The 111,508-nt window shown below is 49.9% G+C and carries 122 protein-coding genes, 8 tRNA genes, 1 other RNA gene and 1 pseudogene (1 of these 132 cut by a window edge); 41 read left to right on the plus strand and 91 right to left on the minus strand.

The genetic code is table 11. The annotated features are described in order from the left end of the window. Positions 1-175: 175 nt before the first annotated feature. The 6 genes from IDAT_RS07095 to gltX all read right to left on the minus strand — a co-directional run bounded on the left by IDAT_RS07095 (position 176) and on the right by gltX (position 2,767). A tRNA-Glu gene (locus tag IDAT_RS07095) sits at positions 176-251 on the minus strand. 29 nt (positions 252-280) lie between these two features. Next, positions 281-356, minus strand: a tRNA-Glu gene (locus IDAT_RS07100). Between the two features lie 35 nt (positions 357-391). Then, a tRNA-Glu gene (locus IDAT_RS07105) sits at positions 392-467 on the minus strand. A gap of 29 nt (positions 468-496) precedes the next feature. Continuing rightward, positions 497-572 (minus strand) — tRNA-Ala (locus IDAT_RS07110). Positions 573-716: 144 nt separating this feature from the next. After that, positions 717-1,346: a carbonate dehydratase gene (can, locus tag IDAT_RS07115; RefSeq protein WP_034732352.1), complete on the minus strand. Its 630-nt coding sequence runs from the start codon at positions 1,344-1,346 to the stop codon at positions 717-719. An 8-nt stretch (positions 1,347-1,354) separates the two neighbouring features. Then, complete coding sequence (gene gltX / locus IDAT_RS07120; protein ID WP_034732354.1) at positions 1,355-2,767, minus strand: glutamate--tRNA ligase; 1,413 nt, start codon at positions 2,765-2,767, stop codon at positions 1,355-1,357. 205 nt (positions 2,768-2,972) lie between these two features. On the opposite strand from gltX, the gene IDAT_RS07125 reads away from it, so the two are divergent. Both IDAT_RS07125 and IDAT_RS07130 read left to right on the plus strand, forming a co-directional pair. Further along, positions 2,973-3,048, plus strand: a tRNA-Val gene (locus tag IDAT_RS07125). A 28-nt stretch (positions 3,049-3,076) separates the two neighbouring features. After that, positions 3,077-3,152: transfer RNA gene (locus IDAT_RS07130), tRNA-Val, on the plus strand. A gap of 100 nt (positions 3,153-3,252) precedes the next feature. Here the strand turns inward: IDAT_RS07130 and IDAT_RS07135 are convergent. Genes IDAT_RS07135 through IDAT_RS07145 form a run of 3 tightly spaced genes read right to left on the minus strand, consistent with a single transcriptional unit; the run spans position 3,253 to position 7,128 of the window. Beyond that, a complete protein-coding gene (locus IDAT_RS07135; RefSeq protein WP_051986641.1) occupies positions 3,253-3,741 on the minus strand; it encodes a DUF2919 family protein in 489 nt (162 codons plus the stop codon). 4 nt (positions 3,742-3,745) lie between these two features. Next, a complete protein-coding gene (uvrB, locus tag IDAT_RS07140) occupies positions 3,746-5,770 on the minus strand; it encodes an excinuclease ABC subunit UvrB (protein ID WP_034732356.1) in 2,025 nt (674 codons plus the stop codon). Further along, entirely contained in the window at positions 5,767-7,128 is a 1,362-nt protein-coding gene (locus IDAT_RS07145; RefSeq protein ID WP_034732358.1) for an MATE family efflux transporter, read from the minus strand. The genes uvrB and IDAT_RS07145 overlap by 4 nt, the downstream gene beginning before the upstream one ends. Positions 7,129-7,325: 197 nt before the next feature. Between IDAT_RS07145 and IDAT_RS07150 the strand changes: the two genes are divergently transcribed. The 3 genes from IDAT_RS07150 to IDAT_RS07165 all read left to right on the plus strand — a co-directional run bounded on the left by IDAT_RS07150 (position 7,326) and on the right by IDAT_RS07165 (position 9,268). Further along, a complete protein-coding gene (locus IDAT_RS07150; RefSeq protein WP_244441612.1) occupies positions 7,326-8,540 on the plus strand; it encodes a pyridoxal phosphate-dependent aminotransferase in 1,215 nt (404 codons plus the stop codon). A gap of 540 nt (positions 8,541-9,080) precedes the next feature. Beyond that, a tRNA-Asn gene (locus IDAT_RS07160) sits at positions 9,081-9,157 on the plus strand. Between the two features lie 34 nt (positions 9,158-9,191). Beyond that, positions 9,192-9,268: transfer RNA gene (locus tag IDAT_RS07165), tRNA-Asn, on the plus strand. A gap of 13 nt (positions 9,269-9,281) precedes the next feature. On the opposite strand, the gene IDAT_RS07170 is transcribed toward IDAT_RS07165, so the two are convergent. Together IDAT_RS07170 and IDAT_RS07175 are read right to left on the minus strand one after the other, a co-directional pair. Next, positions 9,282-10,361 carry an MJ1255/VC2487 family glycosyltransferase gene (locus IDAT_RS07170; RefSeq protein ID WP_034732362.1) on the minus strand — a complete coding sequence of 360 codons (1,080 nt, stop codon included), beginning with the start codon at positions 10,359-10,361 and terminating at the stop codon, positions 9,282-9,284. 12 nt (positions 10,362-10,373) lie between these two features. Then, positions 10,374-10,910 (minus strand): phosphatase PAP2 family protein, encoded by a 537-nt coding sequence (locus IDAT_RS07175; protein ID WP_034732364.1) that lies wholly within the window; start codon positions 10,908-10,910, stop codon positions 10,374-10,376. Between the two features lie 189 nt (positions 10,911-11,099). Between IDAT_RS07175 and rsxA the strand changes: the two genes are divergently transcribed. The 10 genes from rsxA to IDAT_RS07225 are packed head-to-tail and all read left to right on the plus strand — an operon-like array spanning position 11,100 to position 18,630. Next, a complete protein-coding gene (gene rsxA, locus IDAT_RS07180; RefSeq protein WP_034732367.1) occupies positions 11,100-11,684 on the plus strand; it encodes an electron transport complex subunit RsxA in 585 nt (194 codons plus the stop codon). Further along, positions 11,681-12,241, plus strand: a complete 561-nt coding sequence (gene rsxB, locus IDAT_RS07185) for an electron transport complex subunit RsxB (protein ID WP_034732369.1) — start codon at positions 11,681-11,683, stop codon at positions 12,239-12,241. The genes rsxA and rsxB overlap by 4 nt, the downstream gene beginning before the upstream one ends. A 1-nt stretch (position 12,242) precedes the next feature. After that, complete coding sequence (rsxC, locus tag IDAT_RS07190; protein WP_051986642.1) at positions 12,243-13,871, plus strand: electron transport complex subunit RsxC; 1,629 nt, start codon at positions 12,243-12,245, stop codon at positions 13,869-13,871. Next, positions 13,868-14,941 carry an electron transport complex subunit RsxD gene (gene rsxD / locus IDAT_RS07195; protein ID WP_034732371.1) on the plus strand — a complete coding sequence of 358 codons (1,074 nt, stop codon included), beginning with the start codon at positions 13,868-13,870 and terminating at the stop codon, positions 14,939-14,941. The genes rsxC and rsxD overlap by 4 nt, the downstream gene beginning before the upstream one ends. Then, positions 14,938-15,573, plus strand: a complete 636-nt coding sequence (gene rsxG / locus IDAT_RS07200; protein WP_034732373.1) for an electron transport complex subunit RsxG — start codon at positions 14,938-14,940, stop codon at positions 15,571-15,573. Before rsxD ends, rsxG begins: the two co-directional genes overlap by 4 nt. Continuing rightward, positions 15,570-16,259: an electron transport complex subunit E gene (locus IDAT_RS07205; protein ID WP_034732375.1), complete on the plus strand. Its 690-nt coding sequence runs from the start codon at positions 15,570-15,572 to the stop codon at positions 16,257-16,259. Before rsxG ends, IDAT_RS07205 begins: the two co-directional genes overlap by 4 nt. Before the next feature lie 14 nt (positions 16,260-16,273). Further along, positions 16,274-16,912 (plus strand): endonuclease III, encoded by a 639-nt coding sequence (gene nth, locus IDAT_RS07210; protein WP_034732377.1) that lies wholly within the window; start codon positions 16,274-16,276, stop codon positions 16,910-16,912. A gap of 37 nt (positions 16,913-16,949) precedes the next feature. After that, the gene (gene gloA / locus IDAT_RS07215; protein WP_034732378.1) at positions 16,950-17,348 is read left to right on the plus strand and encodes a lactoylglutathione lyase; all 399 of its coding nucleotides are present in this window, start codon (positions 16,950-16,952) and stop codon (positions 17,346-17,348) included. Then, positions 17,345-17,980, plus strand: a complete 636-nt coding sequence (gene rnt / locus IDAT_RS07220) for a ribonuclease T (protein WP_034732379.1) — start codon at positions 17,345-17,347, stop codon at positions 17,978-17,980. The genes gloA and rnt overlap by 4 nt, the downstream gene beginning before the upstream one ends. A 32-nt stretch (positions 17,981-18,012) precedes the next feature. Beyond that, entirely contained in the window at positions 18,013-18,630 is a 618-nt protein-coding gene (locus tag IDAT_RS07225) for a DUF2238 domain-containing protein (protein WP_034732380.1), read from the plus strand. Between the two features lie 17 nt (positions 18,631-18,647). Here IDAT_RS07225 and IDAT_RS13295 read toward each other — a convergent pair whose 3' ends face one another. The 16 genes from IDAT_RS13295 to IDAT_RS07295 all read right to left on the minus strand — a co-directional run bounded on the left by IDAT_RS13295 (position 18,648) and on the right by IDAT_RS07295 (position 29,751). Beyond that, the gene (locus tag IDAT_RS13295) at positions 18,648-18,824 is read right to left on the minus strand and encodes a DUF6435 family protein (RefSeq protein ID WP_126770719.1); all 177 of its coding nucleotides are present in this window, start codon (positions 18,822-18,824) and stop codon (positions 18,648-18,650) included. A gap of 203 nt (positions 18,825-19,027) precedes the next feature. Next, entirely contained in the window at positions 19,028-19,435 is a 408-nt protein-coding gene (locus IDAT_RS07230; RefSeq protein ID WP_034732381.1) for a GFA family protein, read from the minus strand. Positions 19,436-19,531: 96 nt separating this feature from the next. Continuing rightward, positions 19,532-20,254, minus strand: a complete 723-nt coding sequence (locus IDAT_RS07235; RefSeq protein WP_051986643.1) for a hypothetical protein — start codon at positions 20,252-20,254, stop codon at positions 19,532-19,534. A 31-nt stretch (positions 20,255-20,285) separates the two neighbouring features. Beyond that, on the minus strand, positions 20,286-20,693 hold the full coding sequence (locus IDAT_RS07240; protein ID WP_034732382.1) for a GFA family protein: 408 nt from the start codon (positions 20,691-20,693) through the stop codon (positions 20,286-20,288). A gap of 93 nt (positions 20,694-20,786) precedes the next feature. Continuing rightward, on the minus strand, positions 20,787-22,052 hold the full coding sequence (locus IDAT_RS07245; RefSeq protein ID WP_034732383.1) for a type II toxin-antitoxin system HipA family toxin: 1,266 nt from the start codon (positions 22,050-22,052) through the stop codon (positions 20,787-20,789). Between the two features lie 5 nt (positions 22,053-22,057). Beyond that, positions 22,058-22,342: a helix-turn-helix domain-containing protein gene (locus IDAT_RS07250; protein WP_051986644.1), complete on the minus strand. Its 285-nt coding sequence runs from the start codon at positions 22,340-22,342 to the stop codon at positions 22,058-22,060. A 228-nt stretch (positions 22,343-22,570) separates the two neighbouring features. Continuing rightward, entirely contained in the window at positions 22,571-22,840 is a 270-nt protein-coding gene (locus IDAT_RS07255; RefSeq protein ID WP_034732734.1) for a hypothetical protein, read from the minus strand. A 196-nt stretch (positions 22,841-23,036) separates the two neighbouring features. Then, a complete protein-coding gene (ybaK, locus tag IDAT_RS07260; RefSeq protein ID WP_034732384.1) occupies positions 23,037-23,504 on the minus strand; it encodes a Cys-tRNA(Pro) deacylase in 468 nt (155 codons plus the stop codon). 224 nt (positions 23,505-23,728) lie between these two features. Further along, complete coding sequence (locus IDAT_RS07265; RefSeq protein WP_034732385.1) at positions 23,729-24,094, minus strand: glyoxalase superfamily protein; 366 nt, start codon at positions 24,092-24,094, stop codon at positions 23,729-23,731. A 143-nt stretch (positions 24,095-24,237) separates the two neighbouring features. Then, positions 24,238-24,570, minus strand: coding sequence for a quaternary ammonium compound efflux SMR transporter QacK (qacK, locus tag IDAT_RS07270; RefSeq protein WP_034732386.1), 333 nt, complete (start codon positions 24,568-24,570; stop codon positions 24,238-24,240). A gap of 548 nt (positions 24,571-25,118) precedes the next feature. Then, entirely contained in the window at positions 25,119-26,498 is a 1,380-nt protein-coding gene (locus IDAT_RS07275) for an ATP-binding protein (RefSeq protein ID WP_034732387.1), read from the minus strand. Continuing rightward, positions 26,495-27,160, minus strand: a complete 666-nt coding sequence (locus tag IDAT_RS07280; RefSeq protein ID WP_034732388.1) for a response regulator — start codon at positions 27,158-27,160, stop codon at positions 26,495-26,497. Before IDAT_RS07280 ends, IDAT_RS07275 begins: the two co-directional genes overlap by 4 nt. Further along, the gene (locus IDAT_RS13465) at positions 27,135-28,298 is read right to left on the minus strand and encodes a phosphoethanolamine transferase (RefSeq protein ID WP_341871925.1); all 1,164 of its coding nucleotides are present in this window, start codon (positions 28,296-28,298) and stop codon (positions 27,135-27,137) included. Before IDAT_RS13465 ends, IDAT_RS07280 begins: the two co-directional genes overlap by 26 nt. Beyond that, a complete protein-coding gene (locus IDAT_RS13470; RefSeq protein WP_280113580.1) occupies positions 28,228-28,725 on the minus strand; it encodes a phosphoethanolamine transferase domain-containing protein in 498 nt (165 codons plus the stop codon). Before IDAT_RS13470 ends, IDAT_RS13465 begins: the two co-directional genes overlap by 71 nt. Next, complete coding sequence (locus IDAT_RS07290) at positions 28,706-29,401, minus strand: phosphatase PAP2 family protein (RefSeq protein ID WP_034732389.1); 696 nt, start codon at positions 29,399-29,401, stop codon at positions 28,706-28,708. The genes IDAT_RS13470 and IDAT_RS07290 overlap by 20 nt, the downstream gene beginning before the upstream one ends. Beyond that, positions 29,389-29,751 (minus strand): diacylglycerol kinase, encoded by a 363-nt coding sequence (locus IDAT_RS07295; RefSeq protein ID WP_034732390.1) that lies wholly within the window; start codon positions 29,749-29,751, stop codon positions 29,389-29,391. The genes IDAT_RS07290 and IDAT_RS07295 overlap by 13 nt, the downstream gene beginning before the upstream one ends. A 110-nt stretch (positions 29,752-29,861) precedes the next feature. On the opposite strand from IDAT_RS07295, the gene IDAT_RS07300 reads away from it, so the two are divergent. Beyond that, positions 29,862-31,853: an LTA synthase family protein gene (locus tag IDAT_RS07300; protein WP_034732391.1), complete on the plus strand. Its 1,992-nt coding sequence runs from the start codon at positions 29,862-29,864 to the stop codon at positions 31,851-31,853. Between the two features lie 448 nt (positions 31,854-32,301). Here the strand turns inward: IDAT_RS07300 and IDAT_RS07310 are convergent, their stop codons facing one another. The 5 genes from IDAT_RS07310 to IDAT_RS07330 form a co-directional block, all read right to left on the minus strand. Next, the gene (locus IDAT_RS07310) at positions 32,302-32,622 is read right to left on the minus strand and encodes a hypothetical protein (RefSeq protein WP_156099498.1); all 321 of its coding nucleotides are present in this window, start codon (positions 32,620-32,622) and stop codon (positions 32,302-32,304) included. Positions 32,623-32,788: 166 nt separating this feature from the next. Continuing rightward, positions 32,789-33,586: an alpha/beta fold hydrolase gene (locus IDAT_RS07315; RefSeq protein WP_034732394.1), complete on the minus strand. Its 798-nt coding sequence runs from the start codon at positions 33,584-33,586 to the stop codon at positions 32,789-32,791. 175 nt (positions 33,587-33,761) lie between these two features. Then, positions 33,762-34,049: a NadS family protein gene (gene nadS / locus IDAT_RS07320; RefSeq protein ID WP_034732395.1), complete on the minus strand. Its 288-nt coding sequence runs from the start codon at positions 34,047-34,049 to the stop codon at positions 33,762-33,764. Further along, a complete protein-coding gene (locus IDAT_RS07325; RefSeq protein ID WP_034732396.1) occupies positions 34,046-34,363 on the minus strand; it encodes a type II toxin-antitoxin system RelE/ParE family toxin in 318 nt (105 codons plus the stop codon). The genes nadS and IDAT_RS07325 overlap by 4 nt, the downstream gene beginning before the upstream one ends. A 132-nt stretch (positions 34,364-34,495) precedes the next feature. Further along, positions 34,496-34,933: a nucleoside deaminase gene (locus IDAT_RS07330; RefSeq protein ID WP_034732401.1), complete on the minus strand. Its 438-nt coding sequence runs from the start codon at positions 34,931-34,933 to the stop codon at positions 34,496-34,498. 126 nt (positions 34,934-35,059) lie between these two features. On the opposite strand from IDAT_RS07330, the gene dbpA reads away from it, so the two are divergent. Continuing rightward, the gene (dbpA, locus tag IDAT_RS07335) at positions 35,060-36,463 is read left to right on the plus strand and encodes an ATP-dependent RNA helicase DbpA (protein WP_034732402.1); all 1,404 of its coding nucleotides are present in this window, start codon (positions 35,060-35,062) and stop codon (positions 36,461-36,463) included. On the opposite strand, the gene rluF is transcribed toward dbpA, so the two are convergent. Next, on the minus strand, positions 36,464-37,351 hold the full coding sequence (gene rluF / locus IDAT_RS07340) for a 23S rRNA pseudouridine(2604) synthase RluF (RefSeq protein WP_051986645.1): 888 nt from the start codon (positions 37,349-37,351) through the stop codon (positions 36,464-36,466). A gap of 119 nt (positions 37,352-37,470) precedes the next feature. Further along, on the minus strand, positions 37,471-37,989 hold the full coding sequence (locus tag IDAT_RS07345; RefSeq protein WP_034732404.1) for a GNAT family N-acetyltransferase: 519 nt from the start codon (positions 37,987-37,989) through the stop codon (positions 37,471-37,473). An 89-nt stretch (positions 37,990-38,078) separates the two neighbouring features. Between IDAT_RS07345 and IDAT_RS07350 the strand changes: the two genes are divergently transcribed. Continuing rightward, positions 38,079-38,768, plus strand: a complete 690-nt coding sequence (locus tag IDAT_RS07350) for an aspartate/glutamate racemase family protein (RefSeq protein WP_034732406.1) — start codon at positions 38,079-38,081, stop codon at positions 38,766-38,768. Positions 38,769-38,854: 86 nt separating this feature from the next. On the opposite strand, the gene IDAT_RS07355 is transcribed toward IDAT_RS07350, so the two are convergent. Further along, positions 38,855-39,460 carry a peroxiredoxin gene (locus IDAT_RS07355; protein WP_034732407.1) on the minus strand — a complete coding sequence of 202 codons (606 nt, stop codon included), beginning with the start codon at positions 39,458-39,460 and terminating at the stop codon, positions 38,855-38,857. A 36-nt stretch (positions 39,461-39,496) separates the two neighbouring features. Beyond that, entirely contained in the window at positions 39,497-39,835 is a 339-nt protein-coding gene (locus IDAT_RS07360; protein ID WP_034732409.1) for a Grx4 family monothiol glutaredoxin, read from the minus strand. 240 nt (positions 39,836-40,075) lie between these two features. Between IDAT_RS07360 and sodB the strand changes: the two genes are divergently transcribed. Continuing rightward, a complete protein-coding gene (sodB, locus tag IDAT_RS07365) occupies positions 40,076-40,657 on the plus strand; it encodes a superoxide dismutase [Fe] (RefSeq protein ID WP_034732411.1) in 582 nt (193 codons plus the stop codon). A gap of 78 nt (positions 40,658-40,735) precedes the next feature. Here the strand turns inward: sodB and fadR are convergent, their stop codons facing one another. Next, positions 40,736-41,446, minus strand: coding sequence for a fatty acid metabolism transcriptional regulator FadR (gene fadR, locus IDAT_RS07370; RefSeq protein WP_034732413.1), 711 nt, complete (start codon positions 41,444-41,446; stop codon positions 40,736-40,738). 184 nt (positions 41,447-41,630) lie between these two features. Here fadR and dsbB point away from each other — a divergent pair, with 184 nt between their 5' ends. Continuing rightward, the gene (gene dsbB, locus IDAT_RS07375) at positions 41,631-42,149 is read left to right on the plus strand and encodes a disulfide bond formation protein DsbB (protein WP_034732416.1); all 519 of its coding nucleotides are present in this window, start codon (positions 41,631-41,633) and stop codon (positions 42,147-42,149) included. Between the two features lie 6 nt (positions 42,150-42,155). Here the strand turns inward: dsbB and IDAT_RS07380 are convergent, their stop codons facing one another. From IDAT_RS07380 to yoaA, 10 genes are all read right to left on the minus strand, one after another. Beyond that, entirely contained in the window at positions 42,156-42,620 is a 465-nt protein-coding gene (locus tag IDAT_RS07380; RefSeq protein ID WP_280113581.1) for a YcgN family cysteine cluster protein, read from the minus strand. Then, a complete protein-coding gene (locus IDAT_RS07385) occupies positions 42,613-43,251 on the minus strand; it encodes a fumarylacetoacetate hydrolase family protein (RefSeq protein ID WP_034732417.1) in 639 nt (212 codons plus the stop codon). The genes IDAT_RS07380 and IDAT_RS07385 overlap by 8 nt, the downstream gene beginning before the upstream one ends. After that, positions 43,248-44,231 (minus strand): lytic murein transglycosylase, encoded by a 984-nt coding sequence (locus IDAT_RS07390; protein WP_034732418.1) that lies wholly within the window; start codon positions 44,229-44,231, stop codon positions 43,248-43,250. The genes IDAT_RS07385 and IDAT_RS07390 overlap by 4 nt, the downstream gene beginning before the upstream one ends. After that, entirely contained in the window at positions 44,228-44,491 is a 264-nt protein-coding gene (locus tag IDAT_RS07395; protein WP_034732419.1) for a YcgL domain-containing protein, read from the minus strand. The genes IDAT_RS07390 and IDAT_RS07395 overlap by 4 nt, the downstream gene beginning before the upstream one ends. Before the next feature lie 13 nt (positions 44,492-44,504). Beyond that, positions 44,505-45,641 (minus strand): ribonuclease D, encoded by a 1,137-nt coding sequence (gene rnd, locus IDAT_RS07400; RefSeq protein WP_051986646.1) that lies wholly within the window; start codon positions 45,639-45,641, stop codon positions 44,505-44,507. After that, a complete protein-coding gene (gene fadD / locus IDAT_RS07405; RefSeq protein ID WP_034732737.1) occupies positions 45,638-47,323 on the minus strand; it encodes a long-chain-fatty-acid--CoA ligase FadD in 1,686 nt (561 codons plus the stop codon). Before fadD ends, rnd begins: the two co-directional genes overlap by 4 nt. A 61-nt stretch (positions 47,324-47,384) precedes the next feature. Continuing rightward, a complete protein-coding gene (locus IDAT_RS07410) occupies positions 47,385-48,290 on the minus strand; it encodes an alpha/beta fold hydrolase (protein WP_034732421.1) in 906 nt (301 codons plus the stop codon). Between the two features lie 12 nt (positions 48,291-48,302). Further along, positions 48,303-48,875 carry a Slp family lipoprotein gene (locus IDAT_RS07415; protein ID WP_034732422.1) on the minus strand — a complete coding sequence of 191 codons (573 nt, stop codon included), beginning with the start codon at positions 48,873-48,875 and terminating at the stop codon, positions 48,303-48,305. A 34-nt stretch (positions 48,876-48,909) separates the two neighbouring features. Continuing rightward, positions 48,910-49,593, minus strand: coding sequence for a tRNA (adenosine(37)-N6)-threonylcarbamoyltransferase complex dimerization subunit type 1 TsaB (tsaB, locus tag IDAT_RS07420; protein WP_034732424.1), 684 nt, complete (start codon positions 49,591-49,593; stop codon positions 48,910-48,912). Next, positions 49,590-51,521: a DNA repair helicase YoaA gene (gene yoaA / locus IDAT_RS07425; protein WP_034732426.1), complete on the minus strand. Its 1,932-nt coding sequence runs from the start codon at positions 51,519-51,521 to the stop codon at positions 49,590-49,592. Before yoaA ends, tsaB begins: the two co-directional genes overlap by 4 nt. 368 nt (positions 51,522-51,889) lie before the next feature. Between yoaA and hisG the strand changes: the two genes are divergently transcribed. Genes hisG through hisIE form a run of 8 tightly spaced genes read left to right on the plus strand, consistent with a single transcriptional unit; the run spans position 51,890 to position 59,017 of the window. Beyond that, positions 51,890-52,798: an ATP phosphoribosyltransferase gene (gene hisG / locus IDAT_RS07430; RefSeq protein ID WP_034732428.1), complete on the plus strand. Its 909-nt coding sequence runs from the start codon at positions 51,890-51,892 to the stop codon at positions 52,796-52,798. Between the two features lie 3 nt (positions 52,799-52,801). After that, positions 52,802-54,127, plus strand: coding sequence for a histidinol dehydrogenase (gene hisD, locus IDAT_RS07435; RefSeq protein ID WP_051986647.1), 1,326 nt, complete (start codon positions 52,802-52,804; stop codon positions 54,125-54,127). Further along, complete coding sequence (hisC, locus tag IDAT_RS07440; protein WP_034732429.1) at positions 54,124-55,221, plus strand: histidinol-phosphate transaminase; 1,098 nt, start codon at positions 54,124-54,126, stop codon at positions 55,219-55,221. Before hisD ends, hisC begins: the two co-directional genes overlap by 4 nt. Continuing rightward, a complete protein-coding gene (gene hisB / locus IDAT_RS07445; RefSeq protein ID WP_034732430.1) occupies positions 55,218-56,294 on the plus strand; it encodes a bifunctional histidinol-phosphatase/imidazoleglycerol-phosphate dehydratase HisB in 1,077 nt (358 codons plus the stop codon). The genes hisC and hisB overlap by 4 nt, the downstream gene beginning before the upstream one ends. Further along, the gene (hisH, locus tag IDAT_RS07450; RefSeq protein ID WP_034732431.1) at positions 56,291-56,899 is read left to right on the plus strand and encodes an imidazole glycerol phosphate synthase subunit HisH; all 609 of its coding nucleotides are present in this window, start codon (positions 56,291-56,293) and stop codon (positions 56,897-56,899) included. Before hisB ends, hisH begins: the two co-directional genes overlap by 4 nt. Further along, positions 56,880-57,617 (plus strand): 1-(5-phosphoribosyl)-5-[(5-phosphoribosylamino)methylideneamino]imidazole-4-carboxamide isomerase, encoded by a 738-nt coding sequence (gene hisA / locus IDAT_RS07455; RefSeq protein ID WP_034732432.1) that lies wholly within the window; start codon positions 56,880-56,882, stop codon positions 57,615-57,617. Before hisH ends, hisA begins: the two co-directional genes overlap by 20 nt. After that, positions 57,599-58,378 (plus strand): imidazole glycerol phosphate synthase subunit HisF, encoded by a 780-nt coding sequence (hisF, locus tag IDAT_RS07460; protein ID WP_034732433.1) that lies wholly within the window; start codon positions 57,599-57,601, stop codon positions 58,376-58,378. The genes hisA and hisF overlap by 19 nt, the downstream gene beginning before the upstream one ends. Positions 58,379-58,399: 21 nt before the next feature. After that, on the plus strand, positions 58,400-59,017 hold the full coding sequence (gene hisIE, locus IDAT_RS07465; RefSeq protein WP_051986648.1) for a bifunctional phosphoribosyl-AMP cyclohydrolase/phosphoribosyl-ATP diphosphatase HisIE: 618 nt from the start codon (positions 58,400-58,402) through the stop codon (positions 59,015-59,017). On the opposite strand, the gene IDAT_RS07470 is transcribed toward hisIE, so the two are convergent. The 21 genes from IDAT_RS07470 to IDAT_RS07565 all read right to left on the minus strand — a co-directional run bounded on the left by IDAT_RS07470 (position 58,977) and on the right by IDAT_RS07565 (position 76,757). Next, positions 58,977-60,404, minus strand: coding sequence for an MATE family efflux transporter (locus tag IDAT_RS07470; RefSeq protein WP_051986649.1), 1,428 nt, complete (start codon positions 60,402-60,404; stop codon positions 58,977-58,979). The two genes, hisIE and IDAT_RS07470, sit on opposite strands and share 41 nt — an antisense overlap. A gap of 22 nt (positions 60,405-60,426) precedes the next feature. Next, positions 60,427-61,632: an aminotransferase class V-fold PLP-dependent enzyme gene (locus tag IDAT_RS07475; protein ID WP_051986650.1), complete on the minus strand. Its 1,206-nt coding sequence runs from the start codon at positions 61,630-61,632 to the stop codon at positions 60,427-60,429. Then, a complete protein-coding gene (locus IDAT_RS07480; protein WP_244441613.1) occupies positions 61,625-62,464 on the minus strand; it encodes an alpha/beta fold hydrolase in 840 nt (279 codons plus the stop codon). Before IDAT_RS07480 ends, IDAT_RS07475 begins: the two co-directional genes overlap by 8 nt. Then, on the minus strand, positions 62,461-62,865 hold the full coding sequence (locus IDAT_RS07485; RefSeq protein WP_034732435.1) for an MAPEG family protein: 405 nt from the start codon (positions 62,863-62,865) through the stop codon (positions 62,461-62,463). Before IDAT_RS07485 ends, IDAT_RS07480 begins: the two co-directional genes overlap by 4 nt. Positions 62,866-62,937: 72 nt before the next feature. Next, positions 62,938-63,582, minus strand: coding sequence for an adenylate kinase (gene adk / locus IDAT_RS07490; protein WP_034732436.1), 645 nt, complete (start codon positions 63,580-63,582; stop codon positions 62,938-62,940). A 119-nt stretch (positions 63,583-63,701) separates the two neighbouring features. Then, the gene (htpG, locus tag IDAT_RS07495) at positions 63,702-65,594 is read right to left on the minus strand and encodes a molecular chaperone HtpG (protein ID WP_034732437.1); all 1,893 of its coding nucleotides are present in this window, start codon (positions 65,592-65,594) and stop codon (positions 63,702-63,704) included. 77 nt (positions 65,595-65,671) lie between these two features. Next, entirely contained in the window at positions 65,672-66,280 is a 609-nt protein-coding gene (gene recR, locus IDAT_RS07500) for a recombination mediator RecR (RefSeq protein ID WP_034732439.1), read from the minus strand. Positions 66,281-66,309: 29 nt separating this feature from the next. Then, the gene (locus tag IDAT_RS07505; protein WP_034732440.1) at positions 66,310-66,642 is read right to left on the minus strand and encodes a YbaB/EbfC family nucleoid-associated protein; all 333 of its coding nucleotides are present in this window, start codon (positions 66,640-66,642) and stop codon (positions 66,310-66,312) included. A gap of 18 nt (positions 66,643-66,660) precedes the next feature. Beyond that, entirely contained in the window at positions 66,661-68,511 is a 1,851-nt protein-coding gene (gene dnaX / locus IDAT_RS07510; protein ID WP_034732442.1) for a DNA polymerase III subunit gamma/tau, read from the minus strand. Positions 68,512-68,550: 39 nt separating this feature from the next. Beyond that, on the minus strand, positions 68,551-69,075 hold the full coding sequence (locus tag IDAT_RS07515; RefSeq protein ID WP_034732444.1) for an adenine phosphoribosyltransferase: 525 nt from the start codon (positions 69,073-69,075) through the stop codon (positions 68,551-68,553). Then, a complete protein-coding gene (locus tag IDAT_RS07520; RefSeq protein ID WP_051986651.1) occupies positions 69,072-69,494 on the minus strand; it encodes a response regulator in 423 nt (140 codons plus the stop codon). The genes IDAT_RS07515 and IDAT_RS07520 overlap by 4 nt, the downstream gene beginning before the upstream one ends. 20 nt (positions 69,495-69,514) lie before the next feature. Next, positions 69,515-69,640 (minus strand): hypothetical protein, encoded by a 126-nt coding sequence (locus IDAT_RS13555; protein ID WP_280113582.1) that lies wholly within the window; start codon positions 69,638-69,640, stop codon positions 69,515-69,517. Positions 69,641-69,691: 51 nt separating this feature from the next. Continuing rightward, positions 69,692-70,447: an HvfC family RiPP maturation protein gene (locus tag IDAT_RS13005; protein ID WP_051986652.1), complete on the minus strand. Its 756-nt coding sequence runs from the start codon at positions 70,445-70,447 to the stop codon at positions 69,692-69,694. After that, on the minus strand, positions 70,437-71,267 hold the full coding sequence (locus IDAT_RS07530; RefSeq protein ID WP_034732446.1) for an HvfB family MNIO-type RiPP peptide maturase: 831 nt from the start codon (positions 71,265-71,267) through the stop codon (positions 70,437-70,439). Before IDAT_RS07530 ends, IDAT_RS13005 begins: the two co-directional genes overlap by 11 nt. Then, positions 71,252-71,605: an HvfA family oxazolone/thioamide-modified RiPP metallophore gene (locus tag IDAT_RS07535; protein ID WP_341871924.1), complete on the minus strand. Its 354-nt coding sequence runs from the start codon at positions 71,603-71,605 to the stop codon at positions 71,252-71,254. The genes IDAT_RS07530 and IDAT_RS07535 overlap by 16 nt, the downstream gene beginning before the upstream one ends. 142 nt (positions 71,606-71,747) lie before the next feature. Beyond that, complete coding sequence (locus tag IDAT_RS07540; RefSeq protein WP_244441614.1) at positions 71,748-73,046, minus strand: tetratricopeptide repeat protein; 1,299 nt, start codon at positions 73,044-73,046, stop codon at positions 71,748-71,750. A gap of 5 nt (positions 73,047-73,051) precedes the next feature. Beyond that, positions 73,052-73,663, minus strand: coding sequence for an energy transducer TonB (locus IDAT_RS07545; RefSeq protein ID WP_034732450.1), 612 nt, complete (start codon positions 73,661-73,663; stop codon positions 73,052-73,054). 1 nt (position 73,664) lies between these two features. Beyond that, positions 73,665-74,066, minus strand: a complete 402-nt coding sequence (locus tag IDAT_RS07550; RefSeq protein WP_034732452.1) for an ExbD/TolR family protein — start codon at positions 74,064-74,066, stop codon at positions 73,665-73,667. Positions 74,067-74,078: 12 nt separating this feature from the next. Beyond that, the gene (locus IDAT_RS07555) at positions 74,079-74,603 is read right to left on the minus strand and encodes a MotA/TolQ/ExbB proton channel family protein (RefSeq protein WP_034732454.1); all 525 of its coding nucleotides are present in this window, start codon (positions 74,601-74,603) and stop codon (positions 74,079-74,081) included. 4 nt (positions 74,604-74,607) lie between these two features. Beyond that, positions 74,608-75,978: a MotA/TolQ/ExbB proton channel family protein gene (locus tag IDAT_RS07560; protein ID WP_034732455.1), complete on the minus strand. Its 1,371-nt coding sequence runs from the start codon at positions 75,976-75,978 to the stop codon at positions 74,608-74,610. Next, a complete protein-coding gene (locus IDAT_RS07565; protein WP_034732456.1) occupies positions 75,975-76,757 on the minus strand; it encodes a DUF3450 domain-containing protein in 783 nt (260 codons plus the stop codon). The genes IDAT_RS07560 and IDAT_RS07565 overlap by 4 nt, the downstream gene beginning before the upstream one ends. Before the next feature lie 307 nt (positions 76,758-77,064). Between IDAT_RS07565 and priC the strand changes: the two genes are divergently transcribed. Continuing rightward, positions 77,065-77,361 (plus strand): primosomal replication protein PriC, encoded by a 297-nt coding sequence (gene priC, locus IDAT_RS07570; protein ID WP_034732458.1) that lies wholly within the window; start codon positions 77,065-77,067, stop codon positions 77,359-77,361. Here the strand turns inward: priC and IDAT_RS07575 are convergent. The 4 genes from IDAT_RS07575 to IDAT_RS07585 all read right to left on the minus strand — a co-directional run bounded on the left by IDAT_RS07575 (position 77,326) and on the right by IDAT_RS07585 (position 80,601). Next, positions 77,326-78,426: a tryptophan 2,3-dioxygenase family protein gene (locus IDAT_RS07575; protein WP_034732459.1), complete on the minus strand. Its 1,101-nt coding sequence runs from the start codon at positions 78,424-78,426 to the stop codon at positions 77,326-77,328. The genes priC and IDAT_RS07575 overlap by 36 nt on opposite strands. 137 nt (positions 78,427-78,563) lie before the next feature. Further along, positions 78,564-78,660, minus strand: an RNA gene (gene ffs / locus IDAT_RS13140) — signal recognition particle sRNA small type. Positions 78,661-78,754: 94 nt separating this feature from the next. After that, positions 78,755-79,501 carry an enoyl-CoA hydratase gene (locus IDAT_RS07580; protein ID WP_034732462.1) on the minus strand — a complete coding sequence of 249 codons (747 nt, stop codon included), beginning with the start codon at positions 79,499-79,501 and terminating at the stop codon, positions 78,755-78,757. Between the two features lie 11 nt (positions 79,502-79,512). Further along, the gene (locus IDAT_RS07585; RefSeq protein ID WP_034732472.1) at positions 79,513-80,601 is read right to left on the minus strand and encodes a ketoacyl-ACP synthase III; all 1,089 of its coding nucleotides are present in this window, start codon (positions 80,599-80,601) and stop codon (positions 79,513-79,515) included. A gap of 112 nt (positions 80,602-80,713) precedes the next feature. Between IDAT_RS07585 and IDAT_RS07590 the strand changes: the two genes are divergently transcribed. The 4 genes from IDAT_RS07590 to IDAT_RS07605 are packed head-to-tail and all read left to right on the plus strand — an operon-like array spanning position 80,714 to position 84,686. Next, positions 80,714-81,829, plus strand: coding sequence for a methyltransferase (locus IDAT_RS07590; RefSeq protein WP_034732745.1), 1,116 nt, complete (start codon positions 80,714-80,716; stop codon positions 81,827-81,829). A 25-nt stretch (positions 81,830-81,854) separates the two neighbouring features. Continuing rightward, entirely contained in the window at positions 81,855-82,445 is a 591-nt protein-coding gene (locus tag IDAT_RS07595) for a peptidylprolyl isomerase (protein WP_034732474.1), read from the plus strand. Between the two features lie 8 nt (positions 82,446-82,453). Then, entirely contained in the window at positions 82,454-83,809 is a 1,356-nt protein-coding gene (locus IDAT_RS07600; RefSeq protein ID WP_034732475.1) for an AmpG family muropeptide MFS transporter, read from the plus strand. Next, positions 83,796-84,686 (plus strand): ketopantoate reductase family protein, encoded by an 891-nt coding sequence (locus tag IDAT_RS07605; protein WP_034732477.1) that lies wholly within the window; start codon positions 83,796-83,798, stop codon positions 84,684-84,686. The genes IDAT_RS07600 and IDAT_RS07605 overlap by 14 nt, the downstream gene beginning before the upstream one ends. Here the strand turns inward: IDAT_RS07605 and ribBA are convergent. From ribBA to glyA, 4 genes are read right to left on the minus strand one after another with little or no spacing between them, the layout of a single operon-like run. Further along, positions 84,661-85,785: a bifunctional 3,4-dihydroxy-2-butanone-4-phosphate synthase/GTP cyclohydrolase II gene (gene ribBA / locus IDAT_RS07610; RefSeq protein ID WP_034732479.1), complete on the minus strand. Its 1,125-nt coding sequence runs from the start codon at positions 85,783-85,785 to the stop codon at positions 84,661-84,663. The genes IDAT_RS07605 and ribBA overlap by 26 nt on opposite strands. Next, positions 85,782-86,912, minus strand: coding sequence for a bifunctional diaminohydroxyphosphoribosylaminopyrimidine deaminase/5-amino-6-(5-phosphoribosylamino)uracil reductase RibD (gene ribD / locus IDAT_RS07615; protein ID WP_034732480.1), 1,131 nt, complete (start codon positions 86,910-86,912; stop codon positions 85,782-85,784). Before ribD ends, ribBA begins: the two co-directional genes overlap by 4 nt. 4 nt (positions 86,913-86,916) lie before the next feature. Further along, positions 86,917-87,366 (minus strand): transcriptional regulator NrdR, encoded by a 450-nt coding sequence (gene nrdR / locus IDAT_RS07620; protein WP_034732483.1) that lies wholly within the window; start codon positions 87,364-87,366, stop codon positions 86,917-86,919. A gap of 38 nt (positions 87,367-87,404) precedes the next feature. Further along, positions 87,405-88,661 (minus strand): serine hydroxymethyltransferase, encoded by a 1,257-nt coding sequence (gene glyA, locus IDAT_RS07625; protein WP_034732484.1) that lies wholly within the window; start codon positions 88,659-88,661, stop codon positions 87,405-87,407. 149 nt (positions 88,662-88,810) lie between these two features. Here glyA and ettA point away from each other — a divergent pair, with 149 nt between their 5' ends. Continuing rightward, positions 88,811-90,475, plus strand: coding sequence for an energy-dependent translational throttle protein EttA (gene ettA, locus IDAT_RS07630; protein ID WP_034732746.1), 1,665 nt, complete (start codon positions 88,811-88,813; stop codon positions 90,473-90,475). 38 nt (positions 90,476-90,513) lie between these two features. Here ettA and IDAT_RS07635 read toward each other — a convergent pair whose 3' ends face one another. From IDAT_RS07635 to hemA, 10 genes and pseudogenes are all read right to left on the minus strand, one after another. Beyond that, positions 90,514-92,817, minus strand: a complete 2,304-nt coding sequence (locus tag IDAT_RS07635) for an acyl-CoA dehydrogenase (RefSeq protein WP_034732486.1) — start codon at positions 92,815-92,817, stop codon at positions 90,514-90,516. 13 nt (positions 92,818-92,830) lie between these two features. Next, positions 92,831-93,478: a TetR family transcriptional repressor PsrA gene (gene psrA, locus IDAT_RS07640; RefSeq protein ID WP_034732747.1), complete on the minus strand. Its 648-nt coding sequence runs from the start codon at positions 93,476-93,478 to the stop codon at positions 92,831-92,833. 82 nt (positions 93,479-93,560) lie between these two features. Beyond that, a complete protein-coding gene (gene kdsA, locus IDAT_RS07645; protein ID WP_051986669.1) occupies positions 93,561-94,409 on the minus strand; it encodes a 3-deoxy-8-phosphooctulonate synthase in 849 nt (282 codons plus the stop codon). A 12-nt stretch (positions 94,410-94,421) separates the two neighbouring features. Next, on the minus strand, positions 94,422-95,672 hold the full coding sequence (locus IDAT_RS07650; protein WP_034732490.1) for a DUF819 family protein: 1,251 nt from the start codon (positions 95,670-95,672) through the stop codon (positions 94,422-94,424). A 39-nt stretch (positions 95,673-95,711) separates the two neighbouring features. After that, positions 95,712-96,521, minus strand: coding sequence for a transglutaminase family protein (locus IDAT_RS07655; protein ID WP_162178394.1), 810 nt, complete (start codon positions 96,519-96,521; stop codon positions 95,712-95,714). Positions 96,522-96,551: 30 nt separating this feature from the next. Continuing rightward, a complete protein-coding gene (locus IDAT_RS07660) occupies positions 96,552-96,926 on the minus strand; it encodes a SirB2 family protein (protein ID WP_034732494.1) in 375 nt (124 codons plus the stop codon). A gap of 89 nt (positions 96,927-97,015) precedes the next feature. Further along, positions 97,016-97,525, minus strand: a pseudogene (locus IDAT_RS07665) (response regulator); the annotation flags it as partial. Further along, positions 97,515-98,360: a peptide chain release factor N(5)-glutamine methyltransferase gene (prmC, locus tag IDAT_RS07670; RefSeq protein WP_034732499.1), complete on the minus strand. Its 846-nt coding sequence runs from the start codon at positions 98,358-98,360 to the stop codon at positions 97,515-97,517. The gene prmC and the pseudogene IDAT_RS07665, both read right to left, overlap by 11 nt. Next, positions 98,360-99,451, minus strand: coding sequence for a peptide chain release factor 1 (prfA, locus tag IDAT_RS07675; RefSeq protein ID WP_034732748.1), 1,092 nt, complete (start codon positions 99,449-99,451; stop codon positions 98,360-98,362). Before prfA ends, prmC begins: the two co-directional genes overlap by 1 nt. Before the next feature lie 15 nt (positions 99,452-99,466). Continuing rightward, on the minus strand, positions 99,467-100,729 hold the full coding sequence (gene hemA, locus IDAT_RS07680; protein ID WP_034732503.1) for a glutamyl-tRNA reductase: 1,263 nt from the start codon (positions 100,727-100,729) through the stop codon (positions 99,467-99,469). Between the two features lie 94 nt (positions 100,730-100,823). Here hemA and lolB point away from each other — a divergent pair, with 94 nt between their 5' ends. The 6 genes from lolB to ychF all read left to right on the plus strand — a co-directional run bounded on the left by lolB (position 100,824) and on the right by ychF (position 105,759). Next, on the plus strand, positions 100,824-101,456 hold the full coding sequence (lolB, locus tag IDAT_RS07685; protein WP_034732505.1) for a lipoprotein insertase outer membrane protein LolB: 633 nt from the start codon (positions 100,824-100,826) through the stop codon (positions 101,454-101,456). Next, entirely contained in the window at positions 101,444-102,313 is an 870-nt protein-coding gene (gene ispE, locus IDAT_RS07690) for a 4-(cytidine 5'-diphospho)-2-C-methyl-D-erythritol kinase (RefSeq protein WP_034732508.1), read from the plus strand. Before lolB ends, ispE begins: the two co-directional genes overlap by 13 nt. Before the next feature lie 8 nt (positions 102,314-102,321). Beyond that, positions 102,322-103,269, plus strand: a complete 948-nt coding sequence (locus tag IDAT_RS07695; RefSeq protein ID WP_034732511.1) for a ribose-phosphate pyrophosphokinase — start codon at positions 102,322-102,324, stop codon at positions 103,267-103,269. Positions 103,270-103,394: 125 nt separating this feature from the next. Beyond that, positions 103,395-104,066, plus strand: a complete 672-nt coding sequence (locus IDAT_RS07700; protein WP_034732513.1) for a 50S ribosomal protein L25/general stress protein Ctc — start codon at positions 103,395-103,397, stop codon at positions 104,064-104,066. Between the two features lie 6 nt (positions 104,067-104,072). After that, complete coding sequence (gene pth, locus IDAT_RS07705; protein WP_034732515.1) at positions 104,073-104,663, plus strand: aminoacyl-tRNA hydrolase; 591 nt, start codon at positions 104,073-104,075, stop codon at positions 104,661-104,663. 4 nt (positions 104,664-104,667) lie between these two features. Beyond that, on the plus strand, positions 104,668-105,759 hold the full coding sequence (gene ychF / locus IDAT_RS07710; RefSeq protein WP_034732523.1) for a redox-regulated ATPase YchF: 1,092 nt from the start codon (positions 104,668-104,670) through the stop codon (positions 105,757-105,759). Here the strand turns inward: ychF and IDAT_RS07715 are convergent. Genes IDAT_RS07715 through IDAT_RS07735 form a run of 5 tightly spaced genes read right to left on the minus strand, consistent with a single transcriptional unit; the run spans position 105,756 to position 110,824 of the window. Continuing rightward, positions 105,756-106,595 (minus strand): sulfurtransferase, encoded by an 840-nt coding sequence (locus IDAT_RS07715; RefSeq protein WP_034732524.1) that lies wholly within the window; start codon positions 106,593-106,595, stop codon positions 105,756-105,758. The genes ychF and IDAT_RS07715 overlap by 4 nt on opposite strands. A gap of 19 nt (positions 106,596-106,614) precedes the next feature. Continuing rightward, positions 106,615-107,025, minus strand: coding sequence for a group I truncated hemoglobin (locus IDAT_RS07720; protein WP_034732525.1), 411 nt, complete (start codon positions 107,023-107,025; stop codon positions 106,615-106,617). Between the two features lie 10 nt (positions 107,026-107,035). After that, on the minus strand, positions 107,036-107,884 hold the full coding sequence (locus IDAT_RS07725) for a DUF3034 family protein (RefSeq protein WP_034732526.1): 849 nt from the start codon (positions 107,882-107,884) through the stop codon (positions 107,036-107,038). Further along, positions 107,881-110,169, minus strand: coding sequence for a putative bifunctional diguanylate cyclase/phosphodiesterase (locus IDAT_RS07730; protein WP_034732527.1), 2,289 nt, complete (start codon positions 110,167-110,169; stop codon positions 107,881-107,883). Before IDAT_RS07730 ends, IDAT_RS07725 begins: the two co-directional genes overlap by 4 nt. Next, positions 110,159-110,824 carry a cupredoxin domain-containing protein gene (locus IDAT_RS07735; RefSeq protein WP_051986654.1) on the minus strand — a complete coding sequence of 222 codons (666 nt, stop codon included), beginning with the start codon at positions 110,822-110,824 and terminating at the stop codon, positions 110,159-110,161. Before IDAT_RS07735 ends, IDAT_RS07730 begins: the two co-directional genes overlap by 11 nt. A 69-nt stretch (positions 110,825-110,893) precedes the next feature. Here IDAT_RS07735 and IDAT_RS07740 point away from each other — a divergent pair, with 69 nt between their 5' ends. Next, positions 110,894-111,508, plus strand: the start of a protein-coding gene (locus IDAT_RS07740; protein WP_034732528.1) for a class II fumarate hydratase. 795 nt of this gene lie beyond the right edge of the window; only the first 615 of its 1,410 coding nucleotides appear in the window; its start codon is at positions 110,894-110,896; its stop codon lies off the right edge, out of view.

Raw genomic sequence — 111,508 nt, forward strand, 5'->3', positions numbered from 1 at the left:
TTCCTATCAACGTATATTATTGTTAATAGATTGATAACAAGATGTGGCGAGCGCGTCAATTTATTTTACAAACTTTACATTTGAATTATAAGCAGAAATTGAACATTATGCGTAAATGTGCGGTTTTGAATTGTGTATAGATTGAATAAGAAAGGAAAGATAAAGTACGAAGAAATGGCGTCCCCTAGGGGATTCGAACCCCTGTTACCGCCGTGAAAGGGCGGTGTCCTAGGCCTCTAGACGAAGGGGACCCCGGACTTGCGGTTGCGATGACTGAATGTGGCGTCCCCTAGGGGATTCGAACCCCTGTTACCGCCGTGAAAGGGCGGTGTCCTAGGCCTCTAGACGAAGGGGACGCAGAACATTCAAGTTGTCTCGCTGATTTTGAAAATGGCGTCCCCTAGGGGATTCGAACCCCTGTTACCGCCGTGAAAGGGCGGTGTCCTAGGCCTCTAGACGAAGGGGACGCGGTATTTCAAAATCGTGTCAGATGCTTTGGTGGAGCTAAGCGGGATCGAACCGCTGACCTCTTGCATGCCATGCAAGCGCTCTCCCAGCTGAGCTATAGCCCCGTAACCCTGACAGCGGGGCGAATTCTATGGTAATTCGCTGCTTACCGTCAACCTTTTTTTTGGCAAAAAGAACCGTTTGCCGATTTTTAAAGCAGTTCGCGCAAATGCCGCGCAATTGTTGTGCAAATGCGCGACAAACACGGCTTAATCATTAAAATGATAAATCCGCTCGAGCGATGCTTTGTCACGCACGGTAACGTTCATATCACGCACCAAACCGTCTTCCAAACTGTATACCCAGCCATGTAGCGCGAGTTCCTGACCACGCTCCCACGCGCCCTGCACTATGGTGGTTTTGGCGAGGTTTCGAACTTGCTCTATTACGTTGAGTTCACACAATCGATCGATACGTGCTTTGTCTTCTAACAGGTCAAGTTCGTCGTGATGCTCACGGTAGATGTCTTTGATTGGATACAGCCAGTGATCCACAAGACCGTGGCTGCAATTTTCGGTGGCAGCGCGAACGCCGCCACAACCATAGTGCCCTACTACTAGTATATGCTTCACCTGCAGCGCATCGACGGCGTACTGCACCACCGACAGACAGTTAAAATCGGTCTGGATCACTTGATTGGCGACGTTGCGGTGCACGAAAAGTTCGCCAGGCGCCATGTCGACAACTTGGTTCGCCGGTACCCGACTGTCTGAGCACCCAATCCACAAGTATTCCGGTGATTGTTGTGCTACCAGATCGGCGAAAAAATTAGGCTGCTCGGCGATCTGGCGTTGTGCCCATTCACGATTCTTTTCCAGTAGCTGACGAATTTTCGGCATCAGAGGTCCTATTGTTGTGCGTTCTCACGCTCAATGATATAGGAAATCGCGCGGTCGATACGTCGTACCACTTGATCTTGATCAAGTAATTCGAGCGTGACGTCCAGCGAAGGAGAGTTACCACCACCGGTCACGGCTACACGCAACGGCATACCTACTTTGCCCATACCTACTTCGAGGTCGTCTGCGACACCTTGAATCGCGGCTTGAATCGTTGCGGCATCCCACGTGGTTAATGCTTGCAATCGTTGCTGCACGGTAGCGAGTGCTTCACGGGCAACCGGGCGCAGGTGCTTTTTCGCTGCACCCTCTTCAAAATCTTCGTACTCTTCATAAAAATAGCGCGCAGCGACCACCATTTCTTTCAGCGTTTTGACACGATCGGCTAACAGCGGAATGATTTTTTCAAGCGCCGGCCCTTTGCTGACATCAACCGCTTGATCGCTAAAGTGCCATTGCAAATGCTCAGCAACTTCACTCACTGGCAAACTTTTCATGTAGTGCTGATTCAACCAATTGAGTTTTTCGGTGTTAAACGCTGACGCAGCTTTATTGACGTCATCTAGACTGAACAGCTTGATCATTTCATCAATACTGAAAATTTCTTGATCGCCGTGGGACCACCCCAAGCGCACTAAATAATTGAGCACCGCTTGCGGCAAGTAGCCGTCATCGCGATACTGCATCACGCTCACGGCGCCGTGACGCTTGGATAGCTTCTTGCCGTCGTCGCCCAAAATCATTGAAACATGCGCATACTCAGGCACTGGTGCACCGAGCGCTTGCAGAATGTTGATTTGCCGTGGCGTGTTATTGATATGGTCTTCACCACGCACCACGTGGGTAATATTCATTTCCCAGTCATCAATGACCACACAAAAGTTATACGTCGGTGTGCCATCGCTGCGAGCAATGATGAGGTCATCCAATTCGGTATTCGCGAACTCGATAGGACCACGAATGTGATCGTTGAATTTCACAGCACCGGTTTGTGGATTGCGAAAACGCACAACGTAACGCTCGCCACTGACATTGGGGTTGTCTCGACAGTGTCCGTCGTAACGTGGCTTCTCGCCGCGCGCCATTTGCTCTTCACGCATTTGCTCAAGGCGCTCTTGTGAGCAATAACATTTATAGGCTTTGTCTTCGGCCAACAGTTTATCGATGTAATGTTCGTAGCGATCAAAGCGCTTGGTTTGGTAGTAAGGACCCTCATCCCAGTTCAGCCCTAACCATTCCATGCCTTCAAGAATAGCGTCGATGGCCGGCTGAGTTGAGCGCTCGCGGTCAGTGTCTTCAATCCGCAACACAAACTTACCGCCAGCAGCTTTGGCTACCAACCATGAATAAAGAGCTGTACGTGCGCCACCGACATGTAAATAGCCGGTTGGGCTTGGGGCAAAACGAGTGACTACTGTCATAACAGTTGCATTCTCCGCATCTTTCGGGTTATTTTGCTGCGTAGTTTACCAATAAGCAGCGTGTGTCGCACCTGCGGTTTTGGGCTAATTTGCCTGAATCGTCGTCGATTCGGTGAAAAAGTCAGCAGTCAGTTAGTTATCGACATATTTTCTGTTGACAGCAACGCGAGGCACCCTATAATACGCCCCGCAAAGCAGAGATAACGGATGGTTAGCTCAGCTGGGAGAGCACCGCCCTTACAAGGCGGGGGTCACTGGTTCGAACCCAGTACCATCCACCACTTCTCCAGTCTCTGCCGCACCCCAGATGGATGGTTAGCTCAGCTGGGAGAGCACCGCCCTTACAAGGCGGGGGTCACTGGTTCGAGCCCAGTACCATCCACCACTTCTTCGAATGTGAAAAGCGATGTTTGCTATTCGCTGTTTGCTGTTCGTTTAAAACTAAAACAACACCACACGTAGCCCGTAGTTCTACTACGGGGAAATTAGCCGTTTCCGCTATCTCGTTCACTAGCTAGCAACTGAAAGAACCTTCTCAAATGCCGTGAATACAGCAACAGCCATAGCGCTGTCAGCCAGGCAAAAATAATCAATGCTTTAACGAACGCAAAATGCGGCCAATTCGCGGCGACCAAACTACCAATCAAAACACCATCGGCGAGCCAACTTAACCACAATAACACCGGTGCTATGCGCGCGAATTTTGGCACCCAACGTGGCAATTCGGCTTTCATTTGGGTCAGCATGACCAGCACCATTAATGCCGGCACGCCGACACTCAACGTCAGCACGAATTGTTCGGTGTTGGCATAGAAAAAGCTCAGCAGACGACCGCGATCTTCACTAAACGTCAGCGAAATAATCCACGCCAAATAACCGCGCAAAAACAACGCCAGCACAAATACCAGTGCCAGCGGTGTTTTCAATTGACCGTCGTTCGTTAGATAGCGTTCATCACCAAGCCTTAACTGCATCGCCCTAACCTAATAGTTTTAAGCGTTCGCGCAAATCGGCGACGTCATCACGTAACTTGGCCGCCTTCTCAAACTCAAGATCTTTGGCCGCTTGATACATTTCTTTCTCGGTGCGCTCTAACAACTTCATCAGCGCAATAGGATCACTCAGATTGATATCGTACTTGGCTTCTTTCTCCGCCACGGCACGACGCTCCTCGTATGATTTCTTGCGCTGGCGTGCGCCACCCAAGTCCATGACATCGGTAACTCGCTTGGTTAAGCCTTTTGGTGTAATGCCTTGCGCTTCGTTGTGCGCAATTTGCTTGGCGCGACGACGGTCGGTTTCATCAATAGCGCGTTGCATCGAGCCGGTAATCTTATCGCCATACAAAATCGCTTTACCATTGACGTTACGCGCCGCACGACCAATGGTCTGAATCAACGCACGGTCGGAGCGCAAAAAGCCCTCTTTATCGGCATCGAGAATCGCTACCAAGCTGACTTCAGGCATATCCAAGCCCTCACGTAGCAGGTTGATGCCCACCAGCACATCGAATTCACCTAAGCGCAGATCACGAATGATTTCCATGCGCTCAACCGTATCAATGTCGGAATGCAGATAGCGCACTTTAATGCCATGCTCGTCCAGATAATCACTTAAGTCTTCAGCCATTTTCTTGGTCAGCGTGGTAGCAAGCACACGCTCATTGACGGCTACGCGCGCACGAACTTCAGACATTAAGTCATCGACTTGGGTAGCGACTGGACGTACTTCAATCACCGGATCAATCAACCCGGTCGGGCGTACGACTTGTTCGATGACCTCGCCAGCCGATTTTTCCAGTTCGTATTTACCCGGTGTTGCCGACACATAAATGGTTTGTGGTGCAATTGCCTCGAACTCTTCAAACTTTAACGGGCGGTTATCTAACGCTGAAGGCAGCCGAAAGCCGTAATTCACCAAGTTCTCTTTACGCGAACGGTCGCCTTTGTACATTGCCCCTACTTGCGAAACGGTCACGTGTGATTCATCGATAATTAGCAGTGCGTCGTCAGGCAAATAATCGAGTAATGTCGGTGGCGGCTCGCCCGGCGCGCGGCCGGACAAATAGCGAGAATAGTTTTCGATACCTGAGCAATAACCCAACTCCAGCATCATCTCGATGTCGTACTGGGTGCGCTGGCTGATGCGTTGCTCTTCAATCAGTTTGTTGGCATCCAGCAGTTGTTGCTTGCGATCTTTGAGTTCGTCTTTGATTTGCTCAATGGCTTTTAAAATTTTCTCGCGCGGCGTCACATAGTGGGTCTTCGGATAAATCGTCGCCCGCGCCACATCGGCTTGCGTCACCTGTCCAGTCAGCGGTTCAAAAAAGCTGATGCGATCAATCTCATCATCAAACAACTCAACCCGCACCGCCATCTCTTCAGATTCTGCTGGGAAGATATCAATCACCTCACCACGCACGCGGTAGGTGCCACGTTCGAAAGCGGCATCATTGCGTTTGTATTGCAACTCAGCCAAGCGACGTAGTATGTCGCGCTGGTCGATGATATCGCCACGGCGCAAGTGCAGCATCATTTTCATGTAGGATTCAGGATCGCCCAAACCATAAATACATGACACCGACGCCACCAACACAACGTCACGGCGTTCCATTAATGCTTTGGTCGCCGACAACCGCATTTGCTCAATGTGGTCGTTAATCGACGCGTCTTTTTCGATAAAGGTATCAGTGGTTGGCACATAAGCTTCAGGCTGATAGTAGTCGTAGTATGAGACGAAATATTCCACCGCATTGTTGGGGAAAAACTCTTTCATTTCGCCGTACAGTTGCGCCGCTAACGTCTTGTTATGCGCCAAAATAAGCGTTGGTCGTTGCACCTTTTGAATGACATTTGCCATGGTAAACGTCTTACCTGAGCCGGTCACACCGAGCAAGGTTTGGTGGGCTAACCCTGCCTCGAGGTTGTCGACCAACTGTTCAATCGCGCGCGGCTGATCGCCCGCTGGCTCAAATTCAGAGGCCAGTTCAAACTCTCGACTCATGCTGCATTCTCCTCGTGCCGTTCGCGTTGCAAATGTTTGGCAAACCACTGCCAAGCAATCAGTGCAGTAATGAAGTTCGCAATTACACCACCGGCAAACAAACCGGGAATATCGTACAGCCAAGAACCGATATAACTCAGCGGTACAAACATCACAAACAACCGCACAATACTTAACAGCAATGCCGACATCGGTGCATGCATTGCATTGAAACTAGAATTGGTCAAAATAATCACGCCTTGGACGCCATAGCCCAGTGGCATGATGTAGATAAACAGACGAATCAAGCGTGCCACCTCAGGATCATCGGTGAAGATCATGGCGATCCAAGGCGCAGTAACAATCAGCAGCAGATAGATGACCAGCTGCACGATGATGACCGCGCGCAAAGCCGTGGTGTAGGCTTCTTTTACTCGTGCAAACTGCATTGCGCCAAGATTTTGGCTCACCAGCGGCGGCAAACTCATCGATAGCGCCAATATAATCACGCTGGCCAAGGACTCGAGCCGCGTACCCACCCCAAATGCGGCAACGGCGGGAGCACCGTAGCCGGCAATAATCGCCGTCAGTACCGCCATTGCCAGCGGTGTCAGCATATTCGCGCCGGCGGCCGGCATGCCAATCGACAGAATTTGGCGCGCTGAACGCACTGGATGCGCATCGACCGGTGCCTTCGTGCTAATCAGCTTTTTGTAATGCAAGTACCACAGCACCAACACCGTCCCTATGGTCCAGCTAATGACGCTGGCAAGCGCCGCACCCTGCACTCCCAGCGCCGGAATGGGGCCGAGGCCAAAAATTAAAATAGGGTCAAAAATGGCGTTCAGCAAACCGCCCGAGGCCATGATTAAACTAGGGGTACGGGTATCACCAGAAGAACGCAGCACCGCATTGCCTACCATCGGAATGACCAACAGCGTGGCACCAATGAACCATGGGATCATGTAATCGTGAATCAACGGCATTAAGCGCGGCTGCGCTTGCAGTGCGGTAAAAATTGGGTCCATCAGCAAATAACCGACGACCGACAATGCTGCCACCAAGATGGCCGAAACCGCGAGTGCAATAAAGCCATCAAACTGCGCGTGTTCCTGTCGCCCAGCTCCGCGTTTGCGCGCCAGTACCGCCGAAGTGCCAATACCGAGGCCAATGGCGAGGCTAATTACGGTAAAAGTTACCGGAAAGGTAAAACTGACCGCAGCCAACGGATCGGTGCCCAACATACCGACGAAGAAGGTGTCGACCACATTAAAGCTAATCAGCGTGAGTACACCAATAACCACCGGCCACGTCATTTGCCATAGCGTGCGCGGAATTGGATCTTGCGTTAACGAAGTAGCTGATACAGCAGAGCTCATGCAACGTCCCGTAGGCTAAAAAGATGATGAAATTTCAAAGCTGTCCATTGTAACGGATTAACCTTTTCGGTGCTATTCAGTCACCACAAATGATCCTCAGGATCAGTATCGGATCGTGGACAAAATGCGCCGTAGATCATATAGTACGGCTCTGCATTTTGACTATCTGGCCCATCGATAACCCACAGGATCGTGTCGTGACTAAAAATGTTGTGAAGCAAACCAATGAGAGTTTACTGTTATCGGATCGCGTCAATGCGATTCAACCGTCACCTACCCTTGCCGTGTCGCAAAAAGCTTCCGAGCTAAAAGCTGCTGGTCACGACGTTATTGGTCTCGGTGTGGGCGAGCCAGATTTTGATACGCCCGAGTTTATTAAAACGGCAGCCAAAGCTGCGATTGATGCGGGTCACACCAAGTACACTGCGGTTGATGGCATCGTGCCGCTGAAACAAGCTGTCATCGACAAGTTTAAACGTGACAATCAACTTGATTACGAACTAAATCAGATTTTGATCTCCGCCGGTGGTAAACACAGCATTTTCAATTTGCTGAGCGCTTGGCTGAACCCTGGCGATGAAGTGTTGATTCCGGCGCCTTATTGGGTCTCCTACCCTGATATGGCCAAACTGGTAGGCGCCGAGCCGAAATTTATTCAAGCGGGTATTGAACAGCGCTATAAAATCACCGCAGCGCAACTGGCTGCTGCAATCACACCGAAAACCCGCTTGCTGTTTTTGAATAGTCCGTCGAACCCGACAGGTACCGCTTACAGCAAGGCAGAGCTCGCTGAACTGGCAGAAGTACTGCGCCAGCATCCACAAGTGTTGATTGCCAGCGACGACATGTACGAACACATTCTTTGGGCTGATTTCCCGTTTGCCAATATCGCTATGGCTGCGCCAGATCTGCAGCACCGCATTGTCTTGCTCTCGGGTGTGTCAAAAGCCTATGCGATGACCGGTTGGCGCATTGGTTATGCGGCAGGTCCGGCCAAACTGATTGCCGCTATGAAAAAGATGCAATCACAAAGCACATCAAACCCAGCCAGCATCAGTCAATATGCTGCATTGGCGGCCCTCAATGGCGACCAAAGCTGTATCGACACCATGGTCAGTGCCTTCAAACAACGGCATGATTATCTGGTCGATGCTTTGAACCAGATCCCAGGTATGCGTTGTATCGCCGGTGATGGCACCTTCTACACCTTCGCTAACATCGAGCAAATGATGGCAGACAAAGGTTACGCGACGGATATTGAATGGTGTGAAGCATTACTCACCGAGGCCAAAGTCGCGTTAGTGCCGGGTACTGCCTTCGGCGCACCGGGTCATTGTCGCTTTTCGTTTGCCACTGACCTTGACACGCTTAAAGAGGCCGTTAAACGCATTAGTGCTTTTGCTAACAATTAGACCGTCAGGCAAAGTTTTGTAAAGCCTTACAAAAGCTCCACAATTTATCGGTTGTGGAGCTTTTTTGATGATAAAAATTCACCAGATTTATGAAGAAATGCACAATCCGTGGTGAAAGACTATGCAGCTACAGACGGCTAAATAAAAAATTTGCGATGAATGACATGCGTTTTGTATCTTACTGTTTTAATTAATTTATTTTTTGACTACGCAATTTTTAACCAACCGCTAAATTAATCTGTAACTCGCACAGTTTAAGGCTTCTCACAGTTCTACCCACAAGGTTATCCACAGATTTAGTGGATAAGATCGGCAAGCCCACGAACCACGCGAGTTTGCCCTCGCTGTGGATAACCGAAGCCCATTGCGCACTATGCGTTATGTTATAGCGCCAGTCCTTTTTCAGGCTTGACAAAAAAATTTTCACTGTCCTTGCGCAGAAAACGCGCAAACGGTGATTTTTACTATTGACAGGGCGCGCGGGCATCTTTAACATTCGCTCCCGTTGTCGGATGACAGCTTGATGAGTATTTGCAACGTTCCCCAGTAGCTCAGTTGGTTAGAGCGGTGGACTGTTAATCCATGTGTCGTTGGTTCGAATCCAACCTGGGGAGCCACACTCATCAGCACATCCCCTCTTTAGCTTGTTATTCCCCAGTAGCTCAGTTGGTTAGAGCGGTGGACTGTTAATCCATGTGTCGTTGGTTCGAATCCAACCTGGGGAGCCAGCTAGCTCAACCGCTAGACGTGACTCCGCAACAAGCCATAATCACTACGCAATAAACTTCGTAAATCCGTTTGTTCACTCTGTTTCCATAGTTGCCGACTTAATTCATCGACCGGCGTAGTTGCGCCTGTTGCTAACCACTGTGCAACGGCACTGGCAACATCTGGCCAGAAGCATTGTTGTGCTTCACCGTTGGCAAACCAATGCCGCAAGCCTGCCTCTGACAAATGCTCAAGCTGGGTCGCTAAACCAAGCGTTGCTAAGCAGCGTGCGTTGGCGACCTGCTCAAACTGCCCCGCTAACGGGCGTACCAAAAGCTTTTTACCGTACGCTAATGCCTCGCTACTGGTTTCAAAACCAGCGTTGCTTATGACCCCCTCAGCTTGCATAAAAAGCTCAGCAAAACGCTGTCTAGAAGGCGGATAATAATCGATGCCTGCCAACCGCTGTCGTTTCGCCTCTGGATGAAACACGCTAAAGCGATACTGCGGGAACTGCGCCAACAGACGGTGCACCGCTAATAGCGATTCAAACGGCAGATAAACCAAGTAATGATCTGACTCAACGTCGCTTGGCTCGGAACGGTGATGCACAATCGGCGGTAACGTGTGTTGACCATCTTTGACCCAATGCATACCCACCACGTCACTTACTGGCGCAAAGAACTTAATCAACTTATTGTAGAACCACGGCAAATGCAGCGTTTTCGTCGGTTGGTAAAAGGCATACTGACGGCCCACACCAATACAGCGTTTGCCCTGACGTTTTGCCGCCCAAGCCACCACCGGCTCGTAGTCGGTGACAATCAAATCGTACGGACTCAAGTCGAGTGTGTTCACGTCGTGCCAAAATTGCCGCCAGTTGTTGCTCTTCAGGGTTTGCAGTAAGTCGATTTGACCATTTTTAACGGCAAAGGATAGCCCTTTGCGCCATTGCCATTGCGGAAACGCCTGCATGTCAAAGAGCAATTCTTGTGGCCGTCCCGAGACCAGATAATCCACCTCAACAGCGTGCTGCTGTAACGCTTCTGCAAGCGCTGAACAACGACTTAAATGGCCATTGCCGGTGCCTTGAATACCGAGCAAGATCTTCATACGCGAACTCCTTTAAATCGTGATGGGATCCATTAAACTAAGCGCGATTCCGGCCAGACCAGTACCAAGCGCGGCGCCAGCGAGGATGTCGCCGGGATAATGCACCCCCAGTAACAACCGCGACAGCCCTACAGCGGTAGCCCAGCAGAGCCAGACCGGTGCTAAATGAGGCAGGAAATAACAGGCCAAGGTGGCAAATAAAAATGCCGCGGTGGTGTGCCCTGAAGGAAAGCTAAATTGATCGTGGGCTTGTATTACTGCAGTAATAGAAAGTGTTTGATAAGGGCGCGGGCGTTTTAACCAGCGCTTGATCAGCATAAAAGTAGGAATTTCGATGGCAAAGCCGGTGAACAGCGTGGGCAACATGCGCCGATCGATCAGTTCATCGGTAAAATAGAAGTACAACGCAACAATGGCGTAGCAATAACCATCTCCCGAGCGAGATAGCCAACGCACCCAGCGTTGTTGCTGAATACTTTGAGCTCGTTGCGTTAACCAACAAAACCACTGTTGATCGTATCGGCTTAACGTCGCTAACCAGCGCCCCATGGCAAGGCCCCTTCTTGGCTCGATTTAGCGCCACCTTACGGGGCTTTAATGGCGCTTTTGCGACAACTAAATGAAGATTCAATGACAAAGCCGAATAACACTACAGTCTATCGGTTGTTTCAAACGGCTAAACGTTCGATAATATGGCAATTAGTTTCGTTACTTTTTCAGACCAATCAGGTGTAGCTCATGGGTGAGTATTTGCTACTACTAGTAGCAACCGTACTGGTGAACAATTTTGTGTTGGTGAAGTTTCTCGGCTTGTGCCCGTTTATGGGGGTATCGAACAAGCTCGAGACAGCCATCGGTATGTCTGCGGCAACGACCTTTGTGCTGACCTTGGCATCGGTGTGTAGCTATCTCGTCAACCAGTATTTACTCGAACCCCTTGGCTTGGGTGCCCTGCAAACTTTGAGCTTTATTCTCGTGATTGCGGTTGTGGTGCAGTTCACTGAAATGGTGGTGCACAAAACCAGCCCAACACTGTATCGCTTGCTCGGTATCTTCTTACCGTTAATTACCACCAACTGTGCAGTGCTCGGTGTGGCCCTGTTGAACATCAATGAACAACACAACTTTATCGAATCGATTATTTATGGCTTTGGCGCGGCGGTCGGCTTCTCGTTGGTTTTGATTATGTTCTCGGCGCTGCGCGAGCGCTTAGCGGCCGCAGATGTGCCTGTTCCCTTTAAAGGCGCAGCGGTGGGCATGATCACAGCTGGACTTATGTCATTAGCATTTATGGGCTTTAGTGGTTTGGTGAGTGTCGCATGAGTATAGTGACGGCAATCATTGCACTGGGTGTTCTAGCCTTGGTGTTTGGTTTGGTACTTGGCTTTGCCGCAGTGCGGTTTAAGGTTGAGAGCGATCCTATTGTTGACCAAATCGACGCTATTTTGCCACAAACCCAATGCGGGCAATGCGGCTACCCCGGCTGTCGCCCTTATGCCGAAGCCATTGCCAATGGTGACGACATTAATAAGTGTCCGCCAGGTGGCGAGGCTACCATCAAAGCACTAGCCGATTTGCTTGGCGTTGAAGCCAAACCATTGGACGCCGCACACGGGCAAGAAGACGTGAAGAAAGTGGCGGTGATCCGTGAAGACGAATGCATTGGCTGCACCAAGTGTATCCAAGCCTGCCCCGTCGATGCCATTTTAGGTGCCGCGAAACAAATGCACACCGTCATAGCGCATGAATGTACCGGTTGCGACTTGTGTGTCGAGCCTTGCCCAGTCGATTGTATCGACATGGTGCCGGTGCAACCACGTCCAGAAAACTGGCAATGGGATTTTCAGCAAATCCCCGTGCAAGTAGTGGAGACCAAGTAGTATGCCCACGACTGCCAATCTAAAAGAAATTGAAGCAGGTCGCATTTGGACCTTCCCAGGCGGGATTCATCCACCGGAGCGCAAAGAGCTCTCCAATACGGTGCCCATTGCGCAATTACCGCTGGCCGAGACCTATACTGTGCCGTTGAAACAACACATCGGTGGCCCGGCTGAAATTTGTGTCAGTGTCGGTGAACGCGTGTTGCGTGGCCAGCCCCTAAGTAAAGCGGCGTTGGGACAAGGTCTACCGATTCATGCACCGACCTCAGGCACGGTTACCGCGATTGGCCCCGGGCGTATCGCACATCCATCGGCAATGGCCGACATCGTCATTCGTATTGCCGCCGATGGCAAAGATGAGAGTGTGCCGCAGCAAGGATTGACCGACTACACCCAGGTCTCGCGTGCTGAACTGCTCGAGCGTATTTGTATGGCAGGGATTGCCGGACTTGGCGGTGCCGGTTTCCCCACCGCACAAAAGCTAGCCCTGCAACGGCCGATTGATTATTTGATTATCAACGGCGTCGAGTGCGAACCCTATATTTCCGCCGACGACCGCTTAATGCGCGAACATGCGGCCACCATTCTTGATGGCGCAGCTATTTTGTTGCACCTTGCGGGAACCACTAAAGGTTTGGTGGCGATTGAAGATAACAAACCCGAGGCGATCGCGGCGATGCGCGAAGTGCTGGCCGATTATCCGCAGTTCAGTCTGCGCGTGGTGCCCACCAAGTATCCGTCTGGCGGCGAAAAGCAATTGATTCAATTGCTAACGGGGCGCCAAGTACCGAGCAAAGGCCTGCCTATTGATATTGGTCTGGTGATGCAAAACGTGGGTACTGCCTTCGCTGTCAGTCGTGCGATTCGCCACGGTGAAGCCCTTACCGAACGGGTCGTCACGGTCACCGGTGAGAGCGTGCAAAAGCCCGGCAATTACTGGGTACGCATTGGTACACCGGTTGCCACCCTATTACAGCAAGCAGGCTTTGTAAGTGAAGGCGAGCAGCAACGGGTAATCATGGGCGGTCCGATGATGGGCTTCACCCTGCCCGATCTCGATGTGCCCGTGGTTAAAATTACCAACTGTTTACTGATTCCAAGCACGCAAGAGCTCGCGCCGGCGCAACAAGAAATGCCGTGTATTCGCTGCGGCGCCTGTGCTGACGTGTGTCCGGCCCAGTTGCTGCCACAACAGCTGCAGTGGCTGGCAAAAGCCAAAGATTACGACGGCCTAGAGCAGCAGAACCTGTTTGACTGCATCGAGTGTGGTGCGTGCGCGTACGTCTGCCCCAGTGAAATTCCGCTAGTACATTATTATCGTAAAGCGAAAGCTGAAATCCGTAATCTGGCGCGTGAAAAAGCCAAAGCGGAAGTGGCGCGAGAACGTTTTGAAGCTCGGCAAGAGCGCTTAGAGCGCGAAAAAGAGGAACGCTTGGAACGCCATCGCAAAGCCGCTGAAGCGCGTAAACAAGCACAAGCTGAACAAGTAGCCGCCGGTGGCAACGATCCACAAGACGCCGTGCAAGCCGCTATCGCGCGGGCGAAAGCACGCAAAGCTGCGCAGCAAGCCGCCGCAAAACAAGCAGAACAGAATTCTGAAACCAGTTCGGCGGATGAGGACAAAGCATGACCTTTAAACTGGCAGCATCCCCCCACGCCCACCAACGGCGTACCACCCAGCAAATCATGCGCTGGGTGTATTTAGCGTTAGTACCGGGTGTGCTGACACTGATGTACTTTTTCGGCTGGGGTGTACTTTGGCAACTGGCACTCGCTATCGTCACCGCTTGGGTTGCTGAAGCAGCCTGCATGGCCTTACGTGGTCGTCCAATCAGCAGTGCGTGGCGCGACCACACCGCGCTGGTAACGGCAGTGTTACTGGCCATCAGTATTCCGGGCATGGCGCCGTGGTGGCTGATTGTCATTGGTACCGCATTTTCGATTATTGTGGTCAAGCACGTATATGGCGGTGTCGGTCAGAATATCTTCAATCCGGCCATGGCCGGCTATGTTTTGTTGCTGGTCAGCTTCCCTGTGCAAATGACCAGTTGGCCGCTGCCACAAAGCTTGGCGCAATTTGATCTGAGTTTCTGGGACACCACAGTGTTGATCTTTAGCGGCTACACCCCGGCCGGCTACAGTATGGAACAGTTACGCATGGGCGTTGACGGCCTCACCATGGCGACCCCATTAGATAGCCTGCGCACCGCTCTGAACCATCAATTGACCATCAGTGAAGCGCTCGCACAGCCGATTTTTAGTGGCCTTGCCGGCATCGGTTGGCAATGGATAAACGCGGCCTTCTTGCTCGGTGGCTTGGTGTTGCTGAAAGTTCGCGTCATCAGTTGGCATATTCCCGGCGGCATGTTGTTGGGGCTGCTGATCCCAGCCTCTATCGCTTGGCTGTTTGCACCGGACCAAAGCGTTTCACCGCTGATGCACCTGCTCAGTGGCGCAACCATGCTCGGCGCGTTCTTTATTGCGACCGACCCCGTCACCGCTGCCACTTCGAATCGCGGGCGCTTGTATTTTGGTTTGCTGATCGGCTTCTTGGTGTTTGTGATCCGCACTTGGGGCGGCTATCCCGACGCTGTTGCCTTCGCCGTACTGCTGGCCAATATGACCGTGCCTATTATCGATAAATATTCACAGCCAACCGCTTATGGCCATGCCTCGGGCGGACGTGGAGGTCAGTCATGATCGGTAAAAGTATGCAGCGCAACGGGCTGATCCTGGCCGCTTTTGCTATTGCCGCCACCCTATTGGTGATGCTGGTGGCGCGATTGACCGCCGAGCCCATTGCCCGTGAACAACAGCGCGAACTGCTGCAAGTCTTGAATCAATTGATTCCACCAGCGCAGCACGATAATGATTTGTATGCCAGTTGTCGGTTGATTGATGATGCCGAGCTCGCTCGCACGCCAACCCCGATGTATCTCGCAACACTTAATGGCGAGCCGACCGCAGCAGCTCTCGAAGTGGTCGCGCCCAACGGTTATTCCGGTGCCATTCGCTTATTAGTCGCGCTCAATTGGGATGGTGAAGTTGCTGGGGTGCGTACCCTACAGCACCAAGAAACACCTGGACTTGGCGATAAAATTGAATTACGCAAAAGCGATTGGATCTTGAGTTTTGATGGTATGACGGTGAATGGCAGCGACGATGAGCGCTGGGCCGTGCGCCGCGACGGTGGCGTGTTCGACCAGTTTACTGGTGCCACTATTACCCCGCGTGCTGTGGTACAAGCCGTCGAACGCACCGTGCGACGCTTTAAGCAACAAAAATTGCAGTGGCAACAAACGGCTACTGCCTGCGAAGGTGAAACCTCATGAGCTATCGTGAACTGACGTGGCAAGGGCTGTGGCAGAATAACCCAGCCTTGGTGCAACTCCTTGGCCTCTGTCCATTATTGGCGGTGAGTAACACCGTGACCAATGCCCTCGGTCTTGGACTCGCCACCTTATTGGTACTAGTTGGCTCCAACATTACCGTCTCTTTGGTGCGCGAATGGGTACCCAAAGAAATCCGTATTCCGGTCTTTGTGATGGTTATCGCGACCTTTGTGACCGTGATTCAGTTGCTGATGAATGCCTACGTGTATGGCTTGTACCAAGCCCTCGGTATTTTTATTCCATTGATTGTCACTAACTGCGTGATCATTGGTCGCGCCGAAGCCTACGCCTCGAAAAACCCGTGGCACCACGCAGCTTATGATGGCTTGATGATGGGCTTAGGCTTTTTAATCGTGTTGGTGTTACTGGGCGGCATTCGCGAAGTCATCGGCAATGGCACCCTCTTTGACGGCGCTGAATTGTTGCTCGGTGACTGGGCGACAGCCCTGCGCATTGAGTTATTCGCCGTCGATTATCCGTTGTTGCTAGCGATTCTACCGCCGGGCGCATTCATCGCCATGGGCTTCATCATCGCGCTGAAAAATGGCATCGACCGCTATCTCGAACAACGCGCCAGCAAACCCGTTAAAGAAGTCACGCGTGCGCGTGTGACGTCGCAAGGCTAAGCACTGACGTAGCTATGAATAAACAAAAACGCATTGAAATCCTAACCCGTTTGCGCAACGAAAATCCGCACCCGACCACCGAGCTTGAATACGACTCGGTGTTCGAGTTATTGATCGCAGTCATGCTGTCGGCACAAGCCACCGACGTCGGCGTTAATAAAGCAACGCGTAAATTGTTCCCGGTTGCCAATACGCCGGCCGCCATGCTGGAACTCGGTGTTGACGGAGTGAAGCACTACATTAAAACCATTGGTTTGTTTAACGCCAAGGCCGAGAACGTAATCAAGACCTGTCAACTACTTGTTGACCACTACGACGGTCAAGTCCCCGAAGACCGTGCGGCATTAGAAGCCTTGCCGGGAGTGGGTCGCAAAACGGCGAATGTCGTGCTCAACACCGCTTTTGGCTGGCCAACCATTGCCGTCGACACGCACATTTTTCGGGTCGCCAACCGCACCAAGTTTGCCATGGGCAAGACGGTTCGCGCAGTAGAGGATAAACTCGATAAAGTGATTCCGGCGGAATTTAAGGTAGATGCGCACCATTGGTTTATTTTGCATGGTCGCTATACCTGCATTGCACGCAAACCACGTTGCGGCAGCTGCTTGATTGAAGACTTATGTGAATTTAAAGAGAAAACTTCCGACGAGTAAGGGAAGTTGTAACAAAAGTAAGCAAAGGAGTACCACGATGAGAATGCTACATACCATGTTACGCGTGGGCGATTTAGACCGCTCAATCCAATTTTATACCGAATTACTTGGCATGAAATTGTTGCGTCAAGCAGACAACGAGGAATACAAATACACGCTTGCTTTTGTCGGTTACGGCGACGAAGCCGACCATACCGTGCTTGAGCTGACCTACAACTGGGGCAAAAGTGAGTATGATTTAGGCGACGCCTACGGGCACATCGCCATTGGCGTGGAAGACATTTATGGTTTGTGTGAGCAGCTCGAAGCCAAAGGTGCTGACGTCTATCGCAAACCAGGGCCAGTGAAAGGCGGCAAAACTGTGATTGCCTTTGTCCGTGACCCTGACGGTTACGCTATCGAATTGATCGATCGCAAACCAAGCGACGATTTATGAGTGAGCACACCGCCAAGTTAATGCAGGAGCGGTTTCGTGGCTACCTGCCGGTCGTTATTGACGTCGAAACCGCCGGTTTTAATGCGAAAACCGATGCCTTGCTGGAAATTGCGGCCGTTACCCTCGCCTTTGATGACGAGGGTTGGCTGCACCCTGCTGAGCGCTTGCACTTTCATGTGCAACCCTTTGCTGGTGCCAACATCGAGCAAGCTGCCATTGACTTCAACGGTATCGATCCACACTCACCACTGCGCGGGGCTGTTAGCGAAGAAGAAGCGCTGAAAGAAATGTTCAAGCCGATCCGCAAAGCGCAGAAGGAAGCCGGTTGTCAGCGTTGCGTGTTGGTCGGTCATAATGCAACCTTTGATCATGGCTTTGTGATGGCCGCGGCTGAGCGCGCTGCACTCAAGCGCAATCCATTTCACCCGTTTGTCACCTTCGACACGGCCGCGCTTGCTGCCCTTACCCTCGGGCAAACAGTGCTGATGAAAGCCTGTCAGTCGGCCGGTATCGCGTTCGATGGCAAGCAAGCACATTCCGCTCTGTACGATACCGAACGCACTGCTGAGTTGTTCTGTTGGATGATAAATCGCTATAAAAATCTTGGCGGTTGGCCATTACAGGGGCAATAATAGCAGCACAATAACAACAATAAGGAACCACCATGGTCGCAACCCCTCCCGTCTACTCAGGTTGGCAAGCACGCGTACCGCATTTTCTCGCGATTGTCATTAGTGCCACCATGGTGTGGTCCTACATAGACCCCGCCGATAGCACCGTGTGGTGGGCCGAAATGATTCCAATTATGGCCATATTTGCCAGCTTATTGGCCACCTACCGCGCATTTCGCTTTAGCAATACCGCTTACGTGCTCATGAGTGTATTGCTGATCATGCACACTATTGGCGCCCACTACACGTTCGCCAATGTGCCTTTTGATTGGGTCACCAACACCTTTGACTTTGAACGCAATCACTACGACCGCATCGCGCATTTCAGTGTCGGCTTTTATGCCTACGCTGCAGCCGAATTATTAGTACGCAAACAATGGGCACGCCCAGTGACCGCCATGTTGTTCGGCTTGTTCTTTATCATGGCCGTGGCCGCCGCCTACGAAATCATTGAATGGCAATTTGCTGTCATTGAAGGTGGCGACGCAGGTCTGGAGTTTCTCGGTTCGCAAGGCGACATTTGGGACGCCCAAAAAGACATGCTCGCCGATACCCTAGGCGCTATCGTCGCTCTGGTACTGTTTGCCCTCTCAGGCTGGAATCGTCGCTAGAAGCGTTAGGCCGCAGCTTATTTCTCTGCGGCCTCTATTTCCTGAATCTTCTTCCACAGTTCATCCGCTTCTTGACTGATGTGCGAGCTACCGCGGATATCGCCGTTGCGCTGCATTTCCATGGCTTTCTTTTGCAGCTGCTCTAGCTCTTTGCGCATCTTCTTGGTCGGGCTCGATTTGAATAATCCAAACATCTTTGTCACTCGTTTTGGGGTTTGAGTGTTGTACGCTTGAGACGTCGGAATAGTTTTCTATTAAAGTTGATTTCTACCGAAATTCGACCGTTTGAACATTTTCAAGTTCGAGGCGACGTTCTGAAAGGATCAGTTAACTGAGCGGCCGCTGGTTGACGTACAGATCACCATCGAAGAACGTGAAACTTCCTTGACGGAAATGCTTAGCTTCTTGTTGGGAAGCCAGCGAAAACCGGAATCTTATCGATAAGCTCTTCCCAGCTTGCGCTGCTCGCGGTAAATAGATGCGCCGTTGGCGTCAGCGTGACCTCAGTATCTAAACAGCCTGCCGGTACCACCAGCATCCCCTCGTTTTGCGTGTTCGGCAGCGCAGAACCACAATGCTTGCAAAAACTTCTGCTATGTCGCGAATCAGGCAGTGTAAACAAGGTCACTGCATCGTTTCCCGATAACCAACTGAGTTGCGCTGACTGCGAGAACAAATTAGCTGCGTGCGCTGAACCCGTGTCTTTTTGGCAGTGCTTGCAATGGCACAGGTAAAAGCTGTCGAAGTCGCCTTCAACGGTAAAACTGACAGTGCCGCAGAGGCACGAACCACGATGGATAGTCATTGGCTTTCCTTGTTCGATTTCTCATGTATGTAAGTGCAAATACCCTTCAATTTGCTCAAAAATAACAGTTTCGCTGTTATAACTGCGGAACACCGTTTAGGGGCAGTTATGACAGGTACGTTTATATTCTTGCTCGAACTCATCTTGGAACGGAATCTGCAAACTCTGCGCCAATTGATGATTGGTAATTTGAAAGGTTCGTAAATCACTTTCCGACAGCCAGTAGATTCCATTATGCGGAGCCGACGTGATTGAAAACCAGTAGAAATCGTCGACTCCTAACATTCTTTGGATATAGTCGCGATGCAGGTCGTGCGCTTCGTCGTGTCTCGGAAAGTCCTTTGCCTGTTTACATTGACGTGAATTGCCGTCGCCAGAGCATTGCGCCCATGAGTGCACGCCGACATGCGCGCCCTCACCCACCGAACGACGAGCGCCGGACAAGAACAAACTTACTCCACCGGAAGCGGCTACGCCGTTCGCCATCAGATGCGTATCGAGGCCTTGCTGGCGAATGTAATGTCCGAGCTTGATCGTATCGCGATCGTTGATAGAACCGCCATTTGCGGTGAGCACAATCAATTCGATTTCGGGTGAGTCTTGCAATATGGCAATGACTTTATCTGACGTATAGGCATCAAATGTACCGAGCAGAAAGAGCGCTTGATCGACCTTTTCGACTACCGTTTGGCTTTTTGATTCCGCTTTACCGCTGTTTGCGTCGTTTATGTTTGCTAGGGCTGTTGATACGCCTACCGGAATTAATAGTCCGGTACCGAGCAGAACGGCGCTGAGTGCTTTTTTGACGCGAGTTCGCATTTTATAAATCCTATTTGATGTCGTCTGCTCGCTAACCACGATCCGCAGGGTGATTCACGCCATCATAGGTCGGAATACCGTCAATTTTTAGCGGGTTAATACCTTCTAAGCATGCCACATTAAAGCCATATTGGCTTGGGTTTGAGCGGCGCTGATGATGGGTGTAAATGCCACATTTGGAGCAAAAATAATGCTTTGCCGTTCGTGTATTGAATTGATAAAGCGTCAGCAATTCCGCACCCTTCACGATATTGATACCTGACAAAGGAACTGACGCAGCTATGGCGCCTCTTCTACGACACATAGAGCAATCGCACCGACGCACGTCAACAAGACCGTCGGGCAAAGTTAATTCAATCTCTACCGCGCCACAGTGACACGTAGCTTTGTGCTTCGCTTGAATGGGAACGCCATCTACTTGTTTTAGGTTTAGGGTCATACTTAAGTCCTTTGGCTAGGTAGACACTAGTTGCGCGTGCCAATGCATCTCTTACATGCGAGTAAAATACTGAAATGCGGTAGCCACTGTCTCTTATTCAATCCGAAAATCATCATGCAGTTTCGACCAATGCGCTCGTAGTGTCTTTTTGTGTGCTTCGTGTATAGGCAGTTCGGTTAATAGCTGAGGCCAAGCTGAACGCGCTTTTTCTAAGGTATCAATTAGGTGAACCTTAATCGCCTGCCAAGGTAGACCAACACGATTAGACCAAGTTTCAAACGAAGTCATATTGACCTGATACCAATTCTTATTTCCGGCCATGTTCAGCGCAAATTCTGTCTCGTCGTTGACGTACGGTAACGTTGAAACGATATCGTAGGCAGGTGATAACTTTGGCCGCTGCGGATCAGTATAAATTACTGACCAATTTTTAAGATGGGCATCACCATTAGCAAGCAATATATTCACTAGCAAACGCCGCGCCATTTGCTGAACGTCTTTTAAAGCTTGATGGCTAGACGAATAAAGTGCATCAGCGATTTGTTCGTAATTATGCTTTTTATACTTCTCATGGGGGTACACACCGAAAATTTGCGCAAAATCTTCGGTGTGAATGCGTTGCCCATGGCTTCTATCAAATCGCTTAATCGCATAAGCATGTTGCTCATTGGGCAACTGAATATTCGGTAAGTTATCTAGGTCAGATAATTTAACTAACTTTATTTCTGGAATATCAACACCGACGGCCTCCGCGAGGCGCATCGCCGAGAATTCATTGTAAGGCACATATTTGTGCACAGTCGACGGTGTCTTGATGATCCAGCTATCCTGGTTCGCATCAGTGCCGATGTTAAATCGACCGTCCTGATTCCGAACTGAGGAAAACTTCATCTGCACACCAGCTAAGGAAAACTTAGTTTGCGAATGCTCAACATCTATCTGTACCGCTTCAACTTGTTCACGATGATCGAGCGCCCACGCAGGCATTTGGCCAACAACGATAGGCGCTGCAATTACACCACCAGGTAAACTACCTGCCATGTGCACCAGCAAAATGAATTCATTATCAATGTGGACTTTCAGTGACTGCGCCATCCATTGTCTCAATGCTCCCTCGGGCAACAAGTTCGACAAGACTGGCGGCAGGCGTTGTGAACTGATGAGCGGTTGCTGAAGGTAGCGTTCATCGATTAACTGCGACATAGTGAATGTATTGCGCTTAGGGCCAGGCAACGCTATATAATTTGGAGAGAATACGAAGATGTTCTTGCCACCCGAATAATGTGAGATGACACCAACTTCTTGATTGTTGATGCTCAGCATGAGGCCTTCAACATACTCTTTGCGTTTCGTATTCATGGCCGTTAGTCCTCAAGATGCTTATGCTTACCAGCCCACACATTTTCAGACTCTGCGTTTGTTGGTGTCGTACGTTTGCTATCGATGCTAGTAGGATCTGAAATCGACAACTCCAAGCCTAAACCCACAAGAATACGCAACAAGGTCGAAACTTTTAGGTCCTGCCCTGACTCAACGCGCTGATACTGTTGCTGCGACATGCCAATCAGCATACGCATGTCTTTTTGTGACAGTCCTCGTTTCTTGCGCTCTTCGACTAGTAGTTCGCTAAGCTCTTTCAACGTTTTCATGAAACAACCTATGTATTGTTTTTTCTCAATATACAACTTATACGCTGTATTTTTACGAAAAACAACTTTTATAATGTTTACGTTCTTGGATTACAACTCCTAGGTTGTTATGTTGACGCTCGGTAGAAGCGAATAAATTTGAGAGCTTGATAGTCAGCTTTGTGCCAGGAGCGGACGTTAACGCGGAGCGCGCCGGCACACTTTAGTGCCTCCGAGTTACGCGAATTGTTATAAATTTTCTCGGACAAACTGCTCAACGCTGAGATGCCGTCCCTTGCTTTGGTAATGTCCATCTAAGGCATAGGCCATCTTTTCCAGCGGAGCGTTGTTATACCCAAAATATTGAATCTCTCGAATGTAGCGCTCGATGAAACCTTGAGGAGCGAGCTCTCGCCACTGCAACACATGAACCAACTCGTGGAAGTGAACCCGAAGCTCGTTTGCAGCCTCTTTCTTTATGTAATAGGTATCATTGTAGGTAATACCTGCTACGTCCATGTCGACCAGCGTACGGCTAAGCCCAGGCACACCGCCAGCACCAGGCCTGTTACCCACAGATTCTGCTGCGAAGGCATTTTGTCTGACACCTCAGCGAATACTGGGAAAGGTAACAGTAGTAACAAGGTAAGTCTTCGGAGCATGTTCTTCCTTAAATAATTCAATGACCCAGCGCAACTGACTGACTCCATGAAGTTTACTGACACAGTTCCGCGAACTTCCCATTTAACAGCGTTTTTAAGTCGCTCGGGCTCAGCTCCAGATCGACCCCTCGGCGACCGGCGCTAACAAAGATTGAAGTATGGCGATCCGCCGATATATCAATGACCGTTCTCAGGCGTTTCTTTTGACCTAGTGGGCTGACCCCGCCCAGAACATATCCTGTCGAGCGTTCTACATCAGATTTTGTAGCCATCAGAGCACGTTTAGCGCCAAGCGCTTTTGCCGCAAGTTTGAGGCTAAGCCTGGATAGCACGGGAATAATGGCGACAGCCAATTCGCTGTCATCAAGACACACCACCAGGGTTTTAAATACCTGCTCTGCAGGCGCACCCAGTTTCTCTGCCGCTTCAGCACCATAAGACGACACCGACGCATCATGAACGTACTCATGCACTGTGTGCCCTATTTGATGTTTCTTAGCTATATTAATTGCAGGAGTCATTATTGTGCGCTCACCTAAAATCCGAAGTCAATGCCGTGCTTATGGCGATTCGCCTGGCTTTTTTCGTCATCAAACTCGAAAATGTTCATGAGTATAAATTATTCCTTTTTTTACTCATTTGGCAAGATAGCTAGAAAGGAGTGGCTGCTAACGCCGCTAAGCACGCGCGGCTACGGAATGGAGGCGAAGCCGCAATGCAGTAGACGTCGCCGTGACTTGCATGGTTATGTGGTTGTGCGTTCATTGAACAAGATTCTGTTTGAAAACGGATCTACCACTTCAAACACCCTGTCGCCCCACGGTGCTGCTGTAATTTCCGGCCTGGAGTATCTGTAGCCTCGCGACGTTATTTCGTGGTGCAACGCCTCAAGCTCATCCGTATTCACAAACGTTTTGGAACCGGGAGTGCAATCACCTGAATGCTCACTCAGATGAAAGACCAGATCGCCTCGGGAAACCTGCATATAGATAGGGAAGCCCGCCTCAAAGCGGTGCTCCCAATCCAAGGACATACCGAGAAATTCCAGATAGAACTCCTTGGCCTTTGCCTCATCGAAAATCCGAATAATCGGGATGGCTTTAAACTGCATCCATGCTCTCCTTACACATAACGCCCGGCACAGCGGCAGCCGTAACGGAGCGGTTTTGTGTTAATGTTTGAGCGCAGCGAGTAACACAAAACCGCGTAGTGTAGGCTGTCCGCCTGCTGCCGATTGTTAGATGCCAGTGCCACTTAATGAACGCTTGCCTTAGAAAGCAAATTTAAAACCAATACACCGCAAACTATTAAACTAATACCCACGAAACCCCATGCATCAATCTTTTGCCCGTAAAGCCCCCATGCAACAGCAGTGACTAATACTACGCCAAGGCCAGACCAAACTGCATAGGCCACCCCTACAGGAATAGACTTCAAGACCAATGAAAGGAAATAAAATGCAATTCCATAGCCAACAATTACGATGAAAGATGGTACGAGCTTCGTAAAACCTTCACTGGACTTTAATGCAGATGTTGCAACTACCTCTCCAAGAATCGAAATAGTAAGAAATAACCAGCTTTTCATGATCCGCCTCCAATATGATTCGAAGGGAGTATATGTCTTTTTCTCTTAAAATTGCAGTCTTGAAGAAAAAAATTATTCGTGCGCAACTTTCCGGTTAATTACATCTAACATTTGTATATTGTGCGTGCGCGTTTAGCAACTCGTCCAATTGATGGTTTTCAGCTCTTAACTTACTGAGCAAGCAGGCATTCCTAACTTGAAAGAATCCGAGTTAGCAAAGGCAATTTGAGCATGCTCAGTTACACTCTACCGATCGCACAATATCCAACTTTTATTTTTTTGTTATGTCATTGACAGTAAACGACTTAAATAAAAAACACAACAGCAAAACGCGCAATATTCCCAAAGTGAATGTGCCGTGCATCGCTAGCGACACCGACACTTACTAATAACGGGCGGCTAGTCACTAGTTGGATTAGGCCGAAAATCATAAGGTCTGCTTTTCGCTCGTTGCTGACCGCCAGCATAGTGCCAACAGCGGACGCTAGCACCTCATGATATTAATTGTTAGAGGCACCAACAGTAAAATACGATCACTTCCCAAGGTTTCACTTAGGTAACTCTATGTGCACTTCAAGCCCCGTGGGATGTGAGTTGTTGAATGAAATTTTTCCATGGTGCAGTTGCACTATCTTTTGTGTAATCGACAGGCCTAAACCAGCGCCTGATACAGCACTATGTTCTTGAAGTCGATAGAAGCGCTCCCCCAACCGCTCAAGTGTTTCTTTAGGGACACCCTTGCCTTCATCAGCAACCTTGATAATGACTCTGTTAGCAGTCTCGAGCGCGACTACCTGTATTTTCGAACCTTTCGGCGAAAATTTCATTGCATTGGACAACAGGTTGGTTAAAACACTAACGATAAGAGTTTCGTCACAAATTATTCGAATAGAGGAAACATCAATGTGCCATTGGTGATTTTCCACTTTATTGATTGGTAAGTGATTTAGCGCCAAAGAGACCAACTTACTGATTTCAACTTCCTCAAACTTTTCAGTAAAGTTTAGGCTATCAAGCCGATTCAACAACAACAGTTGATTAACAAGGCGTGACATTCGCTCCACGGAGTTAAAAATGGACCTGCCAGAGTGCTTGGCATCGTCAAGTGAATCAGCTGAAATGACATTTTCGGCGTGTACTTGGATTGCGCTTAACGGTGTGCGCAGTTCGTGAGAAGCATCAGCGACAAACCGCTTTTCGCGTTCCGAGAACATTTTAATTTGATGCAACAACCGATTGAGTGCTTGCCGGATCGGAACTAACTCATTAGGCAGTTCGGACTCAACTGGCGACAAATTATTTAACTCCCTAGCTCTTAGGTCTGCAGCAAAACGTTTTACGGGTTTTAGGACAATATAAACGATGAGGAGTATTAATAGGCTAATTGGAACCCACATTAATAATAGTGGATAGAGTTGCTCTGAGGCCAAGTAGCCACTCAGCTCACCTCGAACATCCTGACGCTGAAAAGTATGAACCCATATGCCTTTGGATTCCTCGAAGTAGCTAAAGATAAACCACGTGTTTTTGTCACTCTTTAATGTATGGTAACCCGCTTCTAAACCCTTAAGGTTCAATGATTGAGCCTGGTTTGTTGAAGCCAGCAAATTACCGTCGACATTGTAAATTTGATAGCCAATCTTAGACTCGTATTTATGGCCGCTGGGACCTTTTTCTTCAGCGTAGCTATCCTCTCCGGTATCATCATATTGCGATATCGGAATTATTTGAGTGACAGACAGTTTATTTTTAGCGGGCGCATAAAACGTTGCGAGCGACTTTGCGGTCTGAGCAAGTTGTGCATCAAAAACCTCATCCAGCTCATGCAGAATATCTCTGTAACTCGCCCAAGCCGTGACGGCAAGTACAGTAACCACGGCTAAGTTGATGCCAACAACCAATGAGCGACGAAGTGACCACAGGCTCATGATGACGCATCTTGTAAGCGATAACCTAGGCCTCTTATCGTTGAGATAAGATTACCATCGATTTTCTTGCGTAAATGGTGAATGTGTACTTCCAGCGAATTACTCTCATGTTCGCCTCCCCAGCCATAGCATGCATTCGCTAATTGCTCTTTACTCACTATTTTTCCTTTGTGTAGCGCTAACTGTTTCAGTAACAACCACTCAAGCCGAGTTAAATTAATCATTTTGTCACGAAAACGGCATTCCTGTGATGAAAGGTCAATATTCAGTTGCCCACAGGTTATAATATCGTTTAAGTGTTGGTTTGCTTTGCGAACCTGCACTCGAATACGCGCTTCTAATTCGCGTAATTCAAAAGGCTTAACCACATAGTCGTTGGCGCCTTCGTTTAATGCCAGTACTTTAGTATCAATATCATCCCACGCTGTAAGTACGAGAATCGGGATTTCTTGGCCTGCTTTCCTTAACTTTTTAATCAGTGGTACGGCATTTCCATCGGGCAGTCCGAGATCAAATATTGCAAGGTCAAATTTATCTGTCCTAAGGGCGCTCTCAGCTTCAGACAAGTTTGCCGCTAGCTCAACCAGGTATCCCATTCGGCCTAGACCCTTGATTATTCCCTCAGCCAAATGCTTATCATCTTCTAGGAGTAGCAAACGCATGTGCGTACCGTCCATCAGGTTTAGTTAAATCAAGGTGTTCGTTGTAAACAGAGGCTTCAACATTAAAGTAGCCCAGGATCGTATGCGAAAAATTATCATGACTGATAGTAGCGCCCGTTTCGTGTTTACTTACATTAAATTCGTCGGACGGCCATACTATCCAGGGTATGTGACGCTGTTCTTCTGGAGCTATCCAGTTAGGCAAGCCATGCAGATAGATACCGTTATCCCCTAGTGATTCACCGTGGTCAGATACATACATCATACTGCTGTCCAGTTCAGTATGGCTTTTCAATAACTTTATGACCTGACTTACAAGTTGATCGGTGACGAGCAAACTGTTGTCATAAGCATTAGTAATTTCATCCACAGAACAATTCGACAGCTCTTGACTTTTGCATTCGGGTAAAAACCGTTTCATTTCGTTAGGCGACCGTTCGTAATAGGCAGGCCCATGACTTCCCATTTGATGAAGCACAATAATTGAGTCCTGATGCAAATTGCTTAACCAAGATTTGAGTTGTTCGAGCATATCTACATCATAGCATTCCAACTCCCCACATCGGGACTCGCTCATTTTGACGGTTTTAATTCGATTACAGACATCTTTGCAGCCAGAGTTATTTTCTATCCATGTTGCATTAATACCGGCAGTTTCTAAAACATCTAATACATTACTCGAGTTTCTAGCAACATCCGAGTAATTATCAGCTGTTAAAAAACTGAACATGCACGGCACTGAAATAGCAGTTGCCGTTCCACACGATGTAGCGCTTTTATAGCTGAATATTGGCTCTGATGTCATGAGCGCATTCAGTGAAGGCGTTGTCAGCCGAGCATAGTTATTGATTGAAAAATGGTCCGCACGCGCTGTCTCACCCAAAACGATTACCATGACTCTCGGTTTTTCAGACGTACTTACCTGAAAGGCATCTTGCCCTAATCTTATAAATTGAGTTGGGGTCTCTAATTTTCGTTTCAAAGCCGAGACGGTTGCTGATATGACGTTGAAAGGAGCGACTCTGTACTTCATATCTCGATGGTTGCGAAATAAAGAAGCGAAGTCGTCATAACTGGTGTAAGCGATACCGACCGCTAATACTGAAAAGCAAGTCGCCGCTGCAATGCCTTGTTTTATTTTTGTTGCCGTACTGGAAGGGGGGGAGTTTTATATACGCCAGCAATAACGAAGGGATAACACCAAGTGTTATGAAGGTTTCAAAAAAACTCCCAGAGAGTTGGTCGCGAGCCTCAGCCGTATCGGTCTCAATTGCATTAATTATCATATCTGCATCAATGATAATGCCATATTCCGACATGTAAAAAAGTGCAGGAGCAGCAAGAACAAACAACAATATTGCGAATGGCTTGAAAGCATTAACGCATCGGCTGATGGCGAGCGCAACAGTATAGAAAAAAGCAATGAACACCACCAGTTTGACTTGCGTGAACCCATGAACCCCGTATTCACTCAACGCACTCATAAGAGGACCCGAGTATCCAAGAGCAAGCCAAGCCGCAACGAGTATTAATAGAGCTGGAAAATTAAGCGTCAGTCGCTGCATATTGCTCACCTATATGAAAGATAAATAAAGAAACGCTCCAACAGATGAATGCTGTTGTTATGTCATCAATAAAGAAGTGTGCGCCCCGGAGCTGTTGAACACCTCCAAGTACAAAGCCGGAAGAAAGTGACAGAGTCAGCGAAGCTCTCGCAAGAAAAGGTCTGCTTTTACGCCAGAAAAAGTACAGAGCAATCCAGGCAAAGCCAATACTTGAATGTCCCGAAGGGAAGCACCGACCCGACCCAAAATGAGTGTCGTTGAACGACCATAAGCTGATATATGGTTTGGCTCCTCCGTATAATTGCAAATCCCAAGGACAGTCCATACCAAGCATAGCCTTAAGGTAATTCACTAAACCAAAAGACAACAAAACCGATAAGAGTAACAATACATACCGGCGCCGCTTGCTGTCCCTTTTGGTTGGTAAGAACTGAGCCACGGTTAGGAATAGGACAAACACTACAAATGCGAGATTAAGCTTCCGTATACCGTCATGAAGAATCGTTTCAGTGATAAAATGGTGCCGTAAAGACCACTGTCCCCCTTCGAGCTGGTATAAAGTATTGGCGACCAAAAACTTAAGCTCTAAAAATTCTACGACCAGTAATAAAGCCACAAAAACCACCAAAACACGTGTCCAACGCCTCCAAACCGTCATGGACTCTAAAGCGGCCATAACACAGCTACCCAAACGACGATGAACTGACAGATAGCAATGAATACTGCAGCGGAGGCGATGTCTTTTGCTCGACCGCTGAGCTCGTGAAAGTCGGGGCCAATGCGGTCGACAACCGCTTCAATGGCGGAGTTCAGTAGCTCTGTAATAAGTAAACCAAGCAATGACATAAGCAGTAGCAACCGCTCTGAAAGCTCAAGCTCTGCTATCACTAAAACTGGCAGCAACACCAACAATAAAAGTACCTCTTGTCGAAAGGCCGCTTCAAAACGCCACGCCGCTCTAAGCCCTTTCATGGAATACTGCGTTGCGTCGATTATTCGGGCTACGCCAGTTTTCCCCGGTTTCATAGTCACCTCATTAGGAATGAAAAACTGCATAGTAAGCAGTCAATATTAAGTTCAGCTTAAGGTTTGTTTTTTAGTATTGCGTTCATTATCAGAACTGAGTTGGGCTACTAATGAGCAATACACCTTTACTAAGAGAACTGAAGCCGTCGCTATTCCAATACCGGACGCTTATAGCGGGCTTTTCGCTGGGCTTAATTATACTAAGTATTAGTCGCTTACTATTATTTATATGGCAGTTTGATCGCGTAACTGAGGCAGGAAACCTCAGTTACCTGATGTTGATGGGCCTCAGAGCAGACATCGTTCAAATGGGTTATCTAACATTACCTCTATTGCTATTCGCGCCATTATTTTTAAATCGTTGGGGTGCAAGAGCTTGGCAAAAAGTTCAAAGCATTTGGTTGATTATTGCTATCACCTATATCACGTTTATGGAGATCTCAACGCCTGCTTTTGTTATGCAATACGATTTACGGCCTAACCGTCTGTTTATTGAGTATTTAGAGTACCCCAAGGAAGTGCTAAGTACCCTTTGGGGAGGATTTAAAATCTGGTTACTTTTGACCGTGGGAGTGTTAAGTATTTGCCTGTACGGACTAATTAAGCTTGCTAAGCGACTAAACCAGGCTACTTATGGTCATAATCAATACACTGGCAGGGCGCTTATTGCTTGGCCGCTTTTGATGGTGCTTGTTTTTGCCGGCGTGCGTTCAACCTTAGCACATCGTCCTGCGAACCCCGCATTTTTTGCCGTTACATCGGATGCTTTGGTGAATAGTTTAGTTATCAGTTCGGCCTATTCGCTAGAGTACGCAATTTACAGTATGCGGCACGAGGAAAATGCCTCACGAATCTATGGAGATGCCAGCTTAGAGGAAATTCTTAACACAGTTCGAGCCCAGCCACACCTGGCAGACAAGGCATTTCCATCTGAGGAATACCCCACAGTGCACTTTAAAAAAGCCTCCCGGAGCTTCGACAAACCCAAAAATATCGTCGTTATTTTGGAGGAAAGCTTAGGCGCGACTTTTGTTGAAGATCTCGGTGGTATCAATGTCACGCCAAACCTACAGCAACTTAGGAAGGAAGGGTGGTGGTTTCAGCAGCTTTACGCAACAGGCACTCGGTCAGTTCGTGGTATTGAGGCGGTTATTTCCAGCTTCTTACCCACTCCGGGAAGGAGTACAGTGAAACTATCATTGTCTCAGCAAGATTTTTATACCGCTGCTGATCTGTTGTCGCGTGAGGGATATTTCACTGAATTTCTTTATGGTGGTGAAACCCACTTTGACAACATGGGGAGCTTTTTCGCAAGTAACGGTTTCCAGTCTATTCTTGGACAGAGTGACATTGATAACCCCAAGTTTGTCGGTAGCTGGGGAGTGAGCGATGAGGACCTGTTTGACACCGCTCATAAAAGGTTTGAGAAACTAGCTAAAAAGAATACGCCCTTTTTTAGCTTGGTATTTACTTCGTCAAACCACGAACCCTTCGAGTTTCCGGACGATGAAGTCGAGCTCTATTCTACGCCCAAAAACACGGTAGAAAACGCTGTCAAATACGCTGACTTTGCGCTGGGTAAGTTTATCGACAAAGCAAAGACGAGTAATTACTGGGAAGATACGATTTTTTTGATTGTTGCTGATCACGATACGCGCGTCTATGGAAACGAATTAGTTCCCATCCAAAAGTTCCGCATCCCAGGACTCATTCTGGGAGGCTCTATTCAACCCAAAGAGATTAATGAAATTACCAGTCAGATCGACTTAATGCCCACGGTTATATCGCTTGCAGGTATATCTGCCTGGACGCCTGCGATAGGTCAGGATATTTCTAATGATACCGTGCCACCAGCTAATCGTGCGATGATGCAATTTGGTAATAACTACGCATGGATGACACCTCAAGGGGTGGCCATTTTAACTCCTGGAGAGGATAGAACCGGTCGCTATAACTTTGATGAGCGCAAATTTGTGACTGACCAAAATATCAATCAGAGGTTGCGTACTGAGGCACTAGCGCATGCATTATTGCCTTCTTGGCTATATCAACACCGAGCATATTTTGTCCCAGAGCGTTTAACTGAGCCTTCAAACGAATAGACCTTAGTTAGAAGTTAGATTAAAGGCTTTAAATTGAGCAATTGTGGGGCTGCTACTTGGGCCGTAATCAGTCCGCTCATCGCTCATAGCAGACTGCCTGCTTGGCACCATTGTCGGACGTTAACGCTCGAGCAATACATCAGAGCTTATTCCATAGGCTCGACTCAGGAAGCTTATCAAGCGCCTTTTTGCTAGCGAAGAAGCGCGTAAGTCCGCAGTCTTTACACACAATTACTCTGAACTTGGCGCTCGAAAGAAAAGAGCCCAGTCCTGGCAGGTAGTTAGGCGCATAGCCACCTCCAGACGAGACTTCCTTGCTGAGGTACAAGTTCGAGCGTCCACACTCCGGACAAGTAGAATCGTTAGTCATGCATATTCCTCTGTGGTAAAACGTGATATTCGTCTTCACTTTTCCTGCTGCGCGCTCGTTGATGAACTCGGCTTTATGTCAATGTGTAGCATCATAAATCCGCAAAGCCTCGTCCTTATCGCTCAAGGACCGAAGGAAGACGCCTGGCTTGATGCCCGTGAAGTCTTCTCCCTGCAACAGAATGAGCCGCACCAACGTGTCACCCTCATATACATCGCTGATCTGGCCCAAGCTGTAATGGAGGTGTCTTGCCAATGGCACTCGAATAACCGAGGGAACGTTTGATGCGTTCGTGACAAGAACCTCGTCGACGGTAATGAGTATACGGATGATGTTCTCGAGGCCAGGCCCAGTACGCGCCTCCCTGTCTTCGACAGGCTTACCGTTACCATCAATCATATCGACACCCGTGACGCGACCGATTAAAATGTGGTCAGCCTCCTGAGCCATCTCCTCGAGCGTTGCCTCGAACGGAAAGCCTGCGAAGGCGGGAACGCAGAGCAAAACAGCAAAACAACGAAGCGCTACTTAGTTGTTCCGCGTGATTGAGATAAGTGTGCCTTGCCTAATGCTCCATTAACAACAACAGCTCGCTAACCACAAGTTCAGGCTCATCAAATTGCACAAAGTGCCCGCTTTTTTCAGTTAAAACCGATTTGCCTTGCGGGAACGCGGCTGCCCACTCTTGCCAAAGTTCGCCCCACATTGCCCGTCCGCGATCGGTGAAAAATAAGTTCGGCGGATTCTCCATTTTCTTAATCGAAGTAATGACCGTTACCGGCATATCTTTAATTTGTGGGTAATCGGGCAACGGCCGCTTGCTCCAGAAGTCTAAGTATTGATTAGACATGCCGTTCTTCATATCGTCGAGTTTGATTTGCGCAATTTCTGCGTTGCCCTTTTCTAAGTCTATTGCGCGTAAAATATCAACGTCATGTTCGGACGATGGATCTAACATCAACAGCGCTTTTATTTGTTCGGGGTAAGCTGCTGCAAAGTCTCGTGCAACACTCCCGCCGTAGGAATGCGCGATCAAGATAACGGGTTGTTGAATGCCTAGTTCAATGAGCAACGTGCTGGCATGGTCAGCGTAATCTCGCGAGGTAAAATGCTGCTGAATCGCAGTTGAGTTGCCGTTGCCGACGCGCGAATAACGAATAACTTTTGCGTGCTCTGAGAGGCGTTGAAAAACCGGGTCCCAGTCTGACATGCCTGCGCTGCCGCCAGCTTCGAAAAGAATCACTTCACTGCCACTTCCGGCAATCTCGTATTCGAGATCATAGCCTTTAACTTTCACAACATCGGGATTCGCGAAAGCAACCACAGGAACGAGCAAACCTATCAACAACCAATGCAACCTCATCATCTGACCTTCTACTTTTGCAAAGAAAAACTTCGCATGGGTTATCCCATACCGCCGTCACAAGACATGACTGAGAATTGTAACTGGCTTTAGTTGGACCAACGGCGTGTACCGCGCTTTCAAAGAACTACTCGACCAGCATAAATGAGGTTTTAATTCACAGTTCGAGCCAACTTCACTGACATGCCTTGATCACGTGAAGCGGGTCTTTGGCAATTGCGCGAATGAGCACTTTTGCCGGTCCCGTTGGCTCACGACGCCCTTGTTCCCAGTTACGTAACGTACCAACGTCTACACCAATCAACTTTGCGAATTTATCTTGGCTTAAGTTGATCTGTTGACGAATCTTCTTTACCTCAACGGCTGCGACAAATTGCGCTCGACTAGGTGATTTTTCACCCTTTGCGATCGCATCCATCAGCTGGACACTCTCCAATAGTTCGTCAAATGTTGTCGTTTTCATGGTTGCCAATTCTCCACAATACGCCTTAAGGTCTTTAGCTGGTCAGGTGAAAGATCGCTTTGCTCATTCTTTGCAAACACAAACAACATCCAAACTTGATGTAATGAGTTTGCGTAGTAATAGAGTATTCTATAACTTCCCCGCTTGCCTTTGTGATCACCTGACCACCGTAGTTTACGAATTCCTCCACTACCTTTAATTACCGCACCCGCAATTGGATTTAATGCCAGCTGGACTTGTAACAATCGATAGTCTTCATCAGCAACGAATGATTTAATTCGCTTGGTGAAAATTGGAGTTTCAATGAACTGCATTATACGCCAGTGACTCATGTTAGTAAAATTACGTAATCGTCAAAGCGTATGGCTGACCATATGCTAGGTCAAACCTATAAATCTGTAAGAAAGAACAGCTAAATATTAAAAATTCTGTGGTGAAATGGTTGTTTATTCGCCGATATCTTCAAACCAAAGTTCGGGCTTCTCGGCAATAAACGTCGTCATCAGTTCAATACAGGTCGGGTCTTGCAACACGTCAACCTTAACACCTGCTTCGCGCAATCGCTCTTCGGCGCCCATGAAGGTTTGGTTTTCGCCCACGATAACGTGCGGAATACCGTACAACTCAATCGCGCCGGAACACATACAGCATGGCGATAAGGTCGTATAAATCGTACACGCTTTGTAAACCGACGCAGGTTGCCGGCCAGCATCAGCAAAAGCATCCATTTCGCCATGCAAAATAGGACTACCGCTTTGCACGCGCCGATTGTGCCCACGGCCAATAATCTTGCCGTTATGCACCAACACCGAGCCAATCGGCACACCGCCCTCAGCGAGTCCTTTTTGCGCTTCTTCAATTGCCGCTTGCATGAATTTGTCCATGGTTATTCCTTTAGTAGATTAAACAGCACTATCAGTGCTGTTCTGCTATACTACCACGCTATTTTTTTGCGCGTTAAGCGCGTTTTGCGCTTTACGATGCGCCCGCCGATAAAGTGAATCATCATCATGTCTGAAACAACATCCCCCACCACGCCAAGCGTTCGCCAGTTCAATGAGCTAAAGCTGAAAGATGCGCTATTGAGCAGCTTGAACGATGCGAAGTTTACGGAAATGACGCAGGTGCAGGCCTACAGCTTGCCGAAAATTCTGCGTGGTGAAGACGTGGTGGTACAGGCCGAAACCGGCTCGGGTAAGACAGTGGCTTTTGCCTTGGGGTTATTGAGCAAACTCGATACCGAATCTTTTGCACCGCAAGCCTTGGTGCTTTGCCCAACTCGTGAGTTGGCGGAGCAAGTTGCCGAGGCGATTCGCAAGCTGGCCAAGGTGATGGGCAACGTCAAAGTGTTGACCTTGTGCGGCGGCGCGCCATCGAAAGTGCAAGCAGCATCGCTCGAGCATGGTGCACATGTGTTGGTCGGTACACCCGGCCGTGTACTGGATCATTTGCAAGCAGAGCGTTTGCAACTCGCGCAGTTACAAACCTTGGTGCTCGACGAAGCTGACCGTATGCTCGAAATGGGCTTTCAGGACGAGCTTGCTGGCATCATCGACAAAACGCCCAGTAACCGCCAAACCTTGCTGTTCAGTGCTACCTATCCGCAAGGGATTCGTCAACTCACCAAGCAGGTGTGCAACGACGCTGAAATCATTAAAGTGGCCGCAACTCACACCCAGATCTCAATTCAGCAACGCTTTTATGAGCTCGGTGATGATACGCCAGCGCAAGCGGTGCGAACGCTGCTGCTGGACCTGCGCCCCGGCAACTGTATGGTGTTTTGCAACACTAAAGTGGAGACGCAAAACATTGCGGATGCGTTAAAAAGCAAAGGCTTTAGCATTCTTACGCTACATGGCGATATGGAACAAAAAGATCGCGACCAGACCATGGTGCAATTCGCCAACGGCAGTGGTCGTGTATTAGTTGCCACCGACGTGGCAGCGCGAGGTTTAGATATTGCTGAGCTCGATCTGGTCATCAATGTTGGCATGGCGCACGATATCGCGACGCATACGCACCGTATTGGCCGCACGGGCCGCGCGGGAGCGGAAGGATTAGCCGTGACACTGATTGGCGCCAAAGACGATTTCAAAATGCGGCTGCTAGAAGACACGCTATCGGCCCCCATCAAGTTACTTGAATTGCCGCCTCTCAATACTGCCGTAGCGCCGCTTACCGCAGAGTTTGTCACCCTACAACTCAATGGTGGTAAGAAACACAAGTTACGCCCAGGCGACATCGTTGGTGCCTTAACGCGCGATAAGAGGCTGAGTGTTGATGATATTGGTAAGATCAAGGTGCAAGCACAGTGGGCTTACGTTGCGGTCAAATCAACTAAAGTGAATCACGCGCTGGCCTTGATCAATAACGACAAGATCAAAGCCAAACGTTTTCGTGCCTGGGCGCTCTAATTATTTCTCTGCTGGTTTGTTCAGACGTAGCTTGCGACGGCCGGTTTTGCCGTCTTTGTCGCTCGCTTTGTCACGAACTTGTGCGTGACGCGAGTTAGCCCAGGGCGACGCTGCTGCGGGCTTTTTCTGCGGTGGCTTACGGCGCCGATGCCCAGCCGGTGCTTCTGAAGACGAATGCTCAATCGATTTCATAATGTCAGCGAGTTCTGCGTCGGTGAGATTACGCCACTGTCCCACTTGCAGCTTACCTAAGCTCACGTTCATGATGCGCACGCGCTCCAGCTTGCGCACTTCGTAACCAAAATGCTCGCACATGCGTCGAATTTGCCGGTTCATACCTTCAATCAGAATCAAGCGGAAGGTAAAGGTTGATTCCTGGCGCACCTTACACTTTTTCGTCATGGTGCCTAAAATTGGCACACCATTGGCCATACCCTTAATAAAATCAGGCGTGATCGGCCGATCGACAGTTACGACATACTCTTTTTCGTGCTTATTACCGGCGCGTAAAATTTTATTGACCAAATCACCGTTGCTGGTCAAGAAAATAAGGCCTTGTGAGTCTTTATCTAAGCGACCGATCGGAAAGATACGACTTTTATGTCCGACAAAATCGACCATATTTTTTGGCTCGGCAGAATCAGTAGTACTGACAATCCCCACCGGTTTATTCAGCGCAATAAAGACAAATTTTTCTTTATCGGTCGGCTTAATGTTGCGCCCGTTTACCAGCACTTGGTCGCCTGGCATCACCTGATCGCCAAGCCCTGCCTGCTTGCCATTAATCTTGACCACGCCTTGCTCGATAAAGCGATCGGCCTCGCGACGCGAGCAATAACCGCTCTCGCTAATGAATTTATTTAACCGTTTTCCTGCCGACTCAGGCATAAAACCTCTATTCGCGCTGCTAAAAATATAAAACGATGGCTAGTGTATCAATTAATTACATCGAGCTACCAGCAACAAACATCCCAGCGGCAACGAATACGCTATTTGGTCAGAGTAACTTATTGCTGCGCCAACCACTCATGCTTTAATAGACTCAAGGTATACCAGCCCTGATACACGCCGTCTTTTTTAACGGTATCGCGCGCTAAGCCCTCGACTTGAAAGCCAAAAGTCTCTTGGTAGAACTTCAGCGCTCGTGCGTTCGATTCAAACACGTTCAAATCAATGCGGTGAAAATTCAGTTCATCAAAGCCCAGCGTCAACAACGCCGCAAACATGGCGCGTCCATGCCCCGCTGAGCGCGTCTGCGGATCTACCATGGCCACACCTATGTGACCAAAGTCGTTGGGTCTATCAATACGTGTAAAGTGCACCATGCCCACGGCTGTGTCGTTGACGCAATACTTAAAACACAAGCGCTGGTTGGCATTGCCGGCGCTTTCCACAAAAAAAGCTTCGAACACTTCGCGCTGTAATGGGTAGCCAAAGGCATTGCCACAGACTTTGAAGTAATCCTCAGGATCAGCAAGCCAACCTGACACCAATTCAAAGTCATCTTTTTGCAATGGAACTAACAATGCGCTCTCCTACTTTCTGTCGTGATTGCAATCGCGTCATGCGCGCCCTAAGCTGTGGCAATGTAACCAGAACAAGGGATTTGAGCAAGATGAAAACCATTGGTTTGATAGGCGGCATGAGCTGGGAATCAACACAGACGTATTATCGATTGCTCAATGAGCAGGTCCGTACGCGCCTAGGTGGCTTGCACTCAGCGAAGATAATTCTCAACAGTGTTGATTTTGCTGACATCGAACCCTTACAGCATCAGGGCGATTGGGCCGGTACCGCAGAGATTCTAACGACAGCGGCGAAGTCACTCGAAGCAGCAGGTGCTGATTTCTTTTTAATTGGCACCAACACTATGCATAAAGTCGCGCCAGAACTGCAAAACGCCGTAAAAATCCCGTTGTTGCACATTGTCGACGCCACGGCTGAGGCACTCAAAGCAGACAACATCACCAGCGTAGGTTTGCTCGGCACAAAGTTCACCATGGAACAAGCTTTCTACCGTGAACGCTTAGAAGCCCAAGGCCTCAAAGTGCTCATACCTAACGAAACTCAACGGACGATCGTGCATGAGGTAATTTTCAAAGAATTGTGTCTCGGCGTCACTCAGCCAACCTCTAAGCAGGCGTATCTCAACATCGTGAAAGACTTACATCAGCAAGGTGCGCAAGCCGTCATTCTCGGGTGTACCGAAATCGGCATGCTCATCAAATCGACCGACACCACAGTGCCGCTCTACGACACCACCGAACTGCACGCCAACGCCGCCGTCACCTACGCCCTAAAATAAAAAAGGCCGCCCAGTCGGGCGGCCCTTCAGTCTGTTGTCGCTTTTACGAATAACGAATAACGAACAGCGAATAACGCTTTTCGCTCTTACAGCTTACCTGCGTTCTTAGACAGGTAGTCAGCTACGCCTTTAGGGTCCGCTTTCATACCTTCGTCGCCTTCTTTCCAGCCAGCTGGGCAAACATCGCCGTGCTTCTGGTGGAAGTTCAACGCGTCAACCAAACGAATCATTTCGTCGATGTTACGGCCTAATGGTAGGTCGTTGACGATTTGGTGACGTACTACGCCTTCTTCGTCGATCAAGAATGATGCACGGAAAGCAACGCCTGCTTCTGGGTGCTCAACGTCGTAAGCTTTACAGATAGTGTGCTTAACGTCAGCAACCAAAGGATATTTCACTTCGCCGATACCGCCATCTTTTTCAGCAGTGTTGCGCCATGCGTTGTGCGTGAATTGTGAATCGATAGAAACACCAATCACTTCAACGCCACGCTTTTGGAATTCAGCTAAACGGTGATCAAATGCGATCAACTCTGAAGGGCAAACAAAAGTGAAATCCAACGGATAGAAGAAAACGACCGCTTTCTTACCTTTGATTTGCTCATGCAAGTTAAAGTTTTCAACAATTTCACCCGTTCCTAATACCGCAGCAGCAGTGAAATTAGGAGCTTTACGGCCTACTAATACACCCATTTTAATTCTCCGTAATGTTGGTTGTTTAAACGTAAATTAATCTTCAGAAGGTGCAGGATTGCGTTCTGCAACTTCATTAATCAGTTCCTGTAGTTCGCCCTTCTGGAACATCTCCAGAATAATATCACATCCGCCAATGAGTTCACCCTCAACCCACAATTGTGGGAAAGTTGGCCAATCAGCGAATTTTGGTAATTCTGCACGGATATCTGGATTCTGCAAAATATCAACGTAAGCAAAGGCTTGACCGCAACTCATTAAGGCTTGCGAAGCTTGTGAAGAAAAACCACAGCTCGGCAACTTCGGTGAACCTTTCATGTAGAGCAGAATTGGGTTTTCAGCAATCTGCTGCTTAATTTTTTCTACAGTTTCCATGCAATCATCCTCACATCGATTGGGCTTTATAAGGCGTAAAGTTTATCATAAGAGGAGTGCCCATTGCAGTAGTCGCTTGCCTTCTTTAGTAGGCTCTACTGACAATAGAAAAAACGCTTACTACCCTTGAAATAATCTTTTCTGCCTCAATCTGAGTATATTGAGACAGCACGAAGCAAATTCAATGGTAAACTAGTAACGCTTCGAACTAATTCATGAAAACAACAATGGAGAGTCGACATGGCATTCGAACTACCAGCACTACCTTATGAGAAAAATGCACTTGAACCGCATATCTCTGCCGAAACACTTGAGTATCACTACGGCAAGCACCACAACGCTTACGTAACCAAGCTGAACGATGCTGTGAAAGGCACCGACATGGAAAGCAAATCACTTGAAGAAATTATCAAAACCTCTTCAGGCGGTGTTTTCAACAACGCAGCGCAAGTATGGAACCACACCTTTTACTGGCACTGCCTAAGCCCAAATGGCGGCGGCGAACCTACGGGCGCATTGGCTGACGCAATCAACTCTGCATTTGGTTCATTTGACAAATTCAAAGAAGAGTTTAACGCACAAGCTGCTGGCAACTTCGGTTCTGGCTGGACTTGGTTGGTGAAGAAAGCTGACGGTTCAGTTGCTATCGTGAACACTAGCAACGCGGAAACGCCTCTTACTGACGAATCAGTAACACCTATCCTAACGGTCGATGTGTGGGAACACGCATACTATATCGATTACCGTAATGCGCGTCCGAACTACTTAAGCGCATTCTGGAACTTGGTGAACTGGGAATTCGTAGCGAAAAACTTCGCTTAATTCTTAGTCATTAGCTCAGTAGAAACAAAAAGCCCCGCGATTGCGGGGCTTTTTTTAACCTGTATTATTCAACCTTAGCTATTCAACCAGATTCGCAGGTATCTGACCGCGCATACTGTGCCAAATGCGGCCCGAAGCGTAACCATAGTCACGTACCAATAATGCCGCTTCATCGCGTTTTTCTTCGGTAGCAACAGCTTTCAAGTCGGCGTAATACTTACGCGCCAATTTACGTGCTTCAGGGTTGGAGAAGTAGAAATTACCAATCCGTGAATACAGCCCTTTAAAACCGTTCAGTACCAGCACATAAATCGGGTTTCCAGAGGCCTGTGCTAGATCGTGGTTGAGGCGGTAGTCATAGTCGGCAAACGCATCGGCAGTATCAGCCAATGTTTCTGCCTCTGCTAACAGTTCCGCGACTTTTTCCGGCGCATTACGCACGGCGCCACGAATATAGATGGCACTGATGTTGGTACGCGCTGACAACAATTGATCAACCAATTCAGGCATACCGTCTTCGTCAAGGCGTGCCAAGGTTTCCAGAATATTCAGTCCTGATGTTTCCCAGAAATTATTTACCCGAGTTGGTTTGCCATGTTGAATGGTCAGCCAACCATCACGAGCTAGGCGCTGTAACACCTCACGCAGCGTCGTTCGCGTTACACCGATCAACTCCGACAGCTCGCGTTCAGCAGGTAAAATAGTACCTGGCGCGAAATGCCCATTCCAAATGGACTTAACGATGTATTCTTCTGCAAACCCAGCCGGGCTCTGTGCCTTGATGATCATGTATTCGCCTACTTTTACGTTATGGTTCGCGAACGGAATTAGCCTTTGCACTAATGAAGCGACGATTTTACCAGTCTTTCCAATGGTCGGACAAGTTTTGTCGCACTTGCTTTACAGAAAGCTATCGACTTCTGCCAATGGCTTGGTATTCTTTGCCGAATAAAAATGACAACGAGAGCCTAACATGCAGTTTTTAAGTCAATTACCAGAGCGTCGTGGTGCATGGGCACTACTTTTCCTTTCCGCGGTTGGACTTGTCCTGACCGCCCTTTACATGCAGTACCAAATGGGGCTCGACCCGTGCGTCAAATGTATTTATCAGCGCGTCGCAGTCATGGGGATTGCTGCAGCAGCGTTGCCGGCTTTATTTGCACCGCGCTTGCTCGTTGCACGTTTACTGAGTTATGCAGCCTGGCTTACGGCCGCGATTTGGGGCCTGCGTATTGCCCATGACCACGTGGTCACCCAACAATCAGCCAATGCTTACTTCGCGGTGTGCGATGCGTTTCCAGTTTTCCCAGATTGGCTTCCGCTGCTCGATTGGTTCCCAAGCTTATTTGAGGCTCCAGGGCTTTGTGGTGACATCAGCTGGGTGTTTTTAGATATGAGCATGCCTGAATGGATGCGTATCATCTTTGCAATTTATACAGGATTAGCACTCGTCGTTATCGCCTTGCGTTTAATTGGCGCGCGTAAACTTTAAAGCGCGCTAATCATGGTCGCGTAACGGCCAGGTAACGATACGTAATTCGAGGTCCTCGTGGACCTCGCTTTCGTTAATGCAGCGCCCTGCGACACTCATGCCGGCATCCATCATCGGTTGTCGCGAGCCGTCATGACGTAGCGGATGCCAGCTTGGTAAATCGCGGCCTTCAGCCAAACGACGATAGCCGCAAGTCACTGGTAAGTAGTCGAGCTCAAAGATGTTTTCGGGGGTAATCACGACGCAGTCCGGCACGTGCGCTTTACGTTCGGCATAATTGCTGCAAAGTCCGCTGTCACAGTCGAGCAATACACAAGCGATATCGGTAAAGTGCACGGTTTCGTCGGCATCATCACTGTCAATCAATTTGTGTAGGCAACACTTACCACAGCCATCACAAATAGACTCCCATTCAGCATGGGTCATTTCGCTAAATGACTTACTTTGCCAAAACGGCTGTGGTTTAGTCACGTGCTTGTACCTTTGCCGACCACTGCATGCTGTGCCCCGCCAATTGCCAGCCTAACTCCAACACATCACCAACTGCCAAGGGTCCAACGCCCGCTGGGGTCCCCGTCAGTACCACGTCACCTGCCTCCAGTGTGAATACCTGACTTATGTGTGCTACAAGTTCGGCAATTGGCGTTAGCATTGTGGTGGCATCACCGTCTTGCTGCAGCTTGCCGTTACGTAACAACTGGAACTTGCTGTGCTGCACATCATCAAGATTATCAACAACTTGCCACGGTGCTAATACGCAAGCGCCATCGAACGCCTTGGCACGTTCCCACGGCTGACCTTGTGCTTTGAGACGGTCTTGCACATCGCGCAGGGTCAAATCGAGCGCAAGGGTAGCTTGATTGATACCTCGCGCCGCGGTTCCGGCGTCAACGTACTGCAACCGCTTCGCAATCTGCACGGCAATCTCTAGCTCATGGTGACAAGCACCTAAGTGCGTCGGAATGCGAACATCTTCAAGGGTGGTTAAACTACTAGGCGGTTTAATAAATAATAACGGTTCAGTCGGGATGGGATTATTCAATTCAGCTGCATGGGCCGCATAATTGCGACCCACACAAACAATTTTACTGATCGCGTTCATCGAGGAAAGCGAATCCGATCAGACAGGTAACCTACCGCCGCCACAAAGTAATGCGAACGGTTCCAGCGCATCAGCGCATCATAGTTGGCATAAGCCAAATAAACGCGACCATCTTTGTCGTCTGGGATCACTACCGCGGCTTTGATGTCTGAGCGTGTGGGTAGATCATCACCGTCCATAGTACGGATGCCTAACTGTTGCCATTCAGCGAGAGATTTCTTGTTTTTCAGGTCCGCCAATGAGACGTCAAAATCAGCAGGCAACTGCACCTGACGGCCCCATGTCACATCATCGCGCCAGCCCGCTTGCTTCAAATAGTTAGCAGCAGAGGCGAAAACGTCCCCCATGGAGTTCCAAATATCTTTACGACCATCGCCATCGTAATCAACCGCATAGGCCATAAAGGAGCTTGGCATAAATTGGGTTTGCCCCATAGCACCCGCCCATGACCCTTTCATTTGCTCGGGGTCAATGTGGCCATCTTGGATAATGGTAAGCGCTTGCCACAGTTGATTTTTGAAGAATTCTTCACGACGACCTTCATAGGCCATGGTGGTTAGTGCCGAAACCACATCAAAACCACCAGTGTAGTTACCAAAGTTGGTTTCGATGCCCCACAAAGCCACAATAAAGCGCGGTTGCACGCCATATTTAGCGCCGACCTCTTCTAACAGCTCTTTGTGCTCGTTATACTTTTCAACCGCTTGTTCCGCTTTCCATTCCGGTACTGCACGCGGTAGATAAGTGTCGAGCGTGAGTTTAAATTCCGGTTGGTTTTTATCTGCGCTCACGGCACGCTCATAAAACTTTGCATTCGCGAACGCGCGCTCTAAGGTCTCTGAGCTGTAGCCTTTCTCTAGCGCCTCTGCTTTAATTTTGACCACGTAGTCAGCGAAGCCTTCTGCATCTTGGGCCCATGCTGGCAATTGCACAGCCAACAAACTCGCGCCTAGTACAACACTCGACAACAATTTCTTCATTTCGCCAACTCCTTTTTTAGTAAATTCTCGGGCTGTGGTGGTAGCTGTAAATAGAATCCAGGGTCCTCAAGGTGTTGCTTGAGTTCCGCAATCGAGAGACGGGCAAGTTTACGTTCATCGTTCAACGCAATCACCATGACCTTTTGAGGTTGACCAAAACTTTTTGCTAAGGTTTCAGGAAGCAAAGAAAAATCGGCTGGATGCGCCATATACAAATAGGTATCGGCGCGTTTTGGACTACGATAGACCGCACACAACATGCGTTGTCACCACTCACTTCAGTAATTGTTCGATAGTGGCTCTAAGCTTAGCCCCTCGCCAACTTGCGAACAAGTCTGGCGGCGGTAATTCGGCCCGAATGTGCGATGGAATCTGGCGACACCAATGAATGACATCGTTCATTTGGCGCCGTGAAGCGACCATAGCGACATCAATACCGAGTTCGTTCGCCGTTTGCTGGGCCAGCTCTTTGATGGCTTGAAAATCTTTTTTATAACTCGGGATGTCCGTGATCCGCCGCAAGCGCAAGCCTAAATCACCCGCAGCCTGCCCCCGTTTGATGGCATTAAGCATCGCATCTGCATTGTAACGCACGGTGACCGGCGACAGGTCTTTTATGCCTTGCAACTGCTGTTTATTACTTGGCATGCGGCGCGCAATTTCAAGTAATGAATGGTCTTTAGCAATAAAGCCCAATGGCAAATCGGCACTGCGTGCGCGGTGTTGACGCCACGCACACAACTCACGTAATACGCGTAATTGCTCAGCATTGCATTGCCACGCATTGCCGAAGTAGAGAAACTGCCATTCGTCAGGAACTTGCTGCGCACGTTTGTGCGCCTGCCATGCTGACTCTGCCAGAATCAAGTCGAGTTTGCCGCTTTGCTCGGCTTCAGCATACAACTCTGGATAAATTTTCTCGAGGTAAAAGACGTCCGCAGCGGCGTATTCAAGCTGTGCTTCTGCTAGCGGTCGTTGCATCCAGTCGGTGCGCGATTGTGATTTATCGAGTTCAACCCCTAAACGTGCTTGCACCAACGCCGCATAGCCGAGCGTTTCGCCAGTGCCAAGCATCGCTGCGGCCACCTGCGTGTCGAACAACGCGGTCGGTAAACAGCCCATGTGCTGATGTAAGATCTCGTAATCTTCACCGCCGGCATGAATCACCATGATATGGTTTTCATCAGCGAACAGGTCCCACAGCGGCTGCAGCGCACTCTCGCTGACTTCGACAGGATCAATCAGTACGGTTTGCGTACCCGCTTGCACTTGGATCAAACCAAGCTTGGCATAAAACGTGCGGGTGCGAACAAATTCAGTATCGACGGCAAGAAATTTAGCCGCCTGCGCCTGCTGACAGAAATCTGCAAGCGCAGCGGCGGTAGTTACCAATTGATAAGCAATGGTCACGATGTTTGTTTCGCCTTTGCCTCTTCTTCATCGCGTAATTCGCGACGGAGAATTTTACCAACATTGGTTTTCGGCAGTTCTTTGCGGAACTCGACAAATTTAGGTACTTTATAGCCGGTGAGGTTTTCGCGCGCAAAATCAATAAGTTCACGTTCAGTGAGAGAGTCATCTTTACGCACTACGAAAATCTTCACTGCTTCGCCAGAAGAGTCGTGCGGGACACCCACAGCTGCGACTTCCAACACCTTTTCGTGCTCGGCGATAACATCTTCGATTTCGTTCGGGTAAACGTTAAACCCAGAGACCAAAATCATGTCTTTTTTACGGTCAACGATTTTAAAGAAGCCCTGCTCGTCCATGAGACCGATGTCACCGGTCATAAACCATTCACCACGCATGACTTTCTCGGTTTCTTCTGGGCGATTGAGATAACCGACCATTACCTGCGGGCCTCGCACTTGCAGTTCGCCGACCTCACCTTGCGCAACTTCTTCACCGGTATCGCTGTCGACCACGCGAACGTCGGTCGAGGGTAACGGAATACCGATAGTGCCGTTGTAATGCTCAATATCTGTCGGATTTACCGTAACTACTGGTGAACACTCGGTTAAACCGTAGCCTTCGAGCAAACGCGACTTGGTTGCGCGTTCCCAGCGCTCAGCGACGGCTTTTTGCACGGCCATGCCGCCACCCATTGCGATTTTCAGATGAGAAAAATCAAGATCTTTAAAGCCTTCGGTGTTCAACAAACCATTAAACAGGGTGTTGACGCCAGAAATCATCGAGAACGGATGCTTGGACAACTCTTTAACGAAGCCCGGCATATCGCGTGGATTGGTGATCAGAATGTTCTTGCCACCGTGCTTCATAAAGGTCAGGCAGTTCACCGTTAGCGCGAAAATGTGATAGAGCGGCAACGCCGTGATGATAGTTTCCTCACCGTCATTCACCAAGGGGGCGAATACGGCAGAGCATTGCTCTAAGTTCGCGACCATATTACGGTGCGATAACATCGCGCCTTTCGCCAAGCCAGTGGTGCCACCGGTGTATTGCAAGAACGCCAGATCATCGCCGCTCATTTCAGGACGGGTGTACTTCTGTTTGGCGCCCTTGGCTAAAGCATCGTTGAACTGTACGGTGTTCGCCAAACGATAGCTCGGCACCATGCGCTTCACATACTTCACTACGAAATTGACGATCCAACGCTTCGGCGCTGGCAGTAAATCGCCAATGCTGGTCAAAATGACGTGCGGTAAATCTAAATCATCAATGACTTTTTCGAGCGTGTGGGCAAAATTATCAAGAATGACAATACCTTTACACTTGGCGTCGCTTAGCTGATGCTTGAGCTCGCGCGGCGTATACAGTGGATTCACATTCACCACTGTCATTCCAGCGCGCAGAATACCAAACAGTGCGACTGGATATTGCAGCAAGTTAGGCATCATGACCGCAACTGCGTCACCTTTCTTCAGGCCTTTGCCTTGCAGGTACGCAGCAAACTTTTTTGTTTCGGCATCGAGCTCGTGAAAGGACATTTCATGATCCATATTCACATAAGCTGTGCGGTCACCGTAGGCTTCAATACTCTGTTCGAAAATGTCGACCACTGAATTAAAGTGGTTTGGGTCAATCGTTTCTGGGACCCCAGCTGGATATCGTTTTAACCAGATTCTTTCCACGCTCTCGTGCTCCTGATTCATGTTCTTTTGCGGTAAGTTTCGCATATCCGACCAGTTTAAACTAGCGTTTTGCCGTTGCCAACAGGTCGCGAACATGCCGCCAAATCGCCTCAGGTTGCTCCATATGGACGTGATGCCCACCTGTCACTTCGGCGATTTGCAACTGTGGCACGCAAGTTTGCCATTGTGCTAAGCCTTGCTCTAATTGCTTACGATGGCCATGACTGCCGAGGATCAGCTGCATCGGGCAAGCGATTGCTTGCAGAATTGCACTCACTTGTTCGGTGCTCATTCGCAGTGGCGACTTGGTACGTAATTGGCCATCGGCACGAAACCGGAAATCATTTTCAGCTAACTGTTCAATGCCGCGCTGGACCAGCAATGCGGCGAGCGGCTCGGAAAAATCGCCAGCCTGCAAACGCGCTTGTACGGCTGTCGCTAAATCTAGGTAGTGTGGGCGTCGCTTTTGTTGCTGTAACGAGCGACTTTTGAAACTTTGGCGCAAGTCCTCAAGGATTTTTTCCGCTGGACTCGTCAACAAACCAAAGGCTTCGATGATGGTTAAGGATAGCACTAAATCGGGCCTCACCCCTGCCAATAAGTTGGCGGCGTAGCCGCCCATCGAGTGGCCTATGACGTGAATCGAATGCCACTGCTGTCGTTCAGTCAATTGCACTAGGTCATACACGTAATCTAAAAATGGATAGTAGTTACCGGTAGGTCGATGGTCTGAATGTCCATGTCCGGCCCAATCAAGCGCGATGAGTTGGTAGTTCTGTGCAGCAGAACTTGCTAAAAAGTGTTCTGCCAGTGGTACGAAGCTATTGGCATTATCGAGCCAGCCATGTAACGCCAGAATCACCGTACCGTTAGGGTCGCCCCAGCGCAAACCTGCTAAAGAACCCCAGTTGAGTTGAAATGAAACAGGCTCAGCCGAAAGCTGAGCCTGTTGAAAGTGATCAGTCATCGTTATCCGTCTTTAATTGTTGTCACCACCGCTCTTTTGACTACCGCCATTGGTGCGGACTGGCACTGGGTAGTAAATGCGATAAGGCTGTGAATACCAGTAATGACGATACCATAATGAGCTGTAATCGACTTCAGCGGTATTCTGCTGACGCTCTTTCCATAAGTAACGACCGCTGGCATTCAGCGTTGGAAACAGATAACGGTACTCGTCAATCTTATCTTCAACGGGTGCGCCGATGGTTCCACTAAAGGTGACGCTGCGACCTTTCTCGTAGACCATAGGATCGACAAAACCGTCAATTATTGCACGAAAACGACCGTCACTATTATCGGTTACCACTGGGCGACCGTAAGAATTGAGTGCATAGTTGACCACTTCAATCACCGTACCGTCGTCGCTATTGCTTACCTCGGCAATAACACCGCCCCAACGTGCCGGACGCCCCTCTGCTTGCGCAGGATTATCTAACGCCGTGGTGTAGGTCACTAAATTGTCTTCGTTGGCCACCGCCAGTTCGTCAGGAATCGTTGAACAAGCGCCTAACGACAAAGTTGCGGCGGCAATAAACCAATACTTCAACATAAACTTCTCCTTTTAAACGCTGACGGGGAGCCGACTAGCGTCCCGGTAATTTTTGCCAGGTGACTTCATTACGGACGTACAGCGGTTCAAGCTCTTCCGCTGGTACTGGCTGTGTCTGTGCTGCCAACAGCAACATGTCTTCTGCCAGCGGCAAAGTAACATCCTCTAATACGTTGACCGTGCGATTCGGATCCAGTTCAGCAGCGTACGCTTGCCAACCGGTTCCAGCCCCCACTAACGCACCTTGAGGCCACCAAGCTGCTTGGCTCAAATCGCTTAGAGCGGCCATTTGCGGAGCCACCAATTCCGTGACCCCAGTCGCGGTGACCGCGTAGCAAGCCAGATAAACCTCTTGCATCCGCGCATCGATGGCACTGACAACCGTTGCTGCGCCGTGTTTGCGCGCGACTTGTTGTGCTAGAGCCGCTAATGTACAGACGGGATACACCGGTAAAGTGTGACTAAAGGCCAACCCTTGTGCGACAGAAACGCCAATACGGACCCCAGTAAAGCTGCCAGGTCCATAACCACAAACGATGCCATCCACCTGTTCCAGTCCAATCCCAGCCTCGCTCAGAACTTCGGTGACAAAGCCAAGAATTTTCTGCGAATGTTCACGCGGTGCGAGTGTGCTGCGCGTGTAAATTTTGCCTTGATAGCGCAAGGCTACCGAGCATTGTTCTGTGGCGGTATCAATCGCGAGTAAGACGTCGCTCATGCCGTCGCTTCTCCATTAATCGTGCGTAAAAAATCAAGTGCTTGCTGCAAGTCGCGAGTGCGCTTCAAAGGTGGCAAACTACCAACAAACAGCTTGCCATACGGCCTTGTCACTATGCGTTGATCACAAACAATTAACACACCGCGATCGCTGCGGTCGCGAATCAATCGACCTGCTCCTTGCTTCAAGGCAATAATCGCTGGTGGTAATTGTACCTGACTGAACGGGTCTGCTCCACGCAAACGACAGTCTTCAATACGCGCTTGCAACAAAGGATCGTCGGGGGCGCCAAATGGCAGTTTGTCGATGATGACACAGGTCAGCGCTTGTCCACGCACATCAACGCCTTCCCAAAACGAGGCTGTGCCAAGCAACACTGCGTTGCCCGCGGCGATAAAGTCTGCCAATAATTCGCGCTTATTTACCGTACCCTGCACAAACATTGGCCGATCAGTGACCTGCGCGAGGCGCTCCGCCACCAGTTGCAGCATGCGGTGACTGGTAAATAATACAAAGGTGCCGCCGTTCGGGTTCGCATCGAGCACCTGGGTGGTGATATCGAGCAACGCATCCAACATTTCCCGTTGATGCGGTTGCGGTAAAAACCTTGGCACACAGAGCATGCCTTGTTCGGCAAAGGCAAACGGGCTGGGCAAACACAAGGTTTGCGCCTGCTGAATACCGAGCAGCCGCGTAAAGTGTTTAAAATCTTCGTTAATCGCTAGGGTGGCCGAGGTAAAAATCCAACTGGCATCTGACTTGGCCACGAAGCCGCCAAACTTATCCGCTACTTGCAAGGGGGTCTGATGCAGCACTACATGACGTGGCGTCGTTTCATACCAAAAGCTGTAACCGGTGCGTTCGGTCTGCTGTAGCCAGTGCCAAGTGTGAATGAACTCCACACAACGCTCATAGCAAGCATCCAGATCTTGGTTGCGGCCAATCGCAGTTTTCATCACATCGCGAAAAAACTCTAAGCTTTCGGTCACCATCCGTGCCGCTTCGATGACATTGTCCTGCTGCTGAAACTGGCGCCAATTGCCGCGCTGGGGATCCGCCGGAAAGACAAGGCGCCAATCGCGCAGGCTGGTCAATAGTTTGTCGGCTGCTTTGTCGAGTTGCCGCAGGTCCTTGACTTCGGTCAGGTACAGCACCTTCGCCTCTTGCGCGAGTTCTTGTAATTGCCGACTGCCGATAGCTTCACCAAAATACTGGCTGGCAATATCCGGCAACTGGTGTGCCTCATCGAAAACCAAGGCATCAGCGGTCGGAATGAGTTCGCCAAAGCCTACGTCTTTAAGTGCCATATCGGCAAAGAACAGATGATGATTCACCACCACAATATCGGCTTCAAGTGCCCGTTTGCGTGCCTTCACTAGATAACAATCTTCATAAACCGGGCAGTCGCGACCTAAACAATTATCTACCGTACTGGTGACGTGCGGCAGCACTTCGGCATCTTCGGGGAGCTGTGCTAAACCAGCAACATCGCCATCTTCGGTGCGTAGCGACCAACGTTTGACTTCAACCAGTTGCTTTTGCACAGTTTTCGAGAGCTCTGCGGCATGAGCGGAATTCTGTTGTAAACGATGAATACACAGATAGTTACTGCGCCCTTTCAACAAGGTGACTTGCTTGTGCGGTGCTACGGCATCACGCAACGCCGGCAAATCACGATGGAACAACTGCTCTTGCAATGCTTTGGTACCGGTGGAAATCATCGCACTGCCTTTACTTAGCAGAATCGGTACCAAATACGCGTAGGTTTTACCGGTGCCAGTTTCCGCTTCAACCACTAATTGCCCTTTGCTTTTCAGAGTGGTGGCGATGGCTTCGGCCATCTCAGTTTGCGCAGGTCGTGGTGAGAAACCGGGCAATGCTTGCGCTAAGGCACTATCGGGCTGGAAATGTTTACTGATCGCTGTCATGCTGCGGGAAAATTTGAATTGAACTTTATCAGCAAGCCTACCGTAAAAGTGCCGAACAAGCTATGTAGAGTTGTAGGCGCAACATTGCCGTTGCAGCAGGCTACGCAACTATACAAGTTGCCATACAAGAAATGGCAAAAACCTAATTTTTAAGGGTTGCAAGAGCAGTCTGTAATTTATACAATCTCTAACAACTGAAACACAAGGAATGATTATGCGCACAACAATTTGGCATCACCATCACCGTTTACACCGACGTTAGCCAAGCTGTATGCGCTGGAGGCTAACACGTTGATGGTTGCCTTCACCATTTCAAGAACCCCGAGAGGCAACCTTTCGGGGTTTTTTTATAGGAGTTTAAAAAGATTATGGTTGTCGATACTTCAAGCAAACGTTTAACAATTGCGATTCAAAAATCAGGACGTTTAAGTAAAGAATCACTTAGCTTGCTACAAGCCTGTGGGGTCAAATTCAACTTGCACGAAGCACGCTTGCTGGCGCACAGCAGCAACCAACCGATCGATTTACTTCGCGTGCGTGACGATGACATTCCGGGTTTGGTCATGGATGGCGTTGTCGACCTTGGTATCATCGGTGAAAACGTACTCGAAGAAGTGCGTTTAGAGCGTGTCGCGACCAAATTACCAGCCGCTGTGAAACGTTTACGTTCATTAGACTTTGGTGGTTGTCGTCTGTCATTGGCGGTGCCAAAAGAAGACAGCTACAACGGCGTGCAGGATCTCGAAGGTAAGCGCATTGCCACCACTTATCCGTACTTGCTGCAAGATTACCTGCAAAAGCAAGGCGTTAATGCCAGCACCGCTATTTTAACCGGCAGCGTTGAAGTGGCACCGCGTGCCGGTCTAGCCGATGCAGTATGTGATTTGGTTTCCACCGGCGCCACCCTAGAAGCCAACGGCTTGGTCGAAAAAGAAGTGATTTTCACCAGCCAAGCGCAAATCATTCAGCGCCCAGAGCCACTTAATGCAGCCAAGCAAGCGATGGTCGACCAATTGTTGCCACGGCTTGATGGCGTACAAATGGCGCGGGAAAGCAAATACATCATGTTACACGCTCCGCGCGCTGCGCTTGAGCAAGTCGTGGCCTTGTTGCCGGGTGCCGAAGATCCGACAATTCTACCGCTAACCCACACTGACAAATTGGTCGCCGTACACGTGGTGAGCACCGAAACGTTGTTTTGGGAAACCATGGAAGAGTTAAAAGCCGTTGGCTGTAGCTCAATTCTGGTACTGCCGATTGAAAAAATGCTGGGGTAAGTCATGAGCGATACAACATTGAACCTCGCTGAGCGTTGCTTTGTTTGGTCTGAACTCGATACTGCACAACAACAAGCACTATTGCAGCGGCCGACCCAAAAGGTCTCGGCGGCGTTAACGCAAAGCGTCAATGAAATTGTCGAAAGTGTGCGCCAGCAAGGCGATGCCGCTGTGCTTCGCTTAACGCAAAAATTCGATTGCCCAGATTTGACTGAGTTACGCTATCCGGCGGAACGCATCGCTGCACAAGTGCAACAGCTCGCACCGGAAACGAAAGCAGCCATTGATACCGCCTATGGCACCATTCGCCGTTTCCACGAAGCGCAGCAACCACAAGCGATCAGCGTGGAAACAGCGCCGGGGATTGAATGCCAAATGCGCTATGCGCCGCTATCAGCGGTGGGTTTATATGTGCCGGGCGGTACCGCGGTATTGCCTTCGACGGCGCTTATGCTGGGCATCCCAGCGCAAATTGCCGGTTGTCAGCGAGTGGTTCTGGTAAGCCCGCCCGACGCCAACGGTGATCTCGCGCCCGCTATTTTATATGCTGCGCAAAAGTGCGGCATCACTGAGATCTATCGTTGCGGTGGTGCACAAGCAATTGCTGCACTCGCCTACGGCACCGAATCGATTGCCAAGGTGAACAAAATTTTTGGTCCGGGCAATAGTTACGTTACCGCCGCCAAACAAATGGTCTCGCAAGACCCACAAGGTGCCGCTATTGATATGCCAGCCGGCCCTTCTGAGTTGCTGGTGATTGCCGATGCCGATGCCAACCCAGCTTTTGTCGCTGCAGATTTATTATCACAAGCCGAACACGGCAGCGATTCACAAGTGGTGCTCTTGAGTCCCGCGGCAAGTCAAATCGAAGCGGTTAAAAATGAACTTTATCAGCAGCTAAGTTCCCTCTCGCGGGCTGACATAGCACGGCAGGCACTGGCCAATAGTGCTTTGATTGAGGTTGCGGATTTAGCTGAGGCTGTCGCTATCAGCCAAGATTACGCGCCAGAACACTTGTCAGTACAAACCGCAAATGCCGACGCGCTTGCTGAGCAGCTAACTCACGCCGGTTCGTTATTTATTGGTCCGTACACACCAGAATCGGGCGGCGACTATGCCACTGGCACTAATCACGTGCTGCCTACCTATGGTTTTGCCAACACGGTGAGTAGTTTGGGTCTGCTCGACTTCTATCGTCGTTATACCAGTCAACGCGCGACTCGCGATGGCTTAGCCGGCCTAGCACAAGCAATTGTCGGTTTAGCCGAGGCGGAAGGCCTCGATGCCCACGCGCGTGCGGTCACCATTCGTTTGGAGCAAGACATATGAGTGCAGAATTCGTCAATAAACTGCAACGCCAGCACCTTGCCGAGCTGGTGCCATATCAGTCAGCACGACGCAGTATGAGCGGCGGCTCAACTTGGCTGAACGCCAATGAAGCCCCGCTAACACCGGCGTTTCCAGAAGCACCAGAGTGGAACCGTTATCCGAGTTTCCAAAATGCGGCACTGAATCAGGCCTACGCCGACTACGCTGGGTTAAAGAGTGAGCAAGTTTTAAGTTGCCGTGGCAGCGATGAGGCTATTGACCTACTGATTCGAGCGTTCTGTGAACCGGTAAATGATGCCGTGATGATCACCACGCCAACTTATGGCATGTACGCTATTAGTGCCGCTACGCAAGGCGCTGCGGTTGCTGATTGTCCACTCATTGCCAGTGCGGACAACAGCTTACAACTAGACGTAGCGAGTATGCTGCAACGGCTGCGTGATCCGCAACAGCCGCGGGTCAAGCTTATCTTTGTTTGCAGCCCCTCAAACCCGCTTGGTAATTTAGTCGACAGCGGCGCACTTGAGCAATTGCTTGCAGGCGTGGGACAGCAGGCATTGGTCGTGCTTGACCAAGCCTACGTTGAGTTTATTGAACAAAGTTCTGCGCAAGTACAGATCAGTGATTGGCTGGCTCGCTATCCACAGCTAGTCGTATTGCGTACCCTATCTAAAGCTTTTGGTCTAGCTGGACTGCGCTGTGGCTTTGCCATCGGCCAGCCCGAGGTGATGGATATCTTGCGCAAAGTCATTGCGCCCTACCCGTTGCCAGAACCAACCATTAGCGGTGCCACCGCAGCCCTTAGTGCTACGGGTATTCAGTCGATGCAGGCACAAGTTGCAGCTACCCTTGAACAACGCGCTCGTTTACTTGAGGTACTGCAAAACAAAGCGTGGGTGGAGAAAATCTGGCCCTCGGCCACTAATTTTGTGTTGATTTCAGTCGCCGATGCCCCTGCAATAGTGCAACAATGTCAGCAAGCAGGCGTGCTGATTCGTAATCAGTCGAGCCAACCGGGCCTCAGCCCTTGTGTTCGCATAAGTATCGGCAGTGCCGAAGAGATGGACCGATTATTTGAGGTGTTACCCGCATGAGTGGACAACCCATTTTATTTATTGACCGCGATGGCACCCTCGTAGAAGAGCCAGCTATCGATAAACAACTCGATAGCATCGACAAATTAGTCTTTGAGCCGGATGTCATTCCAGTTCTGTTAGCCCTACAAGCTGCTGGCTATCGGCTGGTTATGGTGTCAAATCAAGACGGTTTGGGCACCGATAGCTTTCCGCAAGAAGATTTTGACGCACCACACGACCTGATGATGGCAATATTCACGTCGCAGGGCGTGCGTTTTGATGATGTGCTGATTTGCCCACACTTTGACCGCGATAATTGTAGTTGTCGCAAGCCGAAACTCGGCTTGGTCAGTGATTATTTGCAGCAAGGCAAGATTGATTTCGGCAAGTCGTATGTTATTGGGGATCGCGAAACCGACATGCAGCTCGCTGCCAATATGGGCATTCGTGGCTTACGCTACGACCGCTCACAGTTGAACTGGCGTGCAATTCAGCACCAATTGCTCGATCAGCCCCGTACTGCGCGGGTTGAACGTATTACCAAAGAGACCGAAATCCGCATCGGCGTCGACCTCGATCGCGCTGGGCCTAACAGCATTAGCACCGGTATTGGCTTTTTCGACCACATGCTCGATCAGATTGCTACCCATGGCGGGATTGCGCTGGACATCGCGGTCACCGGTGATCTGCACATTGATGAACACCACACCGTTGAAGATACCGCCCTTGCCCTCGGCCAAGCGCTGCGCCAAGCATTGGGCGATAAGCGTGGGATCGGCCGGTTTGGCTTTGCCTTACCGATGGACGAGTGTCGCGCAGAGTGTTTGATTGACTTATCGGGTCGCCCATACCTGCAATTTGACGCGCAATTTAGTCGCGCGGAAGTCGGTGAATTAAGCACTGAAATGGTCAGCCACTTTTTCCGTTCCATTGCCGATGCCATGGCGGTGTCTTTGCACTTGTCGACCACTGAAGGCAACTCACACCACCAGGTTGAGAGCCTATTTAAGGTGTTCGGACGAGCCCTGCGCCAAGCTGTGGCCCGTACTGGCAATCAGCAATTACCATCGAGCAAAGGTATGTTGGCATGAGTTTAGTTATTGTCGATACCTCATGTGCCAATTTGTCGTCGGTCAAATTTGCTTTTGAACGTCTCGGTTACCAACCTGAAGTGACTGCCGACGCCGCGCGCATACAAGCCGCTGACAAGGTTATCTTGCCTGGTGTCGGCACCGCCAAAGCGGCGATGCGTAACTTACAAGCACTTGAATTGGTGCCGACGCTACGCGCGTTACAACAGCCGGTGCTGGGTATTTGTCTGGGCATGCAGTTGCTGACCAGTTGGTCGGCCGAAGGGGATGTTGACTGTCTGAATGTCATTCCTGCGCGCACTGTGCCGCTGGACAGCCAAGGACAACCGTTGCCGCACATGGGTTGGAATACACTAACTGCAGTCGGTGATAATCCGTTACTAGGTGGTATTGCAGCGCCTGCGTACTGCTATTTTGTGCACAGTTATGCGGTCGCCGTTGACGACTACACTAGTGCCAGCACTACCTATGGACAAACCTTCGCCGCGATGATTCGCCGCGATAACTTTTTTGGCGCGCAGTTTCACCCTGAACGCTCAGGTGCCATTGGCGCGCAAATTTTGAAAAACTTTATGGAGTTAAGCGATGCTGATACCCGCGCTTGATTTAATCAACGGCGAGGTGGTGCGATTACAACAAGGCGACTTTGCCCGTCAGACTACCTTCGCCAGTGACCCGATGCCCATCGCCCAAGCTTACGCAGCAGCTGGCGCCGTATGGCTACACGTTGTCGACCTTGATGGTGCACGTGACCCAGCTAAACGTCAGGTCGCAACCATTGAGCGTCTCGCCCGCGAATTACCGATGCACGTGCAAGTCGGTGGCGGCATTCGTCAACGTAGTGACATCGAAGCGCTATTTGCCGCAGGTGTTCAACGGGTGGTGATTGGCTCATTGGCGGTAAAACAACCCGAATTAGTCAGTGCTTGGCTACAAGAATTCGGCAGTGACGCCATTGTCTTATCGTTGGACGTCAGCATTGCCGCTGACGGCAAGGCCTATGTTGCCACGCACGGCTGGCAAGAAACCTCCGAACTCACCTTAGAACAAGCCATCGAACGCTTTTTACCTTATGGTTTGCGGCACGTGCTGTGCACGGATATTGCAAAAGATGGCATGTTGAGCGGTTACAACACCGATTTATATGCGCGCCTCAAACAGCAGTATCCGCAGCTCGTCATTCAAGCCTCTGGCGGTGCCGCACAACTCGAGGATTTGCGTGCGCTGCAGGCCATCGGCTGCGATAGTGCCATTCTGGGCAAAGCGCTGTTAACCGGAAAATTCACCCTCGAGGAGGCATTCGCATGTTGGCCAAACGCATAATCCCATGTCTCGACGTGCGCGATGAGCAAGTGGTCAAAGGCGTACAATTTCGTAATCACGAAATCATTGGTGAGATTGAGCCTTTAGCAGCCCGCTATGCCGCCGAAGGCGCCGATGAACTCGTGTTCTACGATATCACTGCATCGTCGGACGCGCGCGTAGTCGATAAATCCTGGGTAGAACGTATTGCTCGCGTGATTGATATTCCGTTCACTGTGGCGGGCGGTATTAGCTCTGTCGAGCAAGCGCAAACGATACTCGCTATGGGCGCCGATAAAATTTCGGTCAACTCCCCAGCGCTGCGCGATCCGGATTTGATCAACCGTCTGGTTGATGAGTTTGGTCAGCAGTGTGTGGTCATTGGTATTGATAGTTTTTACGATGCTGCCACCGACCGCTATCTGGTTTACCAATTTACCGGCGACGAGAGTAAAAGTCAGCAGACGCGTTGGCGAACCGCTGATTGGCTCAAAGAAGTGGTCGCCCGAGGCGCTGGTGAAATCGTCCTCAATTGTATGAATCAAGATGGCGTTCGCAATGGCTATGATATTGAACAACTACGTGCGATGCGTGCCATTTGTCCAGTACCATTGATTGCTTCTGGTGGCGCCGGTGCAGCTGCGCATTTTGCCGATGTCTTTTTACAAGCAGATGTCGACGGCGCGCTCGCCGCTTCGGTGTTCCATAAACAAATTGTCCCCATCGCTGATCTCAAGCGTGCTTTGCAGCAGCAACAGATCACCATGCGCATTACCGGCTAACCCCACTACAGGACGTTGATGATGAAGATTACCCAAGCGAACCTGCAGAGTATCGACTTTGCCAAACAACAGGACTTGGTACCGGCGATTGTGCAACATGCGTTCAGCGGTACCGTACTTATGCAAGGTTATATGAATCAAGCAGCGCTTGAACAGACCTTGGCGAGTGAGCAAGTCACCTTTTTTAGTCGCAGTAAGCAACGCTTGTGGACCAAAGGCGAAAGTTCAGGCCACACCTTACAACTGGTCAGTGTGCACACCGATTGTGATCAAGACAGTATTTTGGTCTTGGCGTTGCCACAAGGGCCGACCTGTCATCTCGGCACCGAGAGTTGTTTCAGTAGCGCTGATCACAGCGAGCAACCAATGCTTGCGCAACTTATGCGAGTGGTCCAGCAACGCCAAGCCAATGCCGACAGCAAAAGCTATACCGAACGCTTGCTCGCACAAGGCAGTAAACGTGCCGCGCAGAAAGTTGGCGAAGAAGGTGTCGAAGTTGCCCTTGCAGCCGCCGTCGGCGACCGCGAAGAGTTACTCAATGAAAGTGCTGACCTGCTCTATCACCTGTTGGTGGTGTTACACAGCGAAGGCTTGGAACTCAATCAAGTGCTGCAGGTTCTGCAACAACGTCGGGCTTAGCTTGACGTTGTTGGCGCGTCACGTAGTTGCGGCTAACGTGACGCAAACGCCAAGTCAGCAAGACGGCGGCAACACTAAGACCGGTAATAAAGCCAATCCACATCCCCGGTGCGCCCATCGCCGGCACTATCCAATCAGTGCGTGACAACAAAATGCCTATGGTCAAACCGAACGGCCAATACGACACAAAGGTAATCAGCATAACGACTTTAGTGTCTTTGTAACCACGCAAGGTACCCATTGCTATCGCTTGGAAGGTATCCGACAGCGTGAAAATGGCTGCTAAGCCCATCAATGTGGCGGCGGCGTTGATAACCACGGTGTCGTTAGTGTAAAGACTCGCTAACCACGCGCCACCGAGCCACATAATCAAACCATTCACAGCTGCGAAGGTCATGCCATAAAAAGTCGCTAACTTATGGCTCTGCATGGCGTTTGCTGGGTTGCCGGCGCCTAAAGCAAAGCCAACCCGCAGCGTTACCGCCATCGATAGACTCAGTGGCACCATGTAGACCAGCGACGAGATATTCAAGGCAATTTGATGACTGGCCACCACAGTTGCGCCAAGCGGAGCAATAACCAAAGCCGCAGCGGCAAACAGGCTGACTTCAAAGAACATCGAGGTAGCAATAGGAAAGCCCAGACGTACGATGTACCAAATGTCATCCCAATCGGGCTTATACCACTTAGCAAATACCCCGATTGCTTTAAAGCGTTTGGTCCAGAGAACATAGAGCAGCAAGCTCAAAGCCATGACCCAAATTACGATGGTTGTTGCTAAACCGCAGCCCGCACCGCCTAGTGCTGGCAAACCAAATTTACCGTTAATCAAAATATAGTTGGCCGGAATATTTACCAGCAAGCCAATAACACCAATCACCAGTGACGGCATGGTGTGTGACAATCCCTCACAGAAATTGCGCAAGACCATGTAGAGCACTAGAGCTGGCACTGCCCATAGTAAATAGAACAAATAGTCGAGGGTTATGCTGCGAAAATCTGGCTCTACGTTCATCGCATTCAGGATCAAGGGTGCACAGAGGATCACCGCGACACAAAGCAGACTGCCAATCGCCGCAGCGTAAAAGCCTTGCTGCACAATGTTGGCAACTTTGTGATGTTTATGCGCGCCATCGAAATGCGAAATAATAGGCGCTAGCGCCAAGCCTAAGCCAAATACCAACAAGGTCGACGGGAACCAAATACTACCGCCAACGGAGACTGCGGCAAGGTCGGTTGCGCTGACCCGCCCCGCCATGACCGTATCGACCACACTCATTAACATTTGCGTCAGTTGTGCAATCAAAATGGGTCCGGTCAAACGGATAAGTTTTTGCGTCTCAAGCCACCAATGATCGGGGCGAGTTGCAGGGGTGGTACGGCTCATTTCAGGTCTCTTTGCTTGGCGATCAGCTCAGTAGCTGATAGGCATCATCTAACGCGCTGCATAAGCGCTCGCAGTCGGCGGCCGTATTATAGGCGCCTAATGACACTCTGACCACCGCTTGTTGCTCGAGCGCCTGTAAAAAAGGCTGTGCGCAGTGGCTACCGGCACGCACGGCAATGTTTTGTTCGGCCAAAACCGCCGCAAGGTCAAATGCATGCAGCTCCGGACTGTAAAAACTGATGAGCGGTAGGCTCGGCTGTTGTTGCGGTAGTACGCGTAACCAACTACGTTGGTTCAATTGCTCACGTAATTTAAGAGCGAGTCGTTGCAGATAATCATTCAAGCCACCGGCACGCTCCGCACTGAGCCACTGTGCGGCACGCGCGCACGCAACAATAGCTGCAGTATTCGGCGTACCCGCTTCAAATTGCTGTACACCTTCAAGATACCGACTCAGCTCGGCACTGACCTGCTGCACCATACCGCCACCCACCCATTGCGGTTGCAGCTTGGTTTGCAAGACAGGTGTCGCGTAAAGCACACCGCAGCCAGTGACGCCATACATTTTGTGCGCCGAAAACGTCAGCGCATCGCAACCCAGTTGACCCACATCTAACGGCACACTGCTGACCGCTTGCGCGGCATCAACCACGGTAATAGCGCCCTGACTTTGGGCATAAGCGACAACCGCAGCGGCTGGCAATAATTGCCCAGTGACATTGCTGGCAAGTGTCATCGCTAGCAATTTGCAACGCGGACCAATCTGCGCTTGCCAATCGTCTTGCAAGGCGCCGGTCTCGGCATCCAAATCAAGCCAACGCAACTTCAATTGGTGGCGCTCAGCAAGGCGCTGCCAAGGGAGTAAATTGGAGTGATGTTCCGCGCGCGTGACGACAATCTCATCGCCTGCTTGCCAATCGAGCTGTAGGCCATTGGCGAGCAAATTAAGACTGTGGGTGGCAGAACTCGTGAAGATCAGCGCATCGGCTGTACCGCCGATCCAATCCGCCAATTGCATTCGCGCACCCTCCAGCAGGTGCGTGGCGTGCTGTGCCAAAGGATAATTACCGCGATGCGCATTGGCATGCTCAAATTGGTAGTATCCTAGATAGCGCTCTAGCACAGCGTCAGGCACTTGACAGCTGGCTGCGCTATCCAGATAAACCAAGTCGGTCTGTTCACGCCATAACGCAAACTGCGCCCGCGCACCTTTATATGAATTAGTCACCGTCAACCTCTGCAACCGCCGATGCATGATCGCGAATAAATCTGACCAGCAGTGGGTTCACTAATTGTGGGTGGGTTAACGGTCCCATGTGTCCGCAGCTGACCTGCTCGACTTTTACCTGCGGTAAAACTTGCTGTAATTGTGCTGCTACCGTTTGCGCACTTAAGCGTGATTCGCTGCCGGTCAGCAGTAGCACCGGACAATCGAGTAATCGATAATCGACCAACTTATGCGGTTCACCCATGAGTGCAGCAAAATCCATCGACACTTTGTGTGCTTGACTCGCCATCAGTTGCTGCACCTTATTTGGCAAAGCACGGAAGTAACCCGCTCGATTCCAATAGTCGACAAAGATTTCGGTACTCAACATGGCATCGGCTTGGTCAGTCTCAGTTGCTATGGTCTCGATTTCTGCCCGTGCTGGATCTTTGGCATCGAGAATATGAAAAGCCACCGGCTCATACACGGCAACTGCGCTTACTGGCAATAACTTTTCCAACGCTAACTTAAGCGCCAAAGCACCACCGTAAGAATGCCCCACCAAGATGACTGGCGTATCTCCCCACAACGTCGATACGCCGTCGAGAATACGTGGTACCTCATCAGTAAAACGAAAGGCATCACTGTGTTCGACTTCTGCTGCTGGTGCCTTGCCGTAACCTAAAAGATCGACCGCAAGTACATCATAATCAGGCGTAAGGCGTTGAATCAGTTCACGCCACTGGCCACTATTACTTTGTGAGCTATGCAGCAGCAAGATCTTGGCCCCCGTTGCTGTGCCATAGCGATAAAAACCCTGCGGCAATGGCATAGTTTCCGAACGCGCTGTCATACGACTCGACCGATCACATAACCAATCATGTAGCCCGCTTGCACCAATAACACGATAAAGGTACCCAGCACACCGACCGTCCGCGGAAAAGATGGACCAACGCTCTTATTCAAGCCAATGGCATGGCCAACGCGGGCAATGAACAACAAGCTACCCAGTGCATGCAACAAGATGGGGCCGGCACCAGTAAGCTCCATGAGAACTAACATCAGCAACAAAAACGGCACATATTCGGCAAAGTTTGCATGCACGCGGGTTGCTACCTCCAAATCTTTTGAATCTGCAGTGCCAATACCAACGCGATCGCGCCAACGCAGGCGAATCACCAAAACGGATAAGACAAAGTACAACAGTGCCAGCAGGCCTGCATAAAGTAAGCTAATTTCTAATTCTAATGCCATGTTGTTCTCCCATAAAAAAGCCCACACAAGGTGGGCTTCCATGATTATTATGTGTTGTGGTTAACCTAGCTATTAGCCAAGCAATGCACCGAGTTCTGTGCTGATTGCATCAACGTCTTGGGTGCCATCCACTTTATGGAACTTGGTTTTACCTTGCTCCGCTAGTTTACGATAATAATTCACCAATGGCTCGGTTTGTTCGTGATAAATTGCCAAGCGCTTACGCACAGTCGCTTCTTTATCATCGTCGCGAATAACCAAGTCTTCACCAGTCTCGTCGTCCTTCCCTGCCACTTGTGGTGGGTTGTGATCGACATGATAGACCCGGCCTGAACCAGGGTGTACGCGACGGCCAGCCATGCGCTTGACAATCACATCGTCTGGCACATCAAATTCCAACACTACGTCGATTTCGATGCCGTTTTCTTGCATCGCATCGGCTTGCGGAATGGTACGCGGAAAACCATCAAGCAAAAAGCCATTTTGGCAATCTGGTTGCGCAATGCGCTCTTTCACTAGACCAATCATGATGTCATCAGAAACAAGCTTACCAGCGTCCATAACGGCTTTTGCTTGTTGGCCTAATTCGGTACCCGCTTTAATTGCAGCTCTTAACATGTCACCTGTTGAGATTTGTGGAATCCCAAAGGTTTTCATTAGGAACTGCGCTTGAGTACCTTTCCCGGCGCCTGGCGCGCCTAATAGGATGATGCGCATTTACAACCTCTTTTCCTGTTTGATGGGTGTGCGTTTTGAATTAGGTCGAACTTTACCGTTTAGAGGCGTGCAATACAAGTCCGAGCAATGCCGACTTTGGTCGGCATTGCTCAGTTTTTTTACGCGCCAGTAAGTTCCATCATCAGTCGGTTGAGACGACTGACAAATTGGGCTGGATCTTTCAGACTACCGCGTTCCGCAAGTGTTGCTTGATCAAGCAACAACTGCGCCCATTCGGCAAACTTTGCATCATCGCTGATGGTGCTGACTTGTTTGACCAAAGCATGCTCCGGATTTAGCTCAAAAATGTACTTAGTTTCCGGTACTTTTTGCCCTGCCGCTTCCATCAACTTAGCCATTTGCGTACTCATGTCGTTATCGTCAGTCACGATACACGCCGGTGAGTTGGTCAAGCGATGCGTCACTCGAACACTTTTAACTTTATCTCCAAGCGCTTGCTCGAACCGTTTGATTTGCGCTTCAAACGACTTCTCCAGCTCTTCTTGCTGCTTTTTGTCTTCAGCGTCGTCAAGTTCACCCAAATCGAGATCGCCACGTGTAACGCTCTGGAATTGCTTCTCACGGTACTCATTGAGGTGACTCATCAACCACTCATCGATGCGCTCCGAAAGTAGCAAGACTTCAATACCTTTCTTGCGGAAAATTTCCAACGCAGGATTATCGCGCGCAGCTTCATAACTGTCAGCGACAATATAATAAATCTTGTCTTGCTTCTCTGGCATACGCTCAAGATAAGCATCCAAACTAACCGTAGCTTCAGATTTATCTTCATACGTAGAAGCAAACCGCAACAAGCTCGCGATTTTCTCTTGGTTTGCGTGGTCTTCCGCCGGACCTTCTTTCAGCACAGTACCGAACGTATTCCAGAACTCTTGATAGGTTTCAGGCTCGTCTTTGGCTAGCTTGCTGAGCATACTGAGCACTTTTTTGGTACTGCCGTTGCGCATTGCGCGGGTAATCTTGTTGTCTTGCAGAATTTCGCGCGATACGTTCAACGGTAAATCATTGGAATCCATCAGACCGCGGACAAATCGCAGGTAAGTCGGCATCAACTGTTGCGCATCGTCCATGATGAAAACCCGCTTCACGTATAGCTTAATACCGTGTTGTTGTTCGCGGTTCCACAAATCCCACGGTGCGCGCTTCGGAATATACAACAAACTGGTATATTCCTGCGTACCCTCAACCTTGTTGTGGCTCCACAGTAGTGGGTCCTCAAAATCGTGGGCTACAGTTTTGTAGAATTCTTTGTATTCTTCGTCGCTAATGTCGGCCTTGTCACGCGTCCATAACGCCTGACCGGTATTCACCGCTTGCCATTCCTTGTGTTTACCATCGTCATCACGTTCAGGCATTTGCACCGGAATGCTCAAATGGTCGGAATACTTCGTGATAATGCCTCGCAAACGGAATTCATCGAGGTATTCTTTGGCGTCATCGCGTACGTGCAAGATAATATCCGTGCCGCGCTGTGCTTTCTCGATGGCTTTCAGATCAAACTCACCTTCACCTTTCGAATGCCACTCAACCGCTTCATTGCTTGCCGCTCCGGCCGCGCGAGTGCGCACTGTGACACTGTCGGCAACAATGAACGCTGAATAGAACCCCACACCAAACTGACCGATTAAACGGCTATCTTTGGCTTCATCGCCGGAAAGTTGACTGAAAAACTCTGCGGTACCTGACTTGGCAATAGTACCGAGGTTATTGATCACTTCGTCACGGGTCATGCCAATGCCATTATCGCTAATGGTAATAGTGCCAGCATCTTTGTCGGCACTGACTCGGACCCGCAATTCGCTGTCGTCAGCCAACAGGCTGTTATCGCTCAGCGCTTTGAAGCGTAGCTTATCCGCCGCATCAGAAGCGTTGGACACGAGCTCGCGTAAGAAGATTTCTTTGTTGGAATAAAGCGAATGAATCATCAAGTGAAGCAGTTGCTTCACTTCTGTCTGAAACCCATAGGTTTCCGCTTGACGGGTCTCCGCCATGGTCATCTCTCCTACACTATTGTTTATGAACACTAGGGCAAAGATGGGGGCGATGGTTAGTTTTTCAAGCGTTTATTTCAATCGAATTGCAATCGTTTACGGCCGCTAAAGGCGTGTCCAAGCGTCGCTTGGTCGACGTATTCAAGTTCACCGCCGACCGGAACGCCGTGCGCGATACGCGAAGTTGCAATCCGATGTTGCTGCGCAAGTTCAGCAATGTAGTGTGCAGTTGCTTCGCCCTCAATCGTCGGATTGGTCGCGAGAATGACTTCACTGATCGGTTCTTTCGCTAAACGTTGCGCTAACACATCAAGGCCAATATCGTCAGGGCCGATACCATCAAGTGGCGACAGGTGCCCCATCAACACAAAATAGCTGCCCTGGTATTGCCCAGTTTGTTCAATCGCCAGCACGTCGGCTGGCGTTTCAACAATGCACAACAGGCCGCTAGCACGGCGCTGTTCATCTACGCAAATCTCGCATACCGCTAGTTCTGTCAAGGTGCGACAATCGCTGCAATGGCCAACTTTTTCGACCGCGTCGTTGAGCGCTTTCGCCAATTGCAAACCACCCTCACGCTGCCGTTCAAGTATTTGAAACGCCATCCGCTGTGCCGATTTCGGACCAACCCCGGGCAGCACGCGCAGGGCGCGAATCAATTCACTAATGGCTGGACTTAACCGCATCAGAACTACCTTTACCTATTCAATAACGATTAGAACGGCAGTTTCATGCCAGGAGGCAAGTTCATGCCGCCGGTCACTTCAGCCATACGCTCTTTGGTGGTCTGTTCCACGCGACGTACTGCGTCGTTGCAGGCTGCCGCAATCAAATCCTCGAGCATTTCACGATCATCTTCGTCAGCAAGCAGGCTAGGATCGATTTCAACGCGGCGCACGTTATGGTTACCGAGCATAGTGACTTTAACCATACCCGCACCCGCTTCGCCGGTTACTTCTAACTTGGCTATTTCTTCTTGGGCTTTCTGCATGCGCTCTTGCATTTGCTGCGCTTGCTTCATCATATTGCCCAATCCACCTTTAAACATATCTACCTCTTCATTTGATTAGAGTGGTTTCACGGAGTCGGCAATCAACTCCGCACCAAAATGCTGTGTTATTGCTTGCACGTGCGGATCAGCCGCTAATTTAGCTTCTGCCTGCCGTAACCGCTGCTGATCGATCGCTTGCTGCAACTCAAATGGTGTGGGCTGCGTGGTGTTTTTCAAGTAAACCGCTTGCAGTTCGAGCTGTAAATGCTCGAGCAATGCTTGCTTAATAGCGTTCACACCATTGTCATTGAGCAAATGCTGCCAGGCTTCTCGCACTGCGAGCTCAAAACCTCGCGGCGTCTTCAACAACACACTATTACGGGCCAACTGACGCGCTAGACCATCCAGTTGTAAATTATCGAGATACGCCGCCCACTTATCAATTTCAGCGGCACTACGGGTCTCGGCCGGTATTGCTGGGAGCTGCAGTTCGCCATCTTCAGCCACCACATGCGTGACTTCTGGTTCTGACTGCGGTTCTGGTTCAGCCTTAGGTTCAACTAGCGTACTCTCATGACCGGCTGAGGCTTGCTGCTCTGCTGCTTGAGGTTCGGTTGGCGCTAGCTGTCGTTCAGGATTTTTTTTTTGCTGCAACTGCTCGCGCGTCGCCAACAGCGCGGCTAAGCCATCAGTTGGACTGTTTGGCGCGACCGCAGGCTCTGGCGCTGCTTGCGACTCAGCTTCAACTTGCGGTTGAGTTTCGACTTTTGGTTCGGGTGCTGGCGTTGCAGCAACTTTCGAGGCTTCCGTTATTTCAGCAGGTCGACGCTCTTGCAACGTCAGTTGTTTCGGTCGAAAAGCCATCATCCGCAGCAAACACATCTCAACCCCACTACGCACATCAGCTGCGTAATGCAGATCGCGGCGGCCTTGCAGCAAAATATCGTAATAGACTTGCAACAATTCAGCTGGAAGTTGCTGCGCTAAGTGTTGGTCTTCAGCATTTAAGTCAAGTGTTTCAGCGACTGCCGGCACGGCCTGAAACAATGCCAATTGATGCACATAGTTTTGCAGCTCTCCTAATAGCTGGCTGAGATCGGGGACCTGACCAGCGATACGCGACAAACTTTGCAACAGCCCATCACCATTCCCAGTAAGTACTTGTTCGAGTAAGGTGCCTAGCTCAAAACTTGGCACCGCCCCCAACATTTGTTGTACAGCGGCCATGGTCACCTGCTGCTCACCCTGCGCGATGGCTTGATCAGTTAAACTGAGCGCGTCGCGCATACTACCGCGCGCGGCGCGTGCAAGCGCTTGCAAGGCGTTAGTTTCAAAGGCGATATTTTCGGCTTGCAAAACTTCAGCCAAATGGCTGCTGATCTCGGTTCTGTCGAGCGCTTTTAAGTTGAATTGCAGGCAGCGCGATAACACAGTTATCGGCAGCTTCTGCGGATCGGTCGTCGCAAGTAAGAACTTAACGTGTTCAGGCGGCTCTTCTAGCGTTTTCAGCAAAGCATTAAAACTATGCCGAGAGAGCATGTGAACTTCATCGATAAGGTAAACTTTGTAGCGCCCATGAGTCGGCTTATATTGCACGTTATCGAGTAATTCGCGGGTGTCTTCAACTTTGGTGCGCGAGGCGGCGTCAATCTCAAGCAAATCAACAAAGCGGCCGTCGTCAATCGCTTTACAAGCCCCACAGCTACCACAGGGTTCAGCGGTGATGCCTTGCTCACAATTGAGACTTTTCGCCAGTATACGCGCAATAGTGGTTTTACCTACGCCGCGGGTACCGGTGAGCAACCAAGCATGGTGCAGTCGTCCGCTTTCCAGCGCATTCATAAGGGGTTTCAACACATGTTGTTGCCCCACGACTTCAGCAAATTTACGAGGCCGCCACTTGCGCGCGAGCACCTGGTAACTCATGCATATTTCCTTGTTATTAGACGATGCGCTTACGTTACCCTAAAATTCGCACAGGGTATAGTGTGGAATTCCAGCTTCATCAAGTCGTTTCACGCCTGGCAAGGCTTGCAAGGTAATGACGAAAGCACATTCATGTAATTGTGCGGCACTTTTTTCAACCAACTGAACGGCCGCAAGGGCGGTTCCCCCGGTCGCTAACAAATCGTCGATAATTACGACTTTATCTGCGGCTGTAAGCGCATCACTGTGCATTTCGAGAGTATCTTCGCCGTACTCAAGCGCATAACTTTGTTTTAGCGTTGCACCAGGCAATTTACCTGGTTTGCGCAGTGGCACGAAACCTACACCTAAGGCATGGGCCAACGCCGTGCCAAAAATAAAACCGCGTGCTTCCATGCCCACCACCTGAGTGATCCCTTGATCTTGGTAACGATCAACGAAATGTCCGATAGTTGCCCGCAATGCCTCTGCGTTACTCAATAACGGTGTAATATCACGAAAGATAATACCGGGCTTGGGAAAGTCCGGTATAGCCCGAATAAAATCGGCAGGATTTACCTTCATGATGCAGCAGAACGCACGTCAGACGCTGTAGGCGGTGGCATTGAGATTTGCATAGTCTGCCAAAGGTCTGCGAGCAACTCCAACAGACGCTCGCGTTCAATTGGCTTCGCCAAACATAAATCGGCACCTGAGCGACGCGCTTGCTCCTCAATTTGCTGCACATCTTGCGTGGTCATCAGCAATAGAGGTTTATGTTTGTATGCGCTAAGGCTACGCAGATTGCGAATTAAATTCAGGCCATCAAGTAATGGCATTTTATGATCGGCCAGCACCACATCAAAGGTGTTCGCCTTTGCTTGATTCAAACCATCTAAGCCATCATTGGCACAGGTGACAACGAAAGGCGTGTCAGCAAGCATCGCTAACAAGCTCTCGCGTGTCGCTGGTTTATCCTCAACCAGCAATAATTTAAGCGACATAATAAGCCTTTGAGCCTTATTTAAGCGGTGAGATGTTTAATCCATTGCAACGTAGCTGGCAATACAGGAACTGCGAGTACCACTAAGACTGCCAGCACTCCCATCAAGGAACCTGATGAGTCACGGAATTCTTCATTATTTGCCATAAGGGTATCCTCTTAACAACGGCGATAATTTGCGCGGCGGATCATACTCGATTATGGCCGCGACAACAACAGCGAGCGCTCAGCAAAATCTACAACCAACTGCTGCAAGCCTTGCTGCAAAACTGCTTGATCAAAGCTAGTAAATTGGACTTTGATAACTTCAAAAAGTTGCGTAAGAGTAAGCGGTTTTTGCTGTAATTGTTCGACCACAAACGCTGTGAGTGGATTGAGTTCGAGAAATTTAACATCACCATTTAGCTCTTGATAAACCAGCACAAAGTACGGTTCATTTGGCTTAGACTTTGGTTGGTAATCAGGACTAATGCGCGCCACTGGAAAATCATAAATACCAAGATAAGCTGTTGGATTCAGGTTTAACTGAGTATCTTCATCGACGGCGGCTAATGGCTGCCACTCGGTTCCCAAGGCTTTGAATCGAACATCGACCTCAATCCGTTCATAATGCGCAAGTTCAAAGGTCCAAGGCGGAAAATCTGTTTGTTGTGGATTTCCTTGGAGCGGTAAATAATGTGCGAGAAAATCGACGAATTCCTGCCCGATTTGTGAAAACAACGGTGATTTTGCTTGATGTTGAGCGATAAAATCACGTTCGAGTTGTTGCCATTGAGCGGGCGCCAGTACCTTTTGTAAAACTGGAAACCCATTGCGCAGAAACTGCTTAATGTTGTTATGAATGAGACGCTTATAAATAGCTAGACGGCGAGGTTCAATAGCTGCGAATTGGGCGTCACTTTGTGGATCACGCAACCACTTTGCAAAGTCGACTTGTAGATCCTTAAATGACATTCACATGCTCTTGCTGGGTAAAGAACTCTTGGGTTTTCGCTATTTTCGAAGCTTCATTGAGCAATTGCGGTAACGGCGGAATATTAAAGTCACGCTCAAGCACAGTTGGAAATACACCATGACATTGGTACGCGAACTCCAATAATTTCCAAACTTCTGGCTTCACATCAGCACCATGGGTGTCAACGAAAAGATCATCGTATTCTTCATCATGTCCAGCAATATGGCCATAAACGATACGCTCGCTTGGCAGCGATTGAATAAATGCGTAAGGGTCGTAACCATGATTGACGCTATTCACGAACACATTATTGACATCGAGCAACATAGAACAATCTGCTTTCTCAAGCACCGCTCGAATAAACGCGAGCTCACTCAGTTCATTGGCAAAACTGGCATAATAAGAAACGTTCTCTAAGACCAAAGGCCGCTCGAGAATGTCTTGCACCTGTTTGATGCGTTCAACCACGTGCTCAACTGCCTCTTCCGTAAAAGGAATAGGTAATAAATCATAGAGTTGCCCCTGCGCCGAACAATAGCTTAAATGTTCGCTATACATTTCGATATTAAAACGATCGAGAAACTGTTTTACGGACTGAACGAAGTGAACGTCCAGCGGGTCAGGACTGCCGATAGATAAGGATAAGCCGTGACTGGTTAATGGCGCTTGTTCACGAATCGCATCAAGTTGCCGATACGCGGTTTGCCCACGCGGAAACCAATTCTCCGGCGCAAGCTCCCAAAAACCGACTTTGGGAGCTTGTTGTAGTACTTCAGCGAGAAATTCGCGACGTAAACCGAGGCCTACTGTCCGCCGCACTTACCTTCACCACATTTGCCTTCACCGCATTTGCCTTCTTTGGCTTTTTCATCGGCTTTTTCTTTCATTTTGGCCTTGTGCTCTTCACCGCACTTGCCTTCACCACATTTGCCTTCGCCGCACTTGCCTTCTTTGGCTTTTTCATCGGCCGTTTCTTTCATTTTGGCTTTGTGCTCTTCGCCGCACTTACCTTCGCCACATTTAGCTTCGCGCTCTTTCTGCTCTTCCTGCTGGTAGCCAGGACCAAGATCAGAGTAGCTAAAAGGATTGGCTGTTGCTGACAATGTCATGCCACCAGCTAACAGTGCACCAACAGTAACGGCTACAGATTTTTTCATGTTGTTCATTTTCTTAACCCCTTGTTGTTCGGTTTTGGAACACCTCTACTATAGCTCAAAAAGACAAAAAAACCTATAGCTCAAAAAGACAAAAAAACCCCGCTACCAGAGCGGGGTTTTGCAGACTTTTTACACGTCTAGTTTACAGTGAAATACCACGGTTGCTCGCTTTGCTGCGAATATAAGATTCCCAGCTGCGCGCATTGCGACGTTGTTCACTATACTGCTGCGCTTCTTTAACATACTTCAACGCTTCGCTGAATTTGTCTTGATAGAAGTAAGCTTCAGTGAGTGACATGTAAACATCACCCGGTTCTGAGTAACCAAAATCAAGCGCTTTCAAGTAGGCGCTAGCTGCTTCAGCATACTCTTCAGCACGCAAATGGGCAGTGCCCTTACGACGGAAGTAGTTTGCTTTCTCAGCGCGGTCAGTTTCTAGATCAGCTGCAAGCTGGTATAAATCAGCCGCACGTGCATATTCACGTGCCATCTCATAGTTACTGGCTGCACTGTAGTAATGACGAGCAGTTTTCTCTACATCGCCTGCTTCTAAGTGTTTTACCATTAACTCAGCTGCATCAAACGGAATGCCGTTGTTGGCATACAATTGGATGACTGCTTTGATTTGGCTTTCTTTATCCAAGTAACCTGCAAGGTAGGCAATTTCAAGCGTTTGTAATGCTTTGTCGATTTTCTCTTCAAGCATGTACATCATGCCCAACTGACTCCACCAGGTTTTTTCCGTAGGCATGATTGCCAAGCCTGCTTCCAAAACGTCGATAGCATCAGAGTACATTTTGCGCTCATAGTACGAAGCGACTTTAAGAACATATGGGTTCTTGTTTGGCTCTTCGTAATTTGCGATTGCCATGTCTGCTGCCTGAATGATTTTGTCATATTGCTTCAACTCGTAGAACGAGTTAGCAATACGTAAAAATACATCAGGATCAGCTTCACCAGTAAACTGCAGCCACTGATTGTAGTACTTCAATGCGTCGCGATAGTTTTCCAGCTGCAAGCTGATGTCGGCAGCAAGTTTAAGTGCTGCTGCTTGGTCGTTCCAACCTAAGACATCGGCTTCCGCTGCTTGACGTGTGCGCGTCATTGCATCTTCAATCTGGTCATTCGCTGCATACAAGTTACCGAGGAAACGATTGACGTAAGCCACATCGTACTCATCACTCGGATCCAACTCTTCCAATACAGCGATTGCGCCTTGAATGTCTTCTTGCTCACTGTAAAGCTCGTAGGCATTCATGATACGGCGACCGATGCGTTCAGAAACAGTTCGGTTACTGCGGTTATTTTTACGTGCTTCAATCTGTTCCGCTGACGGCAAGTTGTAATTGATGTCCTGCGCGGTAGCGACAGGAGAACCCATCGCTACAGCACCACACAATAGACTCGCGCTAATCAACATAGAGAGTTTTTTGTGCATCATCTTCATTACTCCTGATCCAGGTTGAAGTCGAGCTGTACGGTCTGCCCTGGCTGGCGAACCGCCTTGCCATCAACAACCTTCGGCTTGTACTTCCAACGGAGTAGTGCCCGACGTGCTTCTTGGTCAAACACGCGACGCGGGTTTGAATCAATCACTTCTACGTCAGTTACACCACCAGTTTCGTCGATCGTAAAGCGCAACAGTACCCAACCTTCTAAACCGTCACGAGCAGCCGCAGGTGGATAACGCGGGTTGATACGAACGATAGGTGTTGCTTCACCATCGCGCATCATCGCGCCACTTGCATCAAAACCAGTGTCAGTTCCACCAACGTCGACATCAAAGCCTAAGTCCATGTTCAGACCTGAATTGTCTGAATTGTCCGGTTCGTTTGGCGGCGTCTCTGGAGGCTGCGCTGGCGGCGGCGGCGGTGGTGGCGGCGTACGACGACGCTGATCCACTTCACTATCCGGCGGCGCTGTCACAATCTCAATCACCGATGAAGGTGGAGGCGGTGCATTTCGCCCATCGCCCCCGCTGATCAAGAACGCCATAAAAGCGAACAGAAGGAACGTAGCTGCAGCACCTAATAGTAACGATACTATAAAGCGCACCATATTAATCGTCCTCTGCGGCTATGGATATCTTGTCAATACCCGCTTCCTTAATTTGATCCATGACTTCAACGACAACACCATGTTTGGCTTCTTTGTCCGCCTGAATCACTACGATATCAGTTGGCTGTTCTGCCAAGAGACGTTCGATGTTTGCGCCTACACGCTCCACATCAACCATACGCTTGTCCATCCATACTTCGCCATTCGCACGAATCGCGATAAAGATGTTGGCAGAAGGTTTCTTCTGCGCCTGACTTGCTTCTGGCTTGTTCACGTCAATACCAGCTTCTTTTACGAAAGAGGTGGTTACGATGAAGAAGATCAACATGATGAATACGATGTCTAGCATCGGCGTCATATCGATCGCTGCATCTTCCTCTTCACGAATACGTTTACGTGCCATAATTCTTCTCTCTTAATGATGTGGCAAACTGTCGACCAACTTGTCACGCGCGCGCTTCACTTTTGACTCTAAACGAGTCGCAAAGAACATGCCTGACAGTGCAGCAACCATTCCGGCCATTGTCGGGATCGTCGCCATCGAGATACCGTCGGCCATCAAACGCGGGTTACCAGTACCCTGCGTTGCCATGGTTTCGAATACAGTAATCATACCGGTTACTGTACCCAAGAGTCCGATTAACGGACACATGGCGATGGTTGTTTTGATCAACAACATACGTGCATTCAGTTTATCAGCTGCCTCAGAAATCCATGCTTCACGGATCTTATGAGCGTACCAAGAGGTGGTGTCCTTCCGCGCGTCCCACTGAGCGATGATGTCTTTCTTCATCTTCGGGAACACGGCGGTAAGGAACCAGAAGCGCTCAATCATGAGTACCCACATGAGAAAGAGCGCTCCCATGACGAAGTATAAAACGTCGCCACCGGTACTCAGAAAATCCCTGATAGATTCCCAAAGCTCCATCAGGTAAAGCATAGGATTACTCCTTCTCCGCGTGCGCGGCTACGATGCCGGCAGCTTGCTCGTCCAACGTGTGAACGATTTTCTTAGCACGACCCGCAACAACTGCGTGGATCAGAATTAATGGCAACGCTGCGATCAGACCCATAGCTGTTGTTACCAACGCCATTGAGATGTCGCCTGCCATGATTTTCGGGTCACCAGTACCGTACAAGGTAATTGATTGGAAGGTACCAATCATACCGATTACCGTACCCAATAGACCTAACAACGGAGCGATAGCTGCGAAAATCTTGATGATATTAACGCCAGCATCGATACGTGGAGTTTCACGCATGATCGCCTCGTCAAGTTTCAATTCAAGGTTCTCAACGTCATCGTTCTTGTTGTCGTGGTAAACTTTCAAGATACGACCCAACGCGTTCTTCTCAGAAGGATTACCGGTGTTTTTCAGCTGTGCACGCATTTTCGCGCCCTCTGAACCCAGCGTAATGATCTTCCAGATCGCAATTAGGATACCAAGAATAAGAACTACGGTAATGACGTAACCTACGGTGCCACCTTGATGATACTGCTCTTCAAGAGTTGCTTTCTGAGTCGCAAGGTTCAAGATTTGGCCACGTGCTGGGTCAATGTAAACGCCTTCATAGCCACTTTCAGTCGAGAGGAAATTTTCTGCTGCTGACAAGATGTAGCCTTCAGGCTGACGACCCAATGGTTGAATTTCTTCAGCTTGGTCGTTGTAGACGAAGTATTCGCCATCAGACAACAAGTTGAATACACCGATACGCGTTACGTCACGCTGTTCAGTAGAACCGTCGAGCAAAGTAACTTCAGTTGGGAAAGTAACGACTTTACCCGACTGCTGCATTTCGGTTAACCATGCCAACCACAGTTCTTCAAGCTCTGCGATGTTTGGAACTTCGCTAGCTTCAGCAATACTTTCAAGTACGTCTTCACGGCCTGGATACTGCGAGCTTACGATTGAAGTGGCGATACGACCAATCGTTTCACTCGCTGCACCGCGAGCAACACCGACGATCTCACCCAAAGTACCTAGTTGGTTTTGTAGTTCAGTTTCTTTGTTCGCTAACGCAATTTCATTTTCAGAGAACTGGGTTTGCAAACGTTCGCCGCGCGCTTTCTCATCAGCTAGCTGACGCTTCGCTTGGTTTAACAAAGCTTGCTTGTCAGCACGGGCATCAGTGAACTCAGCTTCACGCTGCGCGTTGATGCGCTGTGATTCGGCACGGTTTTCTTTAACTAATTGAAGCAACTCTTCAAGAGTTTTCGCTTCTTGAACGCTTTCGTTTTGCGCATATGCAGCGCTAGCGCCCATGGTTAGAGAGAATGCTGTAGCGACCAGCAAAGATTTCACTAGTTTGTTCATTCTGCACGCTCCGCTGCGAATACTGGCAATTGAAGAAGATCTGGGGCAGTTTGCTTACGCGCCATACGGATAGCTTTGGTTAAAGCACCTAAGTAAGCGTCGTCAAGTACTTCCCACTCACCGGTGGCTTTGTCATAAATCCAACCGTTTTTCAGATCCAGTGATTGCGCAAGCAGCGCTGCGCGACCAAGGTGGAAGAAGTCAACAGAGATTTCTTCGCCTTCGAAGCTCAACTTGCCTTCGTACGCGTTCAGAGCTGAACCGTAGTCCATTTCTGCCTGATAAGCTTCAGTGATCTGACGGAATTGCTCAGACGTGGTTACGTTGGCATTTTCCATAACGTCACGCAGCATATCAACACGCGCCAAACGACGGTCACGTTGGATTGGAATATCGAGCTTAACAAACTGCTCCAAAGCGTCGATCATTTTGTACATGAGTGGAACAACACCTTGTTTGGTGTCTTCAACACTGTCGATCTGACGCTGTAGAGAAGCCAGTTGTGCATTCTGGTCGTCAACCAAACGTTGTACGTGGTCATTGTAAACTTTCAGCTGTTCATACTCGTCTACAATACCGCGGTATTCGTATAGCAATTCTTGCGATTGCTCGAACAACGAGTTGATTTTTTCTTGTGAACGCACATCAGCTTGATGCGTTTTCGCTTCTTCGCTTTGCAGCTCAGAAACTGACTGTGCAGTAGCAGCAACGCTACCGGTTATCGCGAGCGCGCCAATCAAGGCCGCAGCGATTTTGCTTTTATTGATTACTTTGGTCATAGTTCCCAACCAATTTGATTTAACTTTCTGCTGACGACAACCAGAGTCGCCAACTTCCCAGTTATTTGAGTGACGAAAAGAGTTTAATCAACACTTGCAGCTATTGCGCAATTATTATTGAGCAATAATCTCCTCAATACTCCCACGATCAGGCGAACCCTGTCAACCACGGAAAATAGATTATTCCTAGCTTAAACGCGCATAAAAATGCATTTACAGCGTGTTAACATTACCCTCTTTTTTTACTTTTATTTGCCTCGTATTGGAATAGAATATTCCGCAAAAGTTCCCATAACAGGAAAAACCTATGGATAACGCCACCATGCGTCAGCTCACGCAGCGACTGCGGCAACAAACACGCGCCATGCGACAACGCATTACGCGCCTTGGTATTGCCGAAGAAAGCTTTCATGATTGGTTCGATGCACAGCTATTTCGCGTCAATCACGCGGCGCCGAGTGGCTATTGTGATGAGATAGATGAACTGATTGCTCAGTTAGAACGCAGCGCCAGTGAGAGTCACCAGCGCTGGTTAGCGACGAAAATCGAACAACAAATGCTCGCACTGTTACGTGCGTTGGCCCATTTCGAGCGAAAAGCTTAACGCTTGCCGCACGTGCTCAGGAAGTTCTGGTAACGCTGATTTCGGTAAGAGATACGTCGACATTGCAAAAAAGTCTTTGAACACCCGATTCTGTTCAGTGGTCCTGCGCAAATAATCGTGCCCAGAACTGCCTCCTGTACCAATTTTGGTGCCCAACATGCGCTGCACCATCATTGCATGTTTATAGCGCCAAATGGTGAGCTTCTCGTCCAGTTCAGCGAACGCATTAATCACCTGCCAGGCAAGGTTAAACGCAGGTTCTTCGCGATACTGTGTAATGAAAAGCGCGCTTAACATCGCTTGCTGCGAGAGTCGCACTGCGCCCTCTTCTCTTAACAATTCATAACTTTCGCTAGCAAATAACGCGGCAAACGTATCGCGGTTACGCTGTATACCTTCTAACTCTTGCCGCAGTTGTGCTTCGTCTTGCACATTGTCGCGAATGATTTTTTCATCAGCATCCAAGGCTTGATTGACCGCTTTTTGATACATTTCCCAGAACTTGAAGTCTTGCCACTCTAACAACGGCATCCGTGCCAACCACGCATCCACTCGATCGAATAGCGTCGGTTGCTCCTCCAAATGCTCTAGATAAGCTCGGTCGGTTTCGTTTAAGCGGTTGTAAAATGACTGTTGATCAAAGGCAATCCGCGTTTTGCGCGTGAGCCCAAGCCGAATCTCCAGCTCTTTGAATTGGATACTTTGGAACCCAGAGGCTGGCACCAGGTAATCGCGAAACTCAAGAAATTCCTGCGGTGTCATGGTCTCAATGATTGCGACCTGATCGTTCATCAAGTCTTGAATCTTCAATACCCGTTGTAATCGATGCGATACCAAATAAAGCGCTTTATCGTCGAGTTTCGGCTCGTGGAATTCACGGTGAATGGCTCGCAACTCATGGAGGACTTGCTTAAACCACAATTCGTAGACTTGATGCACAATGATGAAAAGCATTTCATCATGCGCTTCGGCACCGTATTTTTTGCTATGGGGTTGTTGTGCGTCGAGGAGCGCATCAAGTTGCAGGTAGTCGCTGTAGTATACAGGCTCAATATTCTTCGGCATAAGACCCTTCGCTGTTCGTTATTCGTTATTCGTTATTCGTTATTCGAATAACATACAGCTCTGCGCCAGCAAAGCAATACTTTGCAGCACCCTAACGAATAACGAGGAACGATGAACAGGGTTTAGAAGGGTGGCGGCCCTGCCAGCCGCACCCCGGCACACACTACCCTAGCTACGGCTGCTCCCTTCCGGGCCTGACCGAGTTCACCAGTTCGTGTTGCGGGGGGACCAACAGGACCACCATAACGGCGCGCATTATCCCTGATCGAAGCGGCAGTCGCAAGGGCAAAGCTTGCGTCTGCTCAGCTTTTGTACGATCTCGACCAGACTAACGCTTTTTATGTAATTTTTGCGCAATAGCTTCGCGCGCAGCATCCGAGTGTAGTGCTTTTATAAACACCTTTGCTTCGCGAGCAATGCGATCGGCAACATTTTCATAGGGTTGCTTCATCAATTGCTTACTGGCGCGCAAGCCACTCACCGGTTTGGCGGCAAATTTCGCCGCGAGTTCAGCTGTCGCATCGGCCAGACTATCGCTCGCCACAACTTTGCTTACTAAGCCATAGCTCAAGGCTGTTGTCGCATCAATGGTTTCACCCAGTAACAACAACTCTGCGGCACGTAAGTGGCCACATAGCAATGGCAGTAACTGACTGGAAGCAGCTTCTGGCACTAATCCCAAGTGAATAAATGGCAGCGCGAATTGCGCCTGTTCGCCACTGAGTACCATGTCGCAATGGAGCAAAATGGTGGTGCCAATGCCGATAACCGCACCATCAACGCTGGCAATCACTGGCACTGTCAAACGGCTTAACGTATACAAGAAAACGAACGGTGGTGATGATTCGTTCAGTTCTTCCGATTGAAGGAAATCATGTAAGTCATTACCCGCCGAAAAACTTCCCCCCGCACCTTGCAACACGACAGCCGCCACACTCGTGTCGCGTTCAGCTTGTTCTAGGGCGTGCGCCATATCCAAATACATTTGTTGGGTAATCGCATTCTTTTTTTCGGGACGGTTCAACGTGATCCAAACAATACCGTCGCGTTGTTCCACTAACACCTGTTCGTTCATACTACTTGTTCCTATTCGCCGCGGCGTTGCCAAGCTAATTTGGTACCTTCGTGCAGCGGCAAAATTAAATCAAGGGCCGTTTGACCATCGTCCGCGAGTTGCTCATCGTTAGGACGAATGGGGGTCACGCGTTGTCCCCATTTAATAATGCCTGCGCCGCAGGTCAAGCCACCACCGAACACTGCCGACACAATGGTATCGCCAGGTTTAACGATGCCCTGTTCTACAGCTTCACAGAAGGCAATGGGCAAAGTCGCTGAAGAGGTATTGCCGTACTTTTGAATATTAATAACGGTCTTCTCTTCCGGCACTTTGCACATTTTGGCCAGATAATCGATCAGACGCTTATTGGCTTGATGCGGAATCAACGAGTCGATGTCGTCGGTGGTCAAACCCGTTTCCGCGAACACCTTCTCAACTGCGGTATTCATGCCTTTGACTGCGCGTTTAAAGATTTCCTGACCAATAAAGTTGAACGGCATAATGCCATCGAAACCAAAGCGGTCGAAACTTAGGCCAAATTCAAGTGCTAGTACGTCACGCGCATCCGCATCACAGGACACATGCGAAGCCAATAAACCAGCTTCATTTTCACTCGCTTCCAGCACCATCGCCCCAGCACCATCACCAAACAGCACTGCACTCTCACGCTTGGTCCAATCGAGAATTCGCGTTAGGCGCTCAGCGCCGATGATCAGTACTTTTTTGTGTGCACCTGTGCGTATCGCTTGCGTCGCAAAGTGCATACCATAGAGAAAACTACTACAGGCGGCATTAAGGTCAAACGCCGCAGCGTTCTTTGCGCCTAAGTCACGTTGGACGGCCGAAGCAATATTTGGAATGATTTCGTCTGGGGTACAAGTACCCACGAGAACCAAGTCGATTTCTTCTGGGTCAAGACCTGCGGCAGCCAGTGCATTACGCCCAGCCACAGTCGCAAGCTTTGATGTGCCAACCGCGCTGACACGGCGCTCTTCAATACCGGTACGGGTACGGATCCACTCGTCAGAAGTATCCAGAAACGTGGCTAAATCGTCGTTGGTCATCACAGCCGGCGGTAAACACTTACCCCAGCCAGTAATCTCTGCGTATATTTTCACTAGTTAAAACCTATAGTCACATCACGTTTTTCGCTATCATAGCACGATTGTTACAAAGAGAAATGTCCGACCAATGGCAAAACCATACTCTCGACACACCGCGCCGACTTTAATGCAAACCCCCGCAGGACGCTGGCAGCTCTATCGCTATCCACGTCGAACCAGCGACCCTCTGCAAGCATGGGATGCCGCTGATGAATTACTCCACGAGCGTTGGGTCCGTGCCGAACAAGCGGGTCAGCAATGGCAATTCCCGCTGCTGATCAATGATGCCTTCGGTGCCCTACTGATGCCAGTGGCGCATTTACAGGTTGCCAGCAGTAGTGATTCGCGCGTGACCGAACTGGGTCAGCGTGCCAATTTAGCCGACAATCAGCTCGCCTCGACTCTAACCCAACTCGATCCGCTGGCAACTATGCCAGCAACGACTGATGTGGTGTTACTGAAACTCCCGAAGAGCCAAAGTTTGCTGCAACTGCAACTGGCAAAACTGAGTGCTGAGATCGCCCCCGGTACGCCTATTTTGGCGGCCGCAAAAAGCAAACTATTTACCCCAAGTGTACGCCAACTATTCGAGCGCTATTGCGACTCGGTTGAGGTCTCGCTGATTGAACGTAAATGCCGTGTGCTGACGGCAACCATCAAATCACAGCCTTTCGAACTTGGCGCTTTTATTGAGCAATGGCATGCCGCCGAATACGACCTACAGCTTGCCAATTACGCCGGTACCTTTGCGCGCAATCAACTTGATATTGGCGCCCGACTGTTGCTCGAAAATCTGCCGCCTAGTGGCGCCGACAATGTCATCGATCTCGGTTGTGGCAACGGGGTGCTCGGTATTCTCTACGCGCGCCGCTCACCTACGAGTAAGGTCACTTGGGTGGACGAGTCGCATCTCGCGATTGCCTCATGTCAGGCGAACATTGCGAGTAACCTCGGCGCTAACGACAACTACCAAACCCGCGTTGATGACTGTTTGAGTCAGCAGGCATCTGAGAGCGCCGACTTAATTCTGTGTAATCCGCCCTTTCACCAAGAACATACGATAACCGAGCACATCGCACGACAAATGTTTCGTGATGCGCTACGCGTGCTGCGTAAAGGTGGTGAAATGCGGGTGGTCGCCAATCGTCATCTGCCGTATTATCATCCATTAAAACGTCTATTCAGCCATGTTCAGCAAATAGCCAGCAATAGTAAATTCGTGGTTTACAGCTGTATTAACTAACGTGAAATGAGAGTCAATGATAACTATGAAATCACTCATCAACAGCCTGCTTTTAAGTATTAGCTTGCTAGCTGCTCCGCTTAGCGCCCAAGAAATTCAACCCGACAATCCTTTTCCGCGGGTGAAGTTCACCACCAGCCATGGCGAAATCGTCGTTGAGCTGAATCGACACAGAGCGCCGCTCACGGTAAAAAACTTTCTTAAATTTGTCGACATTGGCAGTTATAACGGCACCATTTTTCATCGCATAGTGCCCGGTTTTGTGGTGCAAGGCGGTGGTTACGATGCCGAACTGCGTGCCAAAACCACAGGGTCGCCGATTCCTAACGAATCTGGCAATGGCCTCAAGAATAAGTACGGTACCATCGCGATGGCACGCGAAACTGACCCTCACACGGCAACACGTCAGTTCTTTTTTAATGTTCAAGACAATCCTTCCCTCGACCCAGAAGATGGTTGGGGCTACGCTGTTTTTGGTAGTATCGTCAGTGGCTACGAAACGCTGGAAAAGCTGGCTGAGGTGGAATCACAGCCCTTCCACGCAGCAACTGGCTGGCGCGACTACCCGACGGAACCACCAGTGCTGATTCGCGCTGAAATTCTCCCACCTCAATAGGCGCCACGATGGCTAACGAAACTGCCAATCAACCTTGGTATAAAGACTTTCGTGTTTACTTAGAGCCGCGCATTTGGGTTATCTTCTTATTCGGTCTAATGAGCGGTTTCCCCTGGGTCCTGATTGGCTCAATGCTCTCTGCTTGGTTGCAAGAAGCTGGGGTTGCGCGCAGTGAGATCGGCTTATTTGGTATGGTCTTTGTGGCCTATTCAGTTAACGCCCTATGGTCCCCTTTTGTCGACCGCGTCAAACTACCACTGCTCCAGCGTTGGCTCGGTCAACGCCGCAGCTGGCTTGCTTTGTGTTTGTTCGTACTCATCGTGACCACCTTGGGTATGAGCACACTTGATCTTGCCACTCAAGCGTTCTGGGTGGCGTGCGGTGCGCTAGCGATTGCAGTCGCCTCGGCCACCCAAGACGTTGCTATTGACGCTTTTCGCATCGAGAGTTTTGGGCAGCATGAAGGGCACCTGCAATCGGCCGGTGCGGCCATGGCGACTGCCGGCTGGTGGACAGGTTACAGCGGCTTGGGCGCGCTGCCCTTCTTCTTGGTAGACGGCACCACCTGGGACTGGCAAGCCGCCTATAAAGTCATGGCCGTCGTGCTGCTGGTGCAACTTGCGGTTGTGCTTATGGTGCGTGAATCAACTCGTTATCGTGCGCAACTTAAACCATTTGAGCGGTGGCAAGACTGGTTTCGTACTACTCTTTATGAACCGGTTGCCGAATTTTTTCGCCGCACTGGCTGGCAGCTCGCATTTGCCATTTTAAGCTTTATTTTTCTATTCAAGATCGGTGAAGCCTTTCTCGGCCGCATGAGCATTGTGTTCTATAAAGAAATCGGCTTTACCAACGATGACATCGCCATCTATTCGAAAATGGTGAACTGGTGGGTGACCATTATTTTTGCCATCATCGGTAGTCTGGTGAATGTACGGTTGGGTACCATGCGCGGTTTGCTGATTGGCGGCATCGCCATGGCCGCCAGTAACCTAATGTTTGCGTGGATCGCTGCAGTCGGCCCAGATACCAACTTGTTGTTAGCCGCAGTCATTATTGATGGCTTCACCGGTGCTTGGTCGACGGTCGCTTTTGTCGCCTTTATCAGTTTGCTCTGTAATCGCGCGTTTACCGCCACCCAATACGCGCTACTCGCCTCTTTGGGCAACCTCGGTCGCACCTTCTTGTCATCCTACAGTGGCTTTGTGGTCGACTGGCTGGATGGCGACTGGTCATTATTCTTTATTTTGACTGCGGTGATGGTAACCCCGGGATTGTTGCTGCTGATTCTCTTGCGCAAAGCCTTGCACCGTATCGAGGCGCCAACAACCTATGAAGCCGAGCAGGAACATGGCCGCAACTAGCGAATTGCCATGGCTAGTGATTGGGCAAGGTGCACTTGGCAGCCTGATGGCGGTGCGCCTCGCCCAACAGCAACACCAGGTCGCTATTAAGCTGCGCGATACATCGGTTAACAGCGTCGCCATAACCGAGCAGCAACAAACCTATCGTTTTAACGCGTGTGCAGAACTCACTACCCCTGCGATCATCTTTGCCGCGGTGAAAGCCTATCAAGTAGAAGCTTTGTTGCAGGAGCTCCTGTCGGTACCGGAATTTGCCAACAGTCAACTCATTCTGAGTTACAACGGAATGCTCAGCAATGAGGGCTCGCTCATTCCCTCGCACGCATTGCATTGGGTCACAACTCACGGCGCTTATCGAGATAACACGCAGCTTGTGCATGCTGGGCACGGTCAAAGTTGGCTCGGTTGGCACGCGGGGAATAACCCACAGCCCGCATGTTTTGAGACATTGGCCACAGCGCTGCCACCCTTGCGATGGCAAACTAATATCCAGCAACGCCGTTGGCACAAGCTAGCGATCAATTGTTTAATCAATCCGTTCACCGTGCTTTATCATTGTCGAAATGGTGCTTTAGAGCATTTAGTTAAGCCACAACAATGGCAGCAATTGGCAACTGAAATTGTCGCGCTTGCGGAGCAACATGGCGTACACCTACAAGTGGCTGAAATTTTGCAACAAACACGCCAAGTGGTGCAGCAAACTGCGGCAAATCGTTCGTCAATGTTACAAGATTTTGAACAGGGTCGATTGCTAGAGATTGGCTATTTGAATGGTTTTGTGGCGACTGCGAGTGCAGCCGCCGGACTCGCTGCACCTGCTAACCATGCGTTATGGCAACAAGTGCAAGATGCTATTGATGGTCGGGATCTTCAATAAAGTCTACAACTTCCAAGCCAAAGCCTGACAAGGCGGTGTATCGCTTCGGTGTGCTCAGCAAGTGCATCTTGTGAATACCTAAATCAGCCAGGATCTGTGAACCAATACCCACGCTACGCGATGCATTTGACGCCGCCGCGGTCGGCTTGCGTTCGCCCCGATCTTCTTCGGCAAAACTACGCACCTGCTCTAGAATGTCATCGGCCGTTTGCGTGCGACCAATCACCACTAACACGCCACCGTGCTGACCGAGAAACTCCATCGCATGACCAAGCGGCCAACTACGTTGCGTTGCTCGGTCGGTCGCAAACAAATCATTAAAGGTATCTTGCAAATGCACTCGCACGTTGATTGCCTGCTCAGGGTCAATGGTGCCATTGATCAAGGCAAAATGGACTTGCTTGTCGATGGTATCTTGGTACGTGATCAGTTCAAATTCACCAAAACGGGTCGGTAAGCGGCATTGGGCTTGACGTTCAACAGTCTTTTCCTGTAGCGAGCGATACTCGATTAAGTCCGCAATGGTACCGATTTTCAAATCATGCTCAGCCGCGAATTTCTCTAGATCTGGACGGCGTGCCATGGTGCCGTCTTCGTTGAGGACTTCAACAATCACCGCAGCTGGCTCATAGCCTGCCAAACGCGCCAAATCACAACCGGCTTCGGTATGTCCTGCCCGATTGAGTACGCCGCCCGACTTAGCTTTAAGCGGAAAGATATGACCAGGCATGACCAAATCATCAGGTTTGGCCTGCGGCGCTACGGCAGCTTGCACTGTGCGCGCCCGATCGGCTGCCGAGATCCCCGTGGTCACACCGTCAGCGGCTTCTATCGAAACCGTAAAATTCGTCGCATAGGGCGCATTATTTTGGTTCACCATCAATGGCAAACGCAGCTGTTCGCAACGCTCTTCAGTGAGCGTTAAACAAATCAATCCACGCCCATAGCGCGCCATAAAGTTGATCGCTTCAGGAGTTATCCGCTCGGCAGCAATGATTAAGTCGCCCTCATTCTCGCGATCTTCGTCGTCCATCAAGATCACCATTTTGCCTTGGCGAATATCTTCAATGATTTCGGCGGCGCTATTGAGTTGACTCACGATGTTACCTCTCCTCTCGCCATGACACTGCGGTGCAGTGGCAAAGCATTAATGCGAATATCCTCACCCAACCGAGTGAAGCTTTGAAAGTGCAATTGTGGCACGTGCTCGAGCTGCGAAAACTCCGGCAGCTGCAGTAAACCACGGCTACTGTCACCTAAGAGTTTAGGCGCCATGTAAATAACGTATTCGTCGACCAGATCGGCACTCACCAGAGCCCCAGCAAGCTCGGCCCCACATTCTGTCCAGACCTCGTTGATTTGTTGCTGTGCCAGCTCTGCCAACACGCTTTGTAGCGGCAAACGCTGCTGCGCACTGGGGACGCGTAGCGTTTGCACATGGGCCGGCCAGTGTGCGCGATCTTCAACAGTGGCATCTACTACGCGCAGAACCGGCGTTGAGATCGCAAAAAAAGGATGGTCGACGGCGACTTCCGCACGACGATCTAATAACACCCGCAACGGCTGTTGTTGCGCTTCTGGGTGGCGCGCGGTCATCCGTGCTTGGTCCATTAACACCGTGCGGGCACTTGTGAGCACTGCACCACTGCAGGCTCTATAACGGTGCACATCTAACCGTGCTTGTTCGCCCGTGATCCATTGGCTGCGACCATTACTGAGTGCCGTGCGCCCATCGAGACTCATGGCCATTTTCAAGCGCACCCACGGCAACTGCCGTTCCATGCGCGAAATAAAACCAAGGTTAAGTTGTCGTGCCGCGGTTTCTAATACGCCGACATCAACTTGAATACCCGCCGCGCGAAGGCGTTCAATGCCTTGCCCGGCAACCAAGGGGTTCGGATCTTGCAGCGCCACGACCACGCGGCTCACTTTAGCTTTGATGAGACCGTCGGCACACGGCGGCGTGCGACCGAAGTGGCTACAAGGTTCAAGGGTGACATAGGCCGTTGCGCCGTGCGCGCGCGCGCCGGCCTCACGCAGCGCAAATACCTCGGCATGAGGTTCGCCGGGGCGTTCATGGTAACCACTGCCTACAACTTCCTGTTGCGCCACAATCACACAGCCCACACAGGGGTTTGGCGCAGCGGTAAAGCGCCCACGTTCAGCGAGAGTGAGCGCCATTTGCATGAAATGGTTATCGAGATGAGCTTGCGCAGCGTCAGTCATAGAACTAATCGTTTAAGCGAGCGATTTCTTCACCGAATTCGCGAATGTCATCGAATGCACGGTACACCGAAGCAAAACGTATGTAAGCCACTTTGTCGATGGCTTTTAAGTTTTCCATCACTAAACCACCGATAACCTGACTGGTAATTTCACGCTCACCGGTTGCGCGCAGTGCAGACTTCACGTTTTGAATGGCTTGCTCCATGGATTCAACGCTTACTGGGCGTTTTTCCAAAGCGCGTAGCAGGCCATTGCGAAGCTTGTCTTCATTAAACGGCTCGCGGGAACCATCGGATTTGATCACGCGTGGCATGACCAACTCAGCGGTTTCAAAGGTAGTGAAACGTTCCTTACAGGCATTGCATTCGCGGCGACGTCGCACCGATGCACCATCGGACACGAGGCGTGAATCGATGACTTTGGTGTCTTGGGTGTCACAAAACGGGCAATGCATAGTTACACTCCACTACCTAATCTTAGTTGTCTTAACGCCTATGCGTAGACTGGGAATTTCGCGCACAACGCTTTCACCTGCTCGCGTACGCTGGCAATGGTTTCTTCGTTGTTGATGTCATCTAGCACATCACAAATCCAGTTCGCGACCTGCTCAGCTTCAGCTTGCTTGAAACCGCGGCGGGTAATCGCTGGCGTGCCCAAACGTAAACCTGAAGTGACAAAGGGTGAACGCGGATCGTTCGGTACCGAGTTTTTGTTCACGGTGATGTAAGCGTTACCAAGTGCCGCATCAGCATCCTTACCGGTGATGTCTTTGTCGATGAGATCGACCAAGAACAAATGATTCTGCGTGCCTCCTGAAACAATCTTGTAGCCGCGCTCTTGCATCACTTTCACCATCGCATTGGCGTTATCCAGCACTTGTTGCTGATACGCCTTGAATTCTGGCTCCATGGCTTCTTTAAAAGCTACAGCTTTAGCCGCAATCACGTGGCACAACGGACCACCTTGACTGCCTGGGAATACACCGCTGTTCAGCTTTTTGTGCAAGGCTTCGTCGTCTTTACCTGACAAGATTAAACCACTGCGTGGACCAGCAAGGGTCTTATGCGTCGTAGTAGTCACCACGTCGGCGAACGGAATCGGACTCGGGTACAAACCAGCAGCGACTAAACCAGCAACGTGTGCCATATCGACTAACAAGTAGGCACCTACTTCGTCAGCGATTTCACGGAATTTCGCCCAGTCAACGATACCTGAGTAAGCTGAGAAACCAGCGACAATCATTTTCGGCTTATGTTCAAGCGCTAATGCACGCACTTCAGCGTAATCGATTTCACCAGTGCTTTCATCGAGGCCATACTGCACCGCGTTGTAGAGTTTACCTGAGAAATTAACGCCAGAACCGTGCGTCAAGTGACCACCATGCGCCAGGCTCATGCCCAACACGGTGTCACCAGCTTCAAGTAAAGCTAAGAACACGGCTGAGTTCGCCTGCGAGCCCGCGTGCGGCTGCACGTTGGCATATTTAGCACCGAACAATTGCTTGGCACGTTCAATCGCTAAATCTTCAACCATGTCGACGTATTCGCAACCGCCGTAATAGCGTTTGTGCGGATAGCCTTCAGCATATTTATTGGTCAGCTGTGAGCCCTGTGCTTGTAACACGCGTGGACTGGTGTAGTTCTCAGATGCGATCATTTCAATGTGTTGCTCTTGACGCTCGACCTCGCCAGTCATGGCTTGCCAGAGTTCAGCATCGTAATCGGCAATATTCATGGTGTTCTTTAACATCGGGGCTCCTGACTTCTTTGCAGACATTCTATGCGGACAACAATCGGCACGTAGTTTACCAATATACTTGGGTTCACGCCAACTTAAGGGTTAAAATAAGCACTTTATTCATGCCTGACTTAGGCCTAACTGAGGAATGGTTTGCTGCTATGGCGCAATATATCTATTCAATGTCGCGGGTGAGCAAAGTTGTCCCGCCGAAAAAGACTATCTTAAAAGACATTTCGTTGTCGTTTTTCCCGGGCGCTAAAATTGGCGTCTTGGGTCTCAACGGTGCCGGTAAATCAACCCTACTGCGCATCATGGCGGGTGTCGACACAGAAATCGACGGCGAAGCGCGCCCACTGGCTGGGATTCAAATTGGTTACCTGCCGCAGGAGCCACAACTTGATGAGAGTAAAACGGTCCGTGAAACCGTTGAAGAAGCCGTTGCTGAAGTAAAAAACGCGCTGACTGAACTCGATGAAGTCTATGCTGCCTATGCCGACGAAAACGCCGACTTCGATGCGCTAGCGAAACGCCAAGGCGAACTGGAAGCCATTATTCAAGCCAAAGATGGCCACAACCTCGATAACATTCTCGAACGTGCCGCCGACGCCCTGCGCTTACCGCCGTGGGACAGCAAGATTGGCGTGCTATCAGGTGGTGAACGCCGCCGCGTGGCAATTTGTCGTCTATTGCTAAGCAAACCCGACATGTTGTTGCTCGACGAACCGACCAACCACTTAGATGCCGAGTCCGTCGCCTGGCTTGAACGCTTCTTACACGATTACGATGGGACCGTGGTAGCTATCACCCACGACCGTTACTTCCTCGATAACGTTGCCGGTTGGATCCTTGAACTTGACCGTGGCTATGGCATTCCTTGGGAAGGCAACTACTCGTCTTGGTTGGAGCAAAAAGAGAAGCGACTTGAGCAAGAAGAGAAAGCTGAACAAGCACGCCAGCGCAGTATTAAACAAGAACTTGAATGGGTTCGACAAAATCCGAAAGGCCGCCAAGCGAAGAGCAAAGCGCGGATGGCTCGCTTTGAAGAGCTACAAAGTGGCGATTACCAAAAACGCAATGAAACCAATGAACTCTTCATTCCACCAGGTCCACGCCTCGGTGATAAGGTGCTAGAAGTCAATCACTTAAGCAAAGCTTATGACAACCGCGTGTTGATTGATGACTTAAGTTTCAGCGTACCTAAGGGCGCGATTGTCGGCATCATCGGTCCAAACGGCGCAGGTAAATCAACGTTATTCCGCATGATCACGGGTAAAGAGCAGCCTGATTCGGGCACGGTTGAGCTTGGTGAAACGGTACAACTTGCCAGTGTCGACCAGTTCCGCGACGACATGAACGACAGCAACACCGTATGGCAAGAAATTTCAGATGGTCAGGACATTCTGCGTATTGGCAACTTTGAAATTAACAGCCGCGCCTACGTTGGACGCTTTAATTTCCGCGGCAACGATCAGCAAAAACGCATCGGTGAACTTTCAGGTGGTGAGCGTAACCGTGTACACCTCGCGAAACTGCTAAAAGCCGGCGGTAACCTGTTGCTGCTCGATGAACCGACCAACGACCTCGACGTGGAAACGCTGCGGGCATTAGAAAACGCCTTATTGGAGTTCCCTGGTTCAGCGATGATTATCTCGCACGACCGTTGGTTCCTTGACCGTGTCGCTACCCACATTCTGGATTATCGCGATGAAGGTCAGATCAACTTCTACGAAGGTAACTACACGGACTATGAAGCTTACATGAAGCAAACTCATGGTGAGCAAGCGATGGAACCGCATCGCGTACGGTATAAACCAATCGCTTAATCCGCACGCTACGGTCAGTCCTATGGCAGCGGCGTTCGCTACTTAGCGAACGCCTTTTTTTCGAGGGTACCTGGGGCAAATTGATCAACCGCGATCGCTGTCAAACGCAACTGCTCCACTTTCTTGATAACTTTGGCTTCGTCAGCACTGAGTAACTCAGCTTTGCGCGCGGCTTTGACCAGTTCATCGCCGGCTAAATCCGGTGGAATCTCGCCGCGTTTTTCAGCTTTCTGCAGACGTTTATAAACAGCTTCGTTTTCTTTCATTGCCAAAAATGCCAACTCCATATGGCCGGTCATGTCTTTTGCATCGTCCTTCCAGTAGCACAAGAAGGTATGACGGTCACGTGTCGCCCCAGGCACCATCATATCATCCGCAATAGCTTGCAATTGTGCATCTTGTGGAGCAGCAAAATGAATTCCGAACGGGAATACTGCAAGACGCAACGTCCATGCGACAAAGCGGTTCGGGAAATTGTTGAAAAAGCCACGGAACGCCTCTGCGATAAGATGTAAGTGACGTTGAACCGCATACTCGACATAAGCAAGATCACCGTGCTGACGGCCGTCATCTTCATAACGTTTCAGCACTGCCGAAGCCATGTAAAGGTGACTCAATACATCGCCCAACCGCGCCGATAACATTTCTTTACGCTTCAGATCGCCACCTAGGGTTAGCATTGCCACGTCTGCGGTTAACGCCAATGCACGGCTCAAACGGGTTAAATGCTGATAGTACTTACTGGTTGGTCCGCTCACTGGTGAACCAACAAATCGCGAACCGGTCAAGCCCATTGCCAAGCAGCCAAAGAAGTTACTAGAACCAAACGCCAAATGCTTCATCAGCAACCCGTCGAAATCTTTTAATCCTTGCTCTTCATCGGGGTTCGCTGCCGCATCCATTTCTTTCAGTACATAAGGATGACAGCGCGTGGCGCCCTGCCCGAAGATCATTAAGTTACGAGTTAGAATGTTGGCACCCTCAACCGTAATGGAGATAGGTGTGGCCATGTAACCATGCCCAAGATAATTCTTTGGACCCAACTGAATCCCTTTACCGGCATGAATATCCATCGCGTCTTCCATGATTTGCCGACCCATTTCGGTCATGTGGTACTTGGTCATCGCCGTGATGACCGATGGACTCTTACCTGCACAGAGGGATTCAACCGTAAGGCGACGCATGGATTCGACACTATAGTTCAAGCCACCAATCCGGCCCATTGCTTCCTGCACACCCTCAAACTTGCCAATCGGCAAGCCAAACTGCTGGCGTACATAGGCATAAGCACCGGTCATACGCTGTGCTACATGACCAGTAGCGGTCGCCAGCGCCGGCAAGGAAATACCCCGCCCTGCTGACAAGCACTCCATCAGCATGCGCCAGCCTTTACCAGCGTAATCTTGCCCACCGATAATCCAATCCAGTGGAATAAAAACGTCTTTGCCGTACGTGGTACCGTTCATGAAAGCTTGATTCAATGGCAAGTGACGTTCGCCAGTTTCTACGCCTGGGTGATTCGTTGGAATGAGCGCACAGGTGATACCAATATCTTCTTTTTCACCAATAAGGCCTTCAGGATCATAGAGTTTGAAAGCTAAACCCAGCACTGTCGCCACCGGTGCCAAAGTAATGTACCGCTTATCCCAATTTAAGCGAATGCCGACCACTTCTTTACCGTCATGCTCACCTTTACACACAATCCCCGTATCTGGGATTGCGCCGGCATCCGAGCCCGCTTCTGGGGCGGTCAGCGCAAAGCACGGAATGTCCGTGCCATCGGCCAAACGTGGCAGCCAATAGTTCTTCTGCTCATCGGTGCCGTAATGGGTGAGGAGTTCGCCCGGTCCTAAAGAGTTAGGCACCATAACGGTTACCGCAGCACTGATTGAGCGCGTGGCGATACGAGAAACGATGTAGGAGTTGGCAGCCGGCGAGAAATCTAAACCGCCAAATTCCTTGCCGATAATCATGGCAAAAAACTTCTCCTTGCGAATGTAATCCCACACCTTTTTCGGCAAGTCACGATCCTGTTGCACGATTTTAAAGTCGTCCAACATCGCCATCAGCGTTTCGAGTTGATTATCAATAAAGGCTTGTTCTTCTTCCGTAAACTGCGGTGGTTTATGGCTATGAAAACGCTGCCAATCCGGACGTCCGCTAAATAACTCGGCGTCCCACCAAACATCACCTGCGGTCATCGCCTCGCGCTCGGTTTGCGATAACGGCGGTAACACCCGCTTGAAGAATTTAAACATTGGCCGGCTGATTAAACTACGGCGAATTTCCTTTACCGCAAATAACAAAACTACGGCAACGATCAGGAGAATCAGAATTTCCATGATAGAACCTCGATTACTGTGCGACTGGTGTGTCGGTGGTGGCGTCCACGCCACCTGCTAAAAAGGGAATCAAGCGATCGATAACTTGGTCTGCAGCCACTGCTTCACCAAAATCAGCCGCCGCGATTTCACGCAACGCTGGCCCTGAGACTTGCGCAAACACCGTAGCACCAAGCACGAAGTGCAGCCGCCAGAACATGTCCACCGGGCTTAGCTGTGGATTTGCCTGATGCAAAGTTTCCAGCAACAACGCAATGACGTCGCCAAAATGTTCCATGGTGTAGCGGCGCAAATGCCCTTGTATTTCAGCATAGGCGAAACCCAGCAAACTGAGAAATAAAGTCGGGCCATGTTTGCGCACCTGGCCCATATCCGAAAGCGGCTTACGAAAACAGTTGAACACCTCACGCGTGGTGAAATTACCCGTTGCAGCGAGCTGTTCTAACTCAGTTTGCAAGGATGGCATAAACACTTCGAGATAACGCGCCATCACCGCTTGAATGAGTGATTTCTTCGAGCCGAAGTGATAATTGACGGAAGCGAGATTCACCTCTGCTTCTGTGGTGATTTGCCGCAACGACGTTTGTTCAAAGCCTTGTTCGGCGAACAAAGCCTCGGCTGCGTTTAAGATTTTTTCTTGCGTAGAAATACGCTTTGCCATGATAGCCACCGCTGTGAACATGCATTTAAAACATGCGTTTTAATTTATACAATGTTCCGCGGTGGTGCAAGGAAGAATACGTTTAGACCGTAGCCGTATCGAGTGGCGCAAAACCTTTCACTAGCTCATCTAGCGCCTGCATTTGCTGCAAATAAGGTTCTAATTTTGATAACGGCAACGCACAAGGTCCATCACATTTTGCTTGATCCGGATCAGGATGCGCTTCAATAAATAATCCAGCTAGCCCCAACGCCATGCCTGAGCGCGCCAATACTGCGGCTTGTGCGCGACGACCATCAGCCGAGTCGGCTCGGCCACCAGGACGCTGCAACGCATGCGTAGCATCAAAAATAACCGGAGCCATTTGGCGCATCTCGTCCATTCCCAGCATATCAACAACGAGATTATTGTAACCGAAGCAACTACCACGTTCGCACAGCATGACATTGTGGTTGTCAGCCTCCGCAAACTTTTTCAAAATGTGACGCATTTCTTGGGGCGCAAGAAATTGTGGCTTCTTCACATTGATCACGGCCTTGGTCTCTGCCATCGCGACAACTAAATCGGTTTGGCGCGCTAAAAACGCCGGCAACTGCAAAATATCAGCAACTTCTGCAACCGGTTTGGCCTGCTGTGGCTCATGTACGTCAGTGATAATTGGCACATTAAAAGTCCGTTTAATTTCAGCAAAAATCTCCAGTCCTTTATCGAGTCCAGGTCCACGATACGAATGAATCGACGAACGGTTGGCTTTGTCGAAACTCGCCTTAAACACGTACGGGATGCCAAGCTTCTCAGTCACTGCAACATAATGCTCCGCCACCCGCATTGCTAAATCGCGAGATTCAAGCACATTCATGCCGCCAAACAATACAAACGGCAAGTGGTTACCCACTTGCACCTTACCGACTTTAATGACTTCAGTATTAATCACGTTACATCCTTAGCCGTTCGCGATAACCCGTAAGATTTGTCCACAAATATAGGCCATGTAGGTACCAAGTGCGTAACCAAATACAGCGAGAAGAACGCCAACCGGTGCGAGCGACGGGTGAAATGCCGAGGCAACTACTGGCGCAGAAGCCGCACCACCTACGTTCGCTTGGCTCCCCACCGCCATATAAAACACTGGGGCTTTGAGCAAGCGCGCAACCAACAGCATCAATCCAGCATGGATCAGCATCCAGATAGCACCGATCAAGAAGTATTTTGGCACTTCAACAATAGCACTTACGTCCATATGCAAACCAATGGTCGCAACTAGGATATAGACAAACAAAGAGCCGATTTTCGAGGCACCAACGCCTTCGAGTTTGCGCGCGGGGGTAAAAGAAAGCGCTACGCCAACACTGGTTGCAATGACGATGAGCCAGAAGAATTTTTTGTCGAGACTAAAATCTTTCAACGCTGGAACGTTTTCGGCAATGAAAGGTGCTATGACATCGGCACCCCAGTGGCCTAGACCCGCCACACCAAAACCGACGGCAAGAATAAACACCAAATCTGGCAGCTTCGATTCGCGACGATGCTCAGCTTCATAGCTTTCGATACGCTGTTTAATGCTCTCAATTGCGCTGGTATCTGCACCAATACGAGCATCTATTTTCTTGCTATTTGCCGCCATATAGAGCAGCACCGCCATCCATAAATTGGCAACGATGATATCCACGGTCACCATCGCCGAGAAAATCTCGCCACCGACTTCGTAGACTTCTTTCATTGCCGCTTGGTTAGCACCACCACCGATCCAGCTACCAGCAATCGTCGTCATGCCTCGCCACACTGCGTCTGGACCGGCACCACCGAGCATTTCAGGAAAGACGATGGAAACCAGTAACAGCGCGATTGGACCGCCGATAACGATACCTAAAGTACCGGTCAAAAACAGAATGAGTAACTTTGGTCCGAGACGAATAATGGCTTTCAAGTCGAGACTCAAGGTTAACAACACTAAACAGGCAGGTAATAGGTAATCCATAACTAGCGGGTAAATGCCAGTCTCACTACCATTCACAACACCGAAAGTGTTTAACAGGGAAGGAATGAAATAACACAACAACAAAGCTGGAACGAAGGTATAGAATTTTTGCCAGAATGAACTGCTACTTTGCTGGGTGTAAAAAATACCGCCAAGAATGACGGCTAATAGGCCAAAAATAATACCGTCATTGGTAATTAAAGGTGTTGCTTCCACGACTACCTCTTATTGTTTTTATAATGGGTGAACGAACCACTAGTGCAGAATTGTTTGCGGCTGGGTCCAGTTTTCTAGTTGTAAGCGCAGCAACTGCGCACTCGGATCATCGGGGCATTGTTCGACAAAATACTGGTAATCGTCAACTGCAACGTGATTGCAATCGAGTTCTTCGAGAATATAACCGCGGTCACGAATTTCGTAAGGGTCGTCGGGCAGCACGGTCAACAACATGTGGACAGTTGTGAGTGCATCAGCAAAACGGCGATCACTAATGAAAGCATGTTTGAGCTCAGATAAGTACCGCACGAGTATTAACTTTTGTTCAGCGGCTTCGAGCACTTCCCAACTGAACTGCTCTTCATCTTCAGTGGCGTCTTCAAAGCGCTCCTGCACTTGGCTACCATGCAACAATTCACCAGAACTTGGATCAACGAAGTAACTCGACTGCGCATAATCAAGACGCAGTAACGGATAATCGGGAAAATCGATGAGCTCGAGCACGAGGCCATGATAAGACGCAGCTTCTTGCAGTAAAAATGCTAACGTCAAAGGTTCACCAGTACGCAAGCGTATCGCACGGTCAACTAAGACGCGTTTTGCGCTTAGGAGTGGCTCTGGCGCTTTACTGAAGCCTAAGTGGACATAGAACAAACGGCATAACGCCTGTAAGCGTTCGACTTCATTCTCTTGTTGTAACGACGGGTGTTCGCGCAGTGCGTTCAACTCTTGGTAAAACGCACTCACATAAGTATCGCTGTCCGCATGGAACACACGACTTATCTCCCACAAAATCTCGATAGTCGGGAGTAACTCGTGATCGACATGTTCTAAATACGAAAACTGCATACTTTTATTCATTACTACCTTATATTTTGTTTAGCCAATCAGTGCTTGTTTGCTAAAAGCAATGTGCAACAAGAACGCAATCCAGCCTAACGCTACGACAAAGCCTACGTAAGCCATGGCTTTAGTTTTCGCTTTCATCGCTACTAAACCAAAAGCAATATAGCCAAACAAACCCAGTAACTTGTTACCTAACCAAGCAGTCTCCCACGGCCATTGCTGCCACTCTAGTAACAACGCAACAATCGTTAAGAGTAAAAATGTATCGATAATATGTGGCACAATTTTGACCCACTTCTGCTTGCTAATCGCAGCATCCATGGTGTGCCAAAAAAATCGCAGCACGAATAATAACACACTTACCGCCACAAAGGTGACGTGGAGATGTTTTAGCGCTTCATATGGCATCTGTTTTAATCCTCTTGTTCTTGTTGTTTTATGGCTGCTGCAGCTGCTGGAAAATCACGAGCGAGCGTTTGTTCAATGCGACGCAAGCGCTTTTCGAGTAATTGGCGTTGCTGCTCAACCTGCATGATATCGCGGTAAGATCGCAGTGCTGACATCACGCTGGTGTATAGCTTTTGCGAGGTCAGCTCAGTTTTCGCCTTATAATCGTTGATATCGTAGTTCAATACCACGGCGCGCTCGGGTGCCTGCCCCGGTTGCCCCGTACGCAAAATAACACGAGTTCGTTGATTATGTCGCGTATGACGCAAATAGTTGACTACTTGCAAGCCGGCGTCATCGGTATCCATCACTACATCTAGCAAGACAATAGCGAGGTCTGGATGTTGATCGATCTGTTGCTTTGCCTCGGCCAGCGAATGGGCACTCACAAACTCCAGCCCAGCCCCCTCAAAAACTAGATCCATCAAGGCTAAACGAGTGACCGCATGCACTTCTTTCTCGTCGTCGACGATTAGTAATTTCCATTTTTTAACCGAATTGAGCGGCTTAGGTGCAGAGTTTTGCGTCGCCTCGTTCGCGAAAATAAAATCACTCGACATCATCCGTCCCCCATCTTCCTAACGTGATACGGTCAAGATTAGCATAATCGCGCCGACTCTCGACAGCATGAAAGCCGCGTGCAATGAACAACTCTCGGCAGCGCTCAGCCTGTTGCCAGCCATGCTCAAGCACCAACCAGCCTCCTTTACTCAAGTAGTCTGGACCCTGGTCGATGATCGTTTGCAAATCTGCAAAACCGGTAGCAGCCGCAACCAATGCCGAATGCGGTTCAAACCGCACATCGCCCTGCTGCAGATGCGGATCATCAGCGGCAATATAGGGCGGATTACTCACGATCAAATCAAATTTTTGCTGGGGCAATTGTGCGAACCAGTCACTCTGTTTAATTTGCACCTCGAGCGCTAAACGTTCAGCGTTCAATCGCGCCAAAGCCACTGCATCAGCAGCATTATCAACAGCAATGACACGCCACTGGGGCCGCTCACTTTTCAGCGCTAGGGCGATGGCTCCAGTGCCCGTACCAAGATCAAGAACACTCGCCGACGCACCAACTGCGAGGTGCAGACATGTTTCGACCAAAATTTCGGTATCAGGTCGTGGAATCAAAGTACTGGCGTTGACTTGTAAGGGCAGCGACCAAAATTCACGCTCACCCAACAGGTGCGCCACCGGCTGACCGTTTGCCCTTGCTGTTATGAGGCGGTCATAGGTCTCTACTTGGGCTTGGCTGAGTTCACGTTCGGGCCACGTATGCAAATAGCTGCGCGTTTGTTGTAGGACATGCGCCAACAACACTTCGGCATCAAGTCGCGGTGTTTCACTATCAGACAGGCGCTGCTGCGCCTCGCGCAAACACTTGGCAATGCTGGCCATTAATCCTGTTGCTCAGCTAATGCTGCCAATTGGTCCGCGTGATGCTCTTGCACAATGGCATCAAGCAGTAAATCGAGTCCCCCCTCGAGCACTTCGTCTAACCGATAAAGTGTCAAGTTGATACGATGGTCGCTGACGCGGCCCTGCGGATAATTGTACGTGCGAATGCGCTCTGAACGGTCACCGCTCCCCACTAAACTACGGCGAGTTGACTGTTCTTCTTGGCGACGCTTATCGTCTTCCATTTGCTGCAAGCGCGCATACAACACCGACATCGCCTTCGCACGGTTTTTATGCTGTGAACGCTCGTCCTGGCATTCCACCACAATACCCGATGGAATGTGAGTAATGCGGATGGCTGAATCGGTTCGGTTAACGTGCTGACCACCAGCACCAGAGGCACGGAACGTATCGACGCGTAGGTCGGCTGGGTTGATTTCTACCGCTTCCGCTTCAGGAATTTCCGGCAAGACTGCTACGGTGCAGGCTGAGGTATGCACCCGTCCTTGAGATTCCGTTTCGGGCACCCGTTGCACGCGATGACCGCCACTTTCGAACTTCATGCGACCGTAGGCACCTTCGCCAGTCATGTGCGCAATGACTTCTTTAAAGCCACCATGCTCACCTTCATTGGCACTGACAATATTCAGTTTCCAACCATGCTGTTCGGCATAACGACTGTACATACGAAACAGGTCGCCGGCAAAAATAGCTGCTTCGTCGCCGCCGGCACCAGCACGAATCTCTAAATAACACGGACGATCGTCATTCGGGTCGCGCGGCAACAATAGAATTTGTAGCTCTTGCTCGAGTTGCTCTTGCTGCTGTTTCGCTTGCGCTAGCTCGAGCTCACCCATTTCACGCATTTCTGCATCATCTTCAGCAATCATCTCTTGCGCAGCTTGCGCATCTTCTTGCGCCTGTTGATAAGCACGAAAACACTTTACTAACTCCTCAAGTTGGGAGTATTCACGCGACAAGCCCCGAAATTTATCTTGATCGGCAATGATGCCTGGATCACTTAGCAGATGTTGGACTTCCTCGTAGCGCTCTAACAACGCTTCAAGTTTGCGCGTAATTGACGGATTCATCATGAATGCACGACCTTATTGAGTATCTTTGTACAATTGTTGGAATAACGCCAACGCTTGAAAATCGCCTTGCGCACCTGCCTCACGTAAAACTTTGGTGGGCTGATGCAAAAATTGGTTGGTGAGTCGCTGAGTGAGCTCAGCGAGAACTTCATCTGCTGGCTTTCCAGCGGCCAGTTGATTCCGTGCACGTTGCAACTGCTCTTGTGCAAGTTGTTCAGTGCTCTGGCGAAACTCACGCAGAATATCGACATGGTCTAAGGTGCGCAGCCATTGCATGAATTGCGCGGTCTGCTCAGCAATCATGCCTTGCGCTTGCGCAGCAGCTTCCTCGCGACTGCGCATATTCTCCGCGATAATACCTTGCAAATCATCAACGGTGTAAAGATAAGCGTCATTTAACTCGTTGACCTGCGCCTCAATATCGCGTGGTACCGCCAAGTCGATGAGCAACATAGGCTTGCGCCGCCGCTGCTTCAACGCTTGTTCAATCATGCCCTTACCGATAATTGGCAGGGTGCTTGCTGTGGACGAAATCACAATATCAGCTTGCGGCAGCAATTCCGGTAACTCGCCCAGCGTGTGCGCTTGACCTTTATAGTTTTGGGCCACCTGTTCGGCCCGCGCGAGCGTTCGATTGGCGACCGCTAAACCTTTTACGCCGATTTCATTTAAATGCTGTGCGACTAATTCGGCAGTATCACCGGCCCCCACGAGCAGAACCTGTGCTTGCTCCAGCTCGGCGAAAATGTGGCGCGCTAAATTAACCGCAGCAAACGCCACGGAAACAGCGTTCTCACCAACAGCTGTCTCACTGCGGACACGCTTAGCAATATGAAACGTCTGTTGAAATAAACGCTCAAGAATACCGCCCACGCTGGCTTGATTCTTGGCGAATTGATAGGCCTGTTTGACTTGCCCTAAAATCTGCGGCTCACCCAAAATCAAAGAATCGAGTCCGCTCGCCACGCGCATCAAGTGGTCAATCGCCGCATCATCTTCGTGACAATAGACGTGCGCTTGCAGCGTCGTTGCTGGAATACCATGATAGCCGGCCAACCAACCAACGAGTAAGTCGGTCGAAGTGACGCCATTAGCCTCAGCATGACAATAAATTTCGGTGCGATTACAGGTTGAGACGATCACTGCTTCGCGCACACCGGTCTGCTCACGCAGGGCTGGCAGCGCATGATGCAACTGTTCAGGTGAGAACGCGAGACGTTCGCGCATATCAACCGATGCGGTTTTATGGTTAACACCGAGAGCAAAAATCGTCATAATAAAAAGCAGAGGGCCTCTGGCACAGCAAAACGCCGCTAATTGTACGTCAAAGGCGATATGATGAAAAGCACACCAACGGTGGTACAAACCTATGAAAGCACGCTTGTTGTTGCTGACGATACTACTCCTGAGCGGTTGCGCGACCGCGCCACCGGAAATTCCGATGAGTGCAATCGATGCTAACGCTGTCGCCCGTCACCAACAACAGCTTGACGCCATCACGCAATGGCAGCTGACGGGCCAAATCGCATTATTTAACTTGCAGACCGACGAACGTGATGCTGTGTACTTAGAGTGGCAACAAGCACCCACGGTTTTAAACTTGCGTTTTTATCACCCACTCAAAGGCACACTTGCGCGCTTAGAAGAAACCACTAGCGGCGCGGTGTATTACGATGAAGACGGTCAGGCGTACTATGGCGCAACTGCCGAAAGCCTTATTCAACGCCTGTTTGCGCTTAAATTACCGCTGAACCTGTTGCGTACAGTCGTGCTCGGTAAGCAGCCGCCGCAAGCTCGGGCACAGCGCTTTCAATTATTCGACGAGGCAGACTTACCCGCAGCAGTCTTAACCGAGTACGAAGTAAACGACCAACAACAGCTGTGGCGAGTACAACTGGCGCAATATGAACGGCAAAACAATCAGCTGCTATTGCCTACTGAAACCCAGTTGGAAAATAGTCAATGGCGCGTGAAACTGAGGATCCGTAAATGGCAACTCTAACGCTTCCAGCGCCAGCAAAACTCAACCTATTTTTGCATATCACCGGGCGCCGCGCTGATGGTTACCATCAGTTACAAACGGTGTTCCAGTTTTTAGAAATCGCCGATCAATTGTCGTTTACGCTGCGTGGTGATGACCGCCTTGAGTTTCAGTGTTCCGATTCTGCCCTAGCCAACGATGCCAATTTGGTCGTTAAAGCAGCTCGCTTGTTGCAAGCGCAGCAGCGGCAGCGCCAAGGTGTCAGAATTATCCTCGATAAAATACTGCCATATGGTGGCGGTCTTGGCGGCGGTTCATCAGACGCGGCAACCACCCTGTTGGCGCTTAATCATTTGTGGCAACTGCAACTGACGGTCGATGAGCTTGCCACTATTGGCTTGCAACTCGGCGCTGACGTGCCGGTCTTTGTGCGCGGCTTCGCAGCTTTTGCTGAAGGCGTTGGGGAACAACTGAGTCCTGTCTCGCCACCAATGCCTTGGTATCTTGTGGTTGACCCAAAAGTACACATTAGTACCGCTGAATTGTTTGCTCACCGCGAACTCAAGCGTGACTGCGCGCCGATCAATCTCGGCGACTGGCAACAGCAACAAACCAGTAACGTATTTGAACCACTGGTCCGCCGACTGTACCCAGAAGTTGCCAATGCCCTCGACTGGTTGGTAGAATACGCGCCAACTCGGCTCACGGGCACCGGCGCCTGTCTGTATGGCGCCTTCGAGAGTCAAGAATTGGCACGTGCTGCGTTAGCAAGGATGCCCGCACCATGGACCGGATTTGTCGCACGAGGCCTAAATGAATCCCCGGTCTGCCAGCTACTTCGGCAGGCTTCAACTGACAACCTAACCAGCCAAAATTGAGGTTTAGTGTGCCTGACATGAAGCTATTTGCTGGCAACGCCACGCCAGAACTTGCGCAAAAAATTGCCGATCGCCTTTACATCAAACTCGGTGAAGCCGATGTAGGTCGCTTTAGCGACGGTGAAATCAGCGTAATGATCAACGAAAACGTGCGTGGTTCTGACGTTTTTATCATTCAATCTACTTGTGCACCAACCAATGACAACCTAATGGAACTGATTGTCATGGTCGACGCGTTGCGCCGCGCATCAGCTGGCCGCATCACTGCGGTCATGCCGTATTTCGGTTATGCTCGCCAAGATCGTCGCGTCCGCTCAGCACGAGTACCTATTACGGCGAAAGTTGTTGCTGACTTCTTGTCAAGCGTAGGTGTTGACCGTGTGCTCACAGTTGACTTACATGCTGAACAGATTCAGGGCTTCTTTGACGTGCCAGTCGATAACGTGTTCGGTAGCCCAGTGCTGTTAGAACATTTGCGGCAACAGGATTTCCATAATCCAGTTGTGGTATCACCTGACATCGGCGGCGTAGTGCGCGCTCGTGCAGTAGCCAAACTCCTGAACGATATCGACCTAGCCATTATCGACAAGCGGCGCCCGCGTGCTAATGAATCACAAGTAATGCACATTATCGGTGATATCCAAGATCGCGATTGTATTATCGTCGATGACATGATCGATACCGGTGGCACTTTGTGTAAGGCTGCTGACGCACTGAAAGCAAACGGTGCTAAGCGTGTATTTGCCTACGCCACTCACCCAGTGTTTTCGGGCAATGCTGTGCAGAATATTCGCGAATCGAACATTGATCAGGTAGTAGTAACCGACAGTATTCCATTGACGCCAGAAATGAAAGCACTCGATAAAGTACACCAACTTACCCTCAGCGGCATGCTTTCAGAAGCCCTGCGCCGTGTCAGCAACGAAGAATCCATCTCGGCAATGTTCGAGTACTGATTGAATTTATTGGGCGCGGGTGGTACTATTCCGCGCCCTTAAAATTGACCTGCAATTTTTTGGAAAGTGCTGGTTATTTGGTCGCGAATAACCGGCTTATTTTTATTTAACGGAGACACTCCATCATGTCGACTATTGATTTTACTATTCAAGCAGAACTGCGTACTGACTTAGGGAAAGGTGCGAGCCGCCGCCTTCGTCGCGCAGAAAAAGTACCGGCAATCCTGTACGGTGCGAACAAAGAAGCGGTGTCATTGACCCTTGATCACAACAAAGTGAACAACATGGCCGATCACGAAGCTTTCTATTCGCACATTTTGACGATCGTTGTTGATGGTAAGAAGCATCAAGCCATCTTAAAAGACGTTCAACGTCACCCATACAAGCCGAAATTGACTCACCTTGACTTCCAACGCGTTGAAGCGGGTCAGAAGTTACACACGCACATTCCATTGCACTTCTTAAACGAGAAGTCGGCGAAAGGCGTGAAAGACGAAGGCGGTGTTGTTGTTCACCACTTGAACGATGTTGAAATCACTTGTTTGCCAAAAGATCTGCCTGAATATCTTGAAGTAGACGTAGCAGGCCTAGAATTGGGCTCTACCTTACACTTAACTGACCTACAACTACCAAACGGTGTTGAATTGGTTGAGTTAACTAAAGGTGAAGACCACGACCAAGCGGTCGTTTCTATCACTGCGCCGCGCGTTGAGAAAGAGCCAGAAGCTGAAGAAGAAGTTTCTGCTGAAGTTCCAACCGCGAAAGAAGCCAAAGAAGAAGACAAAGACGAAGAATAAGTCGTCATGTCGACCATTCGGTTGCTTGTGGGCCTGGGTAATCCAGGCCCCGAGTATCTCCAAACCCGTCATAATGCAGGCTTTTGGCTCGTCGACGCGTTCGCTCAGCGGCACGGCTTGAGTCTCCAACCTGAAACCAAATTTTTCGGTACCACCGCGCGCTTGCAAAAAGGTGCATGGGACTTGCGTCTGTTGCAGCCTATGACTTTTATGAACCGCAGTGGCAAAGCTGTAGGTGCCCTAGCTAATTTCTATAAAATACAGCCTGAAGAAATTCTGGTCGCTTATGACGAATTAGATTTGCCACCGGGCGTCGCGAAATTTAAAACGGGCGGCGGTAGCGGTGGTCATAACGGTATTAAAGACATCACGGCCGCGCTTGGCAGCCCTGATTTTCATCGTTTACGTATTGGTATCGGTCATCCAGGTCACAAAAGTAAAGTGACCGGCTACGTGCTTGGCAAAGCGCCAGCAACAGAGCAACAATTGATGGATGATACCATTGCGCAAGCATGCCAAAGTATCGAGGTGTTGTTGGACCAAGGCTTACTTGCCGCCCAACAACAGTTGCACAGTTTTAAAGCTCAGAGAGACTAAGCACATGGGATTCAAATGCGGAATTGTTGGTTTACCTAACGTAGGTAAATCTACTTTGTTTAATGCCCTCACCAAAGCTGGTATCGAAGCAGCGAATTTCCCGTTCTGTACCATCGAGCCCAATACCGGTGTAGTGGCAGTTCCAGATCCACGTCTCGACCAGTTGGCGGCAATCGTCAATCCGCAGCGTGTGGTGCCGACAACCATGGAATTTGTCGATATTGCTGGATTGGTGAAAGGTGCATCGAAAGGTGAAGGCCTTGGTAACCAGTTTCTCGCGAACATTCGCGAAACCGATGCGATTGGCCATGTGGTGCGTTGTTTCGAAAACGACAACATTGTCCACGTCGCCGGCAAAGTTGACCCACAATCGGACATCGAAGTTATTAATACTGAGTTGGCCCTAGCCGACCTAGATAGCGTTGAGAAAGCCATTCATCGTCAAAGCAAAAAAGCCAAAGGTGGCGATAAACAAGCTAGTGCAGAAATTGCGGTCTTAGAAAAGCTGTTACCTGCCCTAGAGAATGGTGAAATGGCGCGTTCCGTGAGCTTAACCAAAGACGAGCGTGCCACTATCCGCTCGTACAACCTGCTCACCTTAAAGCCGACCATGTACATCGCTAACGTCAACGATGACGGCTTCGAAAACAACCCGTATTTGGATAAGGTTCGCGAAATTGCCGCTAAAGAGGATGCGATTGTGGTTCCTGTCTGTGCCGAAATTGAATCGGAAATCGCCGAACTCGATGACGATGAAAAAGTAGAATTCATGGCCGACCTAGGCATCGAAGAGCCTGGCTTAAACCGCGTTATCCGCGGTGGTTATGAACTTTTAAACCTGCAGACCTACTTCACCGCAGGACAAAAAGAAGTCCGTGCTTGGACCATTCCGGTGGGAGCTACTGCACCACAAGCAGCAGGTAAAATTCACACCGACTTCGAAAAAGGCTTTATTCGCGCAGTGGTCATTGGTTTTGACGACTACATTGCTTGTAAAGGCGAGCAAGGTGCGAAAGAAGCAGGCAAACGCCGCGAAGAAGGTAAAGAGTACATCGTTAAAGACGGCGACGTTATCTTATTCCGCTTTAACGTTTAAGCAATCGGTAAATCAGTACGTGCGCCCCACTCGGCCCACGAGCCATCATACAGGCGCACGTTCTGATAGCCCGCTAAACGCGCAGCTACCAATAAAATACACGCGGTAATACCAGAGCCGCAGGTCGTTATGATCGCTCGCTCCTTATCCTCCCCCAGCAGTTCAGCAAATAGTTTTTGCAATTCCTCTGCTGATTTATAGCAATGACCGTCTAACACACTCGCAAACGGGAGACTTATTGCGTTGGGAATATGGCCTGCGCGCATGCCTTTACGTGGCTCCGCTTTTCGCCCGTAAAAGCGGTCCTGTGAACGGGCATCAAGGATCGCGCTCGAACCTTGTGTGGCCGCTTGTAGTACCTGCTGCCAGACCACACAGCTATCGCTGGTGGGATTTGCTTGCAACTTGCTTGGTGCGCGCGACGGTGCGATTGTCGTCGTTGTGCTGCGGCCCTCTGCACACCATTGCGGCAAGCCACCGTCTAAAATTACGCTGTTATGAAATCCCATCGCCTGCAGCACGACCCATGCGCGCGGTGCTGAATAAATGCCTTGGTTATCGTACAGCACCATGGTGTCGCCGGGCTCGATTCCTAACTGCTGGAGCTTTGCAGTCACTTGCGCCGCAGTTGGAAAGGCATTCGGCTGCGACTTAGTGGTATCGGTAAGCGCGGTCTCTAACTGCACTAATTGAGTGCCCGGCAGATACACCTGAGGGTCATAAATGATCGGCTCTTTGCCCACCACTTTGGCCATACTCGCATCGAGTATCTTTACTTGTGGCTGCCCACTGTGCGCCGCCAACCATTCGGTACTGACGAGGATGTTCGACTGCATCACTGCTACCTTTTGCGCGTTAGCGGCCAACAATCTCACCATGAAACTCGGCTAGAATCGCGAGTAACTGATTTTGTGTGCTCACCGCTAGCTGGTGTTGTTCCATTGCCGTAATCAAGTTTTCAACAATAGCATTAAACTCACTGCGGGTGATGTTCATGCCGGTGTGGACCTCGATCATATTGGCGCCTTCATACACGCACGGGCCGCCGACCAGCTCACAGACGTGTTGACTAATCATGCGATGAAAGCGCTCGATATCGACATTTTCAAAGTGCTCAATGACGCGCTCATCAGCGGCGATTTCAAGCACAAAACTTGCCATTAAGTCGTCGATACCTTGCTTTTCACCTAGCGCACGATACAGGTCGCTAGCTTGTGCTGGGAGCAGCAGTAAACTAAAGACTAACGCCAAAAATTTATATTTCATTGCTTGCCTCCTAAAAGCTTACTTGTACCGATACGTAAGCACCGGTTTGGTCGGGTAAGCCAGCAATACTTTTTAAGTCAACGTAAGCGAGTACTACAGCCACCGACTTATTTGGAAACCAGCCGACAAAGACATCACGCCAGTCGTATTCCTTGGCGAAGCCTAAATTGTCCGGTTTCTGGCGATATTCGGCACCCACCAACCACTGCCGATTGATAAACATGCCCACACTCGCCTCACTGACCAAGTCGTAATCGTCATTGACATCACCACCAAAACCAAGCAAACCCAGTTGATTTGCCTTGGTCGCACGCAACGTATAATTCGCAACCCAAGTTCGATCAAAAGGACCCGCAAGCCAAGCCTTCGCTGCGCTAACATAATAATCGGTACCACTGTCGTCGCGCGCGCCGACCGCCTCAGGCAAAGCATAGGTTTTATTGCGCTTGTGCTGAATACCAAAAGCCACTTGCGGCGCCGTGCCGTAGACTAAATCACCGTATAGCCTAAGTTTTAGACCGTAAATGTCTTGCTGTAGATCGCCGCCAATGGTGTTTAACCCCAAGCGCTGCTGGGCAACACTCAGTTCAATGCGATTGTCGTAATTAAAGTTGATACTTTGCACGCCCAGTTGAAAGTCCTCAACATCGGCGAAGTTTGCATTAACGGTGACACCCCACTCGCCCTCTTCAGCATAGCTAGCGAGTGTCGCCCACGGCACTATTCCACCGCCGCTCGTGCCCTCAATCGTGGTTACGGCACCGGTGGCAAGCAGCTTGCCATCATCGGCATACAGCACCGAGGTATGGCATAAACTGAACACGCTCAAAGCGAGCATCGATAAGTTACTCATTTTCATGGTTGCTGTTCACTCTCTTTCTGTTGCAACGCCTGTTGCAGCTGCGGTGCCTGCTGCTGCAACCAGTGAATCAATTCAGGTGCGGCCAGCGGTCGGCTAAAATAGTAGCCTTGCACCGTATCACAATCAAAATCTCGTAACAGTTGCCATGCGGCCGCCTCTTCTACCCCTTCGGCCACCAATTGCAACCCGAGCGCATGTGCCAAGGCTAGCGTTGAGTGAACAATCACTTGATCTTGTGAGTTCGTCGGCAACTCACGAATGAAGCTCTGGTCGAGCTTAAGCTCATCAATCGGCAGCTGCTTGAGTTGCGCTAACGAGGCATAACCCGTGCCAAAATCATCAAGGGCGACTTTAACGCCAATAGCGCGCAGTTGCTGGAGCCGCGCAGTCGCCAGTTGCGGATCGGCCATTACTGCGCTTTCTGTAACTTCCAACGTCAATTGTTGCGGCGGTAAATGGCGTTGTTGTAATTGCGCTTGAATGAATTCCACCAACTGTTCAGATTGCAAATCGACCGCTGATAAATTGATCGCCATATGCAATTTGTAGCCTTGTTCGAGCCATAGTTGCTGTTGGTTGAGTGCCGTCTCTACCACCCAGCGGCTGACTCGCAGGATATCGCCCGACTGCTCTGCCAATGGAATAAATTCATCCGGTCGCACCACACCTAATTGCTGATGTTGCCACCGCACTAGGGCTTCAACGCCTAATACTTGACCCGAAGCGCTGGCTAATTTCGGCTGGTAATGCAAATGCAGATCGCGGCGTTCGATAGCTTCAGGCAGTGCCTGCAAAATTTGCAAGCGGCGCAAATAGGCTTCGTCACTACCGGCTTGATACTCAGACCACAAACTACTCTGTTGATGGGCGGCATGAGCAGCTAATTCCGCGCGTCGGATCAGCGTATCGCTGTCACTGCCATGTTGCGGGTAGCACACCAGTCCACAACGAAATTCGAGGCGATACGAGGTGCCACCGATCTGCCATGGTCCCTTCGCGAACTGCTGAAGTCTTTGATCAAGTTTTACCCGATCTTGCGCCGCACTTTCGGTAGTAAGCACAAATTCGTCGCCAGCAAGCCGCGCAAATTGGTGTGCTTCGGGGAACAAACGCTGCAGACGTTGCGCCACCTCTTGTAACACCTGATCACCAAAGCGCTGGCCTAAGCGGTCATTAATGGCGCGGAAATGTTGAATATTCACGACCAACAAGCACCCGCTTTCCGTTGCTTGGATACGCGTGTTAAACGTTTGCTGAAAGGCGCTGCGATTCGGCAGATCGGTAAGTAAATCGTGCTTGGATTGGTACAAGATCCGTTCTTCACGCTCAGCAATCGCATTGCGCATACGATTAAAAGCATCACCCAAGCGCCCAAACTCATCGCGCTGCTTGATCTGAATCGGTGCAGTAAAGTCGCCTGTGCCAAGCCGTTTTGCCGCTTTGGTCAGTTCGGATAAGGGGCGATGAATCCAACGCGCGGTAATAAAAGCAAGAAGTAACGCTACCAGCATCGCGGCCAAGCCAAAGCCGAGGTACTGCTGGCGTAATTCAACATAGCCTTGTACGGCATCTTTGCGCGAGGTGCTGACTAACAACCCGGTTTCGTTAAAGTCCGTTACATGCGCAGCTAACTCAACAGTCTCCAACCATTGACTGAGATTATTGGCAGCTAATGCAGCCACTAACCCTTGTTGTTGCTCAGTGGTGAGACTTGAAGCAAACACCGAATGACCGGTTTCGCTATAAAAGGTCAAATCGGCATTGGTTAGACGTTGAAGTGACAACGCTAGCGCGTCATCCACCACGAAACCAAGTGTTGCGTAGGCAATCAAATCGGGCGCTCTTACCGGTACTGTGACCAGTTGATACAAACCGCCATCGATCACCTGCACACCGCGCGGTTGTGCCAGCATTTGCTGGGTATCAAGTGCATGCGTGCTGGCCAGTTCAGTGCCGTCTGGACGATACAACGCCATTAGCTGCGTACCGATGCGATCGCCATGATTGACCATCGCCGAAATGAGCGTTTCGCGATCGCCGACCGCAACCGCTTCACGAAAACCAAAGTCATCTGCCAGCACTTGCGCTGCTTGCAACAACTGCTCACCTCGCACCCGCAACAGCTCGATGAGCACCCGCTCACTCACTCCAAGTTCACGCTCGACCGTTCGTTCTGCCTGACTTGAGGTAGCCACTGTAACCGCTGCCAGTGTGGCAATCAGTACGCTGGCCGCAAGCACCAGAAAGAGAATAAAAAGTCGCGTGCGGAAACTAGTGAACATGTTGCTTTAACTGATTAAAGCGTTGCTGTAACGCGGACGGTTCGGGAGCCTGTTGTTGCTGTTTCGCAACGGGCAGTTGCACTTGAACCTGCGTCTGTTGCGCCGCAACGGCAACGTTGAATTCGGCCGCAGGATCGTTGCCCAGTCCGGGATACCACACCCTAACTTCGCTCTCGCCCTCAGCAACCGTGACCTGCGCCTGACCGCTGTCATCCGTCAACACTGATTGCGGGTGCGCGGACACATACAAATAAGCACGCATGTGATCATGGATATTACAGCCCAACACCACCACGCCTGCATTTGGAAAAGCTACTGCGGGGGCTTCGATGTTGCTGTACAACGGTAGCTCAAAGGGTTTGGCTGGCGAAAAAGAGAACACTTGATGACGAATATTGTCACTGTTCGGAAAGTTAACGGTAGCGCCGACCTGAACCACGGAGATAAAGGGGTCGAAGAGTCGCTCAACTTGATCGATGACCGTACTTGACGCTGGAGTTTGCGAGCCGACAACCTGACTCGATACTACTGCCCGAGCCAACGCTTGCCCCTGCTCATCGACCACTGTCACAGTCACCTCGCGCGCTTGCGCCTCGGCGTTACCTGCCAGATGTAGTAGCAACAAAAAACCAAAAACTATTTGAAAGTTGCGCATCCGCACCCCATGCTTCTATTAAGTCTTAAAATTTACGCGCACTGCTATACAACAGATCAAGGAGCAGCTATGGCGACTCAATCAAGCAATGGAAACACTCGTACCGAAAAAGATAGCATGGGCGAAATCGACGTACCAGCAGAAGCGCTATGGCGTGCACAAACTGAACGCGCACGGCAAAACTTTCAGCTCAGCGCGCTACGCTTTCCGGCCCGCAGCATTGCCGCCCTCGCTCATATCAAAGCCGCTGCAGCCCAAGCAAATGCAGACTTGGAGCTGCTAACCAAAGAACAAGCTCAAGCCATCACTGCGGCCGCCAATTCGTTTAGCCGAACTCCCGATCTGCAACACTTCCCCTTGGATATCTTTCAAACTGGCTCCGGCACCAGTACCAACATGAATATGAACGAAGTGTTGGCCGAAACAGTGCGGCGTAACAAGGGGCCCAACGTTCACCCTAACGATCATGTCAATTGCAGCCAGAGCAGTAACGATGTCATTCCGACCACTATTCAAGTGAGTTGTGTCATTGCTTTACAGGAACTTTGGCTGCCAGCCATTATGCATCTACAGCAAACCATTGAGGCAAAAGCGCAAAGTTTGGCTGACGTCGTCAAAACTGGTCGTACCCACTTAATGGATGCGATGCCGATCACCATGGCGCAAGAATTACGTACCTGGAGC

Origin of the sequence: Pseudidiomarina atlantica (genome assembly GCF_000753735.1) — a bacterium.
Taxonomy (GTDB): domain Bacteria; phylum Pseudomonadota; class Gammaproteobacteria; order Enterobacterales; family Alteromonadaceae; genus Pseudidiomarina; species Pseudidiomarina atlantica.

What these genes read in the sequence shown, in the direction of transcription:
- adk (WP_034732436.1), bottom strand. Translation starts at nt 63,582, where the DNA reads ATGCGCATCATCCTATTAGGCGCGCCAGGCGCCGGGAAAGGTACTCAA.
- IDAT_RS07255 (WP_034732734.1), bottom strand. Translation starts at nt 22,840, where the DNA reads ATGGACGTAGCAGGTATTACCTACAATGATACCTATTACATAAAGAAA.
- sodB (WP_034732411.1), top strand. Translation starts at nt 40,076, where the DNA reads ATGGCATTCGAACTACCAGCACTACCTTATGAGAAAAATGCACTTGAA.
- IDAT_RS07240 (WP_034732382.1), bottom strand. Translation starts at nt 20,693, where the DNA reads ATGACCCTAAACCTAAAACAAGTAGATGGCGTTCCCATTCAAGCGAAG.
- IDAT_RS07175 (WP_034732364.1), bottom strand. Translation starts at nt 10,910, where the DNA reads ATGGGGCGCTGGTTAGCGACGTTAAGCCGATACGATCAACAGTGGTTT.
- rsxC (WP_051986642.1), top strand. Translation starts at nt 12,243, where the DNA reads ATGCCCACGACTGCCAATCTAAAAGAAATTGAAGCAGGTCGCATTTGG.
- ispE (WP_034732508.1), top strand. Translation starts at nt 101,444, where the DNA reads ATGGCAACTCTAACGCTTCCAGCGCCAGCAAAACTCAACCTATTTTTG.
- IDAT_RS07265 (WP_034732385.1), bottom strand. Translation starts at nt 24,094, where the DNA reads ATGCAGTTTAAAGCCATCCCGATTATTCGGATTTTCGATGAGGCAAAG.
- hisIE (WP_051986648.1), top strand. Translation starts at nt 58,400, where the DNA reads ATGAAGATTACCCAAGCGAACCTGCAGAGTATCGACTTTGCCAAACAA.
- prfA (WP_034732748.1), bottom strand. Translation starts at nt 99,451, where the DNA reads ATGAATCCGTCAATTACGCGCAAACTTGAAGCGTTGTTAGAGCGCTAC.
- IDAT_RS07290 (WP_034732389.1), bottom strand. Translation starts at nt 29,401, where the DNA reads ATGGCCGCTTTAGAGTCCATGACGGTTTGGAGGCGTTGGACACGTGTT.
- IDAT_RS07555 (WP_034732454.1), bottom strand. Translation starts at nt 74,603, where the DNA reads ATGCTTTACCTGATGGAGCTTTGGGAATCTATCAGGGATTTTCTGAGT.
- can (WP_034732352.1), bottom strand. Translation starts at nt 1,346, where the DNA reads ATGCCGAAAATTCGTCAGCTACTGGAAAAGAATCGTGAATGGGCACAA.
- IDAT_RS07565 (WP_034732456.1), bottom strand. Translation starts at nt 76,757, where the DNA reads ATGACCAAAGTAATCAATAAAAGCAAAATCGCTGCGGCCTTGATTGGC.
- IDAT_RS07600 (WP_034732475.1), top strand. Translation starts at nt 82,454, where the DNA reads ATGGCTAACGAAACTGCCAATCAACCTTGGTATAAAGACTTTCGTGTT.
- glyA (WP_034732484.1), bottom strand. Translation starts at nt 88,661, where the DNA reads ATGTTAAAGAACACCATGAATATTGCCGATTACGATGCTGAACTCTGG.
- IDAT_RS07480 (WP_244441613.1), bottom strand. Translation starts at nt 62,464, where the DNA reads ATGACAGCGCGTTCGGAAACTATGCCATTGCCGCAGGGTTTTTATCGC.
- IDAT_RS13555 (WP_280113582.1), bottom strand. Translation starts at nt 69,640, where the DNA reads ATGGCAAATAATGAAGAATTCCGTGACTCATCAGGTTCCTTGATGGGA.
- IDAT_RS07415 (WP_034732422.1), bottom strand. Translation starts at nt 48,875, where the DNA reads ATGTTGAAGTATTGGTTTATTGCCGCCGCAACTTTGTCGTTAGGCGCT.
- dsbB (WP_034732416.1), top strand. Translation starts at nt 41,631, where the DNA reads ATGCAGTTTTTAAGTCAATTACCAGAGCGTCGTGGTGCATGGGCACTA.
- hisA (WP_034732432.1), top strand. Translation starts at nt 56,880, where the DNA reads ATGCTGATACCCGCGCTTGATTTAATCAACGGCGAGGTGGTGCGATTA.
- IDAT_RS07730 (WP_034732527.1), bottom strand. Translation starts at nt 110,169, where the DNA reads ATGTTCACTAGTTTCCGCACGCGACTTTTTATTCTCTTTCTGGTGCTT.
- IDAT_RS07230 (WP_034732381.1), bottom strand. Translation starts at nt 19,435, where the DNA reads ATGACTATCCATCGTGGTTCGTGCCTCTGCGGCACTGTCAGTTTTACC.
- IDAT_RS07535 (WP_341871924.1), bottom strand. Translation starts at nt 71,605, where the DNA reads ATGAAAAAATCTGTAGCCGTTACTGTTGGTGCACTGTTAGCTGGTGGC.
- IDAT_RS07350 (WP_034732406.1), top strand. Translation starts at nt 38,079, where the DNA reads ATGAAAACCATTGGTTTGATAGGCGGCATGAGCTGGGAATCAACACAG.
- IDAT_RS07560 (WP_034732455.1), bottom strand. Translation starts at nt 75,978, where the DNA reads ATGAACAAACTAGTGAAATCTTTGCTGGTCGCTACAGCATTCTCTCTA.
- IDAT_RS13470 (WP_280113580.1), bottom strand. Translation starts at nt 28,725, where the DNA reads ATGCAGCGACTGACGCTTAATTTTCCAGCTCTATTAATACTCGTTGCG.
- gloA (WP_034732378.1), top strand. Translation starts at nt 16,950, where the DNA reads ATGAGAATGCTACATACCATGTTACGCGTGGGCGATTTAGACCGCTCA.
- pth (WP_034732515.1), top strand. Translation starts at nt 104,073, where the DNA reads ATGTCGACCATTCGGTTGCTTGTGGGCCTGGGTAATCCAGGCCCCGAG.
- rsxD (WP_034732371.1), top strand. Translation starts at nt 13,868, where the DNA reads ATGACCTTTAAACTGGCAGCATCCCCCCACGCCCACCAACGGCGTACC.
- IDAT_RS07700 (WP_034732513.1), top strand. Translation starts at nt 103,395, where the DNA reads ATGTCGACTATTGATTTTACTATTCAAGCAGAACTGCGTACTGACTTA.
- IDAT_RS07390 (WP_034732418.1), bottom strand. Translation starts at nt 44,231, where the DNA reads ATGAAGAAATTGTTGTCGAGTGTTGTACTAGGCGCGAGTTTGTTGGCT.
- nadS (WP_034732395.1), bottom strand. Translation starts at nt 34,049, where the DNA reads ATGAAAACGACAACATTTGACGAACTATTGGAGAGTGTCCAGCTGATG.
- IDAT_RS07550 (WP_034732452.1), bottom strand. Translation starts at nt 74,066, where the DNA reads ATGGCACGTAAACGTATTCGTGAAGAGGAAGATGCAGCGATCGATATG.
- recR (WP_034732439.1), bottom strand. Translation starts at nt 66,280, where the DNA reads ATGCGGTTAAGTCCAGCCATTAGTGAATTGATTCGCGCCCTGCGCGTG.
- IDAT_RS07325 (WP_034732396.1), bottom strand. Translation starts at nt 34,363, where the DNA reads ATGCAGTTCATTGAAACTCCAATTTTCACCAAGCGAATTAAATCATTC.
- IDAT_RS07470 (WP_051986649.1), bottom strand. Translation starts at nt 60,404, where the DNA reads ATGAGCCGTACCACCCCTGCAACTCGCCCCGATCATTGGTGGCTTGAG.
- IDAT_RS07655 (WP_162178394.1), bottom strand. Translation starts at nt 96,521, where the DNA reads ATGCAGTTTTCGTATTTAGAACATGTCGATCACGAGTTACTCCCGACT.
- yoaA (WP_034732426.1), bottom strand. Translation starts at nt 51,521, where the DNA reads ATGACAGCGATCAGTAAACATTTCCAGCCCGATAGTGCCTTAGCGCAA.
- IDAT_RS07715 (WP_034732524.1), bottom strand. Translation starts at nt 106,595, where the DNA reads ATGCAGTCGAACATCCTCGTCAGTACCGAATGGTTGGCGGCGCACAGT.
- dbpA (WP_034732402.1), top strand. Translation starts at nt 35,060, where the DNA reads ATGTCTGAAACAACATCCCCCACCACGCCAAGCGTTCGCCAGTTCAAT.
- IDAT_RS07735 (WP_051986654.1), bottom strand. Translation starts at nt 110,824, where the DNA reads ATGCGCAACTTTCAAATAGTTTTTGGTTTTTTGTTGCTACTACATCTG.
- IDAT_RS13295 (WP_126770719.1), bottom strand. Translation starts at nt 18,824, where the DNA reads ATGTTTGGATTATTCAAATCGAGCCCGACCAAGAAGATGCGCAAAGAG.
- hisG (WP_034732428.1), top strand. Translation starts at nt 51,890, where the DNA reads ATGGTTGTCGATACTTCAAGCAAACGTTTAACAATTGCGATTCAAAAA.
- ettA (WP_034732746.1), top strand. Translation starts at nt 88,811, where the DNA reads ATGGCGCAATATATCTATTCAATGTCGCGGGTGAGCAAAGTTGTCCCG.
- hemA (WP_034732503.1), bottom strand. Translation starts at nt 100,729, where the DNA reads ATGACGATTTTTGCTCTCGGTGTTAACCATAAAACCGCATCGGTTGAT.
- IDAT_RS07575 (WP_034732459.1), bottom strand. Translation starts at nt 78,426, where the DNA reads ATGCCGAAGAATATTGAGCCTGTATACTACAGCGACTACCTGCAACTT.
- IDAT_RS07515 (WP_034732444.1), bottom strand. Translation starts at nt 69,075, where the DNA reads ATGAAGGTAAATCCTGCCGATTTTATTCGGGCTATACCGGACTTTCCC.
- prmC (WP_034732499.1), bottom strand. Translation starts at nt 98,360, where the DNA reads ATGGCCAGCATTGCCAAGTGTTTGCGCGAGGCGCAGCAGCGCCTGTCT.
- rsxB (WP_034732369.1), top strand. Translation starts at nt 11,681, where the DNA reads ATGAGTATAGTGACGGCAATCATTGCACTGGGTGTTCTAGCCTTGGTG.
- ybaK (WP_034732384.1), bottom strand. Translation starts at nt 23,504, where the DNA reads ATGACTCCTGCAATTAATATAGCTAAGAAACATCAAATAGGGCACACA.
- IDAT_RS07355 (WP_034732407.1), bottom strand. Translation starts at nt 39,460, where the DNA reads ATGGGTGTATTAGTAGGCCGTAAAGCTCCTAATTTCACTGCTGCTGCG.
- IDAT_RS07295 (WP_034732390.1), bottom strand. Translation starts at nt 29,751, where the DNA reads ATGAAACCGGGGAAAACTGGCGTAGCCCGAATAATCGACGCAACGCAG.
- IDAT_RS07330 (WP_034732401.1), bottom strand. Translation starts at nt 34,933, where the DNA reads ATGGACAAATTCATGCAAGCGGCAATTGAAGAAGCGCAAAAAGGACTC.
- IDAT_RS13005 (WP_051986652.1), bottom strand. Translation starts at nt 70,447, where the DNA reads ATGTCATTTAAGGATCTACAAGTCGACTTTGCAAAGTGGTTGCGTGAT.
- IDAT_RS07205 (WP_034732375.1), top strand. Translation starts at nt 15,570, where the DNA reads ATGAGCTATCGTGAACTGACGTGGCAAGGGCTGTGGCAGAATAACCCA.
- qacK (WP_034732386.1), bottom strand. Translation starts at nt 24,570, where the DNA reads ATGAAAAGCTGGTTATTTCTTACTATTTCGATTCTTGGAGAGGTAGTT.
- IDAT_RS07595 (WP_034732474.1), top strand. Translation starts at nt 81,855, where the DNA reads ATGAAATCACTCATCAACAGCCTGCTTTTAAGTATTAGCTTGCTAGCT.
- IDAT_RS07725 (WP_034732526.1), bottom strand. Translation starts at nt 107,884, where the DNA reads ATGAAAATGAGTAACTTATCGATGCTCGCTTTGAGCGTGTTCAGTTTA.
- rsxA (WP_034732367.1), top strand. Translation starts at nt 11,100, where the DNA reads ATGGGTGAGTATTTGCTACTACTAGTAGCAACCGTACTGGTGAACAAT.
- IDAT_RS07145 (WP_034732358.1), bottom strand. Translation starts at nt 7,128, where the DNA reads ATGAGCTCTGCTGTATCAGCTACTTCGTTAACGCAAGATCCAATTCCG.
- lolB (WP_034732505.1), top strand. Translation starts at nt 100,824, where the DNA reads ATGAAAGCACGCTTGTTGTTGCTGACGATACTACTCCTGAGCGGTTGC.
- IDAT_RS07235 (WP_051986643.1), bottom strand. Translation starts at nt 20,254, where the DNA reads ATGCGAACTCGCGTCAAAAAAGCACTCAGCGCCGTTCTGCTCGGTACC.
- IDAT_RS07135 (WP_051986641.1), bottom strand. Translation starts at nt 3,741, where the DNA reads ATGCAGTTAAGGCTTGGTGATGAACGCTATCTAACGAACGACGGTCAA.
- nth (WP_034732377.1), top strand. Translation starts at nt 16,274, where the DNA reads ATGAATAAACAAAAACGCATTGAAATCCTAACCCGTTTGCGCAACGAA.
- IDAT_RS07605 (WP_034732477.1), top strand. Translation starts at nt 83,796, where the DNA reads ATGGCCGCAACTAGCGAATTGCCATGGCTAGTGATTGGGCAAGGTGCA.
- IDAT_RS07505 (WP_034732440.1), bottom strand. Translation starts at nt 66,642, where the DNA reads ATGTTTAAAGGTGGATTGGGCAATATGATGAAGCAAGCGCAGCAAATG.
- IDAT_RS07540 (WP_244441614.1), bottom strand. Translation starts at nt 73,046, where the DNA reads ATGATGCACAAAAAACTCTCTATGTTGATTAGCGCGAGTCTATTGTGT.
- IDAT_RS07410 (WP_034732421.1), bottom strand. Translation starts at nt 48,290, where the DNA reads ATGACTGATCACTTTCAACAGGCTCAGCTTTCGGCTGAGCCTGTTTCA.
- nrdR (WP_034732483.1), bottom strand. Translation starts at nt 87,366, where the DNA reads ATGCATTGCCCGTTTTGTGACACCCAAGACACCAAAGTCATCGATTCA.
- ribD (WP_034732480.1), bottom strand. Translation starts at nt 86,912, where the DNA reads ATGACTGACGCTGCGCAAGCTCATCTCGATAACCATTTCATGCAAATG.
- hisC (WP_034732429.1), top strand. Translation starts at nt 54,124, where the DNA reads ATGAGTGCAGAATTCGTCAATAAACTGCAACGCCAGCACCTTGCCGAG.
- hisF (WP_034732433.1), top strand. Translation starts at nt 57,599, where the DNA reads ATGTTGGCCAAACGCATAATCCCATGTCTCGACGTGCGCGATGAGCAA.
- tsaB (WP_034732424.1), bottom strand. Translation starts at nt 49,593, where the DNA reads ATGAGCGACGTCTTACTCGCGATTGATACCGCCACAGAACAATGCTCG.
- IDAT_RS07660 (WP_034732494.1), bottom strand. Translation starts at nt 96,926, where the DNA reads ATGCCATATGAAGCGCTAAAACATCTCCACGTCACCTTTGTGGCGGTA.
- IDAT_RS07545 (WP_034732450.1), bottom strand. Translation starts at nt 73,663, where the DNA reads ATGGTGCGCTTTATAGTATCGTTACTATTAGGTGCTGCAGCTACGTTC.
- IDAT_RS07315 (WP_034732394.1), bottom strand. Translation starts at nt 33,586, where the DNA reads ATGAGGTTGCATTGGTTGTTGATAGGTTTGCTCGTTCCTGTGGTTGCT.
- hisD (WP_051986647.1), top strand. Translation starts at nt 52,802, where the DNA reads ATGAGCGATACAACATTGAACCTCGCTGAGCGTTGCTTTGTTTGGTCT.
- gltX (WP_034732354.1), bottom strand. Translation starts at nt 2,767, where the DNA reads ATGACAGTAGTCACTCGTTTTGCCCCAAGCCCAACCGGCTATTTACAT.
- uvrB (WP_034732356.1), bottom strand. Translation starts at nt 5,770, where the DNA reads ATGAGTCGAGAGTTTGAACTGGCCTCTGAATTTGAGCCAGCGGGCGAT.
- IDAT_RS07275 (WP_034732387.1), bottom strand. Translation starts at nt 26,498, where the DNA reads ATGAGCCTGTGGTCACTTCGTCGCTCATTGGTTGTTGGCATCAACTTA.
- IDAT_RS07520 (WP_051986651.1), bottom strand. Translation starts at nt 69,494, where the DNA reads ATGTCGCTTAAATTATTGCTGGTTGAGGATAAACCAGCGACACGCGAG.
- IDAT_RS07635 (WP_034732486.1), bottom strand. Translation starts at nt 92,817, where the DNA reads ATGGAAATTCTGATTCTCCTGATCGTTGCCGTAGTTTTGTTATTTGCG.
- IDAT_RS07720 (WP_034732525.1), bottom strand. Translation starts at nt 107,025, where the DNA reads ATGAAATATAAATTTTTGGCGTTAGTCTTTAGTTTACTGCTGCTCCCA.
- fadR (WP_034732413.1), bottom strand. Translation starts at nt 41,446, where the DNA reads ATGATCATCAAGGCACAGAGCCCGGCTGGGTTTGCAGAAGAATACATC.
- IDAT_RS07300 (WP_034732391.1), top strand. Translation starts at nt 29,862, where the DNA reads ATGAGCAATACACCTTTACTAAGAGAACTGAAGCCGTCGCTATTCCAA.
- hisH (WP_034732431.1), top strand. Translation starts at nt 56,291, where the DNA reads ATGAGTTTAGTTATTGTCGATACCTCATGTGCCAATTTGTCGTCGGTC.
- IDAT_RS07170 (WP_034732362.1), bottom strand. Translation starts at nt 10,361, where the DNA reads ATGAAGATCTTGCTCGGTATTCAAGGCACCGGCAATGGCCATTTAAGT.
- IDAT_RS07485 (WP_034732435.1), bottom strand. Translation starts at nt 62,865, where the DNA reads ATGGCATTAGAATTAGAAATTAGCTTACTTTATGCAGGCCTGCTGGCA.
- dnaX (WP_034732442.1), bottom strand. Translation starts at nt 68,511, where the DNA reads ATGAGTTACCAGGTGCTCGCGCGCAAGTGGCGGCCTCGTAAATTTGCT.
- IDAT_RS07590 (WP_034732745.1), top strand. Translation starts at nt 80,714, where the DNA reads ATGCAAACCCCCGCAGGACGCTGGCAGCTCTATCGCTATCCACGTCGA.
- IDAT_RS07310 (WP_156099498.1), bottom strand. Translation starts at nt 32,622, where the DNA reads ATGATTGATGGTAACGGTAAGCCTGTCGAAGACAGGGAGGCGCGTACT.
- rluF (WP_051986645.1), bottom strand. Translation starts at nt 37,351, where the DNA reads ATGCCTGAGTCGGCAGGAAAACGGTTAAATAAATTCATTAGCGAGAGC.
- ychF (WP_034732523.1), top strand. Translation starts at nt 104,668, where the DNA reads ATGGGATTCAAATGCGGAATTGTTGGTTTACCTAACGTAGGTAAATCT.
- psrA (WP_034732747.1), bottom strand. Translation starts at nt 93,478, where the DNA reads ATGGCAAAGCGTATTTCTACGCAAGAAAAAATCTTAAACGCAGCCGAG.
- IDAT_RS07225 (WP_034732380.1), top strand. Translation starts at nt 18,013, where the DNA reads ATGGTCGCAACCCCTCCCGTCTACTCAGGTTGGCAAGCACGCGTACCG.
- htpG (WP_034732437.1), bottom strand. Translation starts at nt 65,594, where the DNA reads ATGGCGGAGACCCGTCAAGCGGAAACCTATGGGTTTCAGACAGAAGTG.
- IDAT_RS07395 (WP_034732419.1), bottom strand. Translation starts at nt 44,491, where the DNA reads ATGTTGTGTGCGGTCTATCGTAGTCCAAAACGCGCCGATACCTATTTG.
- IDAT_RS07245 (WP_034732383.1), bottom strand. Translation starts at nt 22,052, where the DNA reads ATGAATACGAAACGCAAAGAGTATGTTGAAGGCCTCATGCTGAGCATC.
- IDAT_RS07580 (WP_034732462.1), bottom strand. Translation starts at nt 79,501, where the DNA reads ATGAACGAACAGGTGTTAGTGGAACAACGCGACGGTATTGTTTGGATC.
- IDAT_RS07360 (WP_034732409.1), bottom strand. Translation starts at nt 39,835, where the DNA reads ATGGAAACTGTAGAAAAAATTAAGCAGCAGATTGCTGAAAACCCAATT.
- rnt (WP_034732379.1), top strand. Translation starts at nt 17,345, where the DNA reads ATGAGTGAGCACACCGCCAAGTTAATGCAGGAGCGGTTTCGTGGCTAC.
- priC (WP_034732458.1), top strand. Translation starts at nt 77,065, where the DNA reads ATGGATAACGCCACCATGCGTCAGCTCACGCAGCGACTGCGGCAACAA.
- IDAT_RS07385 (WP_034732417.1), bottom strand. Translation starts at nt 43,251, where the DNA reads ATGAACGCGATCAGTAAAATTGTTTGTGTGGGTCGCAATTATGCGGCC.
- hisB (WP_034732430.1), top strand. Translation starts at nt 55,218, where the DNA reads ATGAGTGGACAACCCATTTTATTTATTGACCGCGATGGCACCCTCGTA.
- IDAT_RS07280 (WP_034732388.1), bottom strand. Translation starts at nt 27,160, where the DNA reads ATGCGTTTGCTACTCCTAGAAGATGATAAGCATTTGGCTGAGGGAATA.
- rsxG (WP_034732373.1), top strand. Translation starts at nt 14,938, where the DNA reads ATGATCGGTAAAAGTATGCAGCGCAACGGGCTGATCCTGGCCGCTTTT.
- IDAT_RS07250 (WP_051986644.1), bottom strand. Translation starts at nt 22,342, where the DNA reads ATGAAAACGTTGAAAGAGCTTAGCGAACTACTAGTCGAAGAGCGCAAG.